This is a genomic window from Brachybacterium sp. 107, assembly GCF_052379725.1.
In the GTDB taxonomy this organism is placed as follows: Bacteria; Actinomycetota; Actinomycetes; order Actinomycetales; family Dermabacteraceae; genus Brachybacterium.
In genome coordinates this window covers 56,875-160,467 of sequence record NZ_JBQSYW010000008.1, presented here as the reverse complement: position 1 = coordinate 160,467, position 103,593 = coordinate 56,875, and the positions used below count along the sequence as shown (strand labels likewise).

Genomic DNA, 103,593 nt, shown 5'->3' with positions numbered 1-103,593 from the left:
GCGGGGCTCAGAAGTCCCAGTCGTCGTCCTCGGTCTCGACGGCCTTGCCCATGACGTAGCTGGAGCCCGAGCCGGAGAAGAAGTCGTGGTTCTCATCCGCGTTCGGGGAGAGCGCGGCGAGGATCGCCGGGTTGACCTCGGTCTGATCCTGCGGGAACAGACCTTCGAAGCCGAGGTTCATGAGCGCCTTGTTCGCGTTGTAGCGCAGGAAGGTCTTGACCTCCTCGGTCCAGCCCACCGGGTCGTAGAGATCCTCGGTGTACTCCTCCTCGTTCTCGTACAGCTCGAACATCAGGGACATCGTGTAGTCCTTGAGCTCCTGGCGGCGCTCCGGAGAGGCCTTCTCCATCGCCTTCTGGAACTTGTACCCGATGTAGTAGCCGTGGACCGCCTCGTCACGGATGATCAGGCGGATGATGTCGGCGGTGTTGGTGAGCTCGCCGTGGGCGGAGTAGTGCATGGGCAGGTAGAAGCCCGAGTAGAACAGGAACGACTCCAGCAGCGTGGAGGCGACCTTGCGCTTCTCCGGGTCATCGCCCGCGTAGTAGCCCATGACGATCTGAGCCTTCTTCTGCAGCGGCTCGTTGAACTCGCTCCAGCGGAACGCCTCGTCGATCTGCTTCGTGTTCGACAGCGTCGAGAAGATCTGGGAGTACGACTTCGCGTGCACCGACTCCATGAACGCGATGTTGGTGTACACCGCCTCCTCGTGGGGGGTGATCGCGTCGGGGATCAGCGAGACCGCGCCGACGGTGCCCTGCACCGTGTCCAGCAGGGTGAGCCCCGTGAACACGCGCATGGTCAGGTTCTTCTCGGTCTCGGGGAGCCGGTTCCAGGACTGGATGTCGTTGGACAGCGGGACCTTCTCCGGCAGCCAGAAGTTGCCGGTCAGGCGGTCCCACACCTCCTGGTCCTTCGGGTCCGGAATCCGGTTCCAGTTGATCGCCTGGACCGTCGTCTTCAGGTGGTCGTTCACCGCAGCCTCACTGTCGCAAAGAATCGGGGGTGTAGCTCCCCGCCAGGGGGTCTAGTTCCCCGCCAGTCTAGGCAGTACGGGCGCTCGGCCGGGCCATCCCCGCTCCTCCGGGACGGGTGTCTCTGGACACCACGTCCGCGCCATGGCCACGACCTGCATCGCGGTCCCAGGAACGGCGGTGCGGAGTGCGGAGATCCGCCCCCAGGACCTCGTCCCGGCGCGTCGTGTCGCGCGGCCCGTCGAACCGCATCGCACCATCCCCGACGCCCTGACCGCTGCGATCGCTCCGATCGCTCCGAGCGCTCCCGCCCGTCCCTGACATCCGTCACGCCGATCCATGACAGGCACCCGACTTTGGTCGCGGGACATCCTCCCTGCGCCTCACTAGGTTCGGGAGACGACGCGAAGCGCCCGCAGCGAGCAGTGCTGGAGATCCGGGTGCGCCGCCGCAGAGGAAGGCCCCGACGTGACCGACGTACCCACCCCGGCCACCGACCCGACCCCGTCCGACCGGAACCCGCCTGATCCCGCCCCGGCCGATCCGAGGCCGTCCGATCCGAGGCCGGCCGACCAGGGGCCATCTGCGCCGGCGATTCCGTCCGCCGCCCCGCCGCGGTCCCTCGCGCCGGACATCGCCCGTGGGCTGATGCTCGCGCTGATCGCGATCGCGAACGTGTCCTGGTATCTCTGGGGCCACGAGGGCTCCGTGGGCATGACCCCGCACGTCCCTGCCCGCAGCGGCGCCGACTGGGTGGTGCAGGTCGCCATGACCATCGCGGTCGACCACCGGGCGATGCCCCTGTTCGCGGTCCTCTTCGGCTACGGGATGGTGCAGTTCTACCGCTCCCGCCTCGACCGCGGCATGGAGCCACGCATCGTGCGCGCCATGATGCGCCGCCGCCACTGGGCGATGCTTCTGCTGGGCCTGCTCCACGCCGCTCTGCTGTTCTACGGGGACATCCTGGGGGCGTACGCGGTCGCCGGACTGCTGATGGTGTGGATCTTCTTCGGTCGACGCACGCGCACCCTGGTAATCTGGATCGGGGTGCTCGTCGCGCTGATCCTCCTGTTCGCCCTGTTCAGCATCCTCAGCGCCATCTCACTGGCCTTCTTCGCGCCGCCCGAGGTCATCGGCTCCATGGAGTCCGGATCCTTCGGGATGGGGCTCGTGCGGGACTACGCCTACGGGCAGCCGTATCTGGTCTCCATCCTCGCCCGCCTGGCGATCTGGACCATGGGGCTGCTGCCTGGCGCTCTGCTCCTCACCCCGGTGTCGATCCTGGTGGGCTGGGTCGCCGCCCGCCACCGGGTGCTCGACGAGCCGCGGCGACACACCCGCCTGCTGGCACGCGTGGCGGTCGGCGGCATCGCCATCGGCTGGCTCGGCGGGGTGCCCGACGCCCTCCTCATCACGGGGGTGATCCCCCTGCCGGAGGCGGTGGGCTGGGCGTTCAGCGGTCTCAACTCGCTGGCCGGCATCGCCTGCGGGATCGGGTACGCCGCGGCGTTCGGCCTGCTCGCAGTCCACCTGGAGGGACGTGCCCCCGCGAGGACGACGTCAAGTCCTGACCTGGACCCGGGCTCGGAAACGAGCTCAGGCGCGGGTGCGGGCTCGGGCTCGGGCTCGGGCTCGGGCTCGGGCTCGGGCTCGGGGGACGGTCCTCTGGACAAGGCGGCCCAGCGCGAGAGACGCCGGGAGGCCGCCGCCGCGGACGCGGCGCGGGAACCGGCTCAGCGTGCCTATGGCCTTCCCTCCTCCACACAGGCGCGAGTTCCCGGGGTCGCCCCGACGGGGGCGTCGGCGCCCCGGACCGGCGCGCTGGTGCGTGCGCTGAGCGCCGTCGGGCAGCGCTCGCTGACCTTCTATCTGCTCCAGTCCCTGCTGCTGGCGCCGCTGATGGCGGACTGGGGACTGGGACTCGGCGTGCACCTGAGCACTGCCGGCGCCGTCGCGATCGCTCTCCTGGTGTGGCTGCTCTCCCTGCCCCTCGCAGCCTGGATGGACTCACGAAGCGTGCGCGGCCCGGCGGAGATGCTGCTGCGGCGGCTGACGTACGGTCGCCTCGATCCGCAGCGGCCCCGGCAGCCCTGATCACCGGCCCCCGACGGGAGGGAGACAGTGAGACCTCGGAGTCTCCCTCGTCGCCGACGGCCCGCCGTCGGGCGCTCGACCGCTCGGCACGGCACCGCCGGCCTCAGGACTGTGGCGTGCTGAGGGTCCTCGAGGCGGAGGTTCGCGCACTGCCCGAGGCGAGAGCCAACTCCGCCGCACGGTCCTCGCGGTCGGACTCATCGAGCGAGAGGCGCAGGGCGTCCTGCACCGACAGCAGGTCCCGGCCGCGGGTCTCCGGCACCAGGAACGTGGCACCCACGGTGATGGAGGCGAGCGTTCCCATGTAGACGGCCAGCACGATCCAGTTCCCGTCGGTCCAGGCCAGCAGCGCCGCACCGAGCACACCGGCCAGGCCGCCGGCGAGCACCGCGGAGATCTCCCGGGCCATGGCGACGCCGAGGTAGCGGTGGCGGGCGCCGAACAGCTCGGGCAGCATCGCGCACTGCGGACCGAGCATGGTGTTCACCGCGATGCCGAGACCGATCGCGATGACCGCCACCGCGACGACCTCGCTGCCGATGGACAGCAGGTACCAGGCCGGGAACGTGTACGCGAGCATGAACACGGCGCCGGCGCGATAGACGGGCACCCGACCGAAACGATCGGAGAGGTGCCCGCTCAGCGGCACGGTGACCATGCCCAGCAGCGAGCCGAGGGTGACGCCCCAGGTGACGATTCCCCGGTCCAGGCCGATCGCGGCAGAGGTGACGAAGGCGAGCGCGAGCGACTGGAACATATAGCTGCCGCCGTTCTCGGCCATGCGCAGCCCGATGCCCACGACCACGCCGGGCCGGCCGCGGGTGAAGATCTCCCGCAGCGGCCGCTCGGCGACCTGCTCGTGCTTCTCGAGATGCACGAAGGTGGGGGTCTCCCGCAGGTGGGAGCGGATCAGCAGCGCGACGATGATCAGCACGAACGACGCGAGGAACGGGATCCGCCAGCCGTAGGCGAGGAAGGCGTCCTCGGGCATCAGCGTGAGCAGCGTGAAGACGAGCGCCGCGAGCAGCGTGCCGGCCTGGATGCCGATGAACGGCAGTGCGGAGAAGAAGCCGCGGCGTCGCACCGGGGCGTACTCGGCCATGAGCACGGTGGCCCCGGCCTGCTCGGCGCCGGCTCCGAGGCCCTGCAGCAGGCGCAGGATCACCAAGAGGATCGGGGCGAGGTAGCCCGCCTGGTGGAAGGTGGGCAGCACCCCGATGAGGGTCGAGGAGCCGCCCATCAGCAGCACCGTGACGACCAGGACCCACTTGCGTCCCACCAGGTCACCGAGGGTGCCGAAGATGAGGCCGCCGAAGGGGCGGGCGACGAACCCGACGCCGTAGATCCCGAAGGCGGCGACCGTGTTCATCGCCGGGTCACCGTCGGGGAAGAAGAGGGTGTTGAAGACCAGGGCGGTCATCAGTCCGTACATCGCGAAGTCGAAGTACTCCATCGCGCTGCCGATGCTCGAGGAGAGCGTTGCACGACGGAGGTTCGCGGCGTACTCCTGATCGGACAGATGCTGCGCGCCCTCGGGGCGAGGTGCGCTCGTCGTCGAGCTCATGGCATCTCCTTCGATGCGTCGGGTGCGTGCGGTGGCGCTGGAGCGCGGCAGAGCCGCGCGGCGTCGCCCACTGTACTCAATTGTGAACGCAGTGCAACTGGTTGAACACGTGGCGGGCAGAGCGTGGGTGGTGAAGGGCCACCGATCAGGGGGCGCGACGGGATCGCCGTCGGGCGAGACAGCGCGACAGCAGGCCGGTCCTCACGCGGGTCGGCCCGACAGCGGGCTCGCCGTCACGCGGGTCGGCGCGACAGCGGGCTCACCGTCAGACGGGTCGCCCCGACAGCAGGTCGGTCCTCACGCAGGCCGGCGCGACAGCGGATTCGTGAGCTGCGCGGAGATATCGAGCAGTGCGGCGCCGACGGCGGCGATGGTCGTCTCGTCGGCCTCGGAGGCACCGAGAGGGACGCCGACGGCCATGCGTGGATCGCCCGGCTGCCACGGCTCCAGGGGTGCGGCGACGCCGAAGATGCCCGGGAAGGACTCGCCGTGGTCGACGGCATAACCGCGCTCGCGGCCTTCGGCGATCTTCGTGCGCACCTGATCGGGTGTGGTCACGGAGCGCTCGGTCTTCGGGACGAAGGTCGACGCGGACAGGACGGCCTCGACCTCCTCCTCCCCCATCCCGAGCAGCATCGCGTTGCCGACCGCGCAGTAGACCAGTGGCAGCCGGGAGCCCAGGGGCGTGCCGAGGCGCTCGGTGCGCCCCTCGTGACGGGCGAGGTAGATGGCGTCCGGAGCATCCAGCATCGCGATCTGCACGACATGGGTGCGCAGCAGCGGATCCGCCTCGACCACGCTGAAGAATTCACGCACCTGGTTGAACTGGGCGGCGAAGGCCCCGCCGAGCTCGGCCGTGCGCAGGCCGAGCCGGTAGCCGCTCTCGGCGCGCTGGATCATGCCCTCCCCCTCGAGCGCCTGGCAGATGTTCGAGGCGGAGGACTTCGCGATCCCGACCTCACGGGCGATCTCCGAGAGCGTCAGGGGCACACCGGCGACCTCGAGGGCGCGCAGGATCCCCAGGGCTCGGGAGACGGCGGGCGACGGGTCGCGGGTCTCAGGGCTGGACATGACAGGTCCTTCCTTCGGGGGCTCTCGGGAGCCTCAGCAGAACGCTCGGGAGTTCCAGCAGAACTCTCGGGAGTCTCAGTAGAACTCGACGGTGTCCACTACGTTGCGCAGCTCTGCGCCGTCGAGGAGACGACCGAGGTTGTCGAGGAACAGTCGCACGATCCGCGCCTCCTCGTGCGAGCTGAGGGCAGCGGTGTGCGGGCTGACCAGGACACGAGGATGATCCCACAGCGGGCTGGTCGACGGCAGCGGCTCGGTCGCGAAGACGTCGAGGGCGGCGAAACCGATCCGACCGTCCTCGAGCGCGGCGAGAAGCGCGCTCTCGTCGACCACGGTGCCGCGCCCGACGTTCGCCAGGATGGTTCCCGGCCGCACGGCCTCGAGCACCTCCGCGCCGACGAGCCCCTCGGTCGCCGCGGTCCCGGGCAGGGTCACGACGATCGCGTCGGCCCGTGCGGCGGCCGCAACCAGCTGGTCGGCGGGGACGAGCTCGTCGACACCGTCCACGGGCTCCCCGCTGCGGGTGGTGCCGAGCACGTGCGCACCGACTGCGGAGAAAAGGCTCGCGCAGGCGCTGCCGATGCCGCCGAGGCCCACGATCAGCACGGTCATCTCGTCGAGCTGCTTCATCTCCCAGCGGTCGCTCCACTCATGGGCCCGCTGCTGGGCGGCGAGCTGCGGGAGGGTCTTCGCGCCGGCGAGGACGCCGAAGAGGGCGAACTCCGCGAGCGGGCGGCCATGGACGCCGGCCGTGGTGGTGACGGTGATCCGCTCGAGCGTGGCCGGGTCGAGGCCGGCAGCCCGGACCTGCGCACCGCTCCCGGCGGCCATGGCCTGCACCCAGCGCAGGCGCGGGTTGGCCTCGGCCGTGCGGCGCAGGGCGGAGGGGTCGACGTCGGGCAGGGAGAACAGCACGTCGGCCGAATCGACCATCTCGTCGTAGGCGGTCTGCTCCGCGGGAGTGCGGACATGGTCGGGATCGCCGGCCCAGTCCGCCGGTCCGTGACGGGGCCGATAGAGCGTGTGGTCGCGGATGACGTCGACGCGGGGCTCGGCCTCCGCGATCTGCTGGCAGAGCGCCTCGGGGAGGTCCACGGCGATGACCACCCGAGGCCGGGATCCGCGCTCCGGATCGTCGGCCGGGGTCGGCGCCGGCCGAGAGTCCGATGCACCTTGCGGGACGACGGAGGGGGCGGCGGAGGGGGCGGCGGTTGTGGCTGCGTTCGGGGCTGCGGAGTCTTCGGCACGCATGGGAGCTCCTTCGCTCGAGGGATGGCGGATGTCCGTGCCAGCCTACCCAGTAGAGACAGTCCGTTGGACACCGTTCGCCCTATTGGACGCCCGTTCTGCGCTCGCCGCCCCGCTGACGTGCGCTCACCGCGTCGCTGATGTGCGCTCACCGCCCCGATGATGTGCGCTCACCGCCCCGATGATGAGCGCACACGACCCAGATGATGAGCGCCCGCCGCCCCCGCAGAGACGACAACGGGCGGGCACCCGGTGATCCGGATGCCCGCCCGTCGTGATCGGGGTCAGAGACTCACAGCATGCAGCTGACGCAGCCCTCGACCTCGGTGCCCTCGATCGCCATCTGGCGCAGGCGGATGTAGTACAGGGTCTTGATGCCCTTGCGCCATGCGTAGATCTGCGCCTTGTTGATGTCGCGCGTGGTAGCGGTGTCCGGGAAGAACAGCGTCAGCGACAGGCCCTGGTCCACGTGCTGCGTGGCCTCGGCGTAGGTGTCGACGATCTTCTCGTAGCCGATCTCGTACGCATCCTCGTAGTACTCGAGGTTGTCGTTGGTCATGTACGGCGCGGGGTAGTAGACCCGGCCGATCTTGCCTTCCTTGCGGATCTCGATCTTGGAGACGATCGGGTGGATCGAGCTCGTCGAGTGGTTGATGTACGAGATCGACCCGGTCGGCGGGACCGCCTGCAGGTAGGCGTTGTACATGCCGTGCGCCTTGACGTCCTCGCGCAGCTGCTTCCAGTCCTCCTGGGTGGGCAGGTGCACGCTGGAGCTCTCGAACAGGCCGCGGACCTTCTCAGTGCGGGGCTCCCACACCTTGTCGATGTACTTGTCGAAGTAGGTGCCGGTGCCGTAGGTGGAGTTCTCGAAGTCGTAGAAGACCTCCTTGCGCTCCTTGGCGATCCTGTTCGAGGCCTTGATGGCGTTGTAGGTGACCGCGTAGAAGTACATGTTCGTGAAGTCCAGGCCCTCTTCGGAACCGTAGAAGATGGACTCGCGAGCGAGGTAGCCGTGGAGGTTCATCTGGCCCAGGCCGATGGCGTGCGACTTGCGGTTGCCCTCGGCGATCGTCGGCACCGACTCGATGTCGGAGTTGTCCGAGACCGAGGTCAGACCACGGATCGCGGTCTCGATGGTGCGGCCGAAGTCCGCGGAGTCCATCGCCTTGGCGATGTTCATCGAGCCGAGGTTGCAGGAGATGTCGCGACCGAGCTCGTCGTACGTCAGGTCGACGTTCATGGTCGACGGGGTCGAGACCTGCAGGATCTCGGAGCACAGGTTCGAGTGGGTGACCTTGCCCGGGATCGGGTTGGCCCGGTTCACGGTGTCCTCGAACATGATGTACGGGTAGCCGGACTCGAACTGGATCTCCGCCAGGATCTGGAAGAAGTCGCGCGCCTTGATCTTCTTCTTGGCGATCTTCGGGTTGTCGACCATCTCGCGGTAGGACTCCGAGACGTTCACCTCGGCGAACGGCTTGCCGTACTCGCGCTCCACGTCGTACGGGGAGAACAGGTACATCGGCTCGTTGTTCTTGGCGAGCTCGAAGGTGATGTCGGGGATGACCACACCGAGGGAGAGGGTCTTGATGCGGATCTTCTCGTCGGCGTTCTCGCGCTTGGTGTCGAGGAACCGCAGGATGTCCGGGTGGTGGGCGTTGAGGTACACCGCGCCGGCGCCCTGACGCGCACCGAGCTGGTTCGCGTAGGAGAAGGAGTCCTCGAGCAGCTTCATCACGGGGATGACGCCGCTGGACTGGTTCTCGATGCGCTTGATCGGCGCACCGTACTCGCGCACGTTGCTCAGCAGCAGGGCGACGCCGCCGCCGCGCTTGGACAGCTGCAGCGCGGAGTTGATGGAGCGCCCGATGGACTCCATGTTGTCCTCGATGCGCAGCAGGAAGCAGGAGACGAGCTCTCCGCGCTGAGCCTTGCCGGCGTTGAGGAAGGTGGGGGTGGCCGGCTGGAAGCGCCCGTCGAGGATCTCCTCGACGAGGTTGCGGGCCAGCTGCTCATCACCCTCGGCGAGGGTGAGCGCCACCATCACCACGCGGTCCTCGAAGCGCTCCAGGTACCGCTTGCCGTCGAACGTCTTCAGCGTGTACGAGGTGTAGTACTTGAACGCGCCCAGGAAGGTCGGGAAGCGGAACTTCTTCGCGAAGGCCTGCTCGGACAGCGACTCCACGAAGGAGAAGTCGTACTGCTCGATGACCGCGGCCTCGTAGTACTGGTTCTCGATCAGGTAGTCCATCTTCTCGCGCAGCGAGTGGAAGAACACCGTGTTGGGGTTCACGTGCTGCAAGAAGTACTCGCGAGCGGCGAGCCGATCCTTCTCGAACTGGATCTCACCATCCGCACCATAGAGGTTGAGCATCGCGTTCAGCGCGTGGTAGTCGAGCTGCCTGTTGTGCTCGACCGGGGGCATCTCGGTCAGTGTCGCCAAAACTCTTCCAATCCGTCGTGGACCCGCTGCACGTCGCGAGGGGTACCGAACAGTTCGAACTTGTACATGTGCGGGACGCGGCACTTGGCGGAGATGATGTCTCCGGCCAAGCAGTACGCCTCCCCGAAATTGGTGTTGCCAGCACCGATCACGCCCCGGATGAGGTTCCGGTTGCGTTCGTCGTTGAGGAACTTGATGACCTGCTTGGGAACGGCACCGTGGCCGTTGCCGCCGCCATAGGTCGGGGTCACCAGGACGAACTCCTTGTCGGCGACAAGGTGCTCGTCCCGGGGGTAGAGCGGGATCCGGGATGCAGGCATCCCGAGCTTCTCGACGAAGCGATGGGTGTTGCCCGAGACCGAGGAGAAGTAGACGAGGTCAGTCACGCCGATTCGCCCTGCAGCTCCGGGAGCCGATCAGATCGCGGCGGCGCTGCGCTGAGCGCCGGTGGCGGCCACGACGGCCTTGATCTTGTCGGGACGGAAGCCGGACCAGTGGTCCTGCTCGGTGATGACGACGGGCGCCTGGACGTAGCCCATCGACTTGATGCGAGCGAGTGCGTCGGCATCCTCGGTGATGTCGACGACGTCATAGGCCACGCCCGCCTTGTTGAGGGCGCGCTTGGTGGCGTCGCACTGCACGCAGAGGGGCTTGGAGTACACGGTGATGTCCAAGGGAAGGGGCCTTTCTCGAGCGCCGCGCCGGCGGCGCGATGAGGATGGTTCTTGCTGGTGGTTCAGGAGGTCCGAGGACCGTGTCGCGATGCTCTGGAATCTCCCCGTCACCTCTGCCACGAGGGCTTCTGATGCGGTGACAGTTCCCCGGGGAGCCCGGATCGCTGCGACAACGTCAACACTACACCTAGTGGTGCCCCGGCGGAACGACCACAAGATGTACTGAGTTACAACCCTGTCATCCACAATCGACTGTTGACGGGCTGTGGACAGATCGGGAGGGATGGGGACAACCGTCGGAGGCCACGCACGAAAGCCGGGAAAGCATGCACAGAGCAGTGTGGACGACGGGTCCGACAGCCCATCGGCGCGGTGGACGACGGGCTCCGACGAGCGCTGCGGAGCACTCCGACACGCCCCTCACGTGAGGAGGATCCCGGCGTGTCCTGACGGCGCCCGGGCGTGTCGTCGCCATGTCTCTCAGCGGGCCTCGGCGTGTCGTTCCCGGACGCGACGATCCCCGCCTCTCCTGACGATCGGAGCTGCGGGGATCCGGGCCTCCCGGAGGAGAGGTCGCGTGCTGACGGCGGGTCGAGACGGGGCGGGCGGCTTCAGCGGTGCGCCGGGCCCTCCGGCCGGTCCTCGGGCGAGTCCGCGCCCTCGGCGTCCGCCTCGTTCTGCGTCCCCGGGACGATCCAGGCGTTGACCACAGGGTCGGTGGGGACGAGCGGCGTCTGGGCCCCGTCCACGCTTCCGCCCGCGCTGTCGGATCCCTCAGGGGCCGCGTCGGCCGCAGGCGGCGCGGTGACCATCATGGGCGGGCTCGTGGGCGTCGACCGCGACCTGTCGACCGCCGCCTCATCGGCGCTCGGAGCGCCACCATCGATGCCGTCAGCCCCATCGGCGCTGCCGGCCCCATCGGCGCTGCCGGCCGCGTCCATGCTGCCGGCCGCATCCGTGCTGTCGGGGGCATCCATGCTGTCGAGGGAATCCGTGCCGGCGGGGACATCCGTACCGACGGCCTTCGTGTCGTCGGCCTTCTCCTCACCGGCCGGGTCCTCGTCGTCCGTGGGCTCCGCCTCGAGGCTCCGCCCGTCGGCGACCACGATCGCAGAGAGCACCTCGCGCAGCAGCGCGACCTGGGTCTGCGCCTCGGCGGCTCCGGAGTAGGGCAGCGTTCCCTTCTCGACGAAGGCATGGAACGCCTCCCACATCAGCTCCACCGAGCCCTTGGCCGCGGTCGTGGAGGTCTCCTGGACCACGCCGGCCTTCTTCTCCCGCAGCGAGACCGTCGAGCGGCGATCGCCGTGCGAGGGCGCGGGCAGCTCGACCTGCATCCGCCTGCGGGCGGAGAGCACCTGGATGGTCTCGGAGTACTCCGGGGCGAACGGGAGGTAGTGCCAGACCAGCCTCACCTGCGCTCCGCCCTCGAGCTCGCCGAGCAGCTCGATCGAACCGGGGATCACGCCCTTGGGCCAATGACGCACGGCGACCAGGCGCGCGACCGGGCCGTACACGGCCTCGAGCACGGCCAGCTGATGGGCCACGCCGGTCAGCAGGCCCTTGACGTAGAGGTCGCGATCGCGCTGGGTGGCGCCGTCACCGGAGCCGGCGACCACTGCCGCCTGGAGATTCGTGCGGCGCTGGGAGCGCACCTCGGAGGGGAGGTCGTACGAGGACGTGGTGACGTGCGCGCCGCCGAACAGCGGCTGGCTCGCCGGCATCAGCACCTCGTGGTCCACCATCCGCAGGTCCTTGGTGGCGATCTGCTCGGCCATCCGCGACACGGAGTCGTCGTACTGCTGCGGGTAGGCCATCATCACGAGGCGGCGACCGGTCATCCGCTCGAAGTCCGCCACCCGAGCGACCTCTTCCTCGGAATAGCCCAGGGGCGGCTCGGCGAGGATCGGGATGCCCCGCTTCATGAGCTGCAGCAGGTCATCGACGTGCAGGCCATCGGTGGACAGCACCACAGCATCCACGGCGACGCTCTTCGCGCGCACCGCAGCGATCAGGTCGGCGACGCTCTCATAGCGCGCCTCCTCCCCGACCCCCCACACCTCGGAGGATTCCCGGCGGCGACGCGGGGAATGATCCACCAGTGCAGTGACCGCGAAGCGGTCCCAGCGCCGACGCAGCACCGGAAGATGCACGGCCTGCGCCATGGTTCCGGCGCCGATCACGGCGATGTTCAAGGTCTTCGGCATCGACAGGCTCCTCGGGATCGACGGGGACAGCGGCAGCACCACCGACCTGCGGCGGGCGCATCGGCCGTCCCCGGCTGCGCGCCTCGGATTCGGCGCGTGACGCACGCCTGTTCTACCACATCAGCCCGTGCCCGCCCCGTCCGCTTCACCGGCGCGACCAGCGCATCATCTGCGCCTGTGACGAGGCATGCGCTGCGACCATCGGCACCAGGCACCCGCCCGACAGGGATATCGTGGTGCGCGTTCTGAGCCGACCCAGGAGGACCACGTGACCCAGCGCTTCTACATGGGAGTCCGCACCGCTGTGCGCCCTTTCGTCTCTCTCATCTGGAGCCCCCGGATCACCGGACTGGAGAACGTGCCGACCGAGGGCGGCTTCATCATCGCCTCCAACCACCTCTCCAACATCGACAGCTTCGTGCTCCCGGTGGCGTTCCCGCGCCAGATCCGGTTCGTGGCCAAGTCGAGCCTGTGGTCCCAGAAGGGGCTCAGGGGCAAGGTCCTGAAGTGGTTCTTCACGGCCGTCGACGCCGTGCCCGTCGACCGGGAGGCCCTCGCCTCCGGCAAGGGCGCGCTGCAGTCCGCGCAGGTCATCCTCCGCGAAGGGGCGGGCTTCGGCATCTACCCCGAGGGTTCCCGCTCGAAGGACGGCCTGCTGCACCCGGGGAAGCAGGGCGCCGCCTGGCTCGCACTGGAGTCCGGCCGGCCGATCATCCCCGTGGGACTCAAGGGCACGCCCGAGCTCATGAAGAAGAAGCTTCCCGAGCGCGGCGTCGTCAGCGTGCGCATCGGCCGCCCGATCGACTTCAGCGATATCGACCCCGGCGCCTCCAAGGGTGTCAAGCGCCGCCTGATGACGGCACGGATCATGGACGAGATCCAGCAGCTCTCCGGCCAGCAGCGCTCCGAGACCCCCAGTTCCGGGTCCGGCACCGGAGTCTGAGAGCGGCACCGGTCCCCTCCCGGGGCCGTCAGCCCGTAGGATCGGAGCTGGCCGCTCCCCCACGGGCACGGCCGACGCCCGGACCGCACCCGAGGAGAACAGATGGCAGTCGTCGTCGGATTCATCCCCACCGACGTGGGTTTCAAGGCGCTGGCAGCCGCACGCGAACAGGCTGAACGGCGCGGCGGGCCGCTGATCGTGGTCAATGTGGTGCGCGACGGCGTCACCTCGGATCCCCGTCACGCCGACGACCAGCAGCTCGAGATCGCCCGTGACCAGCTCCGGCAGGCCGCCGTGCGCGTCGCGATGCGCCAGGAGCACACCGAGGACGACATCTCCGACGTGCTGCTGCACGTGATCGAGGAGGAGAAGGCGGACCTGCTCGTCCTGGGCATCCGCCGTCAGAACGACCTCGCCCGTCACCTGCTCGGACTCACCGTCCAGAAGCTCCTGCTCTCCGCTCCCTGCGAGGTGCTGGTGGTCTGAGGGCCCTGCCGACACCCCCGGCGCCCTCCCCCAGCACTCCCCTCCGCACGAGCCACACGCACGCACATACACACACGAGCGCGGCGCGCCCCCGGATGCCGGGGACGCGCCGCGCTCGTGTGGCGAACACCGGGCCACCTGGGGTGGCCCGGGACGGATCAGCTGTTCAGCGGGTCGCCGCCGGACTGCTCGTCGGCCGCGGCGGTGCCGATGGCCTTCTCGATGCGCTCACCGATGGTCTGGTCGATGCTCTTCCAGTACTGCAGAGCCTTGGACAGGACAGGCTCCTCGACGGTGCTCAGACCGCCGGAGACGGTCTCGACCAGGCGGTCGCGGTCACCGTCGTCGAAGACCTCGCGCACCAGGATGCCGGGCTGCACGAAGTCGCCGTCCTCGGAGTGGAGGGTGTAGGCGGCGCGCACCAGCTCGCCGTCGGTCTCCCAGCCGTTGTCGACGGGGCCCTGCTCGTCCTGATACGCACGACCGTAGGAGTTCGGCGAGTACACCGGCGCGTCACCGGAGTGCAGGAACTGCATGAACCCCTCCTTGTCGTAGGAGTTCGTGGGCACGACCGGCTGGTTCACCGGCAGCTGGTTGAAGTTCGTGCCGATGCGGTGGCGCTGCGCGTCCGGGTAGGAGAACACGCGGCCCAGCAGCATCTTGTCCGGGGAGACCCCGATGCCCGGCACCAGGTTCGAGGGGCTGAAGGCCGCCTGCTCCACCTGGGCGTAGTGGTTCTGCGGGTTCTTGTTCAGGGTCATCGTGCCGACCTTGATCAGCGGGTAGTCCTTCTTGGACACCGTCTTGGTCAGGTCGAAGATGTTGAAGCGGTAGGTCTTCGCATCCTCATAGGGGATGACCTGGACGGACAGGGTCCAGCTCGGGTTCTCACCGCGGTCGATCGCGTCGAAGAGGTCCCGGCGGTGGTAGTCGCCGTCGGAGCCGGCGATCTTCTCCGCCTCCTCATTGCTGAGGAACTCCAGGCCCTGATCCGTGTGGAAGTGGTACTTGACCCAGAACTTCTCTCCGGACTCGTTGATCCACATGTAGGTGTGCGATCCGTAGCCGTTCATGTGGCGCCAGGACTTGGGCAGACCCCGATCACCCATGAGGTAGGTGACCTGGTGGGCGGACTCCGGGGAGTTCGACCAGAAGTCCCACTGCATGGTGTTCGAGCGCAGGCCCGAGTCCGGGGTGCGCTTCTGGGAGTGGATGAAGTCGGGGAACTTCATGGGGTCGCGCACGAAGAAGACCGGGGTGTTGTTCCCGACCAGGTCGTAGTTGCCCTCCTGGGTGTAGAACTTCAGCGCGAAGCCGCGCACGTCCCGCCAGGTGTCGGGCGAGCCCAGCTCGCCGGCGACGGTGGAGAAGCGAGCCAGCATCGGGGTCTTGCGACCGGGCTGGAAGAGATCCGCCTTGGTGTACTGCGAGACGTCCTCGGTGATCTCCAGCTCACCGAAGGCGCCGGAGCCCTTCGCATGGGGGCTGCGCTCCGGGACGCGCTCGCGGTCGAAGCGCGCGAGCTTCTCGACCAGGGCGGTGTCATGGAGCATGAGCGGGCCGTCGGCGCCGACGCTGAGGGAGTTCGCGTCGGACTCGCGCGGAGCGCCGGATTCCGTGGTGCTCGGGATCGTGGGATCGAAGTCGGTCATATGCGTCTCCTAGGGGTCGTGATGGTTTCTGACACGTTGTAACGATAAGTGCGGACAGTGACGTTCGGACAGTGACGGTCGGGGACAAGGACCCGAACCCCGGAGGGTCAGGGGGATTCGGGGGTGGCGTGCGCGGCGGACGGCTCAGCCGACGAGTGCGCGGCGGACGGCTCGGCCGACGCGTGCGCGGCGCGGCACCGGGAGCAGATGCCTCGGTAGACGACGTCGGCGATCTCGATGTCGAAGCCGTGGTCGTCGGAGGGGGTCAGGCACGGCGAATGGCCGATGGAGCAGGGCACGTCCTCCAAGCGGCCGCAGCTGCGGCACACGAGGTGATGGTGGTTGTCGTGCCGATGCAGCTCGTACTGCATGCTCCGACCGCCCACGGAGACGCGGCGCAGGAGTTCCGCGTCGGACAGAGCGTTGAGCACGTCGTAGACAGCCTGCCGGGACACCGTCCCGAGCTGCCCGCGCACCGCATGGGCGATCACCTCGGCGTCGGCATGAGGATGCTCGGCGACCGCGGCCAGCGTCGCGAGCCGCGGGGCGGTCACGCGCAGTCCTGCCTCGCGCAGGGCGGAGGGGTGGTCGAGCGTCGGCATACCCCGACCATAACGTGCACTCTGGACTTAATCAAGAAAAGGTGGACGGGTCCGACCGACGGCACCGCTGCCGCGCCGCCTCGTCCGTCCACACCTCATGACAACACGGGGCGCAGGCGGGGCAGGCGATCCGTGCCGCACACAGCCTGCGGGTCAGCGCCCAGCAATGGTGCACGCAGCAGTACATTGTCCTTCGGCCCGCGCAGTCCGGCCGCACGGCAGCACGGCAGCACGGCAGCACGGCAGCACGGCAGCACGGCAGCACGGCAGCACGGCACAGACACCACGATCACAGGGATTCGACACATATGAGCACACCAACGAAGAATGCCGCCGCCTGGGCCTCGACCCTCGCCCAGGGGGAGCCGGTGACCTTCCGCTTCTCCCGCCTCCGGGCCGCGCTGCTCGCTCTGCTCTGCGTGCTCCTCATCCTGGTCGGCTTCGTCCTCGGCCTCGCCGCCAGCGGCGTCGTCATGCTGCTCGGCTGGCTGATGGTCCTCGGATGTCTGCTCCTGATGGTCGTCCAGATCCGTCGCGCGATCAGCCCGGCCGTCGGCCTCACCGTCGCACCGAGCGGCCTCACCATGACGACCGCGCAAGCGGGCGAGATCCCCTGGGCGGAGATGCTCGACGTCGAGCTCATCACGCAGGATTCCAACCGCCAGATCGAGCTCGGGGTGACCAACGCCGAGGCCCAGCGGCAGTTCGACGCCGGACTGGTCACGGTGTTCGATCGCGAGAAGGCGGATGGGCGCATGCAGAAGGCACTGTGGCTGCCCGCCGGCCTCGCCGCGTCCACGCCCGCGCTCACCTCCTGGATCGACGAGGAGCTCACCGCGCGTCGCCGCGCCTGAATGGGACCCCCTCGGGGTCGTCGATGCCCGAGACGCGTCACGATGTCGGCGCGAGCCGGGCACGGAGGTCCTTCTCGGCGCGCGTCCGCAGTCCTCGAGGGATGCTCAGCCGAGCAGGAGGACGACGACCTGCGATCCGACGAATCCGACGATGGCGGTGACCAGGTGCGACGCGCCGATGGTGGTGCCGATGATCGCGGCGACCCGGCGTCGGCCCTTGGCGAGCAGCCCGACGATGCCGAGCACGGTCCCGACCAGGGCGATGAGCGCCTGCGGGAGCGCCGTCAGCAGCCCCACGAACTGATAGGGAAGCTGGAACCTCGAGAGGATCAACGGAATCGCCGGAGAGAGCATGATCGTCGCGGTGCCGACGAGGAGCAGCAGCACTCCCGCGATCACGGAGGCCACGCCGAACGGGTTGGCGCCTCGAGATGCATCGGGGGTTACGGCGTGGTCCATGGCAGCTCCTGCCGGGTCGGGATCGTGAGGCGACTCTAGCGCCGGCAGCCCCCTCGGCGCCGGGGACCGACGTCACCCACCCGCGTGACCATGACAGCAGAAGACCCCCGCACCTGGGAGGTGAGGGGGTCTTCTGACACTCGGAGCCGCCTACCAGAATCGAACTGGTGACCTATTCATTACGAGTGAATCGCTCTACCGACTGAGCTAAGGCGGCGTTTCCGCCGGTCACGCGACCGACCAGTCCACCTTACGGGACACATATGGCCGGGCGCAAAGCCGCATGGCGCGATCCCCGTCACGTCACCCAGGGCGCCCCCCCTCCGGGGATGAGGCACCCGCGCCGACGCCGCGCCCGCCAGCAATCCCGCTTCGTCTTCTGTGAATCCTTTGACACGGCGCGCACTCGATGAGAGGGTCGTCACACTCCGGGTCGGAAGTCGTCCAGACCCGGAGTTCCCTCGCGCCACTGTCGATGCGAAGCGGATCCGACCACCACGAGGTGATCCTGCATGCCCCAGTCCCCCTTCCCGTCACGACGCACCCTCCTCACCGGCGCCGGTCTCTCCGGCGTCGGCGCTGTCGGGGCCCTCGGTGCCTCATCGGCCGGAGCCGCGCCGCTCCCCGTCAAGAAGCCGACCAAGGCCCCCATCCCCGGCAAGGCCTCCATGATCGACGTCCCCTACGAGCAGCGTGACACCGTGCGCATCGGCCTGATCGGCCTCGGCGCCCGCGGCAGTTCCATGGCCGCCGGATGGGCCGCCGTACCCGGCACCTCCCTCGATGCCGTGTGCGACATCCGCGCCGACCGCGCCACCCGCACCGCCGACGCTCTCGAGAAGGAGGGCCATCCCCGTCCCCGCGAGTTCGGCGGCGCCGACACCTCCTTCCAGGAGATGCTCGATGCCGTCGAGCTGGACCTGGTGTACATCGCGACGCCCTGGGAATTCCACTATGCCCACGGCAAGGCCTCCCTCGAGGCCGGCGCGAACGTCGTGGTCGAGCTCCCGGTGGCCTGCGAGGTCGACGAGCTGTGGGACCTGGTAGCCACCAGCGAGAAGACCGGCAGGCACCTCTCCCTCTCGGAGAACACCTGCTACGGCCGCAACGAGCTGGCGATGATGCGCGCCGCCCATGCCGGGCTGTTCGGCGACCTGACCAACGGGCACGGCGCCTACCTGCACGACCTGCGCGCCCTGATGTTCGACGAGAACTACTACACCGACCACTGGCGTCGCACGTGGCACACCACCCATAACCGTTCCTTCTACGCGATGCACGGGCTGGGCCCGGTCGCCAACGCGATGGACATCAACCGCGGGGATCGCATCGCCACCATCCGCGCCACCGCCACCGCACCCCGGGCCCTGGCCGACTACCGCGAGAGGTTCATGCCCGCGGATCACCCCTCGTGGGAGGACACCTACATCAAAGGCGACCTCATCACCTGCCTGCACGACACCGAGCTGGGTCGTGTGATCCGCACCGAACACGACGTCTCCTCTCCCCGGCCGTACAGCCGGATCAACTCGATCGCCGGCACTCGCGGCGTGTTCGAGGACTACGTCCCAGTCGGGGAGTCCGGGGCCCGGATCTACACCGAACCCGATCACGGCGACGACGCCTGGCGCCCGTTCGACAGCTACCGCGAGGAGTTCGACCACTGGCTGTGGCGCACCGTCGGCGACGACGCCGAGCAGAACGGCGGCCACGGCGGCATCGACTACCTGCTGCAGTGGCGCTTCGTGCAGTGCATCCGGCTCGGCCTCGTCCCGGACATCGACGTCTACGACTCCGCGACCTGGTGCGCTCCGGTGCCCCTCAGCGAGGAGTCCATCAATCAGGGCGGGGCCGTGCTCGAGATGCCCGACTTCACCCGTGGACGCTGGTCCGAGGTCCGTCAAGGTATGGATTCCCACGAGAAGGAGATGCCGTGAACTCCCCCGAACTCCCCACCGCTCCCGTCGTTCCCGCCGCTCGGGCACAGCAGCTGCGGGGTGCCGGCCGCGCCGCGGTGGTCCTCGTCCTCGCACTGCTCGTCTCCCTCGCCATGGCCGGGAACGCCCTGGCAGCGTCCGCGCCCTCGCAGACCACGGTCCAGATCTCCCCGGTCGACCTCACCCAGGAGGACACCGTCCAGACGGTCACCGTCACCGTCGCCAACGCCTCCCGGGCGCCGATGACGCGCGTGAACGTCTCGCTGCGGGGTCCGGCCGGATGGACCGTCGGCCCGCAGACGATCGACATCCGACGGATCGACGCCGGCGAGCGCGCACACGCCGTCTTCGACGTGCGCGTTCCCACCCTGCGCGACGGGTTCCGCATGTACCCCTTCACCGCGACCATCACCTACAACGGCGGTGACGGCATCGGCACCGCGACCCAGGAGCGCGTGCTGACCTCCGGCGAGCCCGTCGACTCGATCGCCGCGGCGCGCAACAACGTCGGCATCACCACGCTCGCGTCGGTGGCCCAGGGTGACTTCGACGGCGACGGCAACTCGTTCTCGGCCGAGGCCCTCGAGGCGGTCGAGGTCACCCCGGGAGCGACCCTCGAGGGGGCAGGGACCGAGTTCACCTGGCCCGATGTCGCCGCCGGTGAGGCGGACAACGTCACCGCCAGCGGTCAGGCGATCGAGGTCGACGATACCGGGAGCCAGATCGGCTTCCTCGTCTCCGGCTCGGGGTTGAACGCGACCGGGACAGTGACCGTCTACTACACCGACGGCACCGGTGACGAGGGCACCCTCGGGGTCCCGAACTGGACGGGAGTCGGGGCGAACCTCGACGCGGAGGTCGTCGCGGCGACGAAGGGGCGCAACACCCCCGAGGGCTACGGCAACGAGAACGGCACCTACAGCGTCTTCGCGACCGCCGTCGAGATCGACAGCTCCAAGACGGTCGACGTCGTGGTGCTGCCGGGCAACTCGTCGATCCACGTGTTCGACATGGTCATCAGCTGACCGCGGTCCGCCGAGCGGCTACGGCCCCCGGCGGACGCCGCGCCCGGCGGACGCCGCGCCTGGCGGACCGTGCGCCCGGCGGACTCTGCGCTCGGCGGACTCAGCGCCCGGCAGACTCTGCGCTCAGCAGCTGAAACCGTTCTCCGGCACGGTGTCGTCCAGGAGGTAGGCGTCGACCTGCTCCTCGATGCAGCCACCGGAGCGCCCGTACGCGGTGTGCCCGTTGCCGTCCCAGGTCAGGTGCACGCCGCTGTCCAGCTGCTCGGCCAGGGCCGTCGACCAGGCGTACGGGGTGGCCGGGTCACCGGTCGTCCCGATCACCACGATGGGCGCCGCACCGTCGGCGGAGATCTCCGCCGGCTCGCGCACCGGGGCCTGCGGCCACTGGGCGCAGTCATCCTTGGCGATGTTCGACCCGAAGGTGGGGAACTGCTCCGCGATGCGCGCTGCCTCCTGCTTCTCCCACTCCGCGTCGGCGACGCGGGGATGGTCCAGGCAGTTCACGGCGGTCATCGAGAACGCGGCGCTGGTGCGGTACGAACCGTCCAGCTGGCGCTCGGCGGAGCGGTCGTCCATCTCCAGCAGCTGGCTGCCGTCACCGTTCATCGCCGCGCTCACCGCCTGTCGGCCCGTGGGCCACAGCTCGTCGCTGTACATCAGCGTCAGCACGGCGGAGCGGGCGAGGGAGCCGGTGAGGGGCCGATCGGGGTCCCCGCTGTCCACGGGTGACTCGTCGGCTGCCGCGAAGAACGCGTTCAGCTGCTTCTTCGCCTCGGCGACGTCGCCCTTGAGAGGGCACGACTCGGCCGTGTCCAGGCAGTCCTGGATGAAGACGTCGGCCGCCTTCTCGAAGCCCTCCGCCTGCCCGGCGACGAACTCGTCCATCGTGAGCGTGGGATCGATCGCCCCGTCCAGCACGAAGTGCCCGACGCGGCCGGGGTACAGATCGGCGTAGCTCGATCCGAGGTAGGTGCCGTAGGAGTACCCGAGGTAGTCGAGCTGGTCACTGTTCAGGGCCGAGCGCAGCACGTCCATGTCGCGTGCGGAGGAGTAGGTGTCGAGGTAGGGCAGGACCTTCCCGGAGTGCTCCTCGCAGGATTCGGCGATCCGCGCACCCCATTTCTCGTACTCCTGGGTGGACTCGGCGGAGATCGGCTGGCCCTTCACCGCGCGGTACTCATCGGTCTCCTGATCGGTCAGGCACTCGACTCCCTCGGAGCGGCCCACGCCCCGCGGGTCGAAGGCCACCAGGTCGTAGTCGCTGAGCACCGCCGGGGAGACCATGTACGGCGCGGATTCCATGTAGTTCACGCCGGAGACGCCGGGGCCACCCGGGTTGAACACGAGCGATCCGGCGTCCTGCTCGGAGCCGGGGATGCGTGCCACCGCGAGGTCGATGTCCGTGCCGCTCGGATCGTTCCAGGCGAGCGGGACGGTGAGGGTCCCGCACTCGAGGCCGTCGGCGACGACGCCGTCGCACGCGCCCCACTCGATGTCCTGCTCGTAGTACCGGGCGTACTCCGGATCGGTCGACGGGTCGGTGGGCAGATCCTGCGCGGCCGACGTGCCGAGCTCCTCCAGCGGGAGGCCCTCCTCGCTGTCCGGAGCCGGCTGGGCCGGGTTTCCGCCATCGCTGGACCCGCCGTCGCCGGCCCCGCCATCGGCGCCGCCCTCCGGCCCGCCGCCGAGCTGGCTGCAGCCGCTGAGCAGCAGGACCGTCACGGCGAGTGCCGCTGTGAGTCGGGCGAAGGGCCGTCGCGGCTGGGCGGCGAGTGTCATACAAGGTTTCCTTGTCCTGGGGCGGAGCGGGATGGTGCGGGCGCGCCGGGCGCGCGACGGCCCGGCCATCCTAGGCCCCGCGGATGGCAGGTTCCGCGAGCCCCCGGCGAACCGGGGCAGGACGGTCCGGGTCGGGTCAGGACGGGGCAAGTCGGTTCGGGGCAAGTCGGTTCGGGGCAGGCCAGGACGGGGCAGGACGGGTCAGGACACCTCGCGGCTGTTCCAGCGCCACGCGCCGTAGGCGGCGGGCAGGACCACGAGCAGGGCGAGGGGCAGCAGCTCGAAGGCGGTGGCGTCCCCGGTGCCGAGTGCCATGGCAGCCGTCTGGAGGTCGACCGCCCGCACGATGTCCATGATCGTCTCGGACCCGGTGAGCATGGCGATCGCGGTGGCGGTGCCGACCACGAACGGGATGCCGATCGCGGCGACCAGGCCGAGCACGGTGGACTGCAGGGCGATGCCCACGGCGAGGGAGAACAGCAGCGTGGCCCCGAGCGTGGCGAGCAGGGAGGCGAGCGCATCACCCATCCCGGAGAAGACAGCACCATCCCCGATCAGCTCGCCGCCGATCCAGGTGGTCAGCGCCGCCATGGCGACGGAGATCGCCAGGAGCACGACGACCACGACGATCGCCGCGATCACCTTGGAGGCCAGCACCCCGAGGCGTCCGGGGCGCTGCAGGAAGGTGAGCTGGATCGAGCCGTCGGACCATTCCCCTGCGGTGATCAGCACGGCGATCACGGGGATGATCAGCGACAGCGGAAGGCTGAGGACATAGAGGGTCAGCGCCATCTCGGATGTGGAGTCGGGAAGGAACAGCGGCTGCAGGAGCCCGGCGAGGGCTGCGAAGCCGACGATGAGGATCAGCGAGATCGTCATCAGGATCGCGGTGCCGCGGGTGTCGAGATGGGCGCGGAGGTCGAGTGCGGGTCTCATGGGAGGTCTCCTCGAAGAGGTGGGGTGCCGGAGAGGGCGAGGGGTGCTGGTTCGCGTGGTGCGTGGCGAGCGATGCTGGTTCGCGTGGTGCGTGGTGCGTGGTGCGTGGTCGTGCCGTGAGTGATCGGTCGGCGTCGACGAGGTCAGGGCCCGCCGACCACGGCGGGCTGGGACTGCCCGGTCGGCGCACCGGACTCCTCATCGGGTTCCGTCTGGCCGGTCAGCGCGAAGAAGACCTCCTCGAGCCCGCCGTGATCGGTGGCGCCCAACGTGGTGAGGACGATCTGCTCGCGCAGGGCGAGGCGTCCCATGTCCTCCGGTGCCAAGCTCACCTCGAGCTCGTCCCCGGAGCGGCGCTCGTAGGCGATGCCGTGGGTGTCGAGGGCGGTGCGCAGGGCCTGGGGATCCAGGGCGCCCACCCGGGTGCCGCCCTCGCTGGTCAGCTCGTCGAGCGTGCCTTCGCGCACCAGGCGGCCGCCGGCGATCACGACCAGCTGGTCCACGGTGGCCTGCACCTCGCGCAGCTGATGGCTGGACAGCAGCACGGTGCCGCCGGCGTCGGCGAAGGAGCGCAGCAGGCGTCGCATCCACCGGATCCCCTCGGGGTCCAGGCCGTTCGCGGGCTCGTCGAGCACCAGCACGGCCGGGTCCCCGATCAGTGCCACGCCGATGCCGAGCCGCTGGCGCATGCCATAGGAGTAGCCGCCCACCCGCTTCGCACCGGCGTGCCCCAGACCGACGGTCTCGAGGACCTCGTCGGCCCGGGAGGCGGGCATGCCGATGGCGCGCGCCGCCAGGCGCAGGGTCTCCAGACCGGTCCGGCCGCGGTGGAGCGCGCCCGCGTCGAGCATCACGCCGATGGTGCGGGCGGGGTGATCGAGGCTGCGGTAGTCGACACCGCCCACGAGCGCCCGGCCGGCGTCGGCCCGGGCGAGGCCGGTCAGCACGCGCAGCGTCGTGGACTTCCCGGCGCCGTTGGGGCCGAGGAAGCCGGTGACGCTGCCGGGCCGGCAGGTGAAGCTCAAGTCGTCGACCACGGCGCGGTCGCCGTAGAACTTGGTCACGCCCTGCACCTCGATGGCGGCGGACGTGCCGCGGGCGGCGGAGGTGCCGCGGGCGGCGGGGCTGGTCTGTGAGGTCATGTCCCTACGATCCGTCGCCGATGCCCCGCACGGACAGCGACCGGGGGCCAGCGCGGGCGCGACGATCGTCGGCCGCAGGCGGGCCGACGGGGGCGCGACCCCCGACCTGCGTCGGGGGCGGGTCCTCCGCGGGGCCGACCTCCGGCTGGAACCCGGGCCGACGAGCCGGCCGCAGGACCGGACGCCCGCTCGCGCCGATACAGTGACGGAGTGGAAGAACTGGGAGCGCCCGTGCGCCGGACCTGGCAGGACGTGACGCTCAGCGTCCTGATCCTGGCCGAGGCCGTGCTGTCGGCGATCCTCGCCGCCTCGGGCTGGGATCTGCTGCGCGCCGTGCTCATCGTCGGCCTCGGCGCGGCCCTCCTCCTGCGCCACCGCCACTGGCCGTGGCTGCTCCCCCTCGTGCTCGCGCTCAACGCCGTCGCGTGGTCGCTGGTGGTGCTGGTCGTCGTCCCGTTCGCCTACGCGACGCGCAGCAGCCGGCGCGCGCGCACCCTGCTGGTCGCCCTGCTCGCCGTCGTGGCCGGCATCGTGCCGGAGCTGAGCATGAGCGGGATCGGCTTCGGGATCGTCGGGATCACCGGCATCGTGGTCACTGCGCTGATCGTGGCGGCCTCGGCGTCACTGGGCATGTACGTCTCGACCCGTCGGATGCTGCTCGCGCAGCTGAAGAAGCGCGCCGAGCAGGCGGAGTCCGGCCAGGCGGTCGCCCAGGAGCAGGCCCGACGCGCGGAGCGCACCCGCATCGCCCGCGAGATGCACGACATCGTCGCCCACAAGATCTCCCTGGTCGCCCTCCAGGCGGGCGCCCTCGAGGTGAACCCGAACCTCGAGCGCGAGCAGGTCCAGCAGTCCGCGGCGCTGATCCGGCAGACCGCCACCACCGCGCTCTCCGAGCTGCGCGAGGTGCTGGGCGTGCTGCGCGGCGACGGCGAGGAGGCCCCGCTGGCACCCCAGCCCACCTGGGACGACGTGCGCCGCCTGGTCGCCACCTCGCAGGAGGCCGGCATCTCCGTGGACCTGTTCGACTTCATCGACGACCAGGTGCCCGACCAGCTCGCACGCACCGCCTTCCGCGTGGTGCAGGAAGGGCTGACGAACATCCACAAGCACGCCCTGCACACCAAGGCCCGGGTGGCGCTGATCGGTGAGCCGGGCACCGACCTCGTGATCGAGGTCAGTAATGTACTTCCCAAGGGGTTCACGACGGATCTGCCGGGGGCCCGCATGGGTCTGTCCGGGATCGAGACCCGTGTGACGCACGCCGGCGGCACGATCACGTCGGGCCCCACCGATGAAGGACGCTTCGAAGTGAGGGCGGTGATCCCATGGCCGATGACGACGTGACCCGTGTGGGACTGGTCGATGATGATTCCCTGGTACGAGCCGGGCTGGCGATGATCCTGGGCGCCGACCCGGCGATCGAGGTCGTGGGTCAGGGCGGCGACGGCACCGAGGCGGTGACTCTCGTGCAGAAGCACCGCCCCGACGTGCTGCTGATGGACGTGCGGATGCCGGGGCTCGACGGCATCGCCGCGACCAAGGCGGTCTCCGCGCTGCCGAACCCGCCCAAGATCATCATGCTCACCACGTTCGACATGGACGAGTACGTGTTCCAGGCGCTCGAGGCCGGGGCCAGCGGCTTCCTGCTCAAGGACACCCCGCCGCAGGACCTCGCCCGGGCCGTGCACGTGGTCGCCGGAGGCGATGCGATGCTCTCGCCCACCATCACCCGGCGCATGCTCTCCCACTTCTCCGACTCGAACCCCGGCACCCGCCAGGACCGTCACCCCGGGATCGAGCAGCTCACCGAACGGGAGACCGAGGTGCTCGGCGCCGTCGGGGCCGGGCTGTCCAACGCCCAGATCGGGATGCGGCTGTTCATGAGCGAGGCGACCGTGAAGGCGCACGTCTCGAAGATCTTCGCCAAGCTGGACTGCACGAACCGGGTCCAGATCGCGATCATCGCCCACGAGGCCGGGCTCAGCGACCTCGACGCCTGAGCGCGGTCGTGCGGGCCGCGGTGGCCGCCATGATGAGCGCTGCGGAGGCCACCATGGTGAACGCGGCGCTCAGCCCCAGCCGAGCTCGTGGAGCCGCTTGTCGCTGAGGCCGAAGAGGTGTCCGAGCTCGTGCAGCACCGTGACGGCGATCTGTTCGACGAGGTGCTCGCGGGAGGCGGCCACGCGCTGCAGCGGTCCTCGGAACACGAAGATGCGGTCGGGCTGGGCGTAGCCGTCGAACACGGAGCGCTTGTCCAGCGGGATCCCCTCGTACAGGCCCAGCAGCTCGGTGCCGTCCGCATGCTCGAACTGCGGCTCCTCCTCGATGAGGATCGCGACGTTCGCCTCCGCGATCGACCGGGCGATCTCCTCGGGCAACGAGTCGAGCGCGTCGTCGACCGCTTCCTCGAACTCTTCTCGGCTGATCCGGATCATGGGCCCATGGAACCACGCCGTCGGCCGGCCCGGGAGCCGCCCGTCGCCGCACCCGGACATCCAGCGGCCGACGATTCGTGTCGCGTATGCCGCATCGACGGGATTCCCGCAGACGCACAGCACCTTCGATGGGTATGCTCTGCGTCGGGCACTTCGTTGCCCGGGCCCCCATCGTCCAGTGGCCTAGGACACCGGCCTTTCACGCCGGCGACACGGGTTCGAATCCCGTTGGGGGTACTGCACCTGACCTGCACTGACGCTCGTCTGTCGGTCCCGCGGACTACCGTGCGGACTACATCCGAGTCCCAGGAGCAGCAGATGGCCTCCATATCGGTCCGCCCACGCAAGGACGGCACCACCGCATACAGGGTTGCGTTCCGAATCACACGAGGCGGAACCCCCACCACCGAGACGTTCGACAACCACCGCGAGGCCGCCGCCTTCTCCGCCCTCGTCGATCGGATCGGCGGACCCGCCGCCCGCGCCAAACGCATCGCCCTCGAGCACGGCGGACCCGTCCGTCCCGCCCTCGCCGAGGTGCTCGACGACTACATCGCCGCGGCACCAGACATCACCGCCGGCACGGCCGCCGAGTACAAGCGGATCCTCGTCCGGTCCGGGCTCACCGACCAGCTCGGCGCCCTCCCCGTCGACCTGATCGACCGTACCGACATCGAGCGGTGGGTCCAGGCACGGGCCGTCACCCCGTCGGTGAAGACGAAGCGGCCAGTATCAGCGAAGACGATCCGCAACGAGCACGGCCTACTGTCCGCGCTGCTCGAGCACGCTCAGGACCGCGACTGGGTCGACGGCAACGCCTGCGACGGGGTACGACTTCCCGCGCGCGAGCACCACGACATCCGCATTCTCACCCAGGCGGAGCTCGGCACCATCCTCGAGACGATCAGCGACCTCTACCGGCCACTGGTGCTGCTGCTCGCCGCGACAGGGCTCCGCTGGGGTGAAGCGACGGCACTCACGTGGGCCGACGTGAACAGCGACTCGTGCACCTTCACGGTGCGGCGCGCATGGAAGCACGACGAGACGCACCAGCGGATCCTCGGCGCGCCCAAGACGCGGCGCGCACACCGCACCATCGAGACCACGCCGAAGATCATCGCCGCGCTCGGCGCCCGGGGGAAGCCCGGCGCTCTGGTGTTCACCAACAGGGCCGGCCGACCGATCCAGCACCAGACGTTCTTCGAGTACCACTGGAAGAAGGCGACGAAGAAGATCACACCGCGTCCGCGGGTCCACGACCTAAGGCACTTCGCCGCGTCGCACATGTTGGTCTCCGGCGCCGACCTCTTCGAGGTGTCCCGCGCACTCGGTCATGAGTCGCTGAAGACCACCTCCGACGTGTACGGGCACCTGGTCCCGTCGCGCACTCGGCCGACGGTCACGCATGCCACGATGCTCGAGGCATTGATCCCCGGCCCGCGAGCGGCCGCCTGACGCACGAAGAACACGCCCCCGGCACGGTGACGGTACCGGGGGCGTTTCGTCGCATACTAGGTGCCTCAGCCGTCCAGGTTCTCCAAGGCGTAGTCCGCCTCTTCCTTGGTGAACTGGCCTCCGTACTCGGAGGTGAGTTGATCGTGGATAGCGTCGTTGGACATCGACATGGTGTCGCGGTAAGACTCGGCAGCTTCGAGAGCCTCTGCGTTCCAGTCCGCGTCGACGTTGTCAACGGCGTACTGCGCGGCATCGTCAGGGAACTGGCCGCCGTACTCCGAAGTGAGCTGGTCGAGCAGGCCCTTCTTCGAGAACGGCATGATGTCCACGTAGTCCTGGGCCTGTGCGAGCGCGGTATCCCCCTCGGCGGGTACGCCGGACTCGTCTTCCGCGGCCTCCGGCTCCTCTTCCGTGGCCTCCGGCTCCTCTTCTGCGGTCGTCTCTTCGGGCGCAGGGTCCTCTTCAGTGGCCTCGGTCGTCTCTTCGGAGGATGGGGCAGGAGCGTTGACCGGGTCATCATCACCGCCGCCGGCGACGCTTGCGACAACAGCGATGATCACGATGATGATAACGATCAGTGCGCAACCTCCGCAGCCCAAGGTGATCCACTTGCCCGGCCCCTTCTTCTTAGGGGGGACGGGGGCAGGCGCCCCGCCGTACTGGGGCTGTGCCGCGAAGTTCGGCGATGCGGGTGCGCCCTGGGGTTCGGGCGCGGGGGGCTGAGACATGTGGTGATCCTTGTTCGAGTCGACTATTGCTTCTCGCAGGTTAGGTACAGCTGGCTCCCCGTATCGGTTATGTTTCCGAACCGTAACCAACGATGTGGCCTACTCGGGTGACCAGGCGGCCCGGGCGATGTCCATCAGCTCGTCGGCGTGGAGGGTCTCGATGCGGGCCCGTAGGACCTTCTCTGTGACCCAGAGTTCCTCCGCGAGCTCATCGACGTTGCGTGCCCACCGGACCGCCTCGAGCAGCTGGTCCCAGAAGATCAGGCGCCGGCCGACTTCCTGCTCGGTCCGGCGCTCGACGGCGTCGTCCTGGTTGCAGTGCTCGTCGCGTTCGAGGTGGATCATCTCGTGCTGGATCGCGCAGCGTCTCTCGACCTGGAACAGCGGGGTGTGCATCCAGACTGTCGCGCCGTCGGTGAGGGCGTGGAAGTCGTCGGCGAGGGGCTTCACGGTGAGAGCTACGTGGCTCCAGTGTTCTCGGAAGTGGCGCCACGGATGCTGCATGAGCTGATGTTCTCGGAGAGGACCGACAGATCAGCGACGGAGCAAGCGCCGCGGGTCGCCGGCAAGGGCCACGACACCATCGCCGAGGGCTCCCGGATCCGGGCCGTGCACGACGCCTGACGTCTACGGCGACGCGATCTACCAGTGCCACCTCTGCCCGGCCCGCTACTCGGATCCCGTCGACCGGGACGGGTGCGAGGCCGAGCACACGGCCGACGCCTCCTGAGCATGACGAAGCGCCCCCACCTACCTGGCTACTCGCCGGGCGGGTGGGGGCGCTTTCTTGCGTCCGGGAACTACTCGGAGCCGTCGCTGGCACTTCCGCGCTTTGCTCTGCGCTGATCTCCAAAGAAGCTTTGGACCATGGACATCACGGGGAGTGCCAGGAATGCGCACGCGACGACGGGAGAGTCGAACACAGTGCCAGACACGAACGCGAGACTCATAGACAGCGCTCCCAGCCACAGGGCGTTGCGCCGAGCCTTGGGCGCTTCGGCGACCATGCCGGTGACAATCTGATCTCGCCGACGTGACTCGTCGGTAGTGAATGCCTCAGACATGCAGACGATCCGATCGTGCCACTGGTCGCCATACCGATCCCAGTCGTCAGGATGCGGAATGAGCCCGCTAAATGACTCGGAGCTCTTCGCGGCCATGCGGGCCGCGACAACTGCTATTTGGACTTCGCGAGCTTCAAGCTGCGTGAAATCCGAGTCGCCCTCTTCATCATCTTCGTCATCTCGATCGACCGACTCGAGCTCTTGCTTCGCGTCGACCGCCTCGGGGCTGGTCGCGTCTGCTCGAGGTTCGTCAGCAGCTCCTGCAGCATCTGGTCGGAGTCGAGACGAATCGCCTGCATCCCTTTGGGCATCTCGATCTGCGGGGGGAACGGGGCTGTCCTGTTCATCGTCATCCTCCGGCTCTGGAATGGTCACGTGGGGTCCCTACTTCTCGCTCACATGCCTAGTGTGTTATCCACAGACGTCTCGTCGGGTGTCCACACTGTCCCGTTAGTGTGCCACACGAAACCGGGTGCAAGTCGGTCATATGTGGTAGGGGTCCCAATGACCTGCGTGACCTGCACTGCTGCTCCGGCCAGGCTGCCTCAGGCTAGCGATCTGAACCGGCGATGATGCAGCTTGTGGAGAACTGCAGCCATGCAGTTGTCCACAGGCCGGCCTCCTTCGCCCGGTATGTCCACATTGCCGGGGCTGCCTCTGTGCGCGCTGTTCTCCAGCGACCCCTACCCGCGCCCGCCATACTCGTTCGGGACTGCGATCGCTCCGATGCATCCCAGGGTCCGCACGGTGTCGCAGGCCCGGCAGCGCCACGCGGGGTGCCCGCCACCGTTCGCACCGGCGCACTGGCAGAACTGGAAGCTGACCCACGCAGCGTCCTCGCCGCAGTCGCAGGGGCCGGGGTCGGGGTAGGTCCAGCCATTGCGGGTGCGGATCAGGTCGATGCTCACGCCGGCTCGTTGCCGTCGAAATCCTGACTCCCCTCGCCGATCCGGCGGAACTCGTCATCGATCGCGTCGAGTTCGCTCGGGCCGCCGAAGTCGCAACCCGTGCGTCCCTCTGCGAGCAGTCGATCGAACTCTGCCCGCAGCTCGGCTTGCTCGCGCAGGTTCTTGGCTTGGTCTTCGCTGACGATGCGGCGCCGGCCGCCGTCGGTGAGGTCGTAGTTGGTCATGCCTGCATGGTCTCGGTGGGGTCCGACAGGTCAAGCGAGCACCGCGAGAGCTCATCTGCAGAAGACCAGCTATATGGGCAGTCGTGGTTATGAGCACCACGACTACGGGAACCCCTCTGCGGGAGAGCTACCTCCACTCTGCGCGCCGGATCGAGACCGCGTAGGCTGGGCTTCCGTCCGTCGCTATCGATGCAGGTCAGTTGCTTGCGGTTGCTCGCGGTAGGATCGGCCCACGGTCGAACGTTCTTGCAGGTCGCACCGTATAAACTCTCGAAACCGGATCCGGGTTCGAATCCCGTTGGGGGTACTCGTACGGTTTGATCGATGTCCTGGTCAGCCGCATGAGACCGGAGTGCGAGGCGGCTCACAGTGAAAGTGGCTGGGAGCCCCGAGAACGTCCGGTAGAGTTGGTCAGGTCGAAGCGCGCAAGTGCAGAGATCACGTGAGGCCCTGTAGCTCAGTTGGTTAGAGCGCCGCCCTGTCACGGCGGAGGTCGCCAGTTCAAGTCTGGTCAGGGTCGCCCTCGCAGGAAGCCCCGGAACATCGTTCCGGGGCTTCCTGCATTTCCCGGCGCACTCCGCGGGCCGACGGGCTCCCCATCCACCAGTGCGACCGTCGTCGGTCGTCGGTCGTCGGTCGTCGGTCGTCGGTCGTCGGTCGTCGGTCGTCGGTCGTCGGTCGTCGATGGATGGGACTCGTGTCACGCCGAACGGCCCTCGTGTGCCCGACGGCGGATTCCCGCACACGCTGTCGGACCCCTCACAAGGCCTCGCCCGACCACGTCCCCGGCCACCGCCCTACGCTCGAGCCATGAGCACCACGCCGCTGAACCACCGCATCCGCCTCGCCGCCCGCCCGCACGGCGAGCCCACCGCCGAAGACTTCCAGCACGACGCCGTCGAGATCGGCTCCCCCGACGCGGGCCAGGTCCTGCTGCGCACCCGCTACCTCTCCCTGGATCCCTACGTGCGCGGTCGCATGAGCGCCGCCAAGTCGTATGCCGCTCCGATGGAGATCGGTGATGTGGTCGTGGGGGCCACGGTCTCCGAGGTCGTCGAGTCCGCGGCAGAAGGCTTCTCCCCCGGCGACACCGTCCTGTCCTACGGCGGCTGGCAGGAGTACAGCGTCGAGACGACCGGTCATCTGCGCAAGCTCGATCCGGAGACCGCCCCCGTCACCACCGCGCTCGGCGTCCTCGGCATGCCCGGCTTCACCGCCTACGCGGGTCTGCTCGCGATCGGTGAGCCGAGGGCCGGGGACACCGTCGCCGTCGCGGCCGCGACCGGTCCCGTGGGATCGGCAGTGGGGCAGATCGCGAAGATCCACGGCGCCCGAGCGGTCGGCATCGCCGGCGGAGAGCGCAAGGTCGATCTGCTGCGCGAGTTCGGTTTCGACGAGGCCCTCGACCATCGCGCCCCCGACCTGCCCGGCCGTCTCGCCGCCGCCACGCCCGACGGCATCGACGTGTACTTCGAGAACGTGGGCGGGGCCGTCTGGGATGCGGTGCTGCCGCAGCTGAACACGTACGCGAGGGTGCCGGTGTGCGGTCTCGCCGCGAACTACAACTCGACCTCCCTGCCCGAGGGCCCGGACCGCAGCGGCCAGCTGATGGGCACGGTGCTCGCCAAGAGCCTCACCCTGCGCGGGTTCATCCAGCTCGAGTTCGTCGAGGCGCTCTACGAGGACTTCCTGCGGGACATGGGCGGCTGGGTCGCCTCCGGCCAGGTGCAGTACATCGAGGACATCACCGACGGCCTCGACAGCGCGCCCGACGCCTTCGTGGGAATGCTGCGCGGCCGCAACCTCGGGAAGTCGATCATCAAGGTCTCCTGAGCGACGGCTCGAGGTCGATGCAGGGTGCGACCCCTTTCGGGGAGGTGAGGAGGTGCTCCAGCACCTCCCCGAAGGTGGTGTGCCTCTCACCGGTCCTCGCCGGTTGGGATCAGTGCCGGAGCCCTGTTAGTCTTGTCCTCGGCCGCTCGCGGCCACGGCTCTGTAGCTCAGTTGGTAGAGCGTTCGACTGAAAATCGAAAGGTCACCGGATCGACGCCGGTCGGAGCCACCTTCACGAAGACCCCCGCCAGTGGCGGGGGTCTTCGCATGTCTGCTGTCGGGGTGCTGGGATCGTCGCGGTCGCCCACTCACGCGTCTTGCGCCGCACCGGGCACGACCCTACATTTCGCGGTATGCGCACCAAGAACCTCTGGCCCCTGATCCATGCGGAACGGGCCGCCCTGGAGGACGTCCTGCGCGATCTCTCGCCAGCGCAGTGGCAGGCACCCACGATGTGCGACGCATGGACGGTCCAGGACGTCGTCGACCATCTGACCGCCGGGTCCAGCACAGGAACCGTTCCCTGGCTCGCCAACATGGTCGCCGCTCGGTTCACCACGGACCGGCACGACCACCGGCTGCTCGAGAAGTATCGGGGGACGACCCGGGAAGACTCCCTGCAGCGCTTTCGCGAGGCTGTGGGCACCACGGCCGCCGAGATCCGCGAGGCCGTGACGCGCTATAACTGACGGTCACGCCCGGCTGGGCCGCTCCGGCAGGTCGGGCCAGGCCACGTGCACCTTCTCCGTGGCCGCAAGTCCCTTGGTCGCGTAGTGATCGGCAAGCAGGATTTCGTGCGGGGACAGCTCGATGACTGTCAGCCCAGCGATCTCGTCGGCAGTTCCCGCGTCCAGCACCCACTGCTCGGCAAGCTCGGCCAGGTTGAGCACCTCCACCAATCGCTCACCCGCGTCGTAGTCGACCTGAGCGCCCACGGCATGTCCGAGGAGCGATCGTGGCTGCACGAGCTCGTAGTCGTCGGTCATCGGTTCCAGGTAGCCGACCGTCTCCGGGTCCTCCCGGGCGATCGGAATCCATCCACTCGTCTCTGTCATGGATGGAGAGCGTGCCGATCCCGACCCATGCGCCCCACGACCCTCGGATCACGCGCGGTTGCTAGGTATCGTGCATACTTAACTCTATGGATGACCTAGATCCCAGACCGGACGGTGTCCCGCAGTGGCCGGCGACCTGGATCCGCGCACTGCTGCCCAGCGCCGTCCTGGCCTGCCTCGAGCTGACTGCCCTGCACGGCTACGGAATCGCCCAAGCGCTGCACGCCCGCGGCTTCGGCACCCCCAAGGGCGGGTCCCTGTACCCGGTCCTCGCGCGACTGGAGGACACCGGGGCGATCACCGCCGAGTGGGTCCCCGGCCCGTCCGGACCAGCGCGCCGGCAGTACACGCTCACCGCTGCGGGACGAACCCGGCTCGTCCGCGACCGGACTTCCCTCACCCTGCTCGGCCACGCGCTCGGCACGTCCGCTGAGGGCATCGGCTCGGCCCCGGAGATCGAAGGCGCCGCTCCGCGCCCCACCCCAGAAGGAGGTCCTAATGACACCTGAGGACAGCACGCTGACGAACGAGGATGGCTCGGAGAGGGAGCGCCTGCGAGCCGCCTACCTCGCCGCACGACAAGAGCCCGCCGATGCCGACTGGGCGGAGCACGCCCTGGTGACGATGGTGTTCGCTGGGGTGCAGATCGACGTCGCAGAGGAGTCCCTGCTCGATGCCGTCGTGCTCGTGCGGGACAGCGGGGAAGGCCCCGAGGACCTCTACGGCCCGGCCCGCGACTGGGCACACCACCAGGTCGAGGCGATGCAGAGCGAGGGTCTCGATGCGTTCGACGACCCCCTGCTGATGGGCCCCCGCGACGCGGCGGTATTCACCCTCGGAGGAGCTGCGGTACTGAGTGCTGTGCTGATGGCGAGCAACCTCCTCGATCTGCTGCCCGGCCGTGAGGTCGGCGACCTCACAGCCGGCCTCGCACTCATGCCGCTCCTTCTCTCCGCCGCGATCATCACTCTGATCTGCGTGTACAAGCGCGCCTCGCGCTGCTTCCCTTTTCCCGTCACCGCAGTGCTCTCCGCACTGACGCTCGCGATCTGCTCGACCATCGTCGCGCTCATCATCATGCCGCTGGGCCAGACGGGGCCTCGAGCCAACGGCTGGTGGGCGGCGCTCCTCATCCCCGGATACGGGATCCTGTGCTGGATCACCGCGAAGCTGTGGCGGGGCCCCTCGACGGTTCCTGCCCCCGTGACCGTCCCAACGATCCTCGACGCCGGAGAGATCGCGGACACCGAGTGGCTGAACCGAGCCCGCGCGGCGCTGCGAGAGCGAGGCGAGATGTCCGATCGGAGGATCTCCACGGTGCTGCACGAGGCCGAGGACCATGCGCGCGATGAAGGGAGGACGCTGGTCGCGGAGTTCGCCTCCCCCGAGGGGTATGCGCGCTCGCTCCCGCGGGACCCGACGGTCAAGTCACGTCGGATGACCCTCGTCTACGGCACACTCACTCTGCTCTGGCTCGCCCTCGGCGCCTCCGTCGCCGCGACCGCCGACGAGCTGCAGCCCTGGCGGCTCCTGACCTTCGTGATCCTCGTGCTGCTGTGCGCGTGGGAGGCCGCTCGCCACGCTCGCCGGTGGCGGGAGGCGACAATCCCGGAAGAACACGCATGGCGAGGACGGGAGTCATAGGCTGACCGGGACGACGAGTCTGCGGCGACCCCGCCGGCAGCCGAACCCTGGAGGACGACGATGTCAGCCGAGAACCCGGACCTTGCGATCGCCCAGGCGGCGACCCTGCTCCCCATCACCGAGATCGCCGAGACGGCAGGCATCCCCGCCGAGGCCCTCGTCCCGTACGGCTCCTACAAGGCCAAGGTCGACGTGCGGCGGATGCAGGGCCTCACCGACGCCCCGAGCGCGAAGCTCGTGCTGGTCTCCGCCATGTCGCCCACGCCGGCGGGCGAGGGCAAGTCGACCACCACCGTCGGCCTCGCCGATGCCTTCACCCTCAAGGGGATGACCACGATGGTGGCGCTGCGGGAGCCGGCGCTCGGCCCGATCATGGGCATCAAGGGCGGCGCCACCGGCGGCGGCTACGCACAGGTGGTGCCGATGGAGGACATCAACCTGCACTTCACCGGCGATTTCCACGCGATCCAGATCGCCAACAACACCCTCGCCGCGCTCATCGACAACCACATCCACCAGGGCAACCAGCTGGGCATCGACCCGCGGCGCATCCAATGGAAGCGCGTGGTGGACGTCAACGACCGCGCCCTGCGCTCGATCGTGGTGGGCCTCGGCGGGCCCACCCAGGGGGTCCCGCGCGAAGACGGCTTCGACATCGTCGTGGCCTCCGAGATCATGGCGATCCTGTGCCTGGCCACGGATCTCGCGGACCTCGAGGCACGCATCGACCGGGTCGTCATCGGCTTCACCTACGATCGCGCCCCGGTGAGCGTCGCGGATCTCGGCGTGGGCGGCGCGATCACGATGCTGCTCAAGGACGCGCTGCTGCCGAACCTGGTGCAGACCCTCGGCGGCACCCCGGCTCTCGTGCACGGCGGGCCTTTCGCGAACATCGCCCACGGCTGCAACTCCCTCGCCGCGACGCGCCTGGCCCTCGAGCTCTCGGACATCACCGTGACCGAGGCCGGATTCGGTTCGGACCTCGGCGCCGAGAAGTTCCTGGACATCAAGTCGCGGCTGGGCGGCCTCTCCCCCGACGCCGCCGTGGTGGTCGCCACCGTGCGCGCGCTGAAGATGCACGGCGGCGTCGCCAAGGCAGATCTCGCCGACGAGGACATCGACGCCACCCGCGCCGGGACCGTGAACCTCGCCCGCCACGTGGAGAACCTCCGCAAGTTCGGGCTCGAGCCCGTGATCGCCCTGAACCGCTTCCCGACCGACACCGAGGCCGAGCTCGAAGCGGTCCTGACGTGGGCACGGGAGCAGGGCTTCCGGGCCGCGCTGTCGGAGGTGTGGGCCAAGGGCGGCGAGGGCGGCCTCGCCGTGGCCGACGAGGTGCTCGCGGCGATGGACACCGGCGGCGGCGACGGCTTCCACCACCTCTACGATCCGGCCGACGGCATCGAGGAGTCGCTGCGCACCCTGGCCCGGAAGATCTACGGGGCCGACGACGTCGTGCTCGAGGGCAGGGCACCCGCCCAGCTGCGGATGCTGCAGCGCAACGGATGGGACACCCTCCCGGTGTGCGTCGCCAAGACCCAGTACTCCTTCTCCGACGACCCCACGCTGCTCGGAGCCCCCACCGGGCACATGCTGCACGTGCGGGACCTGGTCCCCAAGATCGGGGCCGGTTTCGTGGTCGCGCTGACCGGCTCGATCATGACCATGCCGGGGCTGCCGAAGGAGCCCGCCGCCCTGCGCATGGGCGTCACCGAGTCCGGGGAGTCCATCGGACTGTTCTGAATCACCTGGCCCGGGCTCGTCGTCCCCGCGCCATGCCGTGCGTCGATCCGGGGCCGAGCGTCGATCCAGAGCCGTGCGTGAGCCGGGTGAGGGCGCGGGCGCCGGTCAGTGCCGGGGGTCGCGCTCGGCGACCTCCTCGGCCTCCCGCTCGGTCTCGTCCTCGAGGTCGACGTCGATGACCTCGTCGTCGTCGACGTTCTCGGCGCCGGTCTCCGGTTCCTCCCAGTTGTGATCGGTGATCGCACCCTCGGTGGTCGCGACGATGTTCTCGGGGAACTGGTCCTCGCGGTCGGAGGCCATGCCCTCGTGGTCATCGCCGTCGTCGTCGATGAAGCCGTCCTCGTCGTCGTCATCGTCCGTCGGAGTGGCGAGGCGGTCGCTCAGCTCATCGATCGCATAGTCTCCTCCGCGCACGAAGCCGCGACGGAAGGCGGCGCGGCCCACCATCACGCTCGCCACCGGGATCGTGATCATCTGGGCGAGGAGCACCACGAGCAGAAGCCCTGCCAGCGCCCAGGAGCCGACCACCAGGCTCACCCCGGTGAAGACGAAGATCAGCCCCAGCACCTGCGGCTTGGAGGCCGCGTGGATGCGCATCAGCACACCGTCGAAGCGGTTCAGGCCCACGGCGGCCAGCACAGCCAGCAGCAGCCCGGCGCCGATCAGCACCGCGGCGATGGTCTCGACGGCGGTCATCGGGTCTCCCCCGTCGTATCCGTCGACTCGGTCGAGTCGGTCCCCTCGTCACCGTGCGCCTCGGACTCGAAGCCGCGAGAGCCTTCCTCTGCCCCGAAACCGCGCTCGAAGTGGTCGGAGTTCCCGGCTCCGTCGTCGAACCTGGAGTTGACGAACCCGGAGTTCACGAGCCCCGGACCGGCGGACTGCTCCTGCGCGCCGGCCTTGCCCGGGGCATGGTCAGCGCTCAGGTGCTCGGCGCCGATCACGCCGACGGGCTCGGTGAGAGCGGGGGCGTGCTCCTCGCTGCGGTGGTCGACGTGGATGGCGTCCAGCGGGCCCGTGCTGGTGCCGGACTCCGGGCGGTGGCGGCGCAGCTGCGGCGTGCGCGGCTCCTCGCGGCCCACGAAGCGGGCGAAGGTGACCGTGCCGATGAAGGCGAGCCCCGTGAGCGCGAGCATCGCGGGCCCGGCCCAGTCGGCCTTCGCGGACGCCGTGTAGAGGGCCATCGCGATCACGACCAGCACCACCAGGGAATCGGTGGAGACCGCACGGTCCAGGATCGTCGGCCCGACGACCATGCGGTACACGACGGCCAGCGCCGTCAGCGCAAGGACAGCGCTGTAGATGACCAGGATGATGTCGAACGTGCTCATCGCAGACCAGCCTCCTCAAGGACCTCGCGGCGGCCGAATGCCCACAGCAGGCGCTCCTCCTGCTCGCGGACGGTGCGCCGCGCCTTCTCGGCCTCCTCCGGGGTGCCAGTGCCGATGGTGTGCAGGAACAGCGTGCCGGTGGCGCGCTGCGCCTCGACCACCACGGAGCCGGGGATCAGCGTGCACAGCACACCGGTGCAGCTGAGGAAGAAATCGGAGCGCGAGGCCATGGTCACGGCGATCACGGAGCTGGGCGGCTGCGGGGCAGGGCGGATCGCGTACCAGCCCACCTCGATCGCGGATTCGCACAGGTCGTACAGGAAGCGCACCAGGAAGAGGACGAAGCGCACCGGACGGATCGTGAGCTCATGGCCCAGCGGCGGCATCGGGAACAGCACGAAGACGAACAGCGCCGCGACGAGGCCGCCCAGCAGGTTCTTCAGATCCAGCCCACCCCACAGCAGGCACCACAGGGCGACCGACGCCAGGATCCAGATCCAGGAGCGGGTCAGTTCGGTGAATCGGCGCTTCATCGGTCCTCCACCCTCTGCCCGTCCTCACGGATCTTGTACACCAGGGCATCCGCGGCGTCGTCCCCGAGCACCGCGCTGACGTAGGGGACACGCTCGAGCACCGAGGCGGCCGCCTCGTTCGAGTAGGCCATGATCGGTCCCGCGAGCACGGTCAGCAGGAGGGAGAAGCCGATCATCGCGGAGGTGGCGCCCGTCATCACCTTCGGGATCGTGACATCGCGCTGCACGATCTCCTCGCTGGGCTCCTGCCAGAAGGCACGGTTCCAGATCTTCGCGATCGCGTAGAGCGTCAGCAGGCTGGTGAGCACGCTGATGGCGATGAGGATCCAGCCCGAGGCGAGGTTGTACTGGATGCCGGCCTCGATCAGGCCCACCTTGCCGATGAAGCCCGAGAACGGCGGGATGCCGGCGAGGTTCATGGCCGGGATGAAGAAGAGGATCGCGATGAGCGGGGCGAGCTTCGCGAGACCGCCGAGCTTGATGAGGTTCGTGGTGCCGCCGCGGGTCTCGATCAGCCCCGCGCCCAGGAACAGCGTGGACTGCACGGTGATGTGGTGGGCGACGTAGTAGATGGTCGCGCCCATCCCCAGCTGGGTGCTCATCCCGATGCCGAACAGCATGTATCCCATGTGCGAGACCAGGGTGAAGGACAGCACGCGCTTGAGGTCCGTCTGGGCGACGGCGCCGAGGATGCCGATGAACAGGCTCAGCGCAGCGGCCGCGAGGAGCAGATCCTGGATCTGGGAGGCCGGGAACAGCAGGGTCTCCATGCGGAGGATCGCGTAGATGCCCACCTTGGTCAGCAGGCCCGCGAACACGGCGGTCACCGGGGCGGGCGCGGTCGGATAGGAGTCCGGCAGCCACGCGCTCAGCGGGAAGATCGCGGCCTTGATCGCGAAGGCGACCAGCAGCATCAGCTCGAGCATCATCCGGGTGCCGGGCTCGAGCCCGTCCAGGCGCACCGCCAGCTCGGCGAGGTTCACGGTGCCGGTGGCCGCGTAGACCGCAGCGATGGCCGACAGGAAGATGATCGAGCTGAGCAGGGAGACGATCACATACATCGTCGCCGCGCGGATCCGGCTGGCGGAGCCGCCGAGGGTGAGGAGCACATAGCTCGCCGCGAGCAGCACCTCGAAACCGACATAGAGGTTGAACAGGTCCCCGGCGAGGAACGCCATGGACACCCCGGCGACCAGCGCCAGGTACGTGGGGTGGTAGATCGCGAGCGGCGTGCGCCCGGTCTGCTCGCTCACGGCCTGCGCACTGGAGTACACCAGCACCGCGAGGGTGACGAAGCTGGAGACCACGAGCATCAGGGCGGTGAGCCGGTCGGCGACCAGCACGATGCCCAGCTGCGGGGACCAGTTGCCGATCTGGAGGACGAGCACGCCCTCCTGCGTCACGTGATAACCCATCACCAGGGCGACGGTGAGGATCGCGACGAGCGTGAGGATCGTCAGCCACAGCTGCACGCGGGGATGGTGGCGCAGCAGCAGGGTCACCGCGGCGCCGCCGAGGGGCAGCATCACCGGAAGGGCGAGGAGGAGCTCGATGCTCATGCGTCCCCCCGTTCGTCGATGTGCTCTGGGTCGGGATCGGTGGCCGGGCCCGCCCCGGGGGCCCGCGTCGCACCGTGGTCATCGCCCCGACCCCGGTCCTGATCACGACCTCGGTCCTGTTCACGACCTCGGTCCTGATCGCGTGCGCGTCGCCGGAAGGCCGGCCGCGGCGCGGGTTCCTGGCCCTCGTCGGCCTCGGTGGCGTCCTGCGGGACGTCCTCGGCGCTCGTGAGGTCGGAGCCGAGCTGGTCGTCGTCGGCCGGGGCGAAGCCCTGGGAATGCATGAGCGCACCGCGGCGGGACTCCTCCGAGAGCGCCTGGGACCAGGGCAGCTTCTCGGCGTCCTCGGACCGTCGGCGCCGACGGCGCAGCACGCGCCGGTCCTCGACGTCGTCGGGGACCTCGTCGTGCCCGAACAGCTGCCAGGCACGGTAGGCCAGCGCCATGCCGAAGGCGGTGATGCCCAGCGAGATGACGATCGCCGTGAGCACCATGGCGAAGGGCAGCGGATCCGTCATCTCGCCCGGATCCGCGGTGCCCTCGAACGGGGGCTTCCCGGGCGGTCCGGCGGCGACGATGAACAGCAGGTTCACCCCGTTGCCGAGCAGCACGAAGCCGAGGATCACCCGGGTCAGGGTGCGTTCGAGCACGAGGTACACGCCGCAGGCGATGAGCACCCCGGCGGTCAGGAGGAGGGCGAGGCTAACGGACATCGGACTCCATCTCCTGCTGCTGGTCGATCTGGGAGCCGAGGGTCCGCAGGAAGTCCAGGAGGACGCCGACGACGACGAGGTAGACGCCGATGTCGAACAGCAGCGCACTGGGGAAGTGGAGCTCCCCGAGCAGCGGCACGTGCACGATCGGCGTGGCCGTGGCGAACACCGTCCCGCCGAAGAGGACCGGCAGCACCCCCGCGACGACAGCGATCGCCATCCCCGAGCCGAGCACGAGACCGGCCTGCACGGGCGCCGCCTCGGAGAGCTCGTACCGGCCACCGGCCAGATAGCGCAGCGCGAGGGCGAGGCCCGCGACCAGACCGCCCGCGAAGCCGCCGCCGGGGAGGTTGTGCCCCGCCATCAGCAGGTACAGCGAGAACATCATCATCAGCGGGAAGGCGATCCGCGTGGTGACCTCGAGGATCACCATCCGCCGCTCCGGGGCGAGGGTCAGCCCCGCCGAGAGCCAGGTGCGCCAGCGGTTGCCGCCGGCGACATCGTCGGGCCGTGCATCGAAATCGAGGGCGTTCTGCGGCAGGGCGGCATCGGAGCGGCGGCGCCAGATCGAGGTGCGCAGGTCCAGGTCGCGCACGCGGGAGATCGACTGCTCGCGGCGGGTCACGAAGATCAGGGAGGCCACGCCCGTGGCGACCACCAGCAGCACCGAGATCTCGCCCATCGTGTCCCACACGCGGGCATCGACGAGGGCGACGTTGACGACGTTGTGGCCGCCGCCGATCGTGTAGGCGGTCTCGATGAGCCCCGGTCCGAGCGGGTCGAGGTAGCGGGCTTCGGCCGCGTACAGCGCCGCGCCGCACAGGACCACGGCGGTGCTGATCGCGATCGCCCAGCGGCCCCAGGCGCCGATCCGCAGCGGCCTGCGGGAGAAGTGCGTGGGCAGGCGGCGCAGCACGAGCACCAGCACCACGGTCATCGCGGTCTCCACCAGGACCTGGGTGGTCGCGACGTCCGGGGCGCCGGCGACGAGGAACAGCACCGCGACCGCGTAGCCGGTGATCGAGATGAGGAAGACCGCGCGCAGGCGACGCCGGGACCGGGCGGCACCGAGCGCGGCGAGGGCGGCGACCGGGAGGATGATCAGTTCGACGGGATGGTGGAAGAGCACCAGGTTGTCCGGCAGCGGGGACTGCGAGATCGCGATCGGGGCCACGAGGGCGATCAGCACCAGCAGCATCGTGCCCAGGGTGTAGGGCAGGGAGCCGCGCTGGAACAGCGGGGTCACGGCGACGGAGATCGCGTCGGTGCTGCGCATCAGGCGGCGGAAGCCGCGCTCCGCGTCGATCCGGTCCAGCACCTCCTCGCCGGCCCAGGTCTGCGGGGAGACCTTCTTCTGGAGCGCCGCGAACGGCCGCGCGACCAGGCACAGCACGACACCGAGGCCGAGCGCGATCACGGAGGCCAGCAGGGGCACCCCCAGGTGAGGGAGCACGACGAGGTGGATCCCCGGGCCGGTCTCGGGCAGCTGGGCCGAGAAGCCCCGCAGAACCGTCTCGAGCGGGCCGAGGAACAGGGGGAACGCCACGGAGAACACGGCGACCAGCGCCGGCGGCAGCCAGAACAGCACCGGGATCCGCGGAGCATCGACCGCCGGTGCGCCCGGAGCGGCGCCGAAGGCTCCGTGGATGAAGCGCCAGGAGTAGGCGACGGTGAGGATCGAGCCCGCGACGAGCGCGACCAGCAGGATGCGGTGCCAGGGCGCGCCGTCCCAGAGCGCCGTGAACAGCGCCTCCTTGGCGACGAAGCCGAACAGCGGAGGCACCGCGGCCATCGACGCGGCCGAGATGGTGCCGATCAGGGCGACCACCGGCGCGACCTTCCACACGCCAGACAGCACCCGCAGGTCACGGGTCCCGAACTTCTTGTCGATGATGCCGACGACCATGAACAGCGGCGCCTTGAACACGGCGTGGGCGATCAGCATCGCCAGTCCCGCCAGCAGGGCGTCATGGGTGGCGAGCCCGGCCACCGCGGAGAGGAAGCCCAGCTGGGAGACCGTGCCGTAGGCCAGCAGCAGCTTGATGTCCGTCTGCCGCAGCGCGCGCCATCCGCCCAGCAGCATCGTCGCCGCTCCGAACACGGCGATGATCATGCTGATCGCCTCGAGGTGGGTGAGCGCCGGACCGAACCGCAGGATCAGGTAGACGCCGCCCTTCACCATCGCCGCCGCGTGGAGATAGGCGGAGACCGGGGTGGGTGCGGCCATCGCACCGGGCAGCCAGAAATGCGTCGGCACTAGGGCGGACTTCGTCATCGCCCCGGCCAGGATCAGCAGCACGGCGATGACGAGATACGGGCCGGCGTCCGCCCACATCGGGGAGACCAGGATCTGCGACATCCGCAGCGAGCCCGCCTCCGCGCCGATCATCAGGAGCCCCACCAGCATCGCCAGTCCCCCGGCGGTGGTGGAGATCAGGGCGTTCATCGCAGCACGGCGCGAGGCCTGCCGGTCCTGGTAGTGCCCGATCAGCAGGTAGGAGAAGACGGTGGTGAGCTCCCAGAAGGTGTAGAGCACCATCACGTCGTCGGAGAGCACCAGGCCGATCATCGCCCCGGCGAAGGCGGTCAGCACGCCGGCGAAGCGACCCAGACCGGGCTCGGTGTCCTGGAAGTAGCGTGCGCAGTACATCAGCACGATCGCCCCGATGCCGGTCGCGATCATCGCCATCACCCAGCTCAGCGGGTCCAGGCGGAAGGCGAGCTCGATGCCGAAGGAGGGGATCCAGGGGACGGACACCTCGAGAGGGCTGTGCGCCAGCGCGACGGGGTCCACCGTCGCCAGCCACACCGTGGAGGCCGCGGGCACCGCAGCCAGGACGAAGAACGCATTGCGCCCCATCAGCCGCACCAGGACCGGCCCCGCGAGCGCGGCCACCAGATGGGCGAGGAGCATCGTGTACACGCAGTCTCCGTCCATCGACAGCAGGGGAAGGGGCCTTGACCATTCTACGGGAGCATCGCCGTGCTTTTCTGAGGGCCTTCTCCCACTTCACGTGCTGACGGACGCTCCGCGCTCCGTACAGTGAGGTCATGGCCACCACCCCGGACCCGGGAGACCGCATCATCTCGGACCCCGCACCGCGACCCCGTCGTCGCCCCGTCGTCTCGTTCGCGCTGTGGGACGGCGGGATGAGCGCCTTCAGCTCCGTGATCCTCACCTTCGTCTTCGCCACCTATGTCGCGAGCGCCGTCGCCTCCGAGGGCGCCGTCGGGGAGGAGGCGATCAAGGCCGCGCAGGACCATGGCTCCCAGGTGCTGACCACCTGGCAGTCGATCGGGGCCGTGGCGATCGCCCTGCTCGCCCCGCTGCTGGGCAATCTCGCCGACCGCGGCGGGGTCCGCAACACCCTGCTGCGTGTGACGACCCTGGCCACCGTGCTGGTGGTCGCCCTGATGCCCCTGGTCGCGCTCGACGCGGACGATCTTGTGCTGGGGGCCGCCCTGATCGCCCTCGCCGTCGTGTTCAGCGAGCTGGCCGGCGTGTTCGTGAACTCCGTGCTGCCCGAGGTCTCCACCCCGGCGAACCGCGGCCGGATCTCCGGCACGGCCTGGGCGGTCGGGTACTGGGGATCGATCGTGTGCCTGGGCGCGGTGCTGGTCCTGTTCGTGATGCCGGGCACCGGGCTGCTCGGGATCACCGGGGACGACGGCTGGAACTACCGGGCGATCCCCCTGTTCGTGGCGCTGTGGATCCTGCTGGGCACCCTCCCGCTGATGATCTGGGCGCCCAAGCATCCCGCGGGCGCCCCCGCGCAGCGCTGGACCCCGGTGCAGGGCTACGCCAGCATCGTGCGCCGAGTGATCCGGGCCTTCCGGGAGGAGCCCGTCATGCTCCAGTACCTCGTCGCCTCGGCGATCTACCGCGACGGCCTCGGGGCGGTGTTCTCCATCGCGGGCGTGCTCGCCGCGAACGCCTACGGCTTCTCCACCGTCGAGATCATCATCTTCGGGATCGCCGCGAACCTGGTCGCCGGCATCGGGGTCTTCCTCGGCGGACGGGCCGACGACCGCATGGGCACCCGGTGGCTGATCATCGTCGGCTGCCTCGGGATCATCGTGCTCGGCCTGGTCGTCCTCGCGTTCGGATCCGCCCTCGTGTTCTGGATCGCCGGGCTCGCGATCTGTCTGTTCGTCGGCCCCGTGCAGTCCGCGTCGAGGAACCTGCTCACCCGGCTCTCGGAGCCCGGCCGGGAGACCGAGAACTTCGGCCTCTACGCCACCACGGGCAGGGCACTGGGATTCCTGGGCACGGCGGCCTTCGCCGTGACGGTGGCGGTCTTCCAGGACACCCGCACCGGGATCCTCGGCATCGTCATCGTGATCGCCCTGGGGCTGCTGGCGTTCCTGCCGATCAAGCTCGGCGCGGCCGGCGCAGCGCCCGCGAAGACCGCGGCGGCGAGCTGACGCCGGAGCCGACGGCCCGACGCGCGCAGAGGCGCTCGGATCAGACGAGGTCGGCGGGATCCACGAGGAAGCCCTCGAGGTCCACGACGTAGCCGCCGACGGTCTCGGTGAGCAGTCCGGCGATCAGTCCGATGCGGCGGTAGGCGTGCGCCCAGCGCGCAGCGGTCTCCGCATCGGGGCTCTCGAGGGCGAGTTCCGCCTCATCCGCCGGGATGTGCACGAGCTCGTAGTCGACGGCGGAATCCACCCAGCCGAGCGCGCTGAGCGCGGGATGTCCCGTGCTGCGCCCCACCCGGACGTGGATCACGCCGCCGTCATTCTGCGAGGCCTGAGCGACGTGCGAGTCCTGCGATGCGGGCGAGGCCGACGAGTCCTGTGGCGCCGACGGGTCCTGTGGAGCCGACGGGTCCTGTGGAGCCGACGGGTCCTGTGGGGCCGGCGCGCTCAGCGGAATGGTGACGCTGTACCCGGATCGCGCGATCTCCGACGGGACCCGGTCCAGCTCCGCATCGGGTTCGAGCGGCGCGATCAGCTGGGCGAAGGACTCCGGAGCCAGTGCATGCGGGCTGACGACGGTCAGATCCCGGACGTGGAACGGGTGCGGCTCGAGGCGGACCCCGCCGTCGGTGACCACGGCCCCGTAGAGGCGACGGCCCAGCGACCAGACCAGATCCAGCGCGCGCCGCTCCGCCGCGAACGGCAGTCCCTCCGGGAAGGCGCTCCCGTACCCGTGGGGGTCCTCGAGGCCCTCCGGCACGGGATCCTCGCGCACCCGCGGGGTCTCGATGGTCCAGCGGCCGGCGCCGCGGGGCGACGGATCGGGCACCAGACGGGTGTCGTCGCCGATCTCGATCGTCCCGTCCTCCTCCAGCACGGCCTGCGGGCGCACATTGCGCACCATGGCGAGCACGTCCGTCGCCGGGGTGTCCCGAGGCAGCTGGAGCCGATGCGCGGTGCGGGCTCCCTCCGAGCCGGGGACGGCAGGAGCCTCGTCGCCGTGACCCGTCACGTCGACGTTCCCGGCCGAACCGGCGGCTTTCCCGTCCGAGCTCGTGACGTTCTCGCCCGAACCGGTGACGTTCGAGTCGGCGTCATCCGCGGTGTCTCTCATCAGTCCTCCTGGACGGGGATCACGGTGCGGTGGAAGTTCAGCGCCGAGCGCGACGGGGTGGGGCCGCGCTGACCGAGGTAACGGTTGAGGTTCCCTGCGCTGCCGTAGGGGCTGTCCGAGGCGCTGGAGAGCTGGAAGAAGCACAGCTGCCCGATCTTCATCCCGGGCCACAGCGCCACCGGGAGGGTCGCCATGTTCGACAGCTCGAGGGTGATGTGGCCCTGGAAGCCCGGGTCGATGAACCCGGCGGTGGAGTGGGTGAGCAGACCGAGGCGACCCAGGGAGCTCTTGCCCTCCAGCCGTGCGGCGACGTCATCCGGGAGGGTGATCTGCTCGTAGGTCGACGCGAGCACGAACTCGCCCGGATGGAGCATGTACGGCTCCTCGGGATCGACGGCGACCTCGCGCGTCAGATCCGCCTGCTCCATCGCGGGGTCGATCATCGCGTGCTTGTGGTTGTCGAAGAGCCGGAAATACCGGTCGATCCTCACATCCACCGACGCAGGTTGGATCATCGCGTCATCGAAAGGCTCCAGGCGCACTCGCCCGGCCTCGATCTGTCCTCGGATGTCATGATCGCTCAGCAGCACGCCGCACAGCCTATCCGCCCGCCCCCGGGGACGGCACGCCGTCCCGCCGCCGTTCCCGCGCTCGCCCTCGTCCCGGCACCCCGACGGCCCGACCGACTCCCCTGTGCGCATCACCCTGCGGACCCGGTTCGCGGAGCATCGCCACCTCAGGTATGCTGATCTGCGTTCGCTCGACGAGGGCCGATCCTCCGGGATCACGCACTGGTCAGGTGGATTTTCGCGGGTGTAGTTCAATGGTAGAACTTCAGCTTCCCAAGCTGATAGCGCGGGTTCGATTCCCGTCACCCGCTCGATCAGGACCGTCGGCCATCGGCCGGCGGTCCTTCGTGCATACCGGTGCGCGACTCGCGCCTACCCGCCATATCCGCGCGGGAAGAGCCCCCGCTCGGCGCGGTGCGCACATCGTTCTGTCGAAGTGTAAGAATGCGTCATGCCCAAGATCATCGGAGCCTCCCTCGAGGAGCACCGCGAACGCACGCGCGACAAGATCTTCGCCGCGCTCGCGGAGCTGCTGGAGACCCAGGACTTCGAGACCATCACGTTCTCGAAGATAGCCACCGCGGCCGGCGTCGGCCGCACCGCGATGTACAACCACTTCCCGGACCGCGAGACCCTCCTGGTCGAGTACGCGCTCCATGAGACCTCCGACTACATCGCCCAGCTGCGGGCCGGCGTGAGCGACTCCGCCTCTCCGCGGGAGGCCGCACGGGCCTATGTGCGCACGCAGCTCGAGCTGAACGTCTCGTTCCACATGCCGCAGTCGATGGGCAAGGCCTCGCTCACCGAGAGCGCCGCCGAGCGCATGCGCGAGCATGTCCTCCTGATCGAGGAGGTGCTGCGCACGATCGTGCGGGACGGCGTGGCTCGCGGCGACTTCGCCGCGGATCTCGACATCGACGCGACCGTGCGGGTCGTCAACTCGCTGCTGGTGGGCTCGACCTCGCGCCGGTTCTCGCCGTCCGCGCTCGAGGACTTCGTGCTGCGCGGCCTCGGCGCCCGGGTCTGACCCCTCCCCCGCACGACCGGGGTCCGGAGTCGGCCCGAGGGATCACCCCTCGGAGCCGCACCCCGGATCGTCAGCCCTCGTCAGTCGCACCACGGCGCTTGCCGCGCTTCGTCGTGGCGGCCTTGCCATCCTTCGTCGTGGAGGGCTTGCCGCGCTTCGTCGAGGTGGGCTTGCGCGAGGGAACCACGACCTGCCGGGAATCGTCGTCGGACTCCCAGTCCATGGCGTCCAGGGTGTCCTCCGGGCCCTCCTCGGCGCGGGCGAAGAGCGGCTTGGAGATCTCGCCCTCGCCGTCCTCGAGGTCGACCTCCGTGGCGGTCGCGGAGACCACCCAGCAGGTCAGTGCGATCACCAGGGCGACCACGGCGATCCCCCAGCGCAGGAAGACGTTGGTCCCGTCCGTGGCCATACCGACCACGGAGCTCACGCTGAGCGCGGCCAGGAGCGAGGTGACCAGCACCAGCGGCAGCGCCACGGATCCGATCGCGCCGCGCAGGGCGCCGGTGAGCACCGCGCCGCCCAGCGCGCCGGAGTGGCCCCAGGAGCCCGGGCCGCCGTAGCGCCCCTGGCCGATGACCGTGGAGGCGTTCTGGAGGGTGGATCCGGCGCCGAGGGTCCAGAGGCCGAGAGCGGCGGCGCTCAGCACCACGCCGACCACGAGGCCCGGCAGGGCGGCGGGACCCAGCCCGAACCCTGCGACGACCGGCATCAGCACGACGACCACGAGGGCCGGCAGCACCGCACGACGCACCAGCTCGGGCAGGTCGTCCAGTGCCACCCCGCTGCGGTTCTCGAGCATCGCGGAGCGGGTCTCGACCACGGCCTCGGCCCCGAGGCGCCGGGCGCCGTCGAGCAGGGACGAGGTCACCAGCAGCACGGTGAGCACACCCAGGCCCACGCCGGCCAGGACGGGCAGCGAGACGGGGCTGAGGGCATGGAGCGCACGGTCCTCCCAGACCGTCTTCCCCCGAGCGGCGGTCTGCAGCGCATTCACCACGGGTCCCAGCGCCGCCAGGGAGGTCAGCACGGCGGCCAGCAGCAGTGCGGCGCGAGGGCCGGTCGCCGCACCGGACGCGGCGTCGCGCAGCCCGCGCCCGATGCCGGGGCGGTCCACCACGCTGGGGGCCAGCAGCGACCCGGCATAGGCCACGGCCACCACGAGGGCCCCGAGGCCCGCCTGGGCCAGGAGGGCGAGGGCCAGCGAGGGCACCCCGGCGCTGAGCACCGAGATCACGCCTCCGACGAGGATCACCAGGGCGAGGGCGCCCGCCGCGATCAGCGCGGTCGAGGCGAGTGCCGAGGTGATGCCCAGGGCGCCACCGGTGCGGCTGGTGCGGGCGGCCCGCAGCACGGTCCCGCCCGTGCGGTGACCGGTGCGGTCCAGCAGCAGGACCGCGGCCAGGGCGGCGAGGACGCCGAGGCCCAGGGACGCCGCCACGACGGTGCTCGGGGAGATCGTGTACAGGGTGAGCACGTCGAGGAACGCGCTCGCGTCGCGCGTCTCGTCCGTCTGCTCGATCCACTGGCCCATGTCCGCCACGGCCTGCTCGATCTGCGGTTCGAGCTGTGCGCGCGGGAGCGGCTCGGGCCCGGCCACGGCCGGGTCCGTGAAGTTCTCCATGCCGACCTGGGCGAAGCGCAGCTCCTTGTAGGCCGACGGGAGCCACAGCGCTGCGGCGACGACCATGCCGACGCCGCCGAGCACGGCCGGGACGAGACCGCCCAGGCGCAGTGCCCCGCGCTCGTGCCCGGCGCTGCCCAGGTGCGGGACCACGGCCACCGCCCCGGCGGCGAGCATCGCCACCCCGAGAGCGAGCAGGACCACGAGGATGCCCTCGCCGGCCAGGACGGGCACCCCCAGCAGGATTCCCAGTGCAGCCGCCGCGGAGGTCAGGGCCACGAGGTCGGCGCTCAGCGCCGCCCCGCGACGGAACATCCGGGACGCCCGCAGGTGGGGCATGCCGAGGTTGTCGTCGTCATCGGCGTCGATCTCGTGCTCGTCGGTGCCGACCAGCACGGTCGCAGCGGCGGCCGCCGCGTCCAGGGGCGCCGAGGTCACGCGGATCGCGAGCGCCGAGATCGCGGCGCCGGCGGCGAGTCCCAGGAGCGCCGAGGACCCCGAGGCATGCAGGAACCACACGATGAGGACGACGGGGAGCACCGCGGTCGCGAGCGCTCCGGTGACGGCCAGAGCGCCCAGCCGGGAGATCAGCGCCGGCCGCCGCTCCGTGTCGATCCCGAGGGCGGACAGCTGCACGGCCAGGCCGCGCCAGGCCGCGAAGGGCCCCAGCAGCAGGCCCACCAGCATCATCGCCGAGCGCAGGAGGCGATCGTCGGTCGAGCCGGGCACCAGGTACAGCAGCACCAGGGCGGGCAGTCCCACCCACAGGATGAGGGACCCTGCAGCCGTGAGCTGCTTCCCGAGGCGACGACCGAGGCCGTCGTCCATCTCGGGAGCGTCCTCATCGCGTCGCAGGCGGCTGGGGACGACGGCGCCGACGACCAGCGCGGCGACGGCGAGGACGCCCAGCACCAGGAGGGTCACGGCGATGTCGTCGCCCAGGGGGAATTCGGTGATCAGGTCCACAAGTCAGCTTCCGACGTCGGGGCTCTGCGGGGTCGACGGGCGACTCAGGCGAGCAGGGACAGGTCCAGATGGGTCGGGGCGCCGTCGACGATGCGGATCGGCACCCCCCAGTCCTGCTGGTGCATATGGCAGGCCGGGAACTCCACGGCCGGATCCGCATCGCAGGAGGCGGCGCGCGCGTTCACGTGCAGCACGCCCTCGGTGTAGGCGGGGTCCAGCTCGAGCGTCCGCTCCAGGTCGGTGCCCACACCGCTGCCGTCGGTGAGCATGGCCGACGGGGTGGTCGAGATGGTCACCTGGGTGGACGGTCCCAGGGAGTTGTCGAGCTTGTGCCCCTCAGGAGGGGTGAACAGGACCCGCACGCTGAGAGGGCCGGGTCCGACCTCCGTGACGGGCCGCTCGGAGCGCAGCGCGCCCTCGTCGATGACGCGTTCGGCGGCCTTGGCGACCGGCACCCAGGTGACGCGGTGCGCGCCGGACTCCACGACGATCAGCTGTCCGATGCCATCGACCGGCGGGCCGACGATCGCGGCGGAGGGCTCGTCGAGGTCGGTCGCGACCGTGACGACGGTGACCTCCGCGGTCACCTCGGGGTCCTGGGGATCATGCTCCTCGATGATCCGGATCGCGCCGTTGTAGGTATCGGCCACGGCGATCCGGCCGTCGGGCAGGGCCGTCACCGCGAGGGGATGCTGGAGCCGGGCGACGCCGTCGGGCCCGGCGGGACCGTCGACGTGGCCGAAGTCGAAGAGGCCCTGGCCCACGAGGGTGCTCACCCGCATCGTCTGGGGATCCAGGACGCGCACGGCCGAGGTCTCGGAGTCGGCCACGACGATCCGTCCGTCGGGCAGCTCGTCCAGACCCGAGGGCTGCGCCCACCAGGAGGTGACCGCCGGGCCGTCGACCAGACCCTCCTGGGTGGTGCCCGCGAGCACGAGGAGCGCGCCGGTGACGGGGTCGAAGGTCCACAGCTGGTGGATGCCCGCCATCGCGATCACGGCCCGGTTCAGGACATGGGACCAGGTCACGTCCCACGGGGTGGACAGCGCGTAGTCGCGGGCGTCACCCTCACCGCGGGGCAGGGGCTCGCCCTGCATCCACTGGGCACCGCTGCCGGCGACGGTGAACACCTCGGTCGCCGTGCGGGAGCGCAGCAGACGATCCTGGCCGACCTTCACCCCGCGCAGGAGGTGGTTGGCGGTGTCGGTCACCAGCAGGTCGTAGCCGACCTCGACCGCGACGTCGTGCGGGAGGGCGAGCACGCCGTTGGGTTCGGTGAACTGGGCGGTCTCGGAGTCGCCGTCCGCGTGGCCGCGGGTGCCGGTGCCGATCACCTCGTCGACCGTCTGACCGTCGGCCTGGAAGACCACCAAGCGGTGCTGGCCGGCGTCGGAGACCACCAGGCGGCCGTCGGGCAGGGGCGTGAGCTTCGAGGGGAAGCGGAGGGTCTGCGGGGTCCGGTCCGTGAGCACGGTGGGAGCCGGACCGCGTCGCAGGGAGCTGTCCGTCTCGCCCTCGGCGACGAGGCGTTCGATCAGCTGGTCGAGGTTCGCGGCATGACCCTCGCCGGAGAGGTTGCCGGCGATGCGGCCATGGGTGTCGAGCACCATCAGGGTGGGCCAGGCACGGGCGCCGTACTCGGTCCAGGTCTCCAGCTCCGGGTCGTCGATGACCGGATGGGTGACCTCGTAGCGCTCGATGTTCGCGGCGAGCGCGTCCGGGTCCTTCTCGAACTCGAACTTCGGGGAGTGCACGCCGATGACGACGAGCTCGTCGGCCCACTTCTCCTCGAGGGGGCGCAGCTCGTCGAGGACATGCAGGCAGTTCACGCAGCAGAACGTCCAGAAGTCCAGCAGCACGATCTTGCCGCGCAGGGATTCCAGATCGAGGTCGACGCCACCGGTGTTCAGCCACCCGCGGCCGCGCAGCGCGGATCCTCGGGCTCGGGCTGTCAACGGCGCGGAGGGGTCGTCGTGCGGAGTGGTCATGGGGTCCAGTGAACACTGCCCCGAGGCATCGAGGCCAACTCAGGTGACATGCGTGGACATCCGCCCGCGCGCGGCGCCATGACCTGCGGCGACGCGAACTCGTCGAGAACAGCGCACGAATCGGCCCTCGCCGTCCCGCTCCCGACGGGCCGTGCGGCCCCGCTCGCCACGGCTCTCACCAGGTGCTGATCCAGGCCGCCAGCTCCGGATCGGTGAGGTCCCCCAGGACCAGATCGGCCGACGGGACCGGGTGGCCGGGCGTCGGCACCACGATCAGGCGCAGGCCCGCGTCGCGGGCCGCCTGGGCTCCTGTCCCCGAGTCCTCGAAGGCAAGGGTGACCATCGGTTCGGCGCCGAGGGCGCGGGCCGCCGCGGCATACATGTCCGGCGCCGGCTTGGCCCGCTCGACGGTGTCGGAGGCCTCGAGCACGGCGAAGTGCTCCCGCAGACCTCCCAGGACCAGCTTCTCCTCGAGGGATTCCAGCCAGGAGTTGGAGGCGCATCCCAGCGGCACCTTCGCACCGGTCAGGCGCACGATCTCCTCGGCACCGGGCATCAGACGGATTCCGGCGCCGAGCTCCCGGTCGAACTCGCGGCGCAGGTCCGCGTCGATGTCCTGCGGGTCCTGCCCGGCCCGTGCCGCGATCAGCGCTGCGGCGTCCTCGAGCGTGGATCCGTGCAGCGTGGTCTCGTCGGCCGCGGACAGGGACACGCCCCGGGAGCCGACGACGGTGTCCTGGGCACGCTGCCAGACCGTCTCGGTGTCCAGCAGCAGACCATCGCAGTCGAAGACGACGGCCTGCGGGGTCCAGTCCCCGAAGGCCTCCGTGAAGCGGTTCGGCGCAGCCGGCGCGCTCGTCGGGCCCAGGGGACTCTTCGGGGGCAGAGGGCTCATCGGGTGCTCACCCAGCCGGCGATCCAGGTGCCCAGCACCGGGTCCGCGAGCGAGTCGAGCCGGCGGGGCGCCCGCGGCTCCTGCCCGGGGATCGAGGGGACCGCGATCAGCTGCAGGCCGGCGGCGAGCGCCGCCTCCGCCCCGGTCTCGGAGTCCTCGAAGCCCAGGCACTCGGCCGGATCGGCGCCCAGCGCCCGGGCCGCTGCGAGGTACATGTCGGGGGCGGGCTTGGGGGCGTCGACGTCCTCGATCGCGATCGAGGCGTCCACGACGTCGGCGATGCCGAGTCCGTCGAGCTTGAGGTCGAGCAGGTCCCGCGGGGAGTTCGAGGCGACGGCCACGGGCCGCACGGCGGCGATCGCCCGCAGCGTCTCCAGGGCGCCGGGGATGGGGGTCAGCGTGTCGCCGATGGTGCGGCGATGCTCCTCCACCAGCTCCTCCCCCACCTCGACGGGGTCCTTGCCCACGGCCTCCGCGATGGTGACCACCACGACCTCGGCGGCACGGCCGGTGATCGCCCGGCGGGTCGCCGGGTCGAGGGTGGCGCCGTGGCGGGAGAGGTACCGGTCCTGGAGGGCCACCCACTGCCCTTCGGTGTCCACGAGGAGGCCGTCGCAGTCGAAGATCGCCGCGGCCGGGGTCCAGACCGGGGGCCATGCGGCGAGCGGTGAGGGCGGCAGGGTCGCGAGGTCGGGGTTCATGCCTCCCAGCCTATCGACGATGTCTGCACGTCCGCTCCGCGGTGTGGTGCCCCGCAGGACCCAGCGGGGACGACGACGGCACCGCCCCGGGTGGGACGGTGCCGTCAGCGCCGTGCGGACGGTGCCGTCCGCGCCGTGCAGCGGGTGCGTGCGCGGTCAGCTCGCGGCGGCGAGCCCCTGTTCGATGTCGGCGAGGATGTCGTCGATGTGCTCGATGCCGACGCTGAGGCGCACGAAGCCCGGCTCGATGCCGGCGGCGCGCTGCTCGTCCTCGGAGAGCTGGGAGTGGGTGGTCGAGGCGGGGTGGATGACCAGGCTGCGCACGTCGCCGATGTTGGCGACATGGGAGTGCAGGGTCAGCGCGTCCACGAAGCGTCGGCCGGCCTCGAGACCACCGGGCAGGACGAAGCCGAGCACGCTGCCCGCCCCCTGGGGGAGGTACTTGTCAGCGGTCGCCTTGTACGGCGAGGAGTCCAGGGACGCCCAGGTCACCGAGGCGACACGCTCGTCGGCCTCGAGGGTGTCGGCGACGACGCGGGTGTTGGCGAGGTGCCGCTCCATGCGCAGCGGGAGCGTCTCCAGGCCCTGGCCGATGAGGAAGGCGTTGAACGGGGAGACGGCCGGGCCGAGGTCGCGCAGGAGGTTGGTGCGCGCGCGGGTCGCGAAGGCGGCGGGAAGGCCCGCGAAGACGAGGCCGTTGTAGGACTCGTCGGGCTCGTTGAACTGGGGGTACTTCTCGGCATGGGCGGCGAAGTCGAAGCTGTCGCCGTCCACGATCACACCGGCGATCGAGGTGCCGTGACCGCCGAGGAACTTCGTGGCGGAGTGGACGACGACGTCCGCGCCGTGCTCGAGCGGACGCAGCAGGAACGGGGTCGCGACCGTGTTGTCCACGACCAGCGGCACCCCGATCTCGTGGGCGACGTCGGCGACGGCGCGCAGATCCGGGATGTCCTGCTTGGGGTTCGGGATCGACTCGACGAAGAACGCGCGGGTGGTCTCGTCGGCCGCCGCCCGCCAGGATGCGGGGTCTGTGGGATCTTCCACCCACTGCGGGGTGATCCCCAGGCGGCTCAGAGTGTGCTTGAAGAGGTTGTACGAGCCGCCGTACAGGCTCGGGGAGACCGCCACGGAGTCGCCGGCGCCTGCGAGGTTCAGGATCGACAGGGTGATGGCGCTCTGCCCGGAGGCGACCAGCAGACCGGCGGCGCCGCCCTCGAGGGCCGCCACCCGGTCCTCGACAGCGCCCTGGGTGGGGTTGTTGATGCGCGAGTAGATGGGGCCGGCTTCGGTGAGCGCGAAGCGGTCCGCGGCGGACTCGGCGCTCGGGAACACGAAGCTGGTGGTCTGGTGGATCGGCAGCGCACGCGATCCGGCGTCGGAGTCCGGGGTCTGACCGGCATGGATCGTGAGGGTCTCGAACTTCTGGGGCTGCGCGGGCGTGGCAGACATGGTGGCTCCTTCGGAAGACGGGTTCGTGCCCAGCGTGGCCCGGAGCCCGTGACGGTGGCGAGGAACATGAACCCGTATGACGGCAGGAGCCTGACCTGCCCGTGCGACCGATCAGCCGGCCCGTGCCAGCACCTCCTCGACCGATCAGTCCCCCAGCGCGAGCACCTCACCCTGCCAGCGGCTGCGCAGCCAGCGGTCGTGCGAGGCGATCAGCACGGTGCCTCCCCAGTCCTCGAGGGCCTTCTCGAACCGGGTCGCGGTGACCAGCGCCAGGTGGTTGGTGGGCTCGTCGAGCACGAGGAGCTCGGGCGGGTCCAGCAGCAGCGCCGCGAGCATCACGCGGCGCAGCTGCCCGCGGGAGAGCAGGTCGAGCGGGCGGGTGAGATCCCGGGGATGGACGAGTCCGAACAGCTCGGGCACGGCGCCGTCCTCGGGCGGCGGCTGCTCGGTGCCGGCGGCGGCCGCCCGCAGGTGGGCGCCGACGGTACGGCCGGGCACGGCCGCATCGTCCTGCCCCAGATGGCCGATGCGCAGGCCACGCGGTCGATCCACGCTGCCCGAGGTGGGTGTGAGCAGGCCGGTCACCGTGTCCAGCAGGGTGGACTTCCCCGAGCCGTTGGCGCCGGTGACCAGCAGCCGCTGCCCGGTCGAGAGGCTGAAGGAGGTCGGGGCGAGCCGCCCGTCGACCGCGACGCGGCTCGCGGTGAGCATGACGGAGCCGGCGCCCGCGCCCCCGCTGCGGCCGCGCCCGGGAGCATCGGGCAGGTGGGTGAGGTGCAGCTCCGCAGGGGGTTTGCGCACCTGCTCCTCCTCGAGCTGTGCGAGGCGCGCCCGGGACTCCCGCAGGCGCCGCGAGACCACGGCGGCGTTGCGGTCCGCATAGAACTTCTTCGAGGCGCGCGCCTCCGCACGGGGTGCCGCGCCGACGTGCCCGACGGTCTCGGAGTCCTTCACGGCCCGACGGAGCGCTGCGAGCTCCTCCTGCTCGCTGCGGAAGCGGTGCTCCCAGCGATCACGAGCCTCGAAGCGCGCCAGCAGGTAGTCGCTGAACCCTCCCGTGTACACGCTGAGACCGCCGATCTCGGTGCGCAGCGGGGACTCGGCGGGGTCCATGTCCAGCTGCGCCGTCGTCGCGTCGTCGAGGAAGGCGCGGTCGTGGCTGGCGATCAGCACCGGCCCGGGATGGGCGGCGATCGCTGCCGTGAGGAAGGCCGCGCCGTCGTCGTCGAGATGGTTGGTGGGCTCGTCGAGCAGCCAGGTGGTGGGGCGCGAGATGAGCAGATGCGCGAGCGCGAGACGCTCGCGCTGGCCGCCGCTGATCGACCCCAGGGCGGTGAGCGGGTCGATGCCGGCGAGGCCGAGCCCGGCAAGCACGGTCTCCGCCCTCTGGTCGGCGTTCCAGACATCGGCCAGGGTCGCCTCGGCGAGCAGCTCGTCGAAGCGACGGCTCGCCTCCGGGGTGGGATCGCCACCGCCGGCGCCGAGGGCCTCCCCCGCCTCGGCGAGCTCCCGTTCGAGTCGGCGCGAGCGGTCCAGGCCGTCGGCGACGACGGCTGCCAGGGTGGCCTCGGATCCGAAGGGCAGCTCCTGGTGGAGCACGCCGAGGGGGCCGGGGGCCGATACCGCGCCGCCGTCGGGTGCGAGGTCGCCGGACAGCACGCGGAGCAGCGTGGACTTGCCGCTGCCGTTCTCGCCGAGCAGGCCGGTGGGCCGGCCGGCGGGCACCACGAGGCTCACGTCCGTGAGGACGCGGCGGTCGGGGAACGAGAAGGAGATCCCGTCGGCCCGCAGATGCAGGGCGGGGTCGCCGGTGCCGGTCGGGGCAGCGGCGAGCGCAGAGGGGTTCAGGGGTGATGAGGGCATGGATCAGCTCCGGTTCGCGAGGGCGCGTGTGGGTCAGGGGCTGATCAGAGCTTCACGGGGACGAGTGTAGGAACCGGCTCGTGCGGGAGTCCAGGGAATTACCGCGGACGTGCGGCCACCCGGTCTCAGGGCTGCTTGGCGAGCGCGGCGACGGCCGAGCGGATGCCGGCGGGGTCACCGGCGCGCCGCGGATCCCGAGGATAGTCGGCGAGGGCGGCGGCCGCGCGGTCGACGTCGGCCCCGGAGAGCAGGGCGACCAGCGCGACGCGCACGCTGCCGCCGGCGGCCTGGAGCACCCGCCCGGCCTCCTCGGCGCTGGCGCCGCTGGCCTGGACGAGGATCCGCACAGTGCGTCCCACGAGCTTCGCGTTGGTGGGACGCACATCGATCATGAGGTTCCCGTAGGTCGTGCCCAGGCGCACCATCATGGCGGTGGACAGGGCGTTCAGGGTGAGCTTCTGGGCGGTGCCGGCCTTCATGCGCGTCGAGCCCGTGACCACCTCGGGGCCCACGTCCAGCAGGATCGGGATGTCCGCGTCACCGGCGAGCTCGGCCCGAGGATTCGCGGAGATCAGCGCGGTGGGCATCCCGGCGGCCCGGGCGGCCTGCAGCGCCCCGCGCACGAACGGGGTGCGCCCGCTCGCGGCCAGGCCGATCACGACGTCGCCTGCGACGCACACCTCGTGCACGAGCGCGGCTCCTGCCTCGGCATCGTCCTCGGCTCCCTCCACGGCGGTGAGGAACGCTCCGGCGCCACCGGCGAGGTGGGCGGCGACCATCGACTCGTCCGCGTTGAAGGTGGGGGCGAGCTCGACGGCGTCCAGCACCGCGAGCCGACCCGAGGTGCCGGCGCCCAGGTAGTGCACGGTCCGCCCCGCGGCGATCGCCCCCACGCAGATCTCGACCAGCTCGGAGATCGGGCCGGCCTGCTCCTGCACCGCGCCGGCGACCGTCGCATCCTCGCCCAGGATCACGTCGACCATGCCGCGGGCGTCCAGGGAATCGAGCTCGGCGCTGGCGGGATTGCGCTCCTCGGTGGGCGAGGGCAGATCCACGAGGTCCAGAGGGATGGCGGCGTCGTCGGGGCGGGGATCGGTCACGGGGGCTCCTGGGGTCGGGTCGAGGTCGTCGTGGACACAGGTCGGTGAGGGCGGGGCGAGCAGAAGCGCGCCAAGGATCATCCGTGATCCCGGGACGTCGTCGCCGCCACCGCGACCAGGGTAGCCAGTGAGCGAGCCGGACCTGCCCTCCCGCGCCGCGGCGCCTCCCGGCGATGCGTCCTCGCGAGGGTTTCCCGCGGCGCCTCCCCGCGATGCCGCCCCGCGGCGTCACCCTGCGATGCCTCCCGCGAGATGCAGCCGCCCTACGATGGAGGCCCGCTCCGAGATCCGCCAGAGGGAGGCCACCATGGACGCCGAGACGACCTCGTCGACGCCCGTCGTCATCGCCGGGGACATCGGGGGCACCAGCTCGCGTCTGGTCCTCGCGCCGCTGGCCGGAGACCCGATCGCGGAGGCCGCGGGCCCCGGCGCGAACCTGCGCTCCTCGGGTGCGGCGGCGCTGGACCACCTCGCCGACACCGTGCGCGACGTGCTCGAGGCAGGACGCCGCGAGCTGGGTGAGGGCCTCGAGGTCGTGGCAGTCGCCCTCGGCATCTCCGGCGCCGGGCCGGCACGGGCCGCCGAGGTGCAGAGCGCTGTGGCCGAGCGGCTCACGCAGCTGGGCATCGACCCCCGACGGATCCTCATCACCGACGACCTCCGCACCGCCTTCCTCTCCGGCGGGGTCGGGGACGACGGCCTGCTCGTGCTCGCGGGCACGGGGGCGGTCTCGGTGCGCTTCCACGACCGCAAGGCTGTCGAGCGCCGCGACGGGATGGGCTGGCTGCTGGGCGACATCGGCTCCGCCGTGTGGCTGGGCCGACGCACCGTGCAGGCCGTGGCCGCCGACCTCGACCACCGTGGGCGACGCACTCTGCTCACCGAGGCGCTCGGCGACCTGCTCGACCTCGACCTCCGTGACGGGCTGCTGCCGCCCTCCCCCACGGGCGATACCCGCCAGGACCTGATCCGTGCTCTGGATGACGTGCTGCCCTCCGGCTCCCCCGCCGCTCTGGGCCGCTTCGCACGCCTGCCCGGCACGCTGCCCGAGGATGCCGCCGCCCGGGAGATCCTCGATACCGCCATCCGGCATGTCATGGACACCGTGCGCGCCCTGGACCCCGACTGCGGCCTGCCCGTGGTCCTGGCCGGTTCCGTGCTCGCCTCCGCCGGTCCGATCCACGACGAGGTGAGCACCGGGCTCGAGGCCGACGGCCGCACCTACTGCACTGCGCCCACCGGCCTGCCCGGCGCCCTGCAGCTGGCGCGCGAGATGGCCAGAGCCGTGCTGCCCTGACGTCTTCCGCGCTTCCTCCGGGTCTCCTCCGCCTCGCCGTGGAACCGCCCGCGAGGGGTGGTGGTGGGGAGGGAACGTACTCGGGCCGGACGCGAGCGCGAGATCACGCGGGCGGGGCAACCTGCGAAGTCCGGTCCGGTGGGAGACTGAGGACCCCTAGAATGGCCAGCGTCTGCCCGCCGCTGAGCCGGGTGTCCGGGGAACGTCCCGGGCACCGCGCGCCGCCCGACTCGGAAGGCTCTATTCGATGCCCGACCATCACGACCAGATCCCCAGCCGCGAGAAGGTGCTGATCATCGGCGCCGGCCCTGCGGGCCTTGCGGCCGCAGCGGCCCTGAAGGCGCTGGAGGTCCCCTTCGACCTGGTCGACCGTGCCAAGCACGTCGGCGGAATCTGGAACGAGGAGCGGGCGGACTCTCCGGTCTGGCCCTCGATGGAGATGATCTCCTCCCGGGAGTTCACCCAGTACGAGGACATGCTCCAGCCCGTGTCCTTCCCCGAGTTCCTCAGCCCCGGGCACATGGCGAAGTACCTGCGCGCCTATGCCGCCCGTCATGAGCTCACCGCGCACTTCCGCCCCGGCGTCGAGGTCCGCTACGCCCGCCCGTTCGAGGACGGCGTGTGGCAGGTCGAGCTGTCCACCGGCGAGGTCCTGATCTACCGCGCGGTGATCTCGGCGCACGGGATCGTCGAGCGACCGCATCGCCCCGACTGGGCCGCCGACGTCCCGAAGTCCGTGCAGGTCATCCACTCCAAGGACTGGACCGGGCCCGACGGGCTCGAGGGCAAGCGGGTCCTCGTGGTCGGCTCCGGACAGTCCGCGGCGGACATCTCCGTCGACGCCGCCCGCCGCGCCCTCGAGGTGCGCTGGTCCGTCCGGACCGGCCATTGGGTGGTGCCGCGCCGCATCGGTGGGGTCCCCGGTGACGTCGCCGCGTCCCGTGAGCCCGCGCTGCTGGGCGGCCTCAACGAGAAGATCGCCGAGGCCGTCGTGGGCCGCAGCGTCGGCACCCCGCAGGATGCCGGCCTGCCCGAGCCCGTCCTGCCCCTGCTCGAGGACTCGGTGATCATCTCCGACGATGTGCTCGCCCGCGTGCGGGAGGGGCGCATCACCCCCGCCGGCGCGATCACCAGCGTCACCGAGGACGGCACCGTCTACCACGACGGACCCTCCCACCACGCCGGGCACCTCCGCTACGCCCCCGACCTGATCGTGCTCGCGACCGGCTACGAGTCCGGGGCCGGGCACCTTCCCGAGGACGTCGTGCCCCGCACCGCGGCCGGCGACCTCGACCTGTTCCTGGGAGCTTTCCCCCGTGGCCGCGACGATCTTGTGGTGCTCGGGCAGCAGCGGGTCGCCGGGGGCGCCCTGCCCGTGCTGGTCGAGCAGGCCGACGTGGCCGCCTATGTGCTGGCGGCGAGCCGCGCGGGCGGCTCCTCGGCGCTGCGGAGGTTCCAGCAGCTGCGGGCCGGGTCCGAGAGCGCCGTGCCCGTCGCGGACTCCTCGGCCGGGTCCGGCGTGCTGGGTCGCCTCAGCGGCGTGCTCGGCGCGCACAAGGTGACTGCCCGCGCCAGCGCCACGACGCCCAGGATCGGGGCCGGGGACGAGGCCGGGGAGAAGCTGGTCCCGGCCGCGGACCGCGACACCCTCCTGGCCCGCCTGCGCTCGGTCCGGGACCTCTTCGCCTGACCGGGACCACTTCGCCTGCCGCGGCCTCCTCAGCGCGTTGCCGTCGGCGCGACGGCAGCGGGCTTCGCAGTGTGATCGTCGGCGGCCGTCCCGCGTCCGCGCAGGGCGAGGGCCGCGCCGAGCCCCGTCAGCACGCTCACCACGAGGACACCGATCCCTCCGCGCTGCTGATCGGCGAGCGCGTCGGGCAGCCAGGTGCGACCGGTCGCCCCGAACCAGCTCGCGGCGAGGAGCAGGTCGGTGCTGATCAGGAGGATCCCCGCCGCCAGGCCGAGCACGAGGGGTGCCGTCGCAGCGAGCGTGCGTCGGCGGGTGCCTGACGCGCAGCGCACGGCCAGGGTCATCAGCACCCCGCCGCACAGCGCCAGCATCTGCAGCGCGAGGTGGGCGGCGTGCCCGTCGAGCGCGCTGCGCAGGAAGGGTCCGGCATAGGCGGCTCCGAGGAGCGCCACCGGGGCGGCCGCCACCAGGGCCGCGAGCCACGTGCGGGTGGCCAGGAGCCGCTGGAGCAGCGACGGGACCGTGACCGCGCTGCCGATGAGCACCCCGGCGCCGGCGAGCAGCAGCACGTGCTGCAGCAGATGAGCCGAGACCAGCACCTTGCCGTACACGTTCAGCGGGCCGCTGGTCAGCAGCACCAGCACGACGCCGCCGAGGACGAGCCGGATGCTCCGGGCACGGTCGCGTCGTGGGCCGCGCGGCCGCCACCACACCAGCAGCATCACGCAGGCGAGCATCATCCCGAAGGGATCGGGGCGCCAGGCCGTGAGCACGGTCCACAGATCCGGGGCGCTGGGCAGCGGATACCCGGTGAGCACCCCGGCGGGCCCGGCCGGCGGGGTGCCGGCGTCGGCCGGAGGCGGCGAGGAGCTCATGGCGGCGGCGAGCGCGACGGCCAGCCCCATCAGGGCGAGCTCGAGCACGGCGAGCCGGCGGTAGGTGCCCGCGGCCTGCTGGCCGGCCGCGCTGGAGCCGAAGCCGGTGGCGACCTGGCGCCGCTGGAGCACGCCGAACATCGCCAGGACGATCAGCAGCACGGCCTTGGCGACCCCGAGCTGCACATAGGCGCTGGTGAGGATGTCCGACAGGGAGTTCATGCGCACCGCGAGGGCCCACACGCCGCTCCCCGCGAGCGCGATCCAGCAGATCAGCGCGAGATGGGAGTATCCGCGCACGACGGCCGCATCGTCGCGCGAGGTGCTCGGCAGCAGCTGGAGGACCGCGAGGCCGCCCAGCCAGATCCCGACCGCGAGCAGGTGCACGAGCATGGTCGACGTCGCGACCTCGTGGTTCTCTCCCCCGCCTGCGTGCCCTGTCATGGCGCTGGAGAAGGCCACCAGACCGGCGGCGATCGCGACCGTCCGGGCGGTGCCGCGCGAGGTCCCGGTGACGGCGATGGTGGTCGCGGCCGCGGCGATCACCACCGCGGTCACGAGCCAGATGCCGAGATCGGTCGCGAGGAACACGCTGAGGTCGGAGCCGAATCGTGCGGAGCCCACGCTCTGCCCGGTCGCGACGGCGTAGGAGAAGGCCAGTGAGGCGCCCCGTGCGAGGGTGGTGATCGCGGCGCCGATGCCGACCAGGGTCATCGCGCGGGCACGGTCGGCCTGCTCCCGGAGCAGCCAGCCGCTCACCACGGCGCCGCCCAGCGTGAGGGCCGCTGCCAGGTCGGCGATCATCGAGGCGATGGGGCCGCCGACGCGGGCCAGGGCGCCAGCGTCGCGCAGCACGAGGTTGTCCCCGCCGGCGGCGTCGGCCGCGAGCACGGAGATCAGCGCCAGCACGAGCATCGTGACCAGGACGAGCACGATCGCCGACACCGGGGGGCGCCTCGGAGCGACAGCGGTCACGAAGCGATCACCAAGCCGATCCACAGCGCGGCCATCCCGGTGCCGATCGAGAGCAGGAAGTACCCGACGGAGATCGCGAAGCTGTCACGGCGGATCAGGTCGACCACATCGAGGGCGGCGGTGGAGAGCGTGGAGAGTCCCCCGCAGAAGCCGACTCCGACCAGCAGGAAGCCCATCTCTGCGACTCCGGAGACCGCGGACCCCAGGCGGGCCACCGCGATCCCGAGCAGGAGGCAGGCGAGCACGTTCGCGAGCAGGGTCAGCCACGGCTTCATGCGCACGTCACCCTGGTTCGACCGGCGGGCGGCGAGGCGCATCCCGGCCTCGCGGAGCCACCAGCGCAGCGCCGATCCGGCGCCGCCGCCGATGCCCACCAGCAGCGTTCCCAGCAGAATGGCCCCCGCGCTCATGGTGTGTCCTCCGCGTCCGGCGTCTCCCGCGTCTCCCGCGTGGCTCGATGGCTGTGGCCACCCTGATCGCGCTGATCGCTGTAGCCGCTCTCCCCGTCAGGGTCACGGTGATCGCGCTGATCGCTGCGCAGGCTCTCCTCGTCCAGCTCGTCGTACCCATCCAGGTCGTCGACGACGCTCAGGATGTCGGGATCCGTCGACCCGTCCGCCCCATCCGACTCGTCCGCGCCGTCCGGAGTCTCCGACGGGGAGCGGGTTTCGTGAGCCAGGGCGGCCCGTCGCCCGACGAGGAGCCCGGCCACCGTCGCCGCGAGGCAGAAGACCACCGTGAGCAGGGCGTACCCGAAAGCCACCAGGGGGAAATCCGCTCCGACCATCGCCGAGCCCTCGAGGACCACCGTGGACATGGTGGTGAACCCGCCGCAGAGGCCGACGCCGAGCAGCGGCTGCACCCAGGGACGTCCGGGTCGCGCCTCGAGGGCGCCGGTCAGCAGTCCCAGCCCCAGGCAGCCCAGCAGGTTGACCCAGAATGTGGCCCAGGGCAGCTCGACGAGGGTGGGGGTCGTGACGGTGGGGATGATCAGCGAGACCGCGTAGCGCAGCATCGCACCCGCTGCTCCGCCCCCGGCGACCAGCAGAGCGATCTTCCACGAGGGCAACGGGACCTGCACGGGCCCGGAGCCGAAGGTGTCCGTGGCCTGGTCGAGGTCGTCGAACCGCAGCGCGGCCATCTCGACCGTGTGCATCCGCGGATCGTCGCGGCGCGAGGTCGAGGGCGGGGGTGGGCTCGGAGTCACCGGATCAGGGTACCGAGGACCGCGGTGGGGAGATCACAGGATGTCCCCGATCTGACGTCTCTGCGCGGATCCTCACTCGCCACGGCCCTGCACCGTCCGCTCGGCCCCGGACCAGCCCCATCGGCTCCGGACCAGTCCCCATCAGCCCCAGACCAGACCCAGGGCGGGATCCTCCAGGACGGCGGAGATGTCGCGGAGCAGCTCGGAGCCGAGTGCACCGTCGATCAGACGGTGGTCGAAGCTCAGCGCCAGCTGGGCGACCTTGCGGATCTCGATCTTCCCGTCGACCACCCAGGGCTTCTCCTTGATGGCGCCCACGCCGAGGATCACGGACTCCCCCGGGTTGAGGATCGGGGTGCCGGAATCGATGCCGAACACGCCGAAGTTGGTGACCGTGATGGTCCCGTCCCGGGTGTCGGAGAGAGAGGTGCGCCCGGCCCGGGCGGTCTTGGCGAGGTCGTTGATCCCCTCGGCCAGCTCCCGCAGCGTCATCAGATGCGCATCCTTGAGGTTCGGCACGATGAGCCCACGAGGGGTCGCCGCGGCGATGCCCAGGTTCACGAAGTGCTTGTAGACGATCTCCTGGTCCTTCTCGCTCCAGGATGCATTGACCTCGGGGTTGCGACGGATCGCGACCAGCAGCGCCTTCGCGACCACCACCAGCGGGCTGACCTTGACGTCGGCCCACTCCCGGGACGCCCGGAGATCCGAGACGATCTGCACGGTGCGGGTCATGTCGATCTCGTTGAACACCGTCACGTGCGGGGCGGTGAAGGCCGATGCCACCATCGCCTCCGCGGTCCGCTTGCGCACGGAGCGGATCGGCACCCGCGTGGTGCGGTCATCGCTCGTGACCCCGGCGAAGGACTGGTCGCGGGTGGACTTCATCGCGCCTCCCAGGCCTTCGGGCACCTGCGGCGACTCCTCGGGGAAGTACTCGCCGTCCTGTTCGGCGCCACCGCTGGGGACGTCGCCGCCGATCGCCCGCTGCTGTGCGGCGAGCACGTCGCTGCGGGTCACGGTGCCGTCGGGCCCCGTCGCGAACACATCGGCGAGGGCGACGCCGAGGTCCCGGGCGAGCTTGCGCACCGGGGGCTTGGCGAGGATGCGGTCGATCGGCACCTGCTGACCGTCGTCCTGCGCGCTGCGACGCCGACGACGGCGCTGCGGGGCCGCCTTCGCGCCATAGCCGACGAGGTTCTTGGGCTCTCCGTCGGCGGCCGAGGACGCAGACTCTGCCGGCTCCTGCTGCGGAGCGACCTCGGCGGCCGTCTGCACGTCGTCCGCCGCAGACCCGGCGGCCGGGGCCGAGGCGGCATCGGCGGCAGCCGTGGCGTCGGAGCCAGATGTGGGGGCTCCTGCGCCAGACGCAGGGGGGTCGGCCGGAGCGGACGGTGCCGGCCCTCCGGCGGTGTCGACACGGAGCAGCGGGGTGCCCACGGGGATCTCGTCGCCCACGGCCACCAGGATCTCGACCACGGTGCCTCCCACATGGCTGGGGAGCTCGACAGCGCTCTTCGCGGTCTCCACCTCGACCACCGCATCGTTGATGGCGATGGTGTCGCCCACGGCGACCTTGATGTCGATGATCTCGGCCTCGGTCAGGCCCTCACCGGGATCGGTGAGCGCGATCGTCACGATCGAGGAGGAGTTCGCAGTCGGGTCTGACTCGTGTGTCATGGGGCAATCCTTTCACGCAGGCGCGTGGACGTCAGTGCTCGAGCAGGCGGTCCACGCCGTCGAGCACGCGGTCGAGGTCGGGGAGGTAGGCGTGCTCCATGCGCGCCGGCGGGTACGGGAGGTGGTAGCCGCCCACGCGCAGCACGGGGGCCTCCAGGTGGTAGAAGCACTCCTCGGAGATGCGGGCGGCGATCTCTCCGCCGAGGCCGCCGAGCACCGGCGCCTCGTGGGTGATCAGGAGCCGCCCGGTGCGCTTCACCGAGGCGGCGATCGTCGGATAGTCGATGGGTGCCAGGGAGCGGGCGTCGATGACCTCCAGGTCGATGCCGTCCTCGGCGGCGGCCTCCGCGCTCTCGAGCGCGAGCGGCATGCTCGGCCCCCAGGCCAGCAGGGTCGCGTCGGTCCCGGGCCGCACCACCTCCGCCTGCCACGCGGACAGCTCGGGGCGCTCGTCGGGATCCACATCGCCCTTGACCCAGTAGCGCTTCTTGGGCTCGAACACGATGACGGGGTCCTCGCACTCGATGGCCTGACGGGTCATCCAGTAGGCGTCGTGCGCGTTCGAGGGCGCCAGGATCCGCAGGCCGGCGGTGTGCGCGAACAGCGCCTCCGGGCTCTCCGAGTGGTGCTCGATCGCCCCGATGCCGCCGCCGTGCGGGATGCGGATCACGATCGGCATGTGCACCGCGCCGTTCGTGCGGTTGTGCATCTTCGCGACCTGCGTGGTGATCTGGTTGAACGCCGGGAACACGAACCCGTCGAACTGGATCTCGACCACCGGTCGGTAGCCGCGCACGGCCAGACCCACGGAGGTTCCCACGATCCCGGCCTCCGCGAGCGGGGTGTCGACCACGCGCTGGGAGCCGAACTCGGAGTGCAGGCCGTCGGTGACGCGGAAGACGCCGCCGAGCACGCCGATGTCCTCGCCCATCAGCAGGACCTTGTCGTCCGCGCGCATGGCGTCGCGGAGCCCGGCGGTGATCGCCTTGGCGATCGGGAGGGTGGTGCTGCTCATGCGCGCTCCCCGTTCTGCTCGGCGCTGTCGCCGGCGTCGCTCTCGTCCTCGAACTGGGCGATGTACTCCAGGTACTGCTCGCGCTCGGCCTCGACGATCGGATGGGGCTCGGCGTACGCGTGGGTGAACATGCCCACCGGATCCGGGTCCTCCATGCCGTGGATGTGGTGGTGCAGCTGCATGGCGAGGTCGTGGGCCTCCTCGTCGCAGCGGGCGATGAACGCCTCATCGATCTCCCCGAGCTGCTCGAGGTGACGCCGCAGGCGCAGGATCGGGTCCTTCTCGGCCCACTCCTCCTCCTCGGACGAGGGACGGTAGCGGGAGGCGTCGTCGCTGGTGGTGTGCGCGGCCATGCGGTAGGTGACCGCCTCGATGAATCGCGGCCCCTCCCCCGCACGGGCCGCGTCGAGCCCGTCGCGCACGGCGGCGAGGACCGCGAGCACGTCGTTGCCGTCCACGCGCACCGAGGGGATGCCCCAGCCGCGGGAGCGCTGCGCGAGCGGCACCCGGGTCTGCACCGAGGTGGGCACGGAGATCGCCCACTGGTTGTTCTGGGTGAAGAAGACGACGGGCGCCTGGAAGGAGGCGGCGAAGGTGAAGGACTCCGAGACCTCCCCCTCGCTCGAGGCGCCGTCGCCGAACAGCGCCAGCACGGCGGTGTCGGTCTGCTTCTCGCCGGTCCCCACGACGCCGTCGCGCTGCAGGCCCATGGCGTAGCCGACGGCGTGCGGGGCCTGGGAGCCGAGCACGATCATGTAGGGGTGGGTGCGCAGCGCGTTGGGGTCCCAGCCGCCGTGGCTGACCCCACGGAAGGACTCCAGCAGGCGCCAGGGCTCGATGCCACGAGCCCAGGCGATGCCGTGCTCGCGGTAGGTCGGCACCAGGTAGTCCTGCTCGCGGGAGGCGTGCCCGGCGCCGATCTGGGCGGCTTCCTGGCCCAGGGCGCTCGCCCAGAGCCCGAGCTGGCCCTGGCGCTGCAGGTTCGTCGCCTCGAGGTCGGCCGCACGGATCATCACCATGTCGCGGTAGTAGCCGCGCAGGCGCTCCGGGGAGGCGAGGTCGTCCTCGCCCCCGCTCCCGGCGATCACGGCATCGAGCTCGGGATGGGGGGTGCGGGTGCCGTCGGGCGCCAGGAGCTGGACCATCGGCTCCTGGGCCGCGACATCAGGGATCGTGGATCGGAAAACGCTCACGACGGTAGCGTAACTTACGGAACCGTAAGGTCAAGGTTCTGCCGCACCGTGCGGCAGATCCCATGCTGCCGCAGAGCCCCCGATCGGGTCAGGATCGACGGCTCTCCAGCGCGATCCGGGTCCGCTCGAGGGCCGCGGCGCCGGCATCGGGCAACGAGGTCGACAGCGCGATGAGCAGGCAGTCCGCGATGGTCAGCTGGGCGATCCGGGAGGACGTCGCCCCCGCGCGGAAGGACGGCTCGCGGGACGCGGTCAGCAGCACCAGCTCGCTGCTGCGGGCCAACGGGCTGGCCGGGGACCCCGTGATCACGAGGGTGCGCGCTCCCGCCCGTCGGGCGACCTCCTGGGCATCGAGCACATCCCTGGTGCGGCCTCCATCCGAGATCGCCACCAGACAGTCCTGCTCCCCGAGGCCGCTCGCCGCCGGCAGCGCATCATGCGCACTGGTCAGCGCCTGCGCCGAGAACCCCAGCCGGGTCAGCTTGTACTGGAGATCGGTCGCGGTCAGGCCCGAGGCCCCCATGCCGACGAGGTTGATCCGGCGCGAGGAGCTCAGCATCGCCGCGGCCTTCTCGAGCTGGCCCAGGTCCAGCAGGCGCACCGTGTCCCGCACGGCACGGGCATCGGCCGCGGCGATCCGTGCCACGTTGGTCTCGAGCGGATCCGCGGGATCGATGTCGAGCGGGAACGCGAGGTCACCCTCGTGGGCCGCAGCGCGCACCGTCTCCTCCACCAGCGCCGCACGGAAGTCCCGGTACCCGGTGCAGCCCATCTCGCGGGCGAAGTTGACCACCGAGGACTGCGCGCAGCCCGCGGCCTCGGCGAGCTGGTCGATGGTGAGGCGTCCGGCGGCCAGCGGATCGGCGAGCACCACGTCGGCGATACGCCGCAGCGCCGGTTGGAGGTCATCCCGTCGCCCGCGGATCCCCTGCAGCAGAGGGGCGCTCATCGCCCCGGCCCCGGCCTCGACTCCAGCCCCGGCACGATCTCGAGGCGGCCGACGGGGAGCTCGTCGAGGTCTCCGCGCCGGCCCCGCAGGCCGTGCGGCGGCAGGAGCGAGCCGAGCACCATCGGGGTGCGCGCGCCGGTGTGCGAGGTGCCGTCGGCACGGGTCAGGGTGCCGGGGAGGCCGTGGGCGCTGAGGTACCCGAGCAGGGCGATGAGGAGCGCCTCCTTGCCGTCGGCCGGGATCCCCAGCTCATCGGCGTCCAGCAGCGGGATCGGCGCCAGCTGCGCGGCGAGGCGTTCGCGCAGCAGGGGGTTGCGGATGCCGCCGCCCGAGGCGACGACGCGGCTCGCCCCGACCACCGCGATCGCCCGGGCGATCGTCACGGCGGTGAGCTCGGTGAGCGTGGCCAGCAGGTCAGGCAGCGCGAGGGCGTCGATCGCGTCGTCGCCCGCTCCCCCGCCCGTGGCTCCAGCTCCCGCCCCGGCGCTTGCTCCAGCTCCGTCGGCGGCTCCGGCTCCGGCTCCGAGCATCCGTCGCACGTACTGGCCGTCGAAGTGCTCCCGGCCCGTGGAGCGCGGCAGGGGCTGCGCGTAGAACGGATCGCCGAGCAGTCGGCGCAGGGCGGCCGCATCGACCGTGCCGGTGCGCGCGATCCGCGCGTCGAGATCCGCGCTCGCCCCGGTCGCGGCGTGCACCGCGGCATCGAGCAGGGCGTTGCCAGGACCCAGATCCCCGGCAACGACCCCGCTCCCGCGCTCGTCCTCGCCCCCGTTCCCGCCCTCGTTCCCGCCATTCCCGCCCACGACGCTCACATTGGAGATCCCGCCGATGTTGAGCACGGCGGTGCGCTCGCCCCGGTCGCCGCCCAGCAGCAGCTGGTCCAGCATCGGCACCAGGGGTGCACCCTGGCCGCCGGCGGCGACGTCGGCGCTGCGGAAGTCGTGGATCACCGCAGTCCCCGTGGCCGCGACGATGCGGGAGGCATCCCCGATCTGCAGGGTGCCCGCCACGCGGCCGTCCTCCTGCACGTCGTGGTACATCGTCTGGCCGTGCGTCGCCACGAGATCGGCGCCTCCATGGCGGGAGAGGACCTCGGCGGCTGCCCCGGCGAACGCCTCTCCCACGGCGGCGTGCAGGCGGCTCCAGGTGGCGACGTCCGCCGGCGCCGGAGGCAGGGCGGCGATCAGTGCTTCGCGCGTGCCCTCCGGCCAGGGCTGCTCGCCGACGTGCACCAGACGCGCCGTCAGGACGCTCGGCTCCCGGGGATCCCGGGCGAACTCCACCAGGGCCACGTCGATCGCGTCGAGGCTGGTCCCGGACATCATGCCGAGGACCCGCATCAGGGCTTCCCGTCCAGCAGGAGGTCCACGGCCGCGCGCATCATCGTGCGGCCCGCGCCGTGGGCGAGGACCAGGTGGCGATGGTCGGGAGCCGCATCGGGCACCCCCACGTGGACCACGATCGCGTCGGGCCGACGTCGGAGCAGCACGGCGAGGCGCTCCCCCTCCTCAGGATTGCTGCGGGGCAGTCGGGTGATCGCCACGACCTGGGCGTCGGCGTCGATCTGTTCGGGATAGTCGGGGACGTCGGCCCGCACTCCCCGGTCGCGCAGCGCCTGGATCAGCTGCTCGGAGCGCGCCCCCGAGGCATGGTTCGCGCGCGCCCGCAGGTCGAGCACGGCCGTCGGCCCGAGGCCGAGCCGCGCGTCGCGGGAGCGGACCGCGCGTGCGGCGGCAGCGGCCCCGAGCTGCTCGGCGCGGGCCAGCACCTCGGTCAGATCGCGGGCGGGGACGAAGCGGCGCCGCGTGCGCAGACCCCGGCAGTGCTCGCGGGTGCGCACAGCCCGGGCGTGGAGCGCCTCCCGGCCCAGTCGCCCGGTGTCCACGGCGGCGAGGATCGCGTCATGGGCCTCGCGCACCATCTGCTCGTCGTCGCGGCGGATCGACGTGCCCAGGCACAGCAGATCGGCACCGGACTCCAGCGCGCGCACGGCGGCCTCCCCGTAGCCGGGGTCCCGGGCGACGGCCGCCATGTCCAGGGCGTCGGTGATCAGCAGCCCGCGGAACGTGCCGCCCGCGGCCCGGTCCAGCAGCGGCCTCGCCCAGGGCGAGATCGAAGCCGGTCCCTCGCCGAGGGCGGGGACCAGGACATGGGCGGTCATCACCGCGTCCAGCCAGGGCACGATCCGGAACGGGGCCAGGTGGTCGCGCTCGAACTCGGCGCGATCGAGGTCGATCCGCGGCAGGGCGGTGTGGGAGTCGGTCGAGGTGGCGCCGTGGCCCGGGAAATGCTTGGCGCAGGTGCCCAATCCGGCCTCGATCAGCCCGGTGGCGAAAGCGCGGGCGTGGGCGGCGACCCGATCCGGATCGTCGCTGTAGGCGCGGGTCCCGATCACCGGGTTCGCGGGGTCGGTGGAGACGTCCAGCACCGGGGCGAGGTCGAGGTCCACGTCGCATGCCGCGAGGACGTCGCCGAGGGCGTGGCCCGCGTGGCGGGTCAGCTCGATGTCGTCGACCTCCCCCAGCGCCCAGGCGGTGGGCAGGGAGGACCCGGTGGCGGACTGGATGCGGGTGACATCCCCGCCCTCCTCGTCTATCGCCACGATGCAGTCCTCGGAGCGGGCATGCACCGCGCGCGACAATGCCCGGGTGGTCGCCGGGTCCGGCGTGTTGTGCCCGAACAGGATCACCGAGGCGAGGCCGGCATCGAGCGCCTCGCCGATCCAGGGTGGCAGAGCGGTGCCGGTGAACGGCGCCATGAGCACCCCGAGCACGTCGGCATCCCACGGCCGGGGGGCGGCGTCCGTCGGGGTGGTCGTCATCAGCCCTTCACCGCCCCTGCCGTGAGGCCGGAGGCGAGGTTGCGCTGGACCAGCACGAAGAAGATCACCACGGGCAGCGTGATCACGGTCGAGGCGGCCATGACGCTGCCCCAGTCCGCGGAGTTCTGGGTGAAGAAGGTCCGCAGGCCCACGCCGACGGTGTACTTGGTGCTGTCCTGCATGAAGGTCAGGGCGAAGATGAATTCGTTCCAGGCGGTGATGAAGGAGAACACGGAGGTCGCCACGAGTCCGGGTGCCACCAGCGGCAGCAGGATCGAGCGGAACATCCGCCCCCAGGTCGCACCGTCCATGTACGCCGCCTCCTCGAGCTCCTTGGGCACCGCCGCGACGAAGCCGCGCAGGTTCCAGATCGCAAACGGGAGCGAGAAGCTCAGGTACACGATCGTCAGACCCAACAGGGAGTTGAGCATATTCAAGTTCCGCGCCTGGAGGAAGAGGGGGATGACCAGAGCTTCCAGCGGGACCATCTGCACCATGAGCACCATGATCAGCACCTGGGTGCGGAGCCGGAAGCGGAACCGGGCCACGGCCACAGCGGCCAGCAGCGCCACGATCGCCGAGAGCACCACGGTGCCCACCGAGACGATCACGGAGACCTTCACGTAGCGCAGGAAGCCTTCGTCCACGAGGACGTGGCGGAAGTGGTCGAGCGTGAAGCCCGACGGGAGCAGGCTCGCGCCGCGGGACAGCGGACTGGTGTCCACCGCGGTGGTGACCATCCAGTAGCAGGGGAACAGGCTCAGGGAGATCAGCAGCACGATGCCGAGCACCTTCCCGACCTGGCCGGCAGGGGTCGGTCGGTTCACAGCTCGTCCTCCTTCATGAGCACGCGGAGGTAGATCACGGAGATCACCAGCAGCAGCGCGGTCAGCAGCACCGCGATCGTCGAGCCCATGCCGTACTCGCCCTGGGCGAAGGACTGGGTGTACGACCACACGCCGAGGTTCATGACCTCACGGGTGGAGCCGTCGCCACCGGGCATGAGGTAGATCTGCACGAACACCTTGAAGTCCCAGATCGTCGACAGGATCACGCAGACGGCGATGATCGGCCGCAGCGCGGGCACGGTGACGTTCCAGAAGCGGCGCCAGGCGGTGGCACCATCCATGGCCGCGGCCTCGTACAGCTCCTTGGGCACGGTCATCAGGCCGGCCAGCATGGTCACCGCGATGAACGGGAAGCCGTGGTAGACGACGTTGATGGTGGCGATCGCATAGAAGGTCCACCGGTTGGTGAACCAGTTGAAGGTGCCGGCGTCCATCAGGCCACCGCTGTCGAGCAGGGTGATGACCAGCCCGGACTGCGGATCGAAGAGCCACACGAAGATGTAGGTGCCGGTCAGCGCCGGGATTGCCCAGGCGACCATCACCGCAGTCGTGCAGATGCTGCGCCAGGTGGTGCTGAGCGAGTTCAGGAACAGGGCCACCACGGTGCCGACGACCATCGTGAGCACCACGCACACGGCGGCGAAGCCCACCGTGTTGGGCAGGACCGTGGTCCACAGGAAGGGGTCGGTGAGCACCTGGACGAAGTTGTCCAGGCCGATGTAGTTGCTCTCGCCCTTCAGCAGATTGCGCAGCTCGTAGTCCTGGAGGGACAGGTCCAGCACCCGCGCCATCGGCCACAGCAGCAGGACCGCGAGGCAGATCAGGGCGGGAGCGAGCAGCGTCCAGGGCAGGGCGAGCTTGCGCACGCGCCGCCCGAGCGGGACGGTGCGGGGCGCCAGCGGCTCCGCACCGTCGGGACGGGTCCTCTCGAGAGTGGTCGGGGTGCTCATTCGCCGAAGATCTTGTCCATCTCCGCAGCGGCGGTGTCTGCGGCATCCTGGACCGGGGTGCCGCCGAGGATCGAGGAGACCAGCGTGCTCATGGTCTTCGCACCCTCGATCTTCCCCCAGGACGGGGTCACCGGCACGGACTTGCCGCCCTCGGTCATCTGCGTGGCGAAGACCTTGGTGAGGTCGTCGCCGCCCTCGACGATCTCGTCGAGCGCGTCGATGGTGCCGGGGAAGTAGTTGGTCTCCTCGGCCCAGCGGGTGGCGAAGTCGCCGGTGGTGACGAGCTTGATGAGCTCGAACGCCAGCTCGGGCTCCGAGGACTCGGTGAAGCGACACATGAGCGAGCCGCCCAGGAAGGACGGTGCGACGGCCGAGTCCTTGGCCGGGATCGTGAAGGCCACAAGCTTCTCGGCGAGCTCCGGATTGTCCTGGCGGATGGTCGCGGGAACCCAGGAGCCGGTGATGAACATCGGCACCTTCTCCTGCAGGAACTCCGCGAGAGCCTCGGTCTCCACCCAGGTGTTCGCTGCGGCGGTCGAGGAGTTGTGCTTCAGCGCGAGGTCCGTGTACCAGGTCAGGCCCTCGACGGCCTCGGGGGCATTGATGGTGGCCGTGAACGCACCGTCGTCGTCCGTGGCGATCTCGCCACCGGCGCCCCAGACGAACGGCGTCGCCGAGAAGATGCTCGCCCCCGGGACCGGGAACGAGATCCAGTCGGGATTGTGCTTCTCGAGGGTGGTGATCATGGTCAGCAGGTCGTCCCAGCTCTCGGGCTGCGTGTTGACCCCGGCCTCCTCGAGCATGTCCTTGTTGCCGAGGATCGATCGCACACCGGCGTACCAGGGCATGCCGTACATGACGCCGTCCAGGGTGCCCGCCTCGACGAGTCCCTCGACCAGGCCGTCGGTGAGCCCTGCGGCCTCGATGTCCTCGGTGAGGTCGTCCAGGCCGCCGGCGTCGGCGAACTCGGGGACCCAGGTGGTGCCGACCTCGGCGACGTCGGGGCCGGTGCCGCCGGCCATGGAGGTCACGAACTTGTCGTGGGCGCCGTCCCAGGGCTGGACCTGGACGTCGAGGGTCGCGCCGGTGGCTTCGGTGAATGCGGTCTTGAGCTCGTCGATGTAGTCGTCGGCGCTGGCGTTGGTCCCCTCCATCAGCCACATGGTGATGGTCTTGCCCTCGCCGTCGACCTTTCCGCCGTCGCCTCCGCCGTCACCGCAGGCTGCGAGGGCCAATGCTGCCGAGCCTGCCGCACCAGCGGCCAGGACCTGTCGTCGAGCGATCATGAGGACTCCTTCGTCGATTCACGGACTCGGCATCGGTCGGGAGGACCAGCCGGTGAGAAAACTTCATTCTCAAGCGTGACGAGTGTGAAGTTACCACTTCTTCGCCGCCGTGCCACCCTCGACCCCTGTCGTTCTCCGTGATTTCACCAACCCCCTTGCCGAATCGAGTGGACCGCGAGAGAGGGTCAGGCGTCCGAGCACCTCGTGCCGCGCGCCCTCTGCCCGTGGTCGACCCTGCGTCGGCCCTGCGTCGGCCGCGCGTCGACCCTGCGTCGGCACCCCGTCGGCCGCGCGTCGACCCTCCGTCGGCCCTCCGTCGACACTCCGTCGGACCTGCGTCGGCACTCTGCCGACCAAGGTCTAGACCCCACGCCAGCGCATTGACCGGCACCTCCCGGAGGGCAACCGTGGAGCCATGAGCACCCCCGTCCCACCTCCCGCCCAGGAGCCCGCTCCCCGTCCGCACCCCTGGGCCGCTCCGAGCACGCTCCTCCCGCCGGACCAGCGGTCGGATCGACAGGCCTCCCGGCCGACGGCCCGGACGACAGACAGGCCGACGGGTCGCCCGATGGGTCGCCCGACGACTCACGCAGCTCCCGAGGCGGTTGCCGGTCACCAGGCGCCCACCGTCCCCGTCGGGCGACCCGGCGTCCATTGGCGCAGCGTCCTCGTCTTCATCGCCGTCGCCTATGGGCTGTTCGCGCTCTGCGCGGCGCCGTTCTGGGTGCTCGAGGGCGGCATCGCCCATCCGCTGTACTCGCTCGTGGTCGGGGTGGGGATGTTCGCGCCGATGGCGGCGTCGATCGTGGTCGCCAAGCTCGTGGACCGCACCTCGTGGCGCGACGCCACCGGTCTGCGCTTCCGCGGGAAGTGGCGCCGGATCCTGCTGTGGGCGCCTCTGGCCACGCTCCTGGTGCTCGCCCTCAACGTCGCCACCGCCGTGATCATGGTGCTGCGCGGCGTGCCCGGCGATCTCACCGGCAGCACCTGGGCGGCCGAGGTCTCCCGCACCATGGCCGAGAGCGGGGCCGCGATGCCCACCGCCGGGGCGGTCGCGCTCGTCCTGGCCATCTCGGCGCTCGGCGTGCTGGTGACCGTGGTGCCCGCCCTCGGCGAGGAGATCGGCTGGCGGGGCTGGCTGTGGCGGGCGTTGAAGCCGATGGGTACGTGGCGCGCGATCGTGCTGGGCGGCGCGATCTGGTCGCTGTGGCACCTGCCGGTCACCCTGATCGGTCATAACTACACCGGGCTGCCCCGATGGGCGGCGGTGGCGATGTTCATCCCCGCGTGCATCACCCTGAACTACCTCTTCACCGCGATCACCGAGCGTGCAGGCGGCAACCCGATCCCGTCGGCCTTCGCCCACGCGACACTCAACTCGACCCTGGGCCTGGCGATCGGCGTGGTCGCCACGAGTGAGACGGCGGCCGGACTGAACTGGTTCCTGGATCTCCCCACGGGGCTGACCGGGATCGCCCTCATTACCGTCGTCGCCTTCGTGATCATGCCTCGCGGCCGACGGGACGACGACAGCGCGGTCGACCCCGAGCCGGCCTCCTCCACGACAGCGGCCCGATCAGGCGATCTGCCCCTGTCCGATAGCGATAGCAGGGACAGCACGATCGGCCGAGAGTGAGCTGGCACGGACAGGCGGTGGGAGGTGACGGCTGCCCGTCCTCTCCCACCGCCTGCTGGTCCCGCGCACGACCTCGCGGTCGGCGCGGGACGCCTCACTCCGCGGCAGCGCCCTTGCGCGCCTCCTGCTCGGCGTACAGCGCGTCGAGGTCCAGCGGCTCCTGGTCCGCGTCGAGATCCTGGACCGGCAGCGGGCAGTCGCCGAGGTCGCGGATCTCCAGGCGCTCCCCGCCCTGGTTCATCGACTGGTGCGCGATGACGCCGGGCAGGGTGTAGCGCGCGGCCTGCCAGGCGTTGACCATCGGCTGCCTGCCGTCGACCACGGCGCGCGCGAAGTCATCAACCAGGAAGTGATGGGCGCCCTCGTGCCCGTTGGGCATGCCCTGGAACTCCTGGGGCAGTCGCGCCTGGTTGTGCGAGCGGGCGGCGCCGGCCACGAAGGCGTCGCGCAGCGTCGGCGAGACGTCCGCGAGCCGCGGATCATCCAGGCTCATGGTGGCGTCGGTGCTGATCAGATCTGTCACCTCGAGCACGCGCTTCTTGTCGTGCCAGTAGGTCACGTCGACGGTCTCCTCGAAGGAGGACTCCTCGCCGAAGAAGCGGAACCGGGACTCGCGCTTGTGGCTGGGGTAGCCCACGCGGCGCAGCTCGTTGGTGCGGAAGGCGCCGCCGTTGTCCATCCCGAACAGGGCGAAGGCGTTGGAGACGTCGTTGTCGAACATCGAGACGTCCTTGTCGAACACACCGTCGCCGCGGGTGTCCGGGCGGCCCAGCGCCGAGACGGACACGGCGTGCCGCTCCCCCAGCACCCCGAGGATGCCGCCGATCGAGTGGGTCGGGTACAGCATCGGCGGGTAGGACGCGGTGGACTTCCAGGCGTCGCCGCCGGAGTACTTGTAGGCGTCGTAGAAGCCCAGGTCCATGTCGTGGACGTAGTCGCCCTCGGCATAGAACACCTCGCCGAAGGCGCCGGAGCGGTGGATGCGCCGGGCCAGGACCACGGCGGCGTTGTACTGGCTGGTCTCGCCCATCATGTAGACCAGGCCCGTGCGCTGCACCTCTTCGGTGATCTGGCGGATCTCGTCCTCATGGATCGCCATCGGCACCGCGGAGTAGACGTGCTTGCCGGCGCGCAGAGCGGCCAGGGCATTCTCGCCGTGGGTCCAGCGCTGGGTGAAGATCGCGATCGCGTCGACGTCCGAGGCGAGCAGGTCCTCGTAGGTGTCGAAGCGTCGGTCGAAGGTGACGCCCCGGGCTTCGACGGCGTCGATCCGCTCGGGGACGGCGTCGACGGCGTAGAGCGCATCGATCTCGGGGTGGGCGGCGAACAGTTCGGCGAAGTGCGATCCGAACTGACCGATCCCTACGATGCCCAGGGTGAACGACATACTTCCTCCTTGAAATTAAGTGTTGGGAGGAACGCTACGTCACTGGGGACCGGCACAGCAAGGGGCTGGACGGATGGCACCCCGATCCGATCGGGAGGGCCCGCTCAGATCCGACGCCAGCGGCCGTTGCGCCACACGTCGCGCCACGGCGGCACGACCTTCCCGGTGGCGGCCATCCGGCGTCGGAGTCGGCGCCGGGTGATGAGCATGCCGGCGGTTCCGATCAGCAGCATCGGGATCTGCACGGCGAAGGCGGTGCGGAAGGCGACGAGGTCGTAGTTCCCGTCGGGCCGCATCAGGTCCAGCACCATGCCGATCAGCAGGATCGAGATCAGACCCCCGAGGAACCCACCCATGATGACCATGCCGGTCGCGGTGCCGAGGCGATGCTTGGCGAGGTCGGTGCGGGGGAAGTCGAAGCCGACGGAGGACGCGGGCCCGCCGATCGAGAAGCCCGCCACCAGGAACAGCAGCAGCCAGATCGGCGCGGGTCCGGGCCACAGCACGAGAGCCACCAGCGGCACCACGATCGTGGCCAGGATGACCAGCACGAGGCTCGAGCGACGCAGCGGATGGCGGGTTGTCAGGGCCCCGATCGCCGGACCGGCGATGATCGAGACCACCACCAGCACGGTCATGATCGCCGAGGCGGCAGGGCGGCTGAGCCCCTCCCCCGCGGTGAGATACGGGTAGCCCCACATCATCGAGAAGGCGATGCCCGTGAAGCCGGCGGTGAAGTGCGTGAAGAAGCCCAGCTGGGTCGCCGGGTGCTTGATGATGCGCCCCAGGACCAGGGGGATCCGCGTGAGGTTCTGCTTCGTGCGGGGCCGCGGGACACCGGCCGGACTGGCCCGCACCACCAGCAGGGCCAGCAGTGCGGCGCAGGCGCTGACCCCGGCCGCGGCCGAGAAAGCCGTTCCCCAGCCGGCGACGGTGAGCACGGCGACGAACGGCACCGCGGAGGCGATCTGCCCGACCTGACCGAGGATGCCGGTGAGCTGGGTGAGGATGGGGACCTTGCTCGCCGGGAACCAGGCCGGGACCAGGCGCACGGCGCTGGAGAAGGTCAGCGCGTCCCCGGCACCGACCACGATGCGGGCGACGATCGCCACCGAGACCAGATCGGTCTGGGAGATCAGGAGCTGACCGAGGGCCATGAGGATCGCGCCGGCGGTGAGGGTGACCCGGGAGCCGTATCGGTCCAGGAGCAGGCCTGCCGGGATCTGGGCGAGGGCGTAGACCAGCAACTGCAGCACCACGAAGGTGGAGACGATGGTGGCGGAGGTGCCGAAGCGCTCGGTGGCCTCCAGACCGGAGACTCCCATCGTGGTGCGCTGCAGGACGGCCATCGAGTAGGCGAGGACGGCGGCGACCCAGACGACGTAGGCGCGAGTCCCCCCGAGCCGGACACCACCCCTTTCGGGATCGGTCGTCGTGGCCCTGCTGCGCCCCTGCATCGTGGTCCTCTCCTGGCCACCGGAGCCGTCCGCTCCGGTCGCGAGTGGCCCACAGGTCGGCCTCGTTCTGCTGCGCACCAGGCTACCCGGCACGCCGCGAAGGGTGCAGCGGTGTCCAGTGTTTGCCACCCTCACCCGATGTGGTGCCGTGCACGCCGCGCCGAGGGGGACCGCGCAGGCCGCACCCAGGGGAGCCGCGCAGGCCTCGCCAAGGGGGAGCCGCGCAGGCCGCGCCCATTCCACCGAAACGTCCCACTGACGGGACGTTCTCGTGGACTCGGTCGGCCCGTCAGGCGAGGAGCCACGCAAGCCGCGCCCATTCCACCGAAACGTGCCGCTGACGGGACGTTCTCGTGGACTCGGTCGGCGCGTCGGCACATCGGGAAGGGATCGGGCAGGCCCACGTCGCTCCGCAGGTTTCGCCACTCACCCGGGTCCTGTCCGTCACCCAGGCCCTGTCCGTCAACCAGGCCCTGTCCGTCAACCGGGCCCTTCCGCTCCCCAGGCCCGCAGCCCTCCCCCGACCCATGGACCTCGGCGGCGCGAACTGCTTGGATGGGTCCCATGCACCGACTCGCCCGACGACGAGCGACCGGGTACCTGTGCGACTGCGCCGGGTACCTGGGGGTCGCCGCGGCGATGGTCCCGTTCGGCCTCGCCGTCAACGCGCTCACCGACCTCGGCCGGAGCCGCACCTACGCCTATACGGTGAGCGTCGTGCCACCGGCGATCGCCACGGTGATCGCTGCGCGGGCGGAGTCCGGGCCCCGTCGGGCGACGTGGGGGAAGCGCCGGGTCGGTCTGCAGGTGGAGGACATGGCCGGCGGCGGCCGGATCTCACTCGAGCGAGCACTGGCACGCAACGCCCTGAAGATCCTGGTGCCCTGGCAGGCCGGTCACATCACCGCGATCGCCGCGATCTGGGGCGGATTCGAGGAGGGCGACCGCGTCGCCTACGTGGCGACGGTCCTCGTCTACGGGCTGATGGCCGCCGAGGCCGTGACCTGCCTGCGCGGCGGCAGCAGCGGGAACGGAAGCAGAAGTGGCAGCGGCAGCGGTCGCGGCCCGCACGACCTGCTGGGCAGGAGCGTCGTGGTCGACGTCAGCTCTCCAGCCTCGGTCAGCTCTCCAGCCACGGTCAGCTCTGCAGCCACTGCCCCGCGATCTCGATGAGCAGGTCGTTCGCCTCCTGCTCGGCGATGGTGGCACGGACCCCGTCGGCGCCATAGGCGCGCAGCACCAGCCCGCGCGCATCGGCGAACTCCGCGAACTGCGCGGTCTGCTCCCCCAGCGGGAAGTACACGAAGTTCCCCTGCGACGTGGGCGTCTGCCACCCCTGCTCGGCGAGCGCGGCGAGGACCCGCGAGCGCTCGTCCCGGATCCAGGCGGCCCGTCGGCCCAGTTCCTCCTGCACGTCGCCGCGCAGACTCGCGAGCGCAGCGGCCTGGGCGGGGATGCTCGCCCCGAAGGGCACGGTGACCTGGCCCAGCGCTGCGGCGAGGCGGGGATGGGCGACCGCGTAGCCGATCCGCAGCCCGGCCAGACCCTGCAGCTTGGAGAAGGTGCGCAGCAGCACCACGTTGCCGTGACGGCGGAAGATCCCGGCGGTGCCGGCGACCGTGGCGGGATCATGGAACTCGCGGTAGGCCTCGTCGATCGCGACCACGACGTCCTCGGGCACGCGCCTGAGGAAGCCCTCGATCTGCTCGGTGCTCAGCGACGCACCGGTGGGGTTGTTGGGGGTGCACAGGATGATCAGCCGAGTGCGGTCGGTGATCGCGGCGGCCATCGCGTCGAGGTCGTACTCGAGCTCCTCGGTGAGGGGCACCTGCACCGGGACGCCGCCGTGGGAGCCCACCAGGATCGGGTAGGCCTCGAAGGAGCGCCACGGGTAGACCACCTCGTCCCCCTGGTCGACAAGGGCCCGCACGAGGTCACCCGTCACCGCGACCGAGCCGGTGGACAGGGCGACCTGCGACGGGTCGACCCCGTGCTTGATCCCGAGCGCCTCCCGGAGCTCGCGGGCGGCGGCATCCGGGTAGCGGTGCGTGCCCTCGAGCGCCGCCGTGGCGGCGTGGCGCACGGCCTCGACCGCGGGGAACGGCGACTCGTTCGAGGACGCCTTGAAGCGGCGCATCCCGTCGTCGGCGGCTGGTCTGCCGGCCACGTAAGCGGGCAGCTGCTCGAGCGTGGAGCGCAGGCGGATGGTCTCGGACGGTGCCGGGACGGCGTCCCGGTCGGGCGTGGTGGGCATGCCACCAGGGTAGGCGGATCCGCCGGGCGAGCCTCAGGGCGTCCGTCGGGCCCGCGGCCGCCTCAGCGCAGCAGCCGGAGGATCTCCACGCTCACCAGGTGAGGCTCGCTCGCGCCGATCACGTGCCCCGACTTCTCCGCGGCGATGTATCTGCCCGCCTCGAAGGCCGCACGGGCCCGGTGCGCAGTGCTCAGCTCGTCACGCATCCGTCGGCCCAGGCCCTCCGGCTCCCTGCCGGAGAGCACCACGACCGGCACGCCCAGCGGCTCCGGACGATCCAGGCGCAGCAGCTGCAGGCCCCGGGTGATGTGCGCGGACTCCGCACGGATCGCACGGGCCGCTGTCGAGGTCGAGACCGCCTCGGCCGCCTCGTCGCGATACGCCGCGGGCAGGACCGCGGCGGCCGAGCGCTGCAGCGGGGCGAGCAGCCGCAGCTGGGCGAGCGCAGGCAGCACCACCCCCTGCGCCCGGTTCATCATCCGGGCGATGCGGGTGAAGTACAGGTCCGCGAGCTCCTCAGCGGGATCCACCAGCACGGCCCCGGAGACCTCCTCACCCCGAGCTCGCAGCCTCTCCACGGCGAGGCGCACGACAGGGCCGCCCCAGCTATGGCCGACCAGGACCAGCCGCTCGTGCGGGAAGGCCGCGACCACATCGACGAGGTCGGCGGCCAGTGCGTCGAGATCCCGGGATCCTGGGGCGGTCTCGCTCCTGCCGTAGCCGGCACGGTCATAGGCCACGGCCCGCACCCCCGGACCCAGCTCGTCGAGCACTCCGCCCCAGCTCGCCGCCGCGGCGCCCATGCCTGCTTCGAGCACCACCAGGTCCGGGCCCTGTCCGTGCACGATCGCGTGCAGCGAGCGCCCGTCGGCCGTCGAGACGGTCTGCGAGCGAGCAGGGGCGGAGCCGACGGGAGATGGAGGTGAGGAGCGCATGCCGGCATCGTGGCACGTCCCGCCCGGCGGCCCATCGGCCGTTGGTCGACCTCCCCGGGCAGGTCGTCGGGCCCGAGGGCCCACCGGGCAGGTCGTGGCGTCCCCCTCCCCCGTCCGGCACTGCGGTTTTCCCCCGTGCATTCCGTCGGCGCACCGGGGACAATGGGGGCATGCGATTCCTCGGACACATCATCGTCACCGGCCTCGCGCTGTGGCTCACCGCCCTGATCCTGCCCGGCATGCATCTGGGAGAGAACAGCGCATCCCTGCTCACGCAGGTCATCACGATCGTCGTGATCGCGCTGATCCTGGCGCTGATCAACACCATCGTGAAGCCGATCCTGTCGTTCCTCACCTTCCCCATCACCTGCCTCACCCTGGGACTGTTCCAGCTGGTCATCAACACGCTGATGCTGCTGCTGACGAGCTGGGTCTCGGGCCTGCTGGGTCTGACCCTGGACTTCGACAGCTTCTGGTGGGCGCTGCTGGCCGGCGTGATCATCGGCATCCTCTCCGCGATCGTCGAGGCCGTCACCGGCATCGGCGACGACCGCGGCCGCCGCGAGGTGCGCGACTGAGAAGAGCATGGCTGAGAGGTGCGCGACCGACACGCAGCTGACGCCCGACGAGTCCGCCCCACTGCAGAATCCGACCGGGCCGTCCAGGAGCATCCGTGCTCGTGGGCGGCCCGTCGTGCGTCCCGCGCGGCGCATCGCCGGTCCTGCGCAGCGCGTCGGCCGACGCCACGATGCGATCCGGCGCGCACCCCCGACGGAGACTCTGGGAGAATGTCCCCATGGCTCATTCCTTCGCGGACATCACGCCGCCGATCGCCCTGACCCCTCTCGACGGCCGCTACCGCGCGCAGGCCGCTCCGCTGGTCGACCATCTCTCCGAGGCCGCGCTGAACCGCTCGCGCCTCGTGGTGGAGACCGAGTGGATGATCCACCTGCTCGATCACGAGGTGATCCCCGGTCTGCGCCCCCTCACGGACGACGAGCGCGCCCTGCTGCGCGCCATCCCCGAGGACTTCGGCGCCGAGGGCATCGCCGAGCACGCCGAGATCGAGCGCGAGACGGTGCACGACGTCAAGGCGATCGAGTACTACATCAAGCGCCGGCTGGCCGGCACGAGCCTCGAGCCGCTGGCCGAGGTGGTGCACATCTACTGCACCAGCGAGGACGTCAACAACCTCTCCTACGCCCTGATGATCAAGGGCGCCGTGCACGAGGTGTGGCTGCCGGCCTTCCAGGGCGTCATCGACGACCTCACGGCGCTCGCGCAGGCCACAGCCGAGGTGCCGATGCTCTCGCGCACCCACGGTCAGCCCGCGACCCCCACCACGCTGGGCAAGGAGATGGCCGTGTTCGCCCATCGCCTGGGCCGTCAGGCGCGCCGCATCCCGGCCAACCAGACCCTCGGCAAGATCAACGGCGCGACCGGCACCTACGCCGCGCACGCCGTCGCGGTGCCGTCGGCGGACTGGGAGCAGGTCTCCCGCAGCTTCGTCGAGCACCTGGGCCTCACCTGGAACCCCCTGACCACCCAGATCGAGTCCCATGACTGGCAGGCCGAGATCTACGCGGACATCGCCCGCGCCGGCCGGATCCTGCACAACCTGGCCACGGACATCTGGACCTACATCTCGATGGGCTACTTCCGTCAGCGGCTCTCCGCGCAGGGCGGCACCGGCTCCTCGACGATGCCGCACAAGGTGAACCCGATCCGCTTCGAGAACGCCGAGGCGAACCTCGAGATCTCCGGGGCGCTGCTGGACTCGCTCTCCCAGACCCTGGTCACCTCGCGCCTGCAGCGCGACCTCACCGACTCCACCACCCAGCGCAACGTGGGCCCGGCGCTGGGGCACTCGCTGCTGGCGATCTCGAACCTGCGCCGCGGCCTGGCGGGCCTGGACGTGGACGCGGACGCGATGGCCGCGGACCTCGAGGGCAACTGGGAGGTGCTCGGCGAGGCCGTGCAGTCCGTGATGCGCACCCTCGGCGTGCAGGGCACCACCGGGATGGACAACCCCTACGAGCGGCTGAAGGACCTCACCCGCGGCCACCGCGTCAACGGCGAGGGCATGCGGGAGTTCATCGACTCCCTGGGCCTGCCCGACACGGAGCGCGACCGCCTGCTGGCGCTGAGCCCGCACACCTACGTCGGCTACGCCGCCGCCCTGGTGGGCCATCTCGACGACGCCTCCGGCGGGCTGGCGTGATGAGCGCCGACGACCTGGCCGTCGACCCGGTCGACGACTCGGACGACGTGAGCGCCGAGGGCATCGCCGCTGACGGGGCCGACGCCGTGGACCCGATGCCGCAGCCGCAGCCCGGCGACCACGGCACCCAGGGCGATCCCGGCTACCACGGGACGAAGTCGCCCTACCTGCGGCGCCTCAAGCTCATCGAGGGCCAGGTTCGCGGCCTGCACCGCATGGTCGAGGAGGACACCTACTGCATCGATGTGCTGACGCAGATCTCCGCGGTCACCAAGGCGCTGCAGTCGGTGGCGCTCGGCCTGGTCGATGACCACATCCACCACTGCGTGCACGACGCCGCGACCTCCGGCGACCGGGAGGAGCTGGACCGCAAGATGGACGAGATCATGGGTGCCGTGAAGCGGCTCATGAAGTGACTCGCGACGTGCCGGGCGAGATGACCTCCGAACCAGAACAGAGCCAGAGGCAGAGCCAGGAACAGAGCCAGGAACCGGGCCCGGGCCAGGAGCAGAGGCAGGGACAGGCAACGGACCTGCAGTCGGCCCCTGCCCTGCCGCGGGAGTACTTCGACCGTCCGGTGCTCGAGCTGGCCCCGCTGCTGCTGGGCTGCGTGCTGGTGGGCCGGGGCGTCGCGCTGCGGATCACCGAGATCGAGGCGTACGTCGGCGCGGAGGATCCTGGCTCCCATGCGTTCCGCGGACCCACGGCCCGCAACGCCACCATGTTCGGCGAGCCGGGGCATCTGTACGTGTACCGGCACATGGGACTGCACTCGTGCATGAACATCGTCGCCGACGCGGAGGGCACGGGCACGGGGTGCCTGATCCGGGCGGGCGAGATCATCGGCGGGACCGAACTGGCCTTCGCGCGGCGTCGGGCGAACGGGGTGTGCCGCACCGAGCGGGACCTCGCCCGTGGCCCGGGGCGGGCCACGGTGGCCTGCGGGATCACCTTCGCCGACGACGGGCTGGATCTGTGCGCTCGGGATCCGCACCGTCTCGAGGGGATGCGGGTCAGCGGACGGCTCGACCCGCGGGACCGGGCCGACGTCGAACGGCCCGGTGAGGAGCCGTTCATGCCGCATCCGGCGCTCGCCGTCGGCCCCCGGATCGGCCTGCGCGAGGAGGCCTCGCACCCGGAGCTGTTCCCGTGGCGCTATCGCATCGCCGGCGACCGGACCGTCTCCGGGCCCGGTGCGCTGAACCGCTGAACTGCTCGGCCGCTGTGCTGCTCAGCCGCTCAGCCGCGGCGGTGTCAGCGGGGCCGGATCGAGACCGATTCGAGCGAGGCGTCCGCCGGCAGGCGCAGCGCGAGGCCCACGGTCGAGGCGACCGAGGTGGGCTGGAGGTAGTTCTCCTCCTGGTACTCGCCACCCTCGTAGGAGCGCAGCTCACGCTGCATGTCCGTGGCCACGCGGCCCGGGTGGATCGAGGTGACCCGCACGCCGTTGTCCCGCTCCTCGGCGCGCAGCGAGTCGGCGAGGCCGCGCATCGCGAACTTCGAGGCGCTGTACGCGCCGCGGGTGCGCACGGCGTTGATCCCAGAGCCGGAGTTGATCATCACGACGGTGCCGGCGGCGGCGCGCAGGGCCGGCAGCAGCAGCCGCGTCAGCTCGGCGACGGCCACCACATTGATCTCGAAGGACTGCGTCCACTGCTCGGGCGCGGACTCCTCTACGGTGCCGTTGGCGAGGATCCCTGCGGAGTGGACCACGCCGGCGAGGCCGCCGGTCAGGTCGAGGCCGTCCACGGCGCGGGCGACAGCGGCGTAGTCGGAGAGCTCGGCGACGAACGTCTCGGCCGACGGGAACTGCGCGGCGAGCTCGGTGAGCGCCTGCTCGTCGCGTCCGCCGAGGATGAGGTGATGGTCAGCGGCGAGCTCGTCGGCGACGGCGCGGCCGATCCCCCGGTTGGCCCCGGTGATCAGCACGGCGGGGCGGGAGTCGCTGGTGGCGGCCTGGTTCTGCGAGTGGTCAGTCATGCTGCGAGTCTGTCATGGGAAGACCTCACACGGTCCTGGCGCCGTCCTGGCGCGGTGCGGACGCGGTGCGGACGCGGTGCGGACGCGGTGCGGTCGCGGTCCTGGTGCCGTCCGGACGCGATCCGGACGCGGTCCGGCAGGCGCAGCTCGCCCCCGCGGTGACATCATGGGCGACGTGCAGACCGTGACACCGAGCAGGACCTGGGTGCGGGTCGAGGTGGCCGTGGTCCTCGCCCTCTCCCTGGGCCGCAGCGCCGTGTACTCGCTGATCGCGCTGGTCCAGGCTCTCGCCGCCGGGCCGCTGTCCACGCAGTCCACGTCGCTGAACACGTCGATCCGCGAGAATCCGTGGCTGGATCTCTTCTACCAGCTGCTCTCGATCGCGTTCACGCTGGTCCCCGCCGTGCTCGTGGTGCTGCTGCTCGCGCTCACGGCGGGCTCCCTCGCCCAGTGCCTGAAGGATCTGGGCCTGGACCTCGGTCGGCCCGGGAAGGACCTGGCCTGGGGTGTGGCGCTCACCGCCGGGATCGGGCTGCCGGGGCTCGCCGTCTACTACGTGGGCCGCGCGATCGGGGCGACCGTCGAGGTGATCCCTGCGGCGCTGGACACCCACTGGTGGACGGTCCCCGTGCTCGTGCTGCATGCGATGAAGAATGCGGTGCTCGAGGAGGTCATCGTCGTCGGTTACCTCTACCAGCGCCTGGAGCGGCTGGGCTGGTCGGGCCGGAGGATCATCATCGCCTCGGCGATCCTGCGCGGGGCATACCACACGTACCAGGGCGTGGGTCCGGGCCTCGCGAACCTCGCGATGGGTCTCGTGTTCGGCGAGTTCTACCGTCGTACCCGGCGCACCATGCCCCTCGTGGTCGCGCACACCCTGATCGACGTCTTTGCCTTCGTGGGCTACGCGCTGCTGAAGAACCTCATCAGCACCTGAGCGGCGCCACAGTCGCCGCGTCCGCGGACGCGGCCAGGTCCAGGTCCTCAGCCACGTCCAGGTCCAGGTCCTCAGCCACGTCCAGGTCCACAACCACGCCCACGCCCACGCCCACTCATTCCACCGAAACGTCCCGCTGGCGGTACGAATCGAGGGAATGGGCGAGCGAAACCGGGCGAGTGAGCAGGGGCGCGGGCGGGGCTCGGCGAATGGCCGCTCTGGCGTGGCGTCGCTGCTGCCGGGAGAGGTCCGTCAGAGGACGAAGGCGTCGCCCTCGCCGTCGGACACCATCGGCAGCCCGGACTCGAACCAGATGTCCATCCCGCCGGCGACGTTGATCGCCTCGAAGCCGTTGGCGTTCAGCCACTGGGCGACCTGGGAGCTGCGGCCGCCGCTGCGGCACACGATGTACAGCTCATCGTCGGTCTCGGGAAGCTTGTCGAGGTTCTCCATCAGCGTGCTGGCCGGCAGATGCTGGGCGGTGGGGGCATGGCCCGCATCCCACTCGGACTGCTCGCGCACGTCGATCAGAGGTGCACCGTCAGGGACGGCGTTCGGGGCAACAGACTCAAGATTCATGGCTCCACCCTAGTTGTCCGTGCCACGGCGCGGGCGCGGCTCGGCGGGGACGACGAGAGCGAGCGGCCGGCCCGGGAAGGGGCCGGCCGCTCGCGGTCTCGGGGCTGTCGTGAGCACCGGCGCTGCAGGGCAGTTCAGCCGGCCCAGTAGTTCAGCCGGCCCCGAGGCTTCAGCCGGCACACGTGGCTCAGCCGGCACCCGTGGCGCGGCCGACTCAACCCGGTCAGCCCGGTCAGGCAGTGCGCATCGCGTACCGCTTCACGAGCGGGGAGCCCACCAGCACGGCCAGGATCACCAGCGCATAGGCACCGAGCACGCACACCAGGTACTGCACGGCCATCATCGGATCGTTCGGGGCCCCGCCCAGGAACGTCGTCAGCACCAGGAGTGCGGTGCCCGTGGCGATGATCGAGCTGAGGCCGACGGGCACGGCGATCTCGGCGAGCCGGGCCCGGTGCAGCTGGCCCACCTCGGCGCCCGCGATGTGCTGGGCGCGCAGGCGCGGGGCCTGGTCGATGACGCGGGCGGTCTGCGAGACGCCGGTGCTCACGGCGGCGAGAACTGCGGAGATGCCCAGGGTGAGCAGTCCGCCGGTGTTCATGGCCGTGAACATCATCGCCTCCTCCGGGTTCGTCGCCTCTCCCATCGTCGCCATCATGGTGAGGAACCCGGCGATGACCAGGGCGAAGGTGATCCCTGAGACGGCACGCCACCCGGCGCGGGGGTCTCCGGCGAGTCGTCGGGCACCCACCATCAGGGACGGCGTGGGAGCGATCTTGGCGAGCGCGCGCGCCGTGAGCCAGATGATGAACGGACCTACGACGTTGATCCCGGCGACGATGGCGGCCACGAAGAGGACCATGATCGCGATGACGACCGTCCCGTCGGCCACTCCGCCCAGCAGCTGGCCCCCGATGTTCATGAACACCACGAACCCCAGGATCAGGGCGGCCCAGATGACCACGCGGATCACGGACATGCGCACCACGCGGGAATCTCGGGCCACGCCCAGCGGGCTCAGCACTACGCCGGTCAGGGAGACGGCCGCCGAGCCGGCTGCGATCAGCACGAGGGCGACCACCAGCACGGGATAGGCCCACCAGGGCAGCAGGAGGTCCCCGACCGTGAACGGGGCGATCCCGAAATCGAGGCGGGTGAGCGCGGGGGTCACCGCGACGTGGGCGCCGAGGCCGAGGAGCGCGCCGACCAGCGACTGGGCGGCGACGTCGAGCACGGCCACAGAACCGACCTGGCCGCTGGTGCCACCGACGAGGCGCATCGTGGCGAGGTCCTTCTCCCGGCGGGCGAGGGACAGCCGGGCGGCGGATCCGCCGAGGCCGACGGCGCTGGGAACCAGCAGCACGGACGCGATGATCGCGCACATCACGAGGAACCCCATCACGGAGCCCTCCCCGGTCATCGGGGTCTCCCCCGCGGGAAGGCGGCCGACGAAAGCCGCGGCACCGCCGACGACGGTCGCGATGATCGCGGTCGACGCGGCGAAGGCGATGACGGGCAGCACATCGGCGAGCGCGCCCCGACGGCGCAGGAGCAGCGGCGCGGCGCTGAGCAGGGCGTTCATCAGGCCACCTCGCCGTGCTGGAGGCCCTGTCCCGCGACCTGCGCCGACGGCTCGACGGGCGCGAAGGTGGACGGCCGGGCAGGTGCGGAAGTGGACGGCTGGGCGGGGCCCGCGGCCTGCGCCGTGGCGTCGGGACGCACGAATTCCTGGGCGATGCGGCCATCGCGCATGGCGACCGTGCGGCGGCATGCCGCGGCCACCTTGGCGTCGTGGGTGACCATGACCAGGCTCGCGCCGGAGTCCCGGCAGGACTGGACGAGGATGTCGAGCACGGCCTGGCCGGTGGTCTGGTCGAGGGCGCCGGTGGGCTCGTCGGCGAAGACCACCGAGGGGCGTCCGGCGAGGGCGCGGGCGATGGCCACGCGCTGGGCCTGCCCGCCGGAGAGCTGGGTGGGCCTGCGGTCGTGCATGCCCTGCAGACCCAGGCGGTCCAGCCAGCCGCCGGCCTCGGCGGTCGCGGTGCGGCGGGAGATGCCCGCGAGCATGCGCGGCAGGATCACGTTCTCGATCGCCGTGAGCTCGGGCAGCAGCTGACCGTCCTGGAAGACGAAGCCGAAGTCGTTGCGACGCATCCGGGTGCGCGCCCGGTCGCCGAGAGAGGCGAGGTCGGTGCCGTCGTGCTGGACGGTGCCCGAGGTGGGGCGCAGGATCCCGGCGAGGATGTGCAGCAGGGTGGTCTTGCCGCATCCGGACGGGCCCATGACTGCCAGCGAGTCGGCGCGGGCGATGTCGAGGTCGACGCCGGCCAGTGCGTGGGTCGCGGCTCCCGTCGTCCCGTAGGTCATGGCCAGGTGCCTGGCGGAGAGCACCGGGGCGGGGTGCGCCGCCCCGTAGCCCGGGTGGGCCTGGTGCGGGACCGGTGCGGGCGCCGACTGGTACGGGCCGACGGGGGTGTCAGTGGATGCGGGGAACGGAGCGGTGTTCATGTCACCCAGCATCGTGCGCGGCGGGGCGGCTCCGCGTCGGACCCCGGATCGATATCCCGCCTGCGACGTCAGACCGTGGGTGGACAGCCGCGGCCACTCAGGTGGACACCCCCGACCTCCCGGGTGGATCAGCCGAAGCGGCCGGAGATGTAGTCCTCGGTCTGCTTGTTCGAGGGGTTGGTGAACATCTGCTGGGTGTCGTCGATCTCGATCAGGTGGCCGGGCTTGCCGGTGCCCGCGATGTTGAAGAAGCCGGTGCGGTCGGAGACGCGGGAGGCCTGCTGCATGTTGTGCGTGACGATCACGATCGTGTACTCCTCCTTCAGCTCATGGATGAGGTCCTCGATCGCGAGGGTGGAGATCGGGTCGAGCGCCGAGCAGGGCTCGTCCATGAGGACCACCTCGGGCTTGACCGCGATGGTGCGGGCGATGCACAGGCGCTGCTGCTGACCGCCGGAGAGCCCCATCCCGGGCTTGTCCAGGCGGTCCTTCACCTCGTTCCAGAGGTTGGCTCCCTTGAGCGAGGACTCCAGCAGCTCGTCGGCCGCCGACTTGGAGATCCGCCGGCTGTTGAGCTTCACGCCGGCCAGCACGTTGTCGCGGATCGACATCGTCGGGAAGGGGTTCGCCTTCTGGAAGACCATGCCGACGCGTCGCCGCACGTTGACCGGGTCGACGCGCGCGTCATAGATGTTCTCACCGTTGATCTCGACCTTGCCCTGCGCGTACGCACCGGGGATCACCTCGTGCATGCGGTTCAGCGTGCGCAGGAAGGTCGACTTGCCGCAGCCGGAGGGCCCGATCAGGGCGGTCACCGAACGGGGGCGGATCTGGACGTCGACGCCCTCCACGGCCAGGAAGTCGCCGTAGTAGATGTTGAGGTCCTCGACGTTGATCGGCTGAGGGGCTGCCATCAGTGGTCCTTTCGGGTGGAGCGACGGCTCAGCGGGTGAGCTTCGGGGAGAAGTAGTAGCTGACCAGTCGGGCGACGATGTTGAGCACCATCACGATGACGATCAGGGTGAAGGCCGCGGCCCAGGCGCGATCGATGTTGGTCGTGATCGAGCAGGCGTAGACCTCCTGCGTGACCGGGTTGGTGACGGTGTCGTTCATGCAGTTGGCGCTGCCGGCCCGGTACTGCTGGTTGATGAACGTGGGCAGCGTGGCCATGCGGCCGTCGAACATGTTCCAGTTCACCGAGGTCACCATGCCCACGGTGAGCAGCAGCGGGGCCGTCTCGCCGATCACCCGGGCGATCGCGAGGGTGATGCCGGTGGTGAGGCCGGCGATCGCGGTGCGCAGCACGACCTTGACGATGGTGAGCCACTTCGGCACGCCGAGCGCATAGGACGCCTCGCGCAGATCCATCGGGACCAGGCGCAGCATCTCCTCGCTCGAGCGCACCACGGTGGGGATCATCAGCAGCGACAGGGCGACCGCGCCCATGATGCCCATGCGCACGCTCTGATCGGGCATGAACGCGATGAACAGGGCGAGCCCGAACAGACCCGCGACGATCGAGGGGATGCCCGTCATCACGTCGACGAGGAAGGTGACGCCCTGCCCCAGCACGCGGCGCCAGCCCTGATCTGCGTATTCGACCAGGAAGATCGCGGTGAACAGGCCGATCGGGATCGAGATGATCGAGGCCCACAGGGTGATCAGGAGGGTGCCGATGGTGGCGTGGACCACGCCTCCGGCCTCGGCCCCGCCGATGATCCCGGACATGTCGGTGGTCCAGAAGGCGAAGGGCGAGGGGGCCGCGGCGAGGACGCGGGTCAGGCCCCGGCCGATGACAGCCCAGAGCAGCGAGACCAGCGGGAACATCGCGATCGCGAAGGCGCCGATGACCACCAGGGTCATCAGCCGTTCCATCGCCCAGCGGCGGCCCTCACGGATCCTGGAGTACAGGTACCCGAACGCCAGGTGGAGGACGAAGCCCAGCAGGACCGCCGCGGGGATCGAGAGGGCGTCGAAGATCGCCAGCAGCGCGATCGCGACGAGCAGTCCGGCCAGGCCCGTGAGGACCAGGTGGAACCAGGGCAGGCGGCGCTCGTCGTGAGGACGCCGCATGACCGGCGACCCGGAGTGCTCAGGTGGGGCCGCAGGGCCCTTGGTGCTCGTGGTTGTCATGGGGACCTCAGCTCTTGACGCCGCTGCGGGCGACGATCCAGCGGGCAAGGGCGTTGATGATGAAGGTCAGGACGAACAGGACCAGGCCGGTGAAGATGAGCAGCGACATCTCGGTGCCCGACGCCTCCGCCTGCTTGGAGGCGATGTTCGCCGCGATCGACTGGTGCATCCCGACCTCGAGGATGTGGAACGAGAACGTCGCGCCGGGCGCGAGGATCATCAGCACGGCCATCGTCTCGCCGAGCGCGCGACCCAGCCCCAGCATCGAGGCGGCGACCACGCCGGACTTGCCGAAGGGCAGGACCACGGTGCGGATGGTCTCCCAGCGGGTGGCGCCGAGGGCGAGGGCCGCCTCCTCCTGCAGGCGCGGGGTCTGCAGGAAGATCTCCCGGGCCACGGCCGTGATGATCGGCAGGATCATCACGGCGAGCACGATCGCGGCGGAGGCGAGGTTGCGCATGGGGGCGGTGGGGTCGCCGGCGAACAGCGCCACGACCGGCTTCCCGCCGACGAGGGGCACGAAGCCCGGCCAGGAGGGCCAGGTGCCGAGGGTGGAGTTCAGGAAGAGGTAGAGCGGTTCGAGCTTGGGGACCAGCCAGATGCCGCCCCAGAGGCCGTAGACCACCGACGGCACCGCCGCGAGCAGATCGATCATGTAGCCCAGGCCGGAGGCCAGCCGCCGCGGGGCATAGTGCGAGATGAACAGCGCGATGCCGATCGAGACGGGGATCGCGACGGCCAGGGCGAGCGCCGCGGCGAGGATCGTGCCGAAGATCAGCGGGAGCGTGGTCTCCAGGAGGGAGAACGCCGAAGCGTTCCCGATGACCTCCTTGCTCTCCCTCACGGCGGGCATCGACTCGGTGGTGAGGAAGATGGCCACGAGGGCGAGGGTCACGAAGATGAGGACGCCCGAGCCGATGCTCAGGGCGGAGAAGACCGAGTCGCCGAGACGGCGGCGGCTGCTCGCCATGGAGAGGGCGGGGGCGCCCGGTGTCTCGGGCGCGGCGTCAGTGGTGCTCACAGGGGCCTTCCTCGGAGCTCACGGAGTAGGGGCGGTGGCGCGGGTGCGCCGCCGGGCCAGGACCGGCCGGGCAGCGCACCCGCGTGCGGGAGGAGTGATCAGCCGACGGAGATCGCGTCGATCGCCTTCTGTGCCTCGGCCGACATCTCGGAGGACAGCGGCGCGGAGCCCGCGTTCTCGGCGGCGACCTTCTGGCCCTCCTCGGAGACGAGGTAGGAGGCGTAGGACTTCACGGCGTTGCCCTCGGCGGAGTCGGCGTAGGACCCGCACACCGCGAGGTAGGAGACCAGGACGATCGGGTAGGTGCCGGCCTCCTCGGTCGTGCGGTCGAGGTCCACGACGATGTCGTGCTCCTCGCGTCCCTCGGCGCGCGGGGAGACGTCGACGGCCTTGGCCGCGGCATCGGCGCTGTACTCGACGAACTCGTCGCCCACCTTGATGGCGGCGGTGCCGAGATTCCCGGCCTGCGAGGCGTCGGCGTAGCCGATGGTGCCGTTGCCGCCCTCGACGGTGGAGATCAGGCCCGAGGTGCCGTCACCGGACTGGCCGCCCTTGATCGGCCAGGTCTCGATCGGACCGTGGGTCCAGGCATCGGGAGCCGTCTCGGAGAGGTACTCGGTGAAGTTCTCGGTGGTGCCCGAGTCGTCGGAGCGGTGCACCGGGACGACCGCGAGGTCGGGAAGCGTGGCGTCGGGGTTGTCCGCGGCGATCTTCGGATCGTTCCAGTTCGTGATGTCGCCGGCGAAGATCGCGCCGATGACCTCGGGCGACAGGTTCAGCGAGTCGACGCCCTCGATGTTGAAGACCACGGCGATCGGGGAGATGTACACGGGCAGGTCGAAGGCCTGCTCGCCGTTGCACACCTCGGCGGAGGCTGCGAGCTCCTCCTCCTCGAGGGCGGCGTCGGTGCCGGCGAACTTGACCTGGCCGCTGAGGAACTGCTCGCGGCCGGTGCCGGAACCGGTGGGGTCGTAGGTGACGGTGAGGTCGCCGCCGTCGGCCTGGGTGAGACCCATGAACGACTCGGTCCACGCCGTCTGCGCGTTCTGCTGCGAGGACGCACCGGAGCCGGCGAGGTTGCCGGTCAGCTCTGCGTAGCCGCCGCCCGCCGCGGCGCCGCCGCCGTCGGATCCGTCGCTCTCGGAGCCGGAGGAGCCACCGCATGCGGAGAGGGCGATACCGCCGATGAGGCCGAGCGCGGCGAGGGAGACGAACTTGTTCTTGCGAACGTTCACTGCAGGTCCTTTCGGGGGCCGAGGGCCCGAGAAGATGTAGGGACGTCGTGCGGGGAGGTCTGACGCCGCTGACGCTAAGGAGCGCAGGTGACACCGCACCCGTCCTTGCATGAACTCCAGATGAACAGCCCGATGACCCCCATGAACCCGCAGGTCAGGGGGTAAGGACGATCAGGTCACAGTTGTCGCACGGTGGGCGTCGCCCACGTCGGCCCGGTGCGCCGGATCAGGAGGGCTCGGACAACATCCCGAGGACGACCACCAGCACCAGCATGAGGGCGGCGAGCACGAGGCAGACGATGGAGAGCACGAGCCCGGCGATCGCGAGTCCGCGCCCCCAGCGGGGGATGTCGCGCCGGGCAGAGGTCTCCCGCATCCCGAGGATCGAGAAGATCAGCCCTGCGGGAGCCAGCAGGCCCGGGCAGAGGATGAAGGAGAGCAGCCCCAGGATGAATCCGGTCACCGCCATCCCGGAGGTCGGGGGCATCAGGGCATACAGCCCGCCGGGGTATCCGGGATGCTGGGGACCTCCGGCGATCCCGTCCCCGGGGAAGCCGCTTCCCGGGTACCCGGCGCCGGAGAGGTCCGCTCCGGAGAACCCAGCAGGCGGCCCGTAGGGCGCAGGCCCACCGGGGCCGACCGGGCCAGGGGCGTACGGCGACGGGTCCGACGCCGTCCCGTCGACCGCGTAGGGATCGGACCCGCCCGGGCCGACGCCATAGGGATCCATCTCGTGCTGTCCCCCGACTCGCTGCTCGGACCCGTAGGGCTCGGAGGCCGGATACCTGTCCCAGCTCGACCCCTGGTCCTCGGGATATCCGCGATGGTCGGGGAATCTGCTGTTCTCGTCCCACCGGTCCATGCCGCTCATCTCCTCATCCCCTCATCACGTCGTCCGCCGCGGCAGGATCCGATCACTCGATGTTCGGCAGGTGCCGTTCGATCGCGACGACCACTCCCTGCGGCGTCGTGTGCAGCATCAGCGCCTCGCCCGCGGCGAGGAACGGATTCGACGTCGGGAGCTCGAGGGCCGCGCTCGCCCGGGCGACGGCCCGCACGGCACCGATCACGGTGGGCAGCACCGGGCGGTGGGTGCACACCACGATGCCCCGGCCTTCGTGCAGGACCCGCTCGATCACGGCACGGGTCCGGGAGGGATGCTCCTGGTGCGCATGCTCGGTGAGCTCGTCCTTCGTACGGATCTTCAGGCCCTCCACCCGCGCCAGCGGCTCGATGGTGGACACGCAGCGTTCCCACGGGCTGCTCAGCACGCTGCGGGGATCGAAGGCATCGATCAGCGGCGGCAGGGCGAGGGCCTGCTTGCGGCCTTTCGAGTTCAGCGGGCGGCTCGCCTCCCCCTTGCGCCACTTGGCCCGAGAACGAGCCGCCCCGTGCCGCTGCACGATGATCGGCACGGTCACGAGCTCGTCGTCCTTCAGGAAACGGCGCAGGGTCTCCAAGCAGACCTGGTCCCCCTGACGGGTCAGCAGCTTCTCGGCGGCCTCCAGGCGGACCCACTTCACCTCGTCGATCTCCTGGGCATCCACCGGCCCGGGAGCCGACTTCGCCCGCACGGTGCCGCACCAGTACTGGACGATCTTGGTGCGGCCGTCGGGCAGGAGGTACACCGCGGCCGGCAGGGGGCGGTGCAGGCGCACCCGGTACCCCGTCTCCTCGTCGACCTCGCGCACGGCGGCCTCGGGGAAGGTCTCCCCCTTGTCGAGCTTCCCCTTGGGGATGGACCAGTCGTCGTAGCGGGGCCGGTGCACCAGCAGCACCTCGAGGCCCTTCTTGCCCTCACGCCAGGTCAGAGCACCGGCGGCGAGGACGGGGGGCGGCTTCCCGGGAGCTACGCGCATGGATCAGCCCTTTCCTGTCGGACGCATCTGCACGTCACGGCCGGAGACGGTGAAGCCCCAGGTCTCGTACAGGCGCAGTGCCGGGGTGTTGTCGGCCTCGACGTACAGCTCCACGCCGGGCACGCCGGCGGCCTGCAGCCGATCCAGCGCCGCCGCCAGCAGGAACCCGGCCACGCCGTGCCCCTGCACCGAGGGGTCGGTCGCGACGACGTAGATCTCTGCGTCCGCAGGCGCCGCGGCGCGGTCCGCGCCCTGCTCGACGAGGTCGGGGGCCTCGCGCTTGATCCAGACGGAGCCGACCAGCTCGTCCTGGTACCTCGCCACCACCATGTCCTCGGGGTCGAACCAGGGCTCGGCCATGCGCTGATCCAGATCGGCGCGGGTCAGAGCGCCCTGCTCGGGATGATCGGCGAAGGCGAGCGCATTGACCTGCACCCAGCGGTCGGCGTCGCGGTCCACGTCGAAGGAATCCAGGTGCAGTCCCTCCAGCCGCGGCGCGGGAACGGCTGCGGGACGATCGGCGGCCGGGTGCTCGGCGGCCGGACGATCGGCAGTCGGGTGCTCGGCGTCGAGCCGGCGGTGCAGGGTCAGCAGCCGACGCGTCTCCTGGAGACCTGCGGCGCTGAGGAACGCGAGGGAGCCCTCGAGAGCGCCGTGCGCCCACACGCCGGGCTCGTCATGCAGTCCCAGGGCCGCCTGCAGCAGCGCGGTGCCGTGCCCGCGCCGGCGGTGCGCAGGATGGACCATGCCCTGGACCGTGCCGTCGGTCAGCACGCTCGCGTAGCCGAGCAGCCGATCATCACCGGTCGCTCCTGCGGGCTCACGGTCGAGGAGCAGATGCTGTGCGTTTCCTCCCGTGACGGCGAGACGCGCCGCTTCGTCCAGAGGGGCGACTCCGTCGTGGGCGGTGACCGCATCGAGCAGGTCACGGGCCGCGTCGCGGTGGGTCTGCGACAAGGCAACCGTCGTGATCATGGGGTCCTTCCGTGCATCAGAACGAGGTGCCGAGTATGCCCCTGCCTGCGGGCACTCGTAGACTGCCACTGTAGCGCCCGTCCGACCACGCTCGTCGGTGCGGGCGAAGAGACCGGAATCGAGTGCGAGGGAGGCACCATGACCGCTCCCGAGCGCGCCCCGCTCGGCGCCGCCCTGGCGATGCTGCTGACCCTGGTCTCCCTCACCGGTCCCGCCTCACCCGTCCTGATGGCGGTCATCATCGGGGCGCTCGCCCTGCTGGCGGGCATCGGCTGGCCCAACCTCCTGGAGCTGCCCTCCGCCCTCGGGACCCGGATCGTGATCGCGACGGTCGGGATCGTGGGTGCCGCGGTGGCCGTCTCCGCCTCCGAGCGCTTCGCACCGGTCTCCGGGATCGTGATGATCTGCGCCGCCGGGGTGTTCGCGGCGTTCGTCCAGCAGATGCTCCGTACGGACCGTCGCGAGCTCACCTCCTCCCTCACCGGGACCGTCGCCGGCGTGTTCCTCTCCGGCACCGCGGCCTGCTGGGTCATCGCCCAGGTGGAGGCCGTCCAGCTGGGCCGCGAGGGCCTGGTCGCGTCGATCACCGCGGGTCTGGCGGCGACGCTCCTGCTCAACCTCGCGCCGCTGCCGCCCACACTGCGGTTCGTGATCTCCCTCGTCGCCGGGACCGGGATCACCGCCCTGCTCGCCACGAGCCTGGCCGGGACCGCGCTGCCGTTCGCCATCGGGGCGGGGCTCCTGACCGCGATCGGCGCCGGCTGCACCCAGCTCCTCGTCAGCTCCTCGCTCGTCTCGAAGGAACCCCTCCCGTCCCTCGCGGTGGGTGCCGTCCCCGTGGCGACGATCGGCGTGGTCGCCCAGCTCGCCGTGACCCTCATCCCCTGATCGTCGCCGCTGCCCACCCATGCCGCACGGGTCGATCCGGAGCGATAGACTCCAGGGCATGAGCGTTCTCTCCTTGTTCTTCATCGCGCTGGTGGTCCTGGTGGGCCTCGGAACCCTGGCCTTCGCCGTCCTGGTGCTCACCCGCCTGTTCGACCACTGAGCGACGGATCGACTGAGCTGCCTCCATGCCCATCTCGCTGGACACCTCGCTCCCCGAATCGCTGTACCCGCTGGCCTGGCTGGTGGGCACCTGGACGGGTGAGGGTGCGGTGCATCGGCCCGGGAACACGGATGTTCCCGACCGTCGCATCGAGCAGCAGCTGATCTGCACCGCCCGCGAGGACGGCACCCTGGCCTGGCGGTCCACGATCCACGAGATCGACGATCCGGCGCCGCTGCCCCCGACCAGCGCCTTCGCCCGGGACGACGCGACGCCGCCGGCCGCTGCGGGATCGGGTGAGCGCACGCTGCTGATGCGCGAGGACGGCATCTGGACCGTCGGCGATCCCGTGCCGGGCCAGGACCTCGCGGCGGCGCGTGCCGCCAGGCCCGGTGACCCGGCCGCGTTCGTGTCCCATGCGCTGCAGGCGCGCTTCGAGCGCCGCGACGGCGCCGAGGAGAGCTGGGCGGGCGAGGTCCGCGGGCCGCGCATCCAGCTCGCCCGTGCCGCACCGGAGGGCGCCGAGGTCACCGACACCCGGATGCTGGGCTACATCAGCGGCCGCCTCATGTGGCTGTGGGAGCACCGGGTCCCCGCCACCGACACCGAGGGGTCGACCATGGCCCCCTACCTCTCCGTGGAGCTGAACCGTGCCTGATCCGTCCTCGCCCCTCCCCCTCCTGCTGCGCACGGGGGCCGTGCTCGGCGATGGCCCCGATGCGGCTGTCCCCGTCCATTACGGCGCCCCGCTGCGAGAGCAGCGCCGCCTGCTGGATCACCGGTCGGTCGTCGACCTGGGCCAGTTCGAGGTGCTCGAGGTCCGCGGCGCGGATGCCCGCTCCTGGATGACCACGATCACCACGCAGGTGCTGGCCGGGACCCCCGTCGGCTCCGCCTCGAGCCTGGCCGTGCTCAGCCCGCAGGGCCGCGTCGAGCACCTCGCCTCGGCGGTCGTCCTCGACGAGGACGCCCTGCTGCTGGTGCTGGACGCCGGGCGTCGTGCCGGCCTGCGCAGCTACCTGGAGATGATGCGCTTCGCGGCACGCGTCGACCTGATCGACCGTGATGACCTGCGGGTGCTGGGTGCCCTGGCACCGGCCGCCGAGGTGCTTCCCGAGCTCGGCCTCCCCGATCCCGTCGCCGTCTGGTCCGAGCCCTGGCCCGAGGTCGCCCCGGGCGGCGTGGCCTACGGCCCCGATCCGGAGGATCCCGTCGGCGCCGTGCTGACCGTCCTCGAGGCCGATCCCCTGACCGCTCTGCCGTGGCGCGCGGAGCATCTGGCCGGGATGAGCTCCTGGGAGGCGCTGCGGATCGCCGACCATCGCGCCCGCGCGACCCGTGAGGTCGACGAGCGCACCATCCCCCACGAACTGGATCTGCTGCGCACCACCGTGCACACCACCAAGGGCTGCTACCGGGGGCAGGAGACCGTCGCGAAGGTCCTGAACCTCGGGCAGCCGCCGCGCCGCCTGGTGATGCTGCACCTCGACGGCTCCCGGGACGTGCCCGCCGCCCCGGGCGGGGAGGTGCGCCTGGGAGGGTCCGACGGCAAGCTCGTCGGGACCGTCACCTCCGCGGCGCTGCATGCGGATCTCGGCCCGATCGCCCTCGCCGTCGTGCGTCGTGCGGTCCCGCTGGATGCGGCCCTGTCGGTGCAGGTCGTGATCGGCGGGTCCGACGAGGAGACGGCATCGATCTGGCTCGACGCCTCCCAGGAGCTGATCGTGGTCCAGCGCGACCACGGCGAGCGCCCGGCCACCGCCAAGCTCGGAGCCACGCCGGGACGCTGACGCTTCTCGCCGCGTGCACGTCCCCACCACAGGATTCGCACGGGCCGGCCACGGCTTCCCCGAGCGTTCATCACGCGGACCTGGAAGAATGGACCGCATGAATGCACAGGGCGACCAGCAGGACTGGACCCGACACCGGCAGGAGGTGTTCGCGGTCAAGGAGCAGGCGCTGCACGATGCCAGGCAGGCCGAGCACGAGAAGGCCACCGCGATCATCCGTCAGGCGATCGAGCAGTTCCGTGCGGCCGGCATCGGCCCGATCCCCCTGCGCGCGAAGCCGTACACCGGCTCCGGCAGCATCCGCACCGCGCTCGAGGGCTGGTACCTCAAACAGGACAGGCTGCTGGCCGTGGACACCGAGGGCAGGTACTACGTGATGAGGGTCGAGGGCGGGCTGCGGGCACGCCTGCAGGGATCCTCCCCCGAGCCGACCCTCGCTCCGCTCGTGGTGGGCCGTGGTGCGCGCGACGGCGACACCTTCAACCTCGAGGAGCTGCTGCGGATGCGGCTCGAGGACCCGGTGCGCCCATGAGCCCGACCAGCACCTCCCACAGCTCTTGGCTCGAGCGTGCACGCGTCGCGCTGATCGCCTGGTTCACCACCGGTCTGTCCCGCGGCCGCAACGACGTCCTGACCGTCGGCCGCGCCGCCGTCGCCGCGGCGATCGCCTATGCCGTCAGCGGCCTGCTGTGGAACCACGAGCACCCCTTCTTCTCCTCGATCGTCGCCTTCATCATCATCGGCTTCGGCATCGAGAAGAAGATGCGCAAGATCGTCGAGATGGCCTCGGGAGTGATGTTCGGGGTGCTGCTGGGCGAGGTCGCGCGCTCCCTGATCGGATCCGGCACCTGGCAGATCCTCGTGGTCGTGTTCTGCGCCGGCATGACGGCGCGCTTCATCGACAAGTCGAACCTCTTCGGCTTCCAGACCGCCATCCAGTCGCTGCTGGTCATGATCATGCCGATCACGCCCGGGATGACCCCGGGCGGTCGCGTGCTGGATGCCGTGACCGGTGTGGTGGTCGCGATCATCATCCATCTGCTGCTCTCCGGGGACCCTCGGCGCCTGCAGAGCCGCGCCGCGATCTCCTTCTACCAGGAGCTGGAGGACACCCTGGTGTCGCTGGCCCTGGCCGCACGCAGCGGCGACCGGGGCGTCGCACAGGCAGCACTGGTGACGATCCGCGACACCTCCCAGAAGTACACCGACGAGTGGAAGCTCGCCAACGACGTCGCCAACGAGATGGCGACCTTCTCCCCCACCGGGCTGCGCCACGCGGACGACGTCGGACGCCTCGAGCACCTGCTGATCGGCTCCGATCGGGCGATGCGCAACATGCGGGTGATCGCCCGGCGGGAGACGGAGTTCCTCGACGCCGTGCACGGCGACGCGCACTCCACGCTGGCCGACTCCCTGCTGGCCGCACGCGACGCCGTCACCGAGCTGGCCGCCGCGGTCGCGCACAAGGAGGTCGACTTCACCGAGGCACGCCGGAAGCTGCGCCTGTTCTGCTCGTACCTCACGCCGGAGATGCTCCTGCGCAACGACGAGGGGGTGCGTCCCGGCCGCGCCGGGCACTTCGAGGGCGTGACCCTGGCGATCCAGCTGCGCTCCCTCGCGATCGATCTGCTCCAGGCGACGGGGCTGACATCCGCCGAGGCCAAGCAGTTCCTGCCGAGCCTGGTCGTCGCCGCCGACGGCGATGCGATCGGTCCTCGGCCGATGACGCAGGAGATGCGCGCCCTGGAGCCGCCGGCCACCACCGAGGCGATCGAGCTGCTGATCTCGGACCGCTCGGATCCGGACCGTCGACGCT

General features: G+C 70.6%; 93 protein-coding genes and 5 tRNA genes (1 of these 98 only partly in view). 35 read left to right on the top strand and 63 right to left on the bottom strand.

Annotated elements, in window-relative coordinates; genetic code table 11:
* Window positions 1–7: 7 nt before the first annotated feature.
* Window positions 8–976: a class 1b ribonucleoside-diphosphate reductase subunit beta gene (gene nrdF / locus ACT3UL_RS11185; protein WP_343922057.1), complete on the bottom strand. Its 969-nt coding sequence runs from the start codon at window positions 974–976 to the stop codon at window positions 8–10.
* A gap of 466 nt (window positions 977–1,442) precedes the next feature.
* Between nrdF and ACT3UL_RS11180 the strand changes: the two genes are divergently transcribed.
* Window positions 1,443–3,068, top strand: coding sequence for a DUF418 domain-containing protein (locus ACT3UL_RS11180; RefSeq protein ID WP_444578300.1), 1,626 nt, complete (start codon window positions 1,443–1,445; stop codon window positions 3,066–3,068).
* Window positions 3,069–3,171: 103 nt separating this feature from the next.
* Here the strand turns inward: ACT3UL_RS11180 and ACT3UL_RS11175 are convergent, their stop codons facing one another.
* The 7 genes from ACT3UL_RS11175 to ACT3UL_RS11145 form a co-directional block, all read right to left on the bottom strand.
* Window positions 3,172–4,632, bottom strand: a complete 1,461-nt coding sequence (locus ACT3UL_RS11175) for an MFS transporter (RefSeq protein WP_444578299.1) — start codon at window positions 4,630–4,632, stop codon at window positions 3,172–3,174.
* Window positions 4,633–4,929: 297 nt separating this feature from the next.
* The gene (locus ACT3UL_RS11170) at window positions 4,930–5,703 is read right to left on the bottom strand and encodes an IclR family transcriptional regulator (RefSeq protein ID WP_444578298.1); all 774 of its coding nucleotides are present in this window, start codon (window positions 5,701–5,703) and stop codon (window positions 4,930–4,932) included.
* A 75-nt stretch (window positions 5,704–5,778) separates the two neighbouring features.
* Window positions 5,779–6,954 carry a D-2-hydroxyacid dehydrogenase gene (locus tag ACT3UL_RS11165; RefSeq protein ID WP_444578297.1) on the bottom strand — a complete coding sequence of 392 codons (1,176 nt, stop codon included), beginning with the start codon at window positions 6,952–6,954 and terminating at the stop codon, window positions 5,779–5,781.
* A gap of 289 nt (window positions 6,955–7,243) precedes the next feature.
* The gene (gene nrdE, locus ACT3UL_RS11160; RefSeq protein ID WP_444578296.1) at window positions 7,244–9,376 is read right to left on the bottom strand and encodes a class 1b ribonucleoside-diphosphate reductase subunit alpha; all 2,133 of its coding nucleotides are present in this window, start codon (window positions 9,374–9,376) and stop codon (window positions 7,244–7,246) included.
* 5 nt (window positions 9,377–9,381) lie between these two features.
* Entirely contained in the window at window positions 9,382–9,780 is a 399-nt protein-coding gene (nrdI, locus tag ACT3UL_RS11155; protein ID WP_343922047.1) for a class Ib ribonucleoside-diphosphate reductase assembly flavoprotein NrdI, read from the bottom strand.
* A gap of 30 nt (window positions 9,781–9,810) precedes the next feature.
* Window positions 9,811–10,068, bottom strand: coding sequence for a glutaredoxin-like protein NrdH (nrdH, locus tag ACT3UL_RS11150; RefSeq protein ID WP_193118877.1), 258 nt, complete (start codon window positions 10,066–10,068; stop codon window positions 9,811–9,813).
* A 611-nt stretch (window positions 10,069–10,679) separates the two neighbouring features.
* On the bottom strand, window positions 10,680–12,275 hold the full coding sequence (locus ACT3UL_RS11145; RefSeq protein WP_444578295.1) for a Gfo/Idh/MocA family oxidoreductase: 1,596 nt from the start codon (window positions 12,273–12,275) through the stop codon (window positions 10,680–10,682).
* A gap of 268 nt (window positions 12,276–12,543) precedes the next feature.
* Here ACT3UL_RS11145 and ACT3UL_RS11140 point away from each other — a divergent pair, with 268 nt between their 5' ends.
* Entirely contained in the window at window positions 12,544–13,218 is a 675-nt protein-coding gene (locus ACT3UL_RS11140; RefSeq protein ID WP_444578294.1) for a lysophospholipid acyltransferase family protein, read from the top strand.
* 102 nt (window positions 13,219–13,320) lie between these two features.
* A complete protein-coding gene (locus ACT3UL_RS11135; protein ID WP_444578293.1) occupies window positions 13,321–13,704 on the top strand; it encodes a universal stress protein in 384 nt (127 codons plus the stop codon).
* 158 nt (window positions 13,705–13,862) lie between these two features.
* Here the strand turns inward: ACT3UL_RS11135 and ACT3UL_RS11130 are convergent, their stop codons facing one another.
* Both ACT3UL_RS11130 and ACT3UL_RS11125 read right to left on the bottom strand, forming a co-directional pair.
* Window positions 13,863–15,356, bottom strand: a complete 1,494-nt coding sequence (locus tag ACT3UL_RS11130) for a catalase (RefSeq protein WP_444578292.1) — start codon at window positions 15,354–15,356, stop codon at window positions 13,863–13,865.
* Window positions 15,357–15,463: 107 nt separating this feature from the next.
* A complete protein-coding gene (locus tag ACT3UL_RS11125) occupies window positions 15,464–15,958 on the bottom strand; it encodes a Fur family transcriptional regulator (RefSeq protein ID WP_444578291.1) in 495 nt (164 codons plus the stop codon).
* Between the two features lie 308 nt (window positions 15,959–16,266).
* Between ACT3UL_RS11125 and ACT3UL_RS11120 the strand changes: the two genes are divergently transcribed.
* On the top strand, window positions 16,267–16,812 hold the full coding sequence (locus tag ACT3UL_RS11120; RefSeq protein WP_444578290.1) for a hypothetical protein: 546 nt from the start codon (window positions 16,267–16,269) through the stop codon (window positions 16,810–16,812).
* A gap of 105 nt (window positions 16,813–16,917) precedes the next feature.
* Here ACT3UL_RS11120 and ACT3UL_RS11115 read toward each other — a convergent pair whose 3' ends face one another.
* Window positions 16,918–17,271 carry a hypothetical protein gene (locus ACT3UL_RS11115; protein ID WP_444578289.1) on the bottom strand — a complete coding sequence of 118 codons (354 nt, stop codon included), beginning with the start codon at window positions 17,269–17,271 and terminating at the stop codon, window positions 16,918–16,920.
* Between the two features lie 144 nt (window positions 17,272–17,415).
* Window positions 17,416–17,488, bottom strand: a tRNA-Thr gene (locus ACT3UL_RS11110).
* A gap of 295 nt (window positions 17,489–17,783) precedes the next feature.
* Between ACT3UL_RS11110 and ACT3UL_RS11105 the strand changes: the two genes are divergently transcribed.
* Window positions 17,784–19,208, top strand: coding sequence for a Gfo/Idh/MocA family protein (locus ACT3UL_RS11105; RefSeq protein WP_444578288.1), 1,425 nt, complete (start codon window positions 17,784–17,786; stop codon window positions 19,206–19,208).
* Window positions 19,205–20,233 (top strand): NEW3 domain-containing protein, encoded by a 1,029-nt coding sequence (locus ACT3UL_RS11100; RefSeq protein ID WP_444578287.1) that lies wholly within the window; start codon window positions 19,205–19,207, stop codon window positions 20,231–20,233. Before ACT3UL_RS11105 ends, ACT3UL_RS11100 begins: the two co-directional genes overlap by 4 nt.
* Window positions 20,234–20,356: 123 nt before the next feature.
* Here ACT3UL_RS11100 and ACT3UL_RS11095 read toward each other — a convergent pair whose 3' ends face one another.
* The 3 genes from ACT3UL_RS11095 to ACT3UL_RS11085 all read right to left on the bottom strand — a co-directional run bounded on the left by ACT3UL_RS11095 (window position 20,357) and on the right by ACT3UL_RS11085 (window position 24,090).
* Window positions 20,357–22,012: an alpha/beta hydrolase gene (locus ACT3UL_RS11095; RefSeq protein WP_444578286.1), complete on the bottom strand. Its 1,656-nt coding sequence runs from the start codon at window positions 22,010–22,012 to the stop codon at window positions 20,357–20,359.
* A gap of 201 nt (window positions 22,013–22,213) precedes the next feature.
* Window positions 22,214–22,948: an ABC transporter permease gene (locus ACT3UL_RS11090; RefSeq protein ID WP_444578285.1), complete on the bottom strand. Its 735-nt coding sequence runs from the start codon at window positions 22,946–22,948 to the stop codon at window positions 22,214–22,216.
* A gap of 143 nt (window positions 22,949–23,091) precedes the next feature.
* Window positions 23,092–24,090 carry an ABC transporter ATP-binding protein gene (locus tag ACT3UL_RS11085; protein ID WP_444578284.1) on the bottom strand — a complete coding sequence of 333 codons (999 nt, stop codon included), beginning with the start codon at window positions 24,088–24,090 and terminating at the stop codon, window positions 23,092–23,094.
* Window positions 24,091–24,300: 210 nt separating this feature from the next.
* Between ACT3UL_RS11085 and ACT3UL_RS11080 the strand changes: the two genes are divergently transcribed.
* Both ACT3UL_RS11080 and ACT3UL_RS11075 read left to right on the top strand, forming a co-directional pair.
* Window positions 24,301–25,437 (top strand): sensor histidine kinase, encoded by a 1,137-nt coding sequence (locus ACT3UL_RS11080; protein ID WP_444578283.1) that lies wholly within the window; start codon window positions 24,301–24,303, stop codon window positions 25,435–25,437.
* Complete coding sequence (locus tag ACT3UL_RS11075) at window positions 25,419–26,093, top strand: response regulator (protein WP_444578282.1); 675 nt, start codon at window positions 25,419–25,421, stop codon at window positions 26,091–26,093. Before ACT3UL_RS11080 ends, ACT3UL_RS11075 begins: the two co-directional genes overlap by 19 nt.
* A 69-nt stretch (window positions 26,094–26,162) precedes the next feature.
* On the opposite strand, the gene ACT3UL_RS11070 is transcribed toward ACT3UL_RS11075, so the two are convergent.
* On the bottom strand, window positions 26,163–26,528 hold the full coding sequence (locus ACT3UL_RS11070) for a metallopeptidase family protein (protein WP_444578281.1): 366 nt from the start codon (window positions 26,526–26,528) through the stop codon (window positions 26,163–26,165).
* A gap of 164 nt (window positions 26,529–26,692) precedes the next feature.
* Here ACT3UL_RS11070 and ACT3UL_RS11065 point away from each other — a divergent pair.
* Window positions 26,693–26,765, top strand: a tRNA-Glu gene (locus ACT3UL_RS11065).
* An 81-nt stretch (window positions 26,766–26,846) separates the two neighbouring features.
* Window positions 26,847–27,983, top strand: coding sequence for a tyrosine-type recombinase/integrase (locus tag ACT3UL_RS11060; RefSeq protein WP_444578280.1), 1,137 nt, complete (start codon window positions 26,847–26,849; stop codon window positions 27,981–27,983).
* Window positions 27,984–28,048: 65 nt separating this feature from the next.
* Here ACT3UL_RS11060 and ACT3UL_RS11055 read toward each other — a convergent pair whose 3' ends face one another.
* Together ACT3UL_RS11055 and ACT3UL_RS11050 are read right to left on the bottom strand one after the other, a co-directional pair.
* Window positions 28,049–28,711, bottom strand: coding sequence for an Ltp family lipoprotein (locus ACT3UL_RS11055; RefSeq protein WP_444578279.1), 663 nt, complete (start codon window positions 28,709–28,711; stop codon window positions 28,049–28,051).
* 99 nt (window positions 28,712–28,810) lie between these two features.
* Window positions 28,811–29,161: an ImmA/IrrE family metallo-endopeptidase gene (locus tag ACT3UL_RS11050; protein WP_444578278.1), complete on the bottom strand. Its 351-nt coding sequence runs from the start codon at window positions 29,159–29,161 to the stop codon at window positions 28,811–28,813.
* A 45-nt stretch (window positions 29,162–29,206) separates the two neighbouring features.
* On the opposite strand from ACT3UL_RS11050, the gene ACT3UL_RS11045 reads away from it, so the two are divergent.
* Entirely contained in the window at window positions 29,207–29,335 is a 129-nt protein-coding gene (locus ACT3UL_RS11045) for a hypothetical protein (protein WP_444578277.1), read from the top strand.
* Window positions 29,336–29,511: 176 nt separating this feature from the next.
* On the opposite strand, the gene ACT3UL_RS11040 is transcribed toward ACT3UL_RS11045, so the two are convergent.
* Together ACT3UL_RS11040 and ACT3UL_RS11035 are read right to left on the bottom strand one after the other, a co-directional pair.
* Window positions 29,512–30,150, bottom strand: coding sequence for a hypothetical protein (locus ACT3UL_RS11040; protein WP_444578276.1), 639 nt, complete (start codon window positions 30,148–30,150; stop codon window positions 29,512–29,514).
* A 529-nt stretch (window positions 30,151–30,679) separates the two neighbouring features.
* The gene (locus tag ACT3UL_RS11035; RefSeq protein WP_444578275.1) at window positions 30,680–30,907 is read right to left on the bottom strand and encodes a hypothetical protein; all 228 of its coding nucleotides are present in this window, start codon (window positions 30,905–30,907) and stop codon (window positions 30,680–30,682) included.
* Between the two features lie 446 nt (window positions 30,908–31,353).
* On the opposite strand from ACT3UL_RS11035, the gene ACT3UL_RS11030 reads away from it, so the two are divergent.
* The 4 genes from ACT3UL_RS11030 to ACT3UL_RS11015 all read left to right on the top strand — a co-directional run bounded on the left by ACT3UL_RS11030 (window position 31,354) and on the right by ACT3UL_RS11015 (window position 33,429).
* Window positions 31,354–31,427 (top strand) — tRNA-Asp (locus ACT3UL_RS11030).
* A gap of 290 nt (window positions 31,428–31,717) precedes the next feature.
* Window positions 31,718–32,740: an NADP-dependent oxidoreductase gene (locus ACT3UL_RS11025; RefSeq protein WP_444578274.1), complete on the top strand. Its 1,023-nt coding sequence runs from the start codon at window positions 31,718–31,720 to the stop codon at window positions 32,738–32,740.
* Between the two features lie 156 nt (window positions 32,741–32,896).
* Window positions 32,897–32,969 (top strand) — tRNA-Phe (locus tag ACT3UL_RS11020).
* A 124-nt stretch (window positions 32,970–33,093) separates the two neighbouring features.
* Window positions 33,094–33,429 carry a maleylpyruvate isomerase family mycothiol-dependent enzyme gene (locus ACT3UL_RS11015; RefSeq protein ID WP_444578273.1) on the top strand — a complete coding sequence of 112 codons (336 nt, stop codon included), beginning with the start codon at window positions 33,094–33,096 and terminating at the stop codon, window positions 33,427–33,429.
* Window positions 33,430–33,432: 3 nt separating this feature from the next.
* Here the strand turns inward: ACT3UL_RS11015 and ACT3UL_RS11010 are convergent, their stop codons facing one another.
* Window positions 33,433–33,795 carry a hypothetical protein gene (locus ACT3UL_RS11010; protein WP_444578272.1) on the bottom strand — a complete coding sequence of 121 codons (363 nt, stop codon included), beginning with the start codon at window positions 33,793–33,795 and terminating at the stop codon, window positions 33,433–33,435.
* A gap of 86 nt (window positions 33,796–33,881) precedes the next feature.
* Between ACT3UL_RS11010 and ACT3UL_RS11005 the strand changes: the two genes are divergently transcribed.
* Genes ACT3UL_RS11005 through ACT3UL_RS10995 form a run of 3 tightly spaced genes read left to right on the top strand, consistent with a single transcriptional unit; the run spans window position 33,882 to window position 37,182 of the window.
* On the top strand, window positions 33,882–34,304 hold the full coding sequence (locus tag ACT3UL_RS11005) for a PadR family transcriptional regulator (protein ID WP_444578271.1): 423 nt from the start codon (window positions 33,882–33,884) through the stop codon (window positions 34,302–34,304).
* On the top strand, window positions 34,294–35,439 hold the full coding sequence (locus ACT3UL_RS11000; protein ID WP_444578270.1) for a hypothetical protein: 1,146 nt from the start codon (window positions 34,294–34,296) through the stop codon (window positions 35,437–35,439). Before ACT3UL_RS11005 ends, ACT3UL_RS11000 begins: the two co-directional genes overlap by 11 nt.
* 60 nt (window positions 35,440–35,499) lie before the next feature.
* Window positions 35,500–37,182: a formate--tetrahydrofolate ligase gene (locus ACT3UL_RS10995; RefSeq protein WP_444578269.1), complete on the top strand. Its 1,683-nt coding sequence runs from the start codon at window positions 35,500–35,502 to the stop codon at window positions 37,180–37,182.
* A gap of 105 nt (window positions 37,183–37,287) precedes the next feature.
* Here ACT3UL_RS10995 and ACT3UL_RS10990 read toward each other — a convergent pair whose 3' ends face one another.
* From ACT3UL_RS10990 to ACT3UL_RS10965, 6 genes are read right to left on the bottom strand one after another with little or no spacing between them, the layout of a single operon-like run.
* Window positions 37,288–37,878, bottom strand: a complete 591-nt coding sequence (locus tag ACT3UL_RS10990) for a cation:proton antiporter (RefSeq protein ID WP_444578268.1) — start codon at window positions 37,876–37,878, stop codon at window positions 37,288–37,290.
* Window positions 37,875–38,513, bottom strand: a complete 639-nt coding sequence (locus tag ACT3UL_RS10985; RefSeq protein ID WP_444578267.1) for a monovalent cation/H+ antiporter complex subunit F — start codon at window positions 38,511–38,513, stop codon at window positions 37,875–37,877. The genes ACT3UL_RS10990 and ACT3UL_RS10985 overlap by 4 nt, the downstream gene beginning before the upstream one ends.
* Window positions 38,510–39,046 (bottom strand): Na+/H+ antiporter subunit E, encoded by a 537-nt coding sequence (locus ACT3UL_RS10980; protein WP_444578266.1) that lies wholly within the window; start codon window positions 39,044–39,046, stop codon window positions 38,510–38,512. Before ACT3UL_RS10980 ends, ACT3UL_RS10985 begins: the two co-directional genes overlap by 4 nt.
* Window positions 39,043–40,605 carry a Na+/H+ antiporter subunit D gene (locus ACT3UL_RS10975; RefSeq protein ID WP_444578265.1) on the bottom strand — a complete coding sequence of 521 codons (1,563 nt, stop codon included), beginning with the start codon at window positions 40,603–40,605 and terminating at the stop codon, window positions 39,043–39,045. Before ACT3UL_RS10975 ends, ACT3UL_RS10980 begins: the two co-directional genes overlap by 4 nt.
* A complete protein-coding gene (locus ACT3UL_RS10970) occupies window positions 40,602–41,318 on the bottom strand; it encodes a Na(+)/H(+) antiporter subunit C (protein WP_444578264.1) in 717 nt (238 codons plus the stop codon). Before ACT3UL_RS10970 ends, ACT3UL_RS10975 begins: the two co-directional genes overlap by 4 nt.
* On the bottom strand, window positions 41,308–44,232 hold the full coding sequence (locus ACT3UL_RS10965) for a Na+/H+ antiporter subunit A (protein WP_444578304.1): 2,925 nt from the start codon (window positions 44,230–44,232) through the stop codon (window positions 41,308–41,310). Before ACT3UL_RS10965 ends, ACT3UL_RS10970 begins: the two co-directional genes overlap by 11 nt.
* Before the next feature lie 137 nt (window positions 44,233–44,369).
* Here ACT3UL_RS10965 and ACT3UL_RS10960 point away from each other — a divergent pair, with 137 nt between their 5' ends.
* Window positions 44,370–45,743 carry an MFS transporter gene (locus ACT3UL_RS10960; protein WP_444578263.1) on the top strand — a complete coding sequence of 458 codons (1,374 nt, stop codon included), beginning with the start codon at window positions 44,370–44,372 and terminating at the stop codon, window positions 45,741–45,743.
* A gap of 40 nt (window positions 45,744–45,783) precedes the next feature.
* Here ACT3UL_RS10960 and ACT3UL_RS10955 read toward each other — a convergent pair whose 3' ends face one another.
* On the bottom strand, window positions 45,784–46,854 hold the full coding sequence (locus ACT3UL_RS10955; RefSeq protein WP_444578262.1) for a hypothetical protein: 1,071 nt from the start codon (window positions 46,852–46,854) through the stop codon (window positions 45,784–45,786).
* A complete protein-coding gene (gene dcd / locus ACT3UL_RS10950) occupies window positions 46,854–47,444 on the bottom strand; it encodes a dCTP deaminase (protein WP_444578261.1) in 591 nt (196 codons plus the stop codon). The genes ACT3UL_RS10955 and dcd overlap by 1 nt, the downstream gene beginning before the upstream one ends.
* A gap of 219 nt (window positions 47,445–47,663) precedes the next feature.
* Between dcd and ACT3UL_RS10945 the strand changes: the two genes are divergently transcribed.
* Together ACT3UL_RS10945 and ACT3UL_RS10940 are read left to right on the top strand one after the other, a co-directional pair.
* Window positions 47,664–47,734 (top strand) — tRNA-Gly (locus ACT3UL_RS10945).
* A 140-nt stretch (window positions 47,735–47,874) separates the two neighbouring features.
* Window positions 47,875–48,450 carry a TetR/AcrR family transcriptional regulator gene (locus ACT3UL_RS10940; protein WP_444578260.1) on the top strand — a complete coding sequence of 192 codons (576 nt, stop codon included), beginning with the start codon at window positions 47,875–47,877 and terminating at the stop codon, window positions 48,448–48,450.
* A gap of 70 nt (window positions 48,451–48,520) precedes the next feature.
* Here the strand turns inward: ACT3UL_RS10940 and ACT3UL_RS10935 are convergent, their stop codons facing one another.
* The 7 genes from ACT3UL_RS10935 to ACT3UL_RS10905 all read right to left on the bottom strand — a co-directional run bounded on the left by ACT3UL_RS10935 (window position 48,521) and on the right by ACT3UL_RS10905 (window position 59,036).
* On the bottom strand, window positions 48,521–51,037 hold the full coding sequence (locus tag ACT3UL_RS10935) for a pyrophosphatase (RefSeq protein ID WP_444578259.1): 2,517 nt from the start codon (window positions 51,035–51,037) through the stop codon (window positions 48,521–48,523).
* A gap of 44 nt (window positions 51,038–51,081) precedes the next feature.
* Window positions 51,082–53,025, bottom strand: a complete 1,944-nt coding sequence (locus tag ACT3UL_RS10930; RefSeq protein WP_444578258.1) for a thioredoxin-like domain-containing protein — start codon at window positions 53,023–53,025, stop codon at window positions 51,082–51,084.
* A 175-nt stretch (window positions 53,026–53,200) separates the two neighbouring features.
* On the bottom strand, window positions 53,201–53,920 hold the full coding sequence (locus ACT3UL_RS10925; RefSeq protein ID WP_444578257.1) for an HAD family hydrolase: 720 nt from the start codon (window positions 53,918–53,920) through the stop codon (window positions 53,201–53,203).
* A complete protein-coding gene (locus ACT3UL_RS10920) occupies window positions 53,917–54,621 on the bottom strand; it encodes an HAD family hydrolase (protein WP_444578256.1) in 705 nt (234 codons plus the stop codon). Before ACT3UL_RS10920 ends, ACT3UL_RS10925 begins: the two co-directional genes overlap by 4 nt.
* Before the next feature lie 156 nt (window positions 54,622–54,777).
* The gene (locus ACT3UL_RS10915; RefSeq protein ID WP_444578255.1) at window positions 54,778–56,073 is read right to left on the bottom strand and encodes an O-acetylhomoserine aminocarboxypropyltransferase/cysteine synthase family protein; all 1,296 of its coding nucleotides are present in this window, start codon (window positions 56,071–56,073) and stop codon (window positions 54,778–54,780) included.
* Between the two features lie 144 nt (window positions 56,074–56,217).
* Window positions 56,218–57,936, bottom strand: a complete 1,719-nt coding sequence (locus tag ACT3UL_RS10910) for an ABC-F family ATP-binding cassette domain-containing protein (protein ID WP_444578254.1) — start codon at window positions 57,934–57,936, stop codon at window positions 56,218–56,220.
* A 125-nt stretch (window positions 57,937–58,061) separates the two neighbouring features.
* The gene (locus ACT3UL_RS10905; RefSeq protein ID WP_444578253.1) at window positions 58,062–59,036 is read right to left on the bottom strand and encodes an N-acetylmuramic acid 6-phosphate etherase; all 975 of its coding nucleotides are present in this window, start codon (window positions 59,034–59,036) and stop codon (window positions 58,062–58,064) included.
* Window positions 59,037–59,343: 307 nt separating this feature from the next.
* Here ACT3UL_RS10905 and ACT3UL_RS10900 point away from each other — a divergent pair, with 307 nt between their 5' ends.
* The gene (locus ACT3UL_RS10900) at window positions 59,344–60,333 is read left to right on the top strand and encodes an N-acetylglucosamine kinase (protein ID WP_444578252.1); all 990 of its coding nucleotides are present in this window, start codon (window positions 59,344–59,346) and stop codon (window positions 60,331–60,333) included.
* Between the two features lie 247 nt (window positions 60,334–60,580).
* A complete protein-coding gene (locus tag ACT3UL_RS10895; protein WP_444578251.1) occupies window positions 60,581–62,023 on the top strand; it encodes a flavin-containing monooxygenase in 1,443 nt (480 codons plus the stop codon).
* Window positions 62,024–62,052: 29 nt separating this feature from the next.
* Here the strand turns inward: ACT3UL_RS10895 and ACT3UL_RS10890 are convergent, their stop codons facing one another.
* The 12 genes from ACT3UL_RS10890 to ACT3UL_RS10835 all read right to left on the bottom strand — a co-directional run bounded on the left by ACT3UL_RS10890 (window position 62,053) and on the right by ACT3UL_RS10835 (window position 75,822).
* Window positions 62,053–63,843, bottom strand: coding sequence for a CopD family protein (locus ACT3UL_RS10890; protein ID WP_444578250.1), 1,791 nt, complete (start codon window positions 63,841–63,843; stop codon window positions 62,053–62,055).
* Window positions 63,844–63,869: 26 nt separating this feature from the next.
* Window positions 63,870–64,283, bottom strand: a complete 414-nt coding sequence (locus tag ACT3UL_RS10885; RefSeq protein WP_444578249.1) for a fluoride efflux transporter FluC — start codon at window positions 64,281–64,283, stop codon at window positions 63,870–63,872.
* Window positions 64,280–65,080, bottom strand: coding sequence for a fluoride efflux transporter FluC (locus ACT3UL_RS10880; RefSeq protein WP_444578248.1), 801 nt, complete (start codon window positions 65,078–65,080; stop codon window positions 64,280–64,282). Before ACT3UL_RS10880 ends, ACT3UL_RS10885 begins: the two co-directional genes overlap by 4 nt.
* A gap of 141 nt (window positions 65,081–65,221) precedes the next feature.
* Complete coding sequence (locus ACT3UL_RS10875; RefSeq protein ID WP_444578247.1) at window positions 65,222–66,760, bottom strand: dihydrolipoamide acetyltransferase family protein; 1,539 nt, start codon at window positions 66,758–66,760, stop codon at window positions 65,222–65,224.
* A 31-nt stretch (window positions 66,761–66,791) separates the two neighbouring features.
* Entirely contained in the window at window positions 66,792–67,775 is a 984-nt protein-coding gene (locus ACT3UL_RS10870) for an alpha-ketoacid dehydrogenase subunit beta (protein WP_444578246.1), read from the bottom strand.
* A complete protein-coding gene (locus ACT3UL_RS10865; RefSeq protein ID WP_444578303.1) occupies window positions 67,772–68,920 on the bottom strand; it encodes a thiamine pyrophosphate-dependent dehydrogenase E1 component subunit alpha in 1,149 nt (382 codons plus the stop codon). Before ACT3UL_RS10865 ends, ACT3UL_RS10870 begins: the two co-directional genes overlap by 4 nt.
* A gap of 136 nt (window positions 68,921–69,056) precedes the next feature.
* Window positions 69,057–69,917 (bottom strand): MurR/RpiR family transcriptional regulator, encoded by an 861-nt coding sequence (locus ACT3UL_RS10860; RefSeq protein ID WP_444578245.1) that lies wholly within the window; start codon window positions 69,915–69,917, stop codon window positions 69,057–69,059.
* Window positions 69,914–71,257: an anhydro-N-acetylmuramic acid kinase gene (locus tag ACT3UL_RS10855; RefSeq protein WP_444578244.1), complete on the bottom strand. Its 1,344-nt coding sequence runs from the start codon at window positions 71,255–71,257 to the stop codon at window positions 69,914–69,916. Before ACT3UL_RS10855 ends, ACT3UL_RS10860 begins: the two co-directional genes overlap by 4 nt.
* A complete protein-coding gene (locus ACT3UL_RS10850) occupies window positions 71,257–72,738 on the bottom strand; it encodes a glycoside hydrolase family 3 N-terminal domain-containing protein (protein ID WP_444578243.1) in 1,482 nt (493 codons plus the stop codon). Before ACT3UL_RS10850 ends, ACT3UL_RS10855 begins: the two co-directional genes overlap by 1 nt.
* Window positions 72,738–73,565, bottom strand: coding sequence for a carbohydrate ABC transporter permease (locus tag ACT3UL_RS10845; RefSeq protein WP_444578242.1), 828 nt, complete (start codon window positions 73,563–73,565; stop codon window positions 72,738–72,740). Before ACT3UL_RS10845 ends, ACT3UL_RS10850 begins: the two co-directional genes overlap by 1 nt.
* Window positions 73,562–74,536: a carbohydrate ABC transporter permease gene (locus tag ACT3UL_RS10840; RefSeq protein ID WP_444578241.1), complete on the bottom strand. Its 975-nt coding sequence runs from the start codon at window positions 74,534–74,536 to the stop codon at window positions 73,562–73,564. Before ACT3UL_RS10840 ends, ACT3UL_RS10845 begins: the two co-directional genes overlap by 4 nt.
* Window positions 74,533–75,822, bottom strand: a complete 1,290-nt coding sequence (locus ACT3UL_RS10835) for a sugar ABC transporter substrate-binding protein (protein ID WP_444578240.1) — start codon at window positions 75,820–75,822, stop codon at window positions 74,533–74,535. Before ACT3UL_RS10835 ends, ACT3UL_RS10840 begins: the two co-directional genes overlap by 4 nt.
* A 415-nt stretch (window positions 75,823–76,237) precedes the next feature.
* On the opposite strand from ACT3UL_RS10835, the gene ACT3UL_RS10830 reads away from it, so the two are divergent.
* Window positions 76,238–77,458 (top strand): CPBP family glutamic-type intramembrane protease, encoded by a 1,221-nt coding sequence (locus ACT3UL_RS10830; RefSeq protein ID WP_444578239.1) that lies wholly within the window; start codon window positions 76,238–76,240, stop codon window positions 77,456–77,458.
* 94 nt (window positions 77,459–77,552) lie between these two features.
* Here the strand turns inward: ACT3UL_RS10830 and ACT3UL_RS10825 are convergent, their stop codons facing one another.
* Both ACT3UL_RS10825 and ACT3UL_RS10820 read right to left on the bottom strand, forming a co-directional pair.
* A complete protein-coding gene (locus ACT3UL_RS10825; RefSeq protein WP_444578238.1) occupies window positions 77,553–78,845 on the bottom strand; it encodes a Gfo/Idh/MocA family protein in 1,293 nt (430 codons plus the stop codon).
* Between the two features lie 104 nt (window positions 78,846–78,949).
* Window positions 78,950–80,302 (bottom strand): MFS transporter, encoded by a 1,353-nt coding sequence (locus ACT3UL_RS10820; protein ID WP_444578237.1) that lies wholly within the window; start codon window positions 80,300–80,302, stop codon window positions 78,950–78,952.
* A gap of 564 nt (window positions 80,303–80,866) precedes the next feature.
* Between ACT3UL_RS10820 and ACT3UL_RS10815 the strand changes: the two genes are divergently transcribed.
* Window positions 80,867–81,475, top strand: a complete 609-nt coding sequence (locus tag ACT3UL_RS10815; RefSeq protein WP_444578236.1) for an RDD family protein — start codon at window positions 80,867–80,869, stop codon at window positions 81,473–81,475.
* Here ACT3UL_RS10815 and ACT3UL_RS10810 read toward each other — a convergent pair.
* Both ACT3UL_RS10810 and ACT3UL_RS10805 read right to left on the bottom strand, forming a co-directional pair.
* Window positions 81,441–82,556 carry a histidinol-phosphate transaminase gene (locus ACT3UL_RS10810; RefSeq protein WP_444578235.1) on the bottom strand — a complete coding sequence of 372 codons (1,116 nt, stop codon included), beginning with the start codon at window positions 82,554–82,556 and terminating at the stop codon, window positions 81,441–81,443. The genes ACT3UL_RS10815 and ACT3UL_RS10810 overlap by 35 nt on opposite strands.
* Before the next feature lie 62 nt (window positions 82,557–82,618).
* Window positions 82,619–83,491 (bottom strand): alpha/beta fold hydrolase, encoded by an 873-nt coding sequence (locus ACT3UL_RS10805; protein WP_444578234.1) that lies wholly within the window; start codon window positions 83,489–83,491, stop codon window positions 82,619–82,621.
* 170 nt (window positions 83,492–83,661) lie between these two features.
* On the opposite strand from ACT3UL_RS10805, the gene ACT3UL_RS10800 reads away from it, so the two are divergent.
* The 4 genes from ACT3UL_RS10800 (at window position 83,662) to ACT3UL_RS10785 (ending at window position 86,922) form a co-directional block, all read left to right on the top strand.
* Window positions 83,662–84,069 carry a phage holin family protein gene (locus tag ACT3UL_RS10800; RefSeq protein ID WP_444578233.1) on the top strand — a complete coding sequence of 136 codons (408 nt, stop codon included), beginning with the start codon at window positions 83,662–83,664 and terminating at the stop codon, window positions 84,067–84,069.
* A 218-nt stretch (window positions 84,070–84,287) separates the two neighbouring features.
* Window positions 84,288–85,712 carry an adenylosuccinate lyase gene (gene purB / locus ACT3UL_RS10795; protein WP_444578232.1) on the top strand — a complete coding sequence of 475 codons (1,425 nt, stop codon included), beginning with the start codon at window positions 84,288–84,290 and terminating at the stop codon, window positions 85,710–85,712.
* Window positions 85,712–86,128: a metal-sensitive transcriptional regulator gene (locus tag ACT3UL_RS10790; RefSeq protein ID WP_444578231.1), complete on the top strand. Its 417-nt coding sequence runs from the start codon at window positions 85,712–85,714 to the stop codon at window positions 86,126–86,128. The genes purB and ACT3UL_RS10790 overlap by 1 nt, the downstream gene beginning before the upstream one ends.
* A 20-nt stretch (window positions 86,129–86,148) precedes the next feature.
* On the top strand, window positions 86,149–86,922 hold the full coding sequence (locus tag ACT3UL_RS10785) for a DNA-3-methyladenine glycosylase (protein ID WP_444578230.1): 774 nt from the start codon (window positions 86,149–86,151) through the stop codon (window positions 86,920–86,922).
* 44 nt (window positions 86,923–86,966) lie between these two features.
* Here the strand turns inward: ACT3UL_RS10785 and ACT3UL_RS10780 are convergent, their stop codons facing one another.
* On the bottom strand, window positions 86,967–87,692 hold the full coding sequence (locus ACT3UL_RS10780) for an SDR family oxidoreductase (protein WP_444578229.1): 726 nt from the start codon (window positions 87,690–87,692) through the stop codon (window positions 86,967–86,969).
* Between the two features lie 166 nt (window positions 87,693–87,858).
* On the opposite strand from ACT3UL_RS10780, the gene ACT3UL_RS10775 reads away from it, so the two are divergent.
* Window positions 87,859–88,629 (top strand): CPBP family intramembrane glutamic endopeptidase, encoded by a 771-nt coding sequence (locus ACT3UL_RS10775; RefSeq protein WP_444578228.1) that lies wholly within the window; start codon window positions 87,859–87,861, stop codon window positions 88,627–88,629.
* Window positions 88,630–88,881: 252 nt separating this feature from the next.
* On the opposite strand, the gene ACT3UL_RS10770 is transcribed toward ACT3UL_RS10775, so the two are convergent.
* The 10 genes from ACT3UL_RS10770 to mshD all read right to left on the bottom strand — a co-directional run bounded on the left by ACT3UL_RS10770 (window position 88,882) and on the right by mshD (window position 98,939).
* The gene (locus ACT3UL_RS10770) at window positions 88,882–89,208 is read right to left on the bottom strand and encodes a rhodanese-like domain-containing protein (RefSeq protein ID WP_443335986.1); all 327 of its coding nucleotides are present in this window, start codon (window positions 89,206–89,208) and stop codon (window positions 88,882–88,884) included.
* 232 nt (window positions 89,209–89,440) lie between these two features.
* A complete protein-coding gene (locus ACT3UL_RS10765; RefSeq protein WP_444578227.1) occupies window positions 89,441–90,790 on the bottom strand; it encodes an FtsX-like permease family protein in 1,350 nt (449 codons plus the stop codon).
* Window positions 90,790–91,716 carry an ABC transporter ATP-binding protein gene (locus tag ACT3UL_RS10760; RefSeq protein ID WP_443335984.1) on the bottom strand — a complete coding sequence of 309 codons (927 nt, stop codon included), beginning with the start codon at window positions 91,714–91,716 and terminating at the stop codon, window positions 90,790–90,792. The genes ACT3UL_RS10765 and ACT3UL_RS10760 overlap by 1 nt, the downstream gene beginning before the upstream one ends.
* Window positions 91,717–91,844: 128 nt before the next feature.
* Complete coding sequence (gene pstB / locus ACT3UL_RS10755) at window positions 91,845–92,630, bottom strand: phosphate ABC transporter ATP-binding protein PstB (RefSeq protein ID WP_444578226.1); 786 nt, start codon at window positions 92,628–92,630, stop codon at window positions 91,845–91,847.
* A 28-nt stretch (window positions 92,631–92,658) separates the two neighbouring features.
* A complete protein-coding gene (gene pstA, locus ACT3UL_RS10750; RefSeq protein ID WP_444578225.1) occupies window positions 92,659–93,849 on the bottom strand; it encodes a phosphate ABC transporter permease PstA in 1,191 nt (396 codons plus the stop codon).
* A gap of 7 nt (window positions 93,850–93,856) precedes the next feature.
* A complete protein-coding gene (gene pstC, locus ACT3UL_RS10745; protein WP_444578224.1) occupies window positions 93,857–94,870 on the bottom strand; it encodes a phosphate ABC transporter permease subunit PstC in 1,014 nt (337 codons plus the stop codon).
* 98 nt (window positions 94,871–94,968) lie between these two features.
* Window positions 94,969–96,105 carry a phosphate ABC transporter substrate-binding protein PstS gene (gene pstS / locus ACT3UL_RS10740; protein WP_444578223.1) on the bottom strand — a complete coding sequence of 379 codons (1,137 nt, stop codon included), beginning with the start codon at window positions 96,103–96,105 and terminating at the stop codon, window positions 94,969–94,971.
* Between the two features lie 226 nt (window positions 96,106–96,331).
* The gene (locus tag ACT3UL_RS10735) at window positions 96,332–96,976 is read right to left on the bottom strand and encodes a DUF4190 domain-containing protein (RefSeq protein ID WP_444578222.1); all 645 of its coding nucleotides are present in this window, start codon (window positions 96,974–96,976) and stop codon (window positions 96,332–96,334) included.
* Window positions 96,977–97,019: 43 nt separating this feature from the next.
* On the bottom strand, window positions 97,020–97,964 hold the full coding sequence (locus ACT3UL_RS10730; RefSeq protein ID WP_444578221.1) for an NUDIX hydrolase: 945 nt from the start codon (window positions 97,962–97,964) through the stop codon (window positions 97,020–97,022).
* A 3-nt stretch (window positions 97,965–97,967) separates the two neighbouring features.
* On the bottom strand, window positions 97,968–98,939 hold the full coding sequence (mshD, locus tag ACT3UL_RS10725) for a mycothiol synthase (RefSeq protein ID WP_444578220.1): 972 nt from the start codon (window positions 98,937–98,939) through the stop codon (window positions 97,968–97,970).
* Window positions 98,940–99,077: 138 nt separating this feature from the next.
* On the opposite strand from mshD, the gene ACT3UL_RS10720 reads away from it, so the two are divergent.
* From ACT3UL_RS10720 to ACT3UL_RS10700, 5 genes are all read left to right on the top strand, one after another.
* A complete protein-coding gene (locus tag ACT3UL_RS10720) occupies window positions 99,078–99,827 on the top strand; it encodes a hypothetical protein (protein ID WP_444578219.1) in 750 nt (249 codons plus the stop codon).
* A 185-nt stretch (window positions 99,828–100,012) separates the two neighbouring features.
* The gene (locus ACT3UL_RS10715) at window positions 100,013–100,645 is read left to right on the top strand and encodes an FABP family protein (protein WP_444578218.1); all 633 of its coding nucleotides are present in this window, start codon (window positions 100,013–100,015) and stop codon (window positions 100,643–100,645) included.
* Window positions 100,638–101,777, top strand: a complete 1,140-nt coding sequence (gene ygfZ / locus ACT3UL_RS10710; protein ID WP_444578217.1) for a CAF17-like 4Fe-4S cluster assembly/insertion protein YgfZ — start codon at window positions 100,638–100,640, stop codon at window positions 101,775–101,777. Before ACT3UL_RS10715 ends, ygfZ begins: the two co-directional genes overlap by 8 nt.
* A 97-nt stretch (window positions 101,778–101,874) precedes the next feature.
* Window positions 101,875–102,309, top strand: a complete 435-nt coding sequence (locus tag ACT3UL_RS10705) for a hypothetical protein (protein WP_444578216.1) — start codon at window positions 101,875–101,877, stop codon at window positions 102,307–102,309.
* Window positions 102,306–103,593 carry the 5' portion of an FUSC family protein gene (locus ACT3UL_RS10700; RefSeq protein ID WP_444578215.1) on the top strand. Its footprint extends 2 nt past the window's final position, so the window shows 1,288 of its 1,290 coding nt (coding positions 1–1,288); the start codon lies at window positions 102,306–102,308; its stop codon straddles the right edge of the window (only 1 of its three bases is visible, at window position 103,593). Before ACT3UL_RS10705 ends, ACT3UL_RS10700 begins: the two co-directional genes overlap by 4 nt.

Excerpts from the sequence above, each read along its gene's own strand:
- ACT3UL_RS10805 (WP_444578234.1), bottom strand. The coding sequence starts at position 83,491 with ATGCGCTCCTCACCTCCATCTCCCGTCGGCTCCGCCCCTGCTCGCTCG.
- ACT3UL_RS11105 (WP_444578288.1), top strand. The coding sequence starts at position 17,784 with ATGCCCCAGTCCCCCTTCCCGTCACGACGCACCCTCCTCACCGGCGCC.
- ACT3UL_RS10810 (WP_444578235.1), bottom strand. The coding sequence starts at position 82,556 with ATGCCCACCACGCCCGACCGGGACGCCGTCCCGGCACCGTCCGAGACC.
- mshD (WP_444578220.1), bottom strand. The coding sequence starts at position 98,939 with ATGATCACGACGGTTGCCTTGTCGCAGACCCACCGCGACGCGGCCCGT.
- ACT3UL_RS10895 (WP_444578251.1), top strand. The coding sequence starts at position 60,581 with ATGCCCGACCATCACGACCAGATCCCCAGCCGCGAGAAGGTGCTGATC.
- ACT3UL_RS10835 (WP_444578240.1), bottom strand. The coding sequence starts at position 75,822 with ATGATCGCTCGACGACAGGTCCTGGCCGCTGGTGCGGCAGGCTCGGCA.
- ACT3UL_RS10715 (WP_444578218.1), top strand. The coding sequence starts at position 100,013 with ATGCCCATCTCGCTGGACACCTCGCTCCCCGAATCGCTGTACCCGCTG.
- ACT3UL_RS10910 (WP_444578254.1), bottom strand. The coding sequence starts at position 57,936 with ATGCCCTCATCACCCCTGAACCCCTCTGCGCTCGCCGCTGCCCCGACC.
- ACT3UL_RS10855 (WP_444578244.1), bottom strand. The coding sequence starts at position 71,257 with ATGCGGGTCCTCGGCATGATGTCCGGGACCAGCCTCGACGCGATCGAC.
- ACT3UL_RS10730 (WP_444578221.1), bottom strand. The coding sequence starts at position 97,964 with ATGCGCGTAGCTCCCGGGAAGCCGCCCCCCGTCCTCGCCGCCGGTGCT.
- ACT3UL_RS10720 (WP_444578219.1), top strand. The coding sequence starts at position 99,078 with ATGACCGCTCCCGAGCGCGCCCCGCTCGGCGCCGCCCTGGCGATGCTG.
- ACT3UL_RS10985 (WP_444578267.1), bottom strand. The coding sequence starts at position 38,513 with ATGAGCACGTTCGACATCATCCTGGTCATCTACAGCGCTGTCCTTGCG.
- ACT3UL_RS11070 (WP_444578281.1), bottom strand. The coding sequence starts at position 26,528 with ATGATCCGGATCAGCCGAGAAGAGTTCGAGGAAGCGGTCGACGACGCG.
- ACT3UL_RS10825 (WP_444578238.1), bottom strand. The coding sequence starts at position 78,845 with ATGTCGTTCACCCTGGGCATCGTAGGGATCGGTCAGTTCGGATCGCAC.
- ACT3UL_RS10840 (WP_444578241.1), bottom strand. The coding sequence starts at position 74,536 with ATGAGCACCCCGACCACTCTCGAGAGGACCCGTCCCGACGGTGCGGAG.
- ACT3UL_RS11120 (WP_444578290.1), top strand. The coding sequence starts at position 16,267 with ATGAGCACACCAACGAAGAATGCCGCCGCCTGGGCCTCGACCCTCGCC.
- ACT3UL_RS11165 (WP_444578297.1), bottom strand. The coding sequence starts at position 6,954 with ATGCGTGCCGAAGACTCCGCAGCCCCGAACGCAGCCACAACCGCCGCC.
- ACT3UL_RS10765 (WP_444578227.1), bottom strand. The coding sequence starts at position 90,790 with ATGAACGCCCTGCTCAGCGCCGCGCCGCTGCTCCTGCGCCGTCGGGGC.
- ACT3UL_RS11145 (WP_444578295.1), bottom strand. The coding sequence starts at position 12,275 with ATGCCGAAGACCTTGAACATCGCCGTGATCGGCGCCGGAACCATGGCG.
- ACT3UL_RS10860 (WP_444578245.1), bottom strand. The coding sequence starts at position 69,917 with ATGAGCGCCCCTCTGCTGCAGGGGATCCGCGGGCGACGGGATGACCTC.
- ACT3UL_RS10995 (WP_444578269.1), top strand. The coding sequence starts at position 35,500 with ATGTCAGCCGAGAACCCGGACCTTGCGATCGCCCAGGCGGCGACCCTG.
- ACT3UL_RS11055 (WP_444578279.1), bottom strand. The coding sequence starts at position 28,711 with ATGTCTCAGCCCCCCGCGCCCGAACCCCAGGGCGCACCCGCATCGCCG.
- nrdE (WP_444578296.1), bottom strand. The coding sequence starts at position 9,376 with ATGCCCCCGGTCGAGCACAACAGGCAGCTCGACTACCACGCGCTGAAC.
- ACT3UL_RS10735 (WP_444578222.1), bottom strand. The coding sequence starts at position 96,976 with ATGAGCGGCATGGACCGGTGGGACGAGAACAGCAGATTCCCCGACCAT.
- ACT3UL_RS10980 (WP_444578266.1), bottom strand. The coding sequence starts at position 39,046 with ATGAAGCGCCGATTCACCGAACTGACCCGCTCCTGGATCTGGATCCTG.
- ACT3UL_RS10775 (WP_444578228.1), top strand. The coding sequence starts at position 87,859 with ATGGGCGACGTGCAGACCGTGACACCGAGCAGGACCTGGGTGCGGGTC.
- ACT3UL_RS10830 (WP_444578239.1), top strand. The coding sequence starts at position 76,238 with ATGAGCACCCCCGTCCCACCTCCCGCCCAGGAGCCCGCTCCCCGTCCG.
- ACT3UL_RS11035 (WP_444578275.1), bottom strand. The coding sequence starts at position 30,907 with ATGACCAACTACGACCTCACCGACGGCGGCCGGCGCCGCATCGTCAGC.
- ACT3UL_RS10960 (WP_444578263.1), top strand. The coding sequence starts at position 44,370 with ATGGCCACCACCCCGGACCCGGGAGACCGCATCATCTCGGACCCCGCA.
- ACT3UL_RS10930 (WP_444578258.1), bottom strand. The coding sequence starts at position 53,025 with ATGACCACTCCGCACGACGACCCCTCCGCGCCGTTGACAGCCCGAGCC.
- ACT3UL_RS10705 (WP_444578216.1), top strand. The coding sequence starts at position 101,875 with ATGAATGCACAGGGCGACCAGCAGGACTGGACCCGACACCGGCAGGAG.
- ACT3UL_RS11000 (WP_444578270.1), top strand. The coding sequence starts at position 34,294 with ATGACACCTGAGGACAGCACGCTGACGAACGAGGATGGCTCGGAGAGG.
- ACT3UL_RS10760 (WP_443335984.1), bottom strand. The coding sequence starts at position 91,716 with ATGAACACCGCTCCGTTCCCCGCATCCACTGACACCCCCGTCGGCCCG.
- ACT3UL_RS10770 (WP_443335986.1), bottom strand. The coding sequence starts at position 89,208 with ATGAATCTTGAGTCTGTTGCCCCGAACGCCGTCCCTGACGGTGCACCT.
- ACT3UL_RS11170 (WP_444578298.1), bottom strand. The coding sequence starts at position 5,703 with ATGTCCAGCCCTGAGACCCGCGACCCGTCGCCCGCCGTCTCCCGAGCC.
- ACT3UL_RS11075 (WP_444578282.1), top strand. The coding sequence starts at position 25,419 with ATGGCCGATGACGACGTGACCCGTGTGGGACTGGTCGATGATGATTCC.
- ACT3UL_RS10790 (WP_444578231.1), top strand. The coding sequence starts at position 85,712 with ATGAGCGCCGACGACCTGGCCGTCGACCCGGTCGACGACTCGGACGAC.
- ACT3UL_RS11005 (WP_444578271.1), top strand. The coding sequence starts at position 33,882 with ATGGATGACCTAGATCCCAGACCGGACGGTGTCCCGCAGTGGCCGGCG.
- ACT3UL_RS11115 (WP_444578289.1), bottom strand. The coding sequence starts at position 17,271 with ATGGACCACGCCGTAACCCCCGATGCATCTCGAGGCGCCAACCCGTTC.
- ACT3UL_RS11045 (WP_444578277.1), top strand. The coding sequence starts at position 29,207 with ATGCTGCATGAGCTGATGTTCTCGGAGAGGACCGACAGATCAGCGACG.
- ACT3UL_RS10865 (WP_444578303.1), bottom strand. The coding sequence starts at position 68,920 with ATGGTCCAGCTCCTGGCGCCCGACGGCACCCGCACCCCCCATCCCGAG.
- ACT3UL_RS10800 (WP_444578233.1), top strand. The coding sequence starts at position 83,662 with ATGCGATTCCTCGGACACATCATCGTCACCGGCCTCGCGCTGTGGCTC.
- ACT3UL_RS10875 (WP_444578247.1), bottom strand. The coding sequence starts at position 66,760 with ATGACACACGAGTCAGACCCGACTGCGAACTCCTCCTCGATCGTGACG.
- ACT3UL_RS10915 (WP_444578255.1), bottom strand. The coding sequence starts at position 56,073 with ATGTCTGCCACGCCCGCGCAGCCCCAGAAGTTCGAGACCCTCACGATC.
- ACT3UL_RS10785 (WP_444578230.1), top strand. The coding sequence starts at position 86,149 with ATGACCTCCGAACCAGAACAGAGCCAGAGGCAGAGCCAGGAACAGAGC.
- ACT3UL_RS10940 (WP_444578260.1), top strand. The coding sequence starts at position 47,875 with ATGCCCAAGATCATCGGAGCCTCCCTCGAGGAGCACCGCGAACGCACG.
- pstA (WP_444578225.1), bottom strand. The coding sequence starts at position 93,849 with ATGACAACCACGAGCACCAAGGGCCCTGCGGCCCCACCTGAGCACTCC.
- ACT3UL_RS11125 (WP_444578291.1), bottom strand. The coding sequence starts at position 15,958 with ATGCCGACGCTCGACCACCCCTCCGCCCTGCGCGAGGCAGGACTGCGC.
- ACT3UL_RS10815 (WP_444578236.1), top strand. The coding sequence starts at position 80,867 with ATGCACCGACTCGCCCGACGACGAGCGACCGGGTACCTGTGCGACTGC.
- ACT3UL_RS10990 (WP_444578268.1), bottom strand. The coding sequence starts at position 37,878 with ATGACCGCCGTCGAGACCATCGCCGCGGTGCTGATCGGCGCCGGGCTG.
- ACT3UL_RS10870 (WP_444578246.1), bottom strand. The coding sequence starts at position 67,775 with ATGAGCAGCACCACCCTCCCGATCGCCAAGGCGATCACCGCCGGGCTC.
- ACT3UL_RS10850 (WP_444578243.1), bottom strand. The coding sequence starts at position 72,738 with ATGACGACCACCCCGACGGACGCCGCCCCCCGGCCGTGGGATGCCGAC.
- ACT3UL_RS10925 (WP_444578257.1), bottom strand. The coding sequence starts at position 53,920 with ATGAGCCCTCTGCCCCCGAAGAGTCCCCTGGGCCCGACGAGCGCGCCG.
- ACT3UL_RS11130 (WP_444578292.1), bottom strand. The coding sequence starts at position 15,356 with ATGACCGACTTCGATCCCACGATCCCGAGCACCACGGAATCCGGCGCT.
- ACT3UL_RS10955 (WP_444578262.1), bottom strand. The coding sequence starts at position 46,854 with ATGAGAGACACCGCGGATGACGCCGACTCGAACGTCACCGGTTCGGGC.
- ACT3UL_RS10920 (WP_444578256.1), bottom strand. The coding sequence starts at position 54,621 with ATGAACCCCGACCTCGCGACCCTGCCGCCCTCACCGCTCGCCGCATGG.
- pstB (WP_444578226.1), bottom strand. The coding sequence starts at position 92,630 with ATGGCAGCCCCTCAGCCGATCAACGTCGAGGACCTCAACATCTACTAC.
- ACT3UL_RS11025 (WP_444578274.1), top strand. The coding sequence starts at position 31,718 with ATGAGCACCACGCCGCTGAACCACCGCATCCGCCTCGCCGCCCGCCCG.
- ACT3UL_RS11015 (WP_444578273.1), top strand. The coding sequence starts at position 33,094 with ATGCGCACCAAGAACCTCTGGCCCCTGATCCATGCGGAACGGGCCGCC.
- ACT3UL_RS10970 (WP_444578264.1), bottom strand. The coding sequence starts at position 41,318 with ATGTCCGTTAGCCTCGCCCTCCTCCTGACCGCCGGGGTGCTCATCGCC.
- ACT3UL_RS11095 (WP_444578286.1), bottom strand. The coding sequence starts at position 22,012 with ATGACACTCGCCGCCCAGCCGCGACGGCCCTTCGCCCGACTCACAGCG.
- ACT3UL_RS11060 (WP_444578280.1), top strand. The coding sequence starts at position 26,847 with ATGGCCTCCATATCGGTCCGCCCACGCAAGGACGGCACCACCGCATAC.
- ACT3UL_RS11135 (WP_444578293.1), top strand. The coding sequence starts at position 13,321 with ATGGCAGTCGTCGTCGGATTCATCCCCACCGACGTGGGTTTCAAGGCG.
- ACT3UL_RS10885 (WP_444578249.1), bottom strand. The coding sequence starts at position 64,283 with ATGAGCGCGGGGGCCATTCTGCTGGGAACGCTGCTGGTGGGCATCGGC.
- ACT3UL_RS10975 (WP_444578265.1), bottom strand. The coding sequence starts at position 40,605 with ATGAGCATCGAGCTCCTCCTCGCCCTTCCGGTGATGCTGCCCCTCGGC.
- ACT3UL_RS11085 (WP_444578284.1), bottom strand. The coding sequence starts at position 24,090 with ATGACCTCACAGACCAGCCCCGCCGCCCGCGGCACCTCCGCCGCCCGC.
- ACT3UL_RS10900 (WP_444578252.1), top strand. The coding sequence starts at position 59,344 with ATGGACGCCGAGACGACCTCGTCGACGCCCGTCGTCATCGCCGGGGAC.
- ACT3UL_RS11175 (WP_444578299.1), bottom strand. The coding sequence starts at position 4,632 with ATGAGCTCGACGACGAGCGCACCTCGCCCCGAGGGCGCGCAGCATCTG.
- ACT3UL_RS10820 (WP_444578237.1), bottom strand. The coding sequence starts at position 80,302 with ATGCAGGGGCGCAGCAGGGCCACGACGACCGATCCCGAAAGGGGTGGT.
- ACT3UL_RS10780 (WP_444578229.1), bottom strand. The coding sequence starts at position 87,692 with ATGACTGACCACTCGCAGAACCAGGCCGCCACCAGCGACTCCCGCCCC.
- purB (WP_444578232.1), top strand. The coding sequence starts at position 84,288 with ATGGCTCATTCCTTCGCGGACATCACGCCGCCGATCGCCCTGACCCCT.
- ACT3UL_RS10965 (WP_444578304.1), bottom strand. The coding sequence starts at position 44,232 with ATGCTCCTCGCCCATCTGGTGGCCGCGCTCGCGGGGCCGGTCCTGGTG.
- ACT3UL_RS11010 (WP_444578272.1), bottom strand. The coding sequence starts at position 33,795 with ATGACAGAGACGAGTGGATGGATTCCGATCGCCCGGGAGGACCCGGAG.
- ACT3UL_RS11090 (WP_444578285.1), bottom strand. The coding sequence starts at position 22,948 with ATGAGACCCGCACTCGACCTCCGCGCCCATCTCGACACCCGCGGCACC.